Raw genomic sequence first — 115,343 nt, forward strand, 5'->3', positions numbered from 1 at the left:
TTGATACATTAAAAGTAGGTAAAGAAAATGTTATGGGCATGGTACTAGCAATTCCTTGGCATAGAGAAGCAAATTTGCAAGAAAAGTTTACTAAAGATGCTGATCGCCTTTGGGGTGCAGACGTTAACTGGCGCAGCGCAATGGCTTATGATGCAACTAAAGTATTGATTGCTGCTTTACAGGAAAATCCAACTCGCAGTGGGGTGCAAAAAGCGCTTTCATCACCCAACTTTTCTGCTCAAGGTGCTTCTGGAGTCGTGAAGTTTTTGCCAACAGGTGATCGTAACGCCCCAATTCAACTCGTGAAAATTATTAGGGACGAAAACTCTCGTTCTGGTACTGGTTATGATTTTGTGCCAGCGCAGTGAAATGCTTTTGATATAGAGTAATCTGTGTATCTGCTATTGCCTTTAACAATTTGCACTTCTCCCAGCATTCTAAAAATTAGAAGAGGTTTTAATTCGAGCGATTACTGATTAATATCAGCCCTATAGAGAGACGCGCCGTGGCACGTCTCTACGGGGTGTGAAGAATACAAAAATTAACGAACGACGGACACTAATCGTTTTAGAGAAATTTCTAATAATTCCGGGTGATAATCTAAATGATAGCTTAATTGTTGAATGGCTTTTTCTAACAAATAACAATCTAATAAAACGTTAAGTTCTTGTCGTCCTTGGGGTAAAAAATGATCAGAAGATGCTGTTTCTAAATAATGCTTGAGGAAGGCGGCACTGACCCAATTTGACCATAATTGTCCCCACTGTTCCATTAACGGTAAATTTTCCGGGCGAATCATGCCATTTTTGATTTCTTCTCGAAGGGCAAAACGAGTCGCTAAATCAAAAGATTGTAACATTCCAGCGACATCTCGCAAAGGAGAACGTTTCATGCGTCGTTCACTTAATGACCGATAGGATTCTCCTTCAAAATCAATAATAATAAAATCTTTCCCCGTATACAATACATCCGTTAAGGAATAGTTTCCATGACATCGAGTTCTCAAAGCAGTAATTTTCAGATTTAATAAGCTTTGGAATCTTCCTAAAATGTAATTTTGATCTCCTAAAATATGTTGAATTATGGGTTTAAGTTCTGGAGGTAATGTTTCCATTTGTTTCTTTAATTTGATCAACACTTGTCCCGTTAAATTCCGAGAATATTGATAAATTGAGCGTTGATAAAAGGTAGAAAAAGGTTCAGGCGCAAAATCAGGATTATCAGGATCACTGGATAGAATAATATGAAATTCTGCGGTACGTTGTCCTAAAAGTTCTGCGTTTCTGAAATAGGAACCAATCAGTAATAAAATGTCTTCAGAGAGGGGGTGTTGATAGAGGTCAAATAAAGAACGGGTTGGCAATAAAACCTCTAAGTCTTGATTAGGTTGTAAGATTACTCGATCAAAGTAATCTCGTAAACTATCTAAGGTATAATTCCAAGCATTAATCGCATCGGGAATATACTCTTGTAACACTCCAAATGTGATCGATTCTCCTCGATGACGATAATATTCTAATCCCCCAATTAAAGGAGTTGTATATTCTAAATGTTGTTTTTGTTCTAAAAAGGAACGAACTTCTAACTCTGGATTAATCCCATCTTCGACTCGACGGAAGAGTTTAAATAAAAAGCGATCGCCATACACAACAAAGGAATTATCAAACTCTCCTTTTAATAAATGGGGGTCTAATCGTTGTTTTAAATCCTGGTGTTTTAACGCTGCGGTTGTGGTAGCAACTAAATTACCAAATTGACCAGAATAACGATCAGAATTGATAATCATTTCTAAAGGTAAACTTAAGAATTCAATATCTTGTCCGACTTCTAATAAAATTCCGGTTTCCCCAGAAACTTCTACGGTTGCTAAAATGAATTGTGGCGTTTCTTTTTTAACCTTTTCTGCAATTTCTTCCTTCAGAAAAACTAAAGGTAATAAATAGGTTTCAGGAAATCCTTCTGTATATTCCGTTTGCAATAAAATCATAATCCCTTGACTATCTTTATACGGAATTGGAATTGCTTCTGTGATCTTGACAGATTGGAGAATTCGGGATTTTCCCATAAACCAGCGACAACGATAGAGATATTCGGGTAAAATTGATTCTAATCGGGTTCTTAAAGTCGGTTGGGTTAAGATTTCTTGCCAGTTATTTTGAACAACAAAAATGGGGAGTTGAGTTTGAGGTCGGGGAAGTAAAGCGACTTTGGGATCAAACTGAAGCATAAACCAGTAAAATCCATAGGGAGATAAACTCATAAAATAAGGATTTTCCCCAATTTTAGGAAATTCTGTCCGACCAAAAATTTCAACGGGAACCATGCCTTTAAACGGGGATAAATCTAAATTAACGGATTGCACAAATCGAGATAAATTAGCAACAATTAAAAGATGTTCTCCCTGGTAAGTGCGGGTAAACGCTAAGACTTTGCGGTTTTCAAAATGTAATAATTCAAAGGTTCCTCGTCCAAAAGCTTGAAACCGTTTTCGCATCGTAATAATGCGTTTCATCCAAGATAATAAAGAATTAGGATTGCTACTTTGGGATTCAACATTAAGGGCTTCATAATTATATTCAGATTCAAAAATTAAGGGTAAATATAGTTTTTGAGGATTGGCTCGACTAAATCCAGCATTGCGATCTGGACTCCATTGCATCGGGGTTCTAACTCCGTTGCGATCGCCGATATAAATATTATCTCCCATACCAATTTCATCCCCATAATATAACACCGGAGTTCCGGGTAATGAAAGTAATAAACTATTCATTAATTCAATTTGGCGGCGATCATTTCCGAGTAAGGGTGCAAGGCGACGTCGAATTCCTAAATTAATTCTTGCTTGCGGATCTTGGGCATAAACTTTATACATATAATCTCGATCTTCATCTGTCACCATTTCTAAGGTTAATTCATCGTGATTTCTGAGAAATAATGCCCATTGACAGTTATCAGGAATGGCAGGAGTTTGATTTAAAATATCAATAATGGGGAAAGAATCTTCCATCCGTAATGCCATAAATAATCGAGGCATTAAAGGAAAATGAAAATTTAAGTGACATTCATTGCCTTCCCCATAATAAGCCGCAGCATCTTCTGGCCATTGATTAGCTTCAGCTAAGAAAATTCGGTTACTATAATTAGCGTCTAAATAAGTTCGTAATTGTTTTAATAATTGATGGGTTTCGGGTAAGTTTTCACAGTTGGTTCCTTCTCGTTCAAAAATATAGGGAATGGCATCCAGCCGCATTCCATCAACGCCCATTCCCATCCAAAAATCTAACACTTCTAAAACCGCTTTGATCACTTCAGGATTATCATAATTCAAATCCGGTTGATGGGAATAAAACCGATGCCAATAATAAGCCTTGGCTAAGCTATCCCAAGCCCAATTTGAAGTTTCAAAATCTTTAAAAATAATTCTAACTTCAGAATATTGATCCGGGCTATCACTCCAGACATAAAAATCCCGTTCTTTACTGCCTTTGGGGGCTCGTCTTGCCCGTTGAAACCAAGGATGTTGATCAGAAGTATGATTAATCACTAATTCAACAATGACTCGAATTCCCCGCTCATGAGCCGCATCTAAAAAGGTTTTAAAATCTTCTAAATTCCCATATATTGAATTAATATTCATATAGTCGGCAATATCATAACCATCATCTCGTAAGGGCGAGGGAAAAAAGGGAAGAATCCATAATGCTGTCACCCCTAAATCCTGTAAATAATCTAATTTTTCGGTTAATCCAATAAAGTCTCCAATTCCATCTTCGTTACTATCGGCAAATGCCCGAACTGGCACTTCATAAATAATGGCATCTTTAAACCATAAGGGATCGTTAGACAGTTTATTGTGTGGCATTTGTTTAATTAAATAAGGGTTTAATTTATTCTTTTAATAGAAGAACAAGATTTTGTGATTTTAGTCTAAAATTAATCATAAGGGAAGTCATCAGCCTTTAGGGAGAACTTAACAAACCTATCAAAATTTACACAGCTTAAATTTATCCCCTCCTCTGAAAAGAGAAGGGAATAGAACGTTAGCTTCGGTTACGATTTAGCCTGTTTTATTCATCTCTTCCATGTACTTCAGCCAGAGGAGATGTAGCTTCAACTGCGGTAAAAGGTTCGAGAATTTTATAAGCGTGATTCGACCCTTGGGGAACCACCCAAGAACTACCCGTTTCTAACAAAATGATTTGTCCTTCTAAATGCAGTTCAGCACGTCCTTGAATCACATAACCAACGGTTTCATAATTCCGTTTGGTTTCGGGTTTAAGTTCTCCAGGTTGCTCTTCCTCCCACAGTCGCATTGAGAGTTTTACCCCCGATGCTAAATATTTTTGTCCTATCTTTCCGGTGGGTGAAGATTGAGAATTGACTTTAACTACAGTTGTATCTGTCATGATTTTTCCTATCAGAAATGTTCAAAATGGTACAAGTGATCATCGATTTTCTAAGCTTCTTCTAACGCTTGTCCGACTGAATTTCCCATATTTTCTTCTATCCGTCGATTTCCCTCTTCACTGCGTTGAAGAATACGGTCTTGATCTTCAGGAAAACTGGAACCTGATTCGGGTTGAACAGATTGATCTGATTCATGTTTAGTATGTCTTAATTCAGAATCAACAGTTGAACTGAGATCAGGATTTTGATTCGTCATGATTAAAATCTCCTAAATTAATTTAAAATTAATAGCGAAATACTGCGGCTAATCTTGCTTCATCAGGAACAGAATCTGGAGGAACTGCATAAACAATGCCACCATTTAATAAGGTTTGAACAGCCGCTAAATTTAACAAATCATCATCCCCTGGTTCAGCTTCGGGATGAACGTTTAACTCATTAGACATCTCCAAAATAGAAAAAAGGAGGGGTAAAAAGATGATAAAATTAAATTTTACCCCGGATTAGAGATGAGTAAATTAAGAGACTATCTGGACAAGAATCCCCAGCAAGCAAAAAGGCTATTAGGGATGGAATATGAACAGATGATAGAACTCATTCAAGCTGCGGAGTTATTAGAAGAAGAAAAACGACAGGAAAAAGAAAAAACTAAAATCAGGTTGATTAAAGCAGGTGGGGGTCGTCGGCAGAAATTATCTGTGGAGGAACAAATCTTACTGACTCTAATTTATCTGCATCAAATGCCGACATTTCAAATGTTAGGGTTACAGTTTGAAGTCAGTGAATCAACAGCGAATGATATTTTCCATAACTGGATAAAAATCTTGAGAGAATTACTACCAGCGAGTTTGCTAGAGCAAGTAAAAAAAAACGAGAGTGATTGGGAGTGGGTAGAAAAAATTCTGGTGGAATTTGAGTTAGTAGTAGATAGCTATGAACAGCCCAGGGAAAGACCAACAGACAATGAAGAGCAGAAAAAATATTACTCAGGAAAGAAAAAGACACATACCTTTAAAAATCAAGTCATTGTCATGCCAAATGGAAAAGAAATAGTGGATGTAGCTGTGGGTTATACCGGAGCAACAAGTGATCTGAAATTGTGGAGAGAAAGAAGCCAGGAATTGGGGAATAATCAAAAATACAGAGGGGATAAAGCTTATGTAGGAGAAACAGCAATTAATACACCGTATAAGAAACCGAGGAATCAAGAGATGTCGGCGGAAAAGCGAGAAGAAAATCGGTTAAAAGCCCAACAAAGGATTGTAGTTGAACATTTAATAAGACTGATAAAAATTTATCGAGTTGCTTCAGAAAGATTTCGGTTAAAGAGGCAAAATTATGAAGCAGTAATCTTGACAGTATGTGGATTAATAAGATGGCGAATAGGAGCGATTGTATTACCATCTAAGAATTGCCCAGAATTCTTTTGAGAAATAATTGTATATCAGAGATAAAATTCATTAGTTATTATTAATGTGACTGAAAAAGCCTATGAATCCGTTACTTTTGGAGAAGCCGGCACAGGAGTGCTAGAGATTCCAAAAGTAGCGATAGAGGGCATTTGGAGATTTTCGGAGATGTCTAATATGAATTTGCGATCGCTCTATTGGCTTTTACGGGAGTCTTAATCTTCGGGGTACTTCAAGGCATTAGTTTAGGGGTGATTACATCAATTGTTTTTCTGATCTATCGAGCCAGCCATCCCCACACCGACGTTCTAGGGCGCATCCCCGAAACTCAGATGTATCGCGATATCAACCTTCACCCCGAAGCGATTATAATTCCTGGGTTATTAATTTTCCGCTTTAGTAACAACTTAATTTTTGCCAACGCTAACTATTTTCGCACGGAACTCAAGCAGAAGATTCTGGAAACTTCAACACCCACTCAAATGGTACTAATTGATGCGGAAACCATTAATTTAATTGATAGCACAGCCTTGGAAATGTTGCGTAAATTACGGGTAGAACTTATGAAGGATAATATTGTTTTAGCTTGGGCTCGGTTGCGTGATCCCCTGTATCAGAGGATGTATCGGGCAGGATTAATAGAGGAAATCGGCGAGCACAATTTTTATGAACGGATTACCGATGGAGTCTCGGAATTTACACGCCAATCTTCATCAACCTTACCCAATCATCCAACAACGGATAGTATTGATACTAATCCTGAGATTAACTAAAAAATGGCAGCAAATTTAATATTGCTCCGTAATCCAGCGTCGATTGCTCATCGAAGCCTCATCATCGTAGCTGTGTTTCATTGAGCGCTCAGGAAGCTTAACCTTTTCATGGGGAACGGGTTCGTAGGGAAACAAGTTTAGAAAATGAGACAGACAGTTAAGACGGGCTCGTTTTTTATCATCAGAATGAATAATATACCAGGGAGCCCAAGGGGTATCGGTGGCATCTAGCATCATGTCCCTGGCTTTGGAATATTCATACCAGCGTTCACGGGAGGGTAAATCCATAGCGGATAACTTCCATTGACGCAGGGGGTCATTAATCCGAGCTTCAAATCGCCGTTTTTGTTCTTCGTTGCTGACTTCCAGCCAATATTTAACCAGCTTAATCCCACTATCGACAATGTATTGCTCAAATGTTGGACAAACTTTGAGAAAATCCCGATGTTGTTCTTTGGTACAAAAACCCATGACATATTCCACACCCATTCGGTTATACCAACTCCGGTCAAAAATAATGACTTCCCCCGCAGCCGGAAAATGGGTGAGGTAGCGTTGAATATACATCTGAGTTTTTTCTCGTTCAGTGGGAGCAGGTAAAGCTACAGTACGGAAGACTCGTGGACTCACCCGTTCAGTCAGGGCGCGAATTGTTCCACCTTTACCCGCCGCATCGCGACCTTCAAAAACGACAATAACTCTTTCCCCTGTATATTTGATCCAATTCTGAAGCAAACAAAGCTCGGTTTGGAGTTTGCGTAATTCATGCGTGTATTCTTTTCCCGATAGCTTGGGTTTATTGCTATTGACTGGTTCAATTGGATGAATTTCGGTCTGTTTTTTCTCTTTGTGCTTGCCCATTAGATTCTCCTGGTTTTTGTTAATTTAGCTGAAATATTCTTCCTGTAAGGGTTTAAAGTTATTTTTGTTTAATTTCCACGATTAATTAATTCTAATTTTACTAAAGATATTAATTTCTTTCCTATTATTTTTTACCCCACGACATTAGCCCATGTCAAGTTTAAAGGGCAATACAGCCCTTTTATATGCGGTAGTAGTAACTCTCTGACCGTTACCTATTTTAACATCTCACAATACTTCTGGAATCCAGCCAATTTGTGCGGAGTTGCGCGATCGCTAATTCTTTTTGTTTGGCTTCTACTTCAATCCAAGGAACGGTTTTATAACAATCCGGCATTAAACTAATATAATCGCTATGTTTGGGATCAGCAAAAGATTGATCTCCATTAGAAATATGAACCAGTTGCCATTCAGGAATTGTCCACGTTTTTTGAGCTTCTGCTAACATTAAGGCAACACTGGGATGATCATAACTCTCTAACTGTTCATGAATCACATGATGATGAGCATCAAAAACCATTGGAATTTGAGCAGCGTGGCACACTTCTAAAATCTCTTCAGAACTATAGGCATATTCATCATTTTCTAAGGTTAAACGCAGTCGAATTTCATCGGGTAAATTTTGAATGACTTGAATTAATCGTTGAGCGCGATCGCCTTTTCCTCCATGAATATTCATCAGTGACCAAGGCGATCTCGGCAACCCTAATAAATCCAAAATCAGAGCATGGGTTTTTAGAATTTTAATACTATTTTCAATCACTTCTGGACGGTCTGAACTTAAAACGACAAACTGATCGGGATGTAAAACCAAACGCAGTCCTAACAAGTGTGCTTGTTTTCCAATTAACTCCATTTCCTCGGCTAATTCCATTAAAATAGCCATTCCAATGGGTTCATCCGCAAAGGGAAATAAAGCGGAACTTAATCGATATAAATGGATATTTTCACGGGTACAAAACTCAACAGCTTTATTTAAACGCTTCAGATTTTCGGTATAAAGCGTTCTCAACGTTTGCTCTTGTTCTGGAATCGTTAATTGTAATAATCGTTTTCGGGTTAATGCTCGAAATCTTACTTCTTGAGAAGCCGTAATACAAACTAATCCTAATTCAGGAACTTGGGTTGAGTTTTGAGTATTCATTCAGCAGTTATAGCACTACGCATTAAAGGTGTTTGACAATTCTAAATCTAAAACCCTTTCAATGCTTACTGTTCCCTGTTCCCTGTTCCCTGTTCCCTCTAATGATTGAGTTGAGATTCAATGGTAGCCATAACATCGGGGGTTCCGGGTTGTTCTTCGGGATGGCGGGTATACCACCAAGCCCAAGCTATCAAAACCGCTTGGAACGGCAATCTCACCCAATATAATAGAGGATGATGGGGGATTCCGTCTATGGGAATACTATGAAGGGCTTGATTAATATTAGCGGGAAAAACGGCAATAAATAAGGCAATGATTCCCCAAGCCGCAGCTACACTAATGACCGGAATTAATAATCCAATTCCTCCGAGAATTTCAAAGAAACCACTGATATAAACTAACCCGACCGGATAGGGTAATTCAGGGGGAACAATTCGAGCATATTGTTCAGGACGAATAAAATGAGTGATCCCAACAATAATCAGCGAAATTGCTAGAACAACACGAAGAATTTCCTTGCGTCGATGGGATGAAGAAAACGAATCGGTTTTAGCAGCCATAATCCACAAGATTAAACTTCAGCTTAGTTTATAACCCTTTCTCCGAATCGACTTCTATCCAGAGTCTAAAGATTAGATTGATGAGAGAGATAAAATTGCATTCCCTATACTCATGCCGGAATCCCCCTAAGTGTAAAATCCCATTCCCGACTCGCTCAAAAGTTGCTTCAAAAGGCAGAGGACGAAGATTCCTAATGTCGTTAAGCTAAAAGGTATTGGAGTTAAAAACTCATGAGTGAAAACCTGTAAAACTCAGATCCTTTTATGAGGAGATGAGAACACTTAAAAGCAAGTTGGTAGTCTGGAGCGGTGCGACAGAATTTGTCGTTTGATTTTAGCAATAAAACTCAAAAACTTAAACCGATCTGGGAAAACAAACCAACATAAATAATTAAAATATTTTCAAGGAAGAACATTATGGCAATTAGTCATTCTAATCCTGCTACGGGTCATAACCGACGTGCTGTTGGTGTGTTTCCTAACCGTCACTCCGCCGAACAAGCCCTTTATGCCCTCAGAGATTCCGGTTTTCCAATGGATCGGGTTTCTGTGATTACCAGAGATAACATTCGAGAGTCGGAAATTGCAGGGGCCGATGTCCAGGATTCGGTTTCTGAAAGTCGTGCAGCCCAACACGTTGATAATAAAGCCGAAGAAGGCGCGGCGGTTGGAATCACCACCGGGGGAGTTTTAGGTGGACTAACCGGGTTATTAGTGGGTTTAGGCACTCTCGCCATCCCTGGAATTGGCCCCGTTATGTTAGCGGGAGCCGCTGCAACAGCACTCGCCACAACCTTAGCAGGAACAGCGATTGGCGCGGCGACTGGAGGTTTATTGGGAGCACTGATTGGCTTAGGAATTCCCGAAGAAGATGCCAAAATCTATAACGATCGCATCGGTCGCGGTGAATATCTGATTATTATCGATGGCAATGAAGCCGATATTGCTCACGCTCATCAAATCTTAAATCGCCATCACATTGAAGAATATAAGGTTTATGATGCTCCCGGTGTTGCTTCCGCTACCCCGGCTCACCTCAACCAAGATATTACTCCCCATCATCATCATGAGCATTCCGTTGCTGTAAGCCGGAATAAACACGCCGTCGGTGTTTTCTCCAACCCTCGTGATGCTGAACACGCCATTACGGACTTAAGAACTGCTGGTTTTCCCTTAAGCCGAATTAGTATCGTCTCGAATCAGCCAAGACGGAATTCCTTCACAGATGTTGACATTCGCGATCGCTTTGACGCGGTGAGATATGGTATCCCCGTTGAACGGGCCAGAGTCTATAATGATCGCTTGGATCGCGGTGAGTATATTGTGATTGTCAGTGGCACAGAAGAGGAAGTGCGCCAGGCTGAAGCTATTTTACGCCGTCACAAAATTGAACAGTGGCAGATTTATGATCCAACAGTGATTTCCTCAACAACGACCGTAGAACACAGCCGTCCAGTGGAAATGTCCGCACCCTTGGAAAGCTCAAGACCGTTAGAACACACTCACCCTGATATTGCTAAAGTTGCACCTGTTTCTGGCCCAGCCGCTTATCCGGTGACACCTGTAACAACATCTACAACAACACCCATCACCGAGAGCCGCCACCATCCCTATAAACGAGCAATTGGCGTGTTCCATCATCGTCATGATGCTGAAATGGCACTTACCGATTTAAGAGATTCAGGTTTCCCCATGGGACGTGTTTCCGTCATTGCTAAGGATATCGACGGTCATCATCCCCCCACCAGTGCAGGTCAACAAAATTTGGGCGTTGATCTCAATCCTCGAACTCACGGGAATAAAGCCGACGAAGGAGCAAAAGCCGGAGCAGCAACGGGAGCCGCCCTCGGCGGTTTAGGGGGTTTATTGGTGGGACTGGGAACCTTAGCCATCCCTGGTGTTGGCCCTGTGATTGCTGGTGGAGCCGCAGCCACAGCCCTTGCAACCGCCTTATCCGGTGGAGCCATCGGTGCAGTTGCGGGAGGGGCAACGGGGGGATTAGTCGGTTTGGGTATCCCTGAAAATCGCGCTCACGTTTATAACGATCACCTCAACCGAGGAGATTATGTGATTATGGTCGATGGCTTTGAAGAAGAACTGCGACGAGCCGAACCCATTTTCAAACGTCATAGTATTCATGAATGGGAAATTTATAATGCTGCTGATGTCGATGTTAGTGCTTATACCAACCCTAATCCGTATACTCCTCGTCCGACTTCTAAATCCGTTGAACGCGATCGCACGAATTCTACCTGGTAACACTCTTTAATTCAAGAATTAGGAACGACAAAAATTTAAGGCTTCGTTCCTAATTCCTCAACTCTCATTTGTTTTTCAGTTCAACACAATTTTTATATATTTACTTCGGAGTTTCAATCATGAAAAAATTAACCTCTTTACTCATGGGTAGTTTCTTATTACTCGGTGCTGTCGCCTGTAATGATGTTGCCAAAACCAGCACAGGTGCCCCCGATGCGCCGAACCAAACGGCAGAAGCTCCCAAACCTGAACAAGCCAAAGAAATTCAGAAAGATGCCCAAAGTGAACTGCGAAGACGTCAGCTTAATGAAGATATTCGCGCTCGTGAACAACGCAATAATATCACCGGGGGTGATGCAATTCGAGCCGATGGTGATTTAGAAAGTGAAGTTCGCTCGAAATTAGAAGCGAATTTACCCGCCAGTCAACTCACGGTTGCCGCTAAAGATGGAGTGGTAACAGTGGCTGGAACAGTCCCAACTCAACCCCAATATGAACGTATTGATCCCTTAGCCAAGGAAATTAAAGGGGTGCGACAAGTGGTCGTTAATGTTGCGGTTGTCCCGGCTAAAGAGGGACAAGAAGCTCAATCTCAAACCGAAGATAACAATGCTCAACCTGTGATCAATAATAACAATTCGGAACAACCTGAAACGGAGCCTAACACTCAACAGTAATAACTACGAGGACAAAGGTGGGGGGTGTAGGGGAAAGGGAAAGAAAAGCTGGAACCATCCTCCTCTACTCACCCCCCTGACTCGCTATAGAAACTTGGTAAAATTGAGGAATCATTTTGACTTGATGGGGCTTTTCACGCATACTACCCCATCTTTATTTTACCGTAATTTGGCTCTATTCCCTCTAGCTAAACGAAGGTTTTTGACGGGGTTGTCACCCCGTCAGTTGACGGATTTTGGGCGCGCCTCGCTCCTATGGGAAGTTACCTTTTAACGGCTTAATTCTTGTTTCCGCAAGATACAGAAACCGATTTCTTGAGATTAATTCCTTAATTGTACAGGCATGACTAAATACGTCATTTTAATCCCACCCAAAGGATTAACAATAACAGGGCTAGTTGCCGCATTTAACTGGAGAGAAACTTCCGAAGCATTAAATACTTTTAAACCCTCTAATAAGTATTTAACATTAAAGGCTAACTCCTTCGGTTCATCCCCAGAAATTTGAGCCGGAAGAGATTCTAACGCATTCCCCACATCGGCGGCTTCTACAGATAAAGCAATTTGTTGATTAACATGATCAACAGTACATTTAACAATATCATTTTTTTGGGAAGCTAAAACTGCAATTCGTTCTAAAGCTCCCACAAAACCCCGTCGATCCAAATTAATTTGATTTAAAAATTGCTTGGGAATTAAAGTTTGATAAGCTGGATAGGCTCCTTCTAATTTGCGAGTATTTAATCGTTGTTCTCCCAGTTCAAAAATAACTTGACTTTCATCAAAACGCAAGGTAATTACCACTGGAGAATCGTTTTTAGACGCGCCATGGCTCGTCTCTACACTTCGCATTGCCACCATCCGTTCCACTTCCCTTAAAGCCCGTGCAGGAACAGTCACTTCAAATTCTTCTAACTCTTCATCGGGATCGGTTTCACTTAAATTTTCTGTTTGCACAACAGCTAACCGATGACCATCCGTTGAAGCAAATTCTATCGTATTATTTTCAACCTTTAAATGTACCCCCGTTAAAACTTGTTTCGTTTCATCAGGACTGGTGGCAAATAACGTTCCTTTTAATCCAGAAATTAAAGATTCTGCTGCTAAATGAATCGAATCTCCGGCCTTAATAGACGGTAATTCTGGATATTCTTCCGCCGCCATTCCTCGAACTTGATACCTTCCTGAACTTGAAGTTAAAGTTACAATTGCATCTCCCATTTCATCATCTAGGGTAATTTCTCCCCCTGGTAAACGGGAAACAATATCATTAAATAATTTAGCCGGGACAGTTAAAGTTCCTCCCTCCTCAACGGTCGCCTGCATACTGGCGCGAATCCCTAAACTTAAATCAAAGGCTGTTAAATTGACTCGTTGATTTTCTTCATCTACATCAATTAAAATATTAGATAAAATGGGATGATTGGGACGAGAAGGAATTGCCCTAGAAACCCAAGATAAATTAGAACTTAATTTGTCCTGCTCAACAATAAATTTCATAATGACCTTAAGACTCATCAGTGTTCCCATAGGAACTCTCTCCAACGGTTTCTGATGTTGACGAGAGAACCAAACCTTTGATTATACCTTACCCAACTTCGATTTGAGCCCAATAAAATAAGCATAATTTTCCTAGCTCATCCCCCTGGAGAGTCGAAAATTGGATGGGATATGCAAGGGTTTTCAGGGGATGACCTGTGGAAAACCTGTGGAAAACTTGTGAAAAACAGCAACACTTCAACCGGGTAATTCCCTGATATCATAAGGATCTTATCTGTTTTCGGCGTTATCCACAACGTTTTCCACAAACCCCAATAAAGGTGTCGAGTTTCTATTCTTTCTTCTCCTGTTCCCTGTTCCCTGTTCCCTGTTCCCTCTGATTCTAATGAGAACGACTGGTAAAGTTAATTTGATCGCTGAGTTGTCTTAAGGTTTGGGCTAAATCAGAATTTTGGTGGCGTAACTGGGAAATTTTTTCACAACTATACATGACGGTGGTGTGATCTTTTCCCCCAAATAATTCTCCAATTTTGGGTAAGCTTAAACCCGTATGTTGTCGCATCAAATACATCGCCACTTGACGCGCTAAACTAATTTCTCGTCGTCGAGAATTGCCTTTTAAATCTTCAATAGAAACCTTATAAATTTCTGCGACAATTTGCATCACTGCTTCGGGGGAAGATTCCTCTAATTTTTCCGTTGCGGTTAAAACCGGGGCAATATTATCTACGGTCATGGCTAAACCCGAAATTGATAAATAGGCGATCGCACGAATTAAAGCTCCTTCTAATTCCCGAATATTAGACCGATAATTAGACGCGATATATTCAATCACTTCACGCGGTAACTGCACATTTTCATATTCCGCTTTTTTCTGTAAAATTGCCATCCGCGTTTCCAAATCAGGCAGTTGAATATCCGCTACTAATCCCATCGAAAATCGAGAACATAAACGTTCCTGTAATCGGGGAATTTGATGGGGAGGACGATCAGAAGCTAATACCACTTGTTTTCCCGCTTCATGCAACGTATTAAAGGTATGAAAAAATTCCTCTTGTGTATATTCTTTCCCTTCAATAAATTGAATATCATCCACTAATAAAACATCGGCTTCTCGATAATGTTCTCGAAAACTCTGCATACTATCTCGACGAATCGCCGTAATTAAATCATTGGTAAACTTTTCCGTTGAAACATAAAACACTTTAGAATAAGGTGCAATTTCTAAACGATAATGACCAATGGCTTGCATTAAGTGGGTTTTTCCCAAGCCTACACCCCCACACAAAAACAATGGGTTAAACTCCCGACCTGGAGACTCCGCTACCGCTAAAGAAGCCGCATGAGCCAAACGACTATTCCCCCCGACCACAAATCGAGAAAACACATATTTGGGGTTTAAATTAATCGGTTTGGGGGGTAAATCGTGAGGGTTTTCCGTTCCCAAGGGAGCGACGGGAGACGGCCAAATAAAATGAGATAAGCTAGAATCCGAGGCAGATTCGTTAATCTGGGTTGTAATATAAATTTCTACCGGATAACCCAAAATTTCCTGGACTGTATCAGCGATCAACTCTCGGTAATACTTCTGGAGCCAATTACAAGAAAACGGGTTTGGCGTGCGAATGATTAAACAATTGTTGTCTAGTTGTTGTGCCCAAGCGGTTTTAATCCAGGTATCAAAGGTTGGACGTCCCAATTGTACCTGGAGACGTTCAAGAACTTGATTCCAGAGATGATCGATGGGGAGTTCCATAGCTAGACCCACGAGTTCACATTACAGGATAACAGTTTCTATCAGATCCCTGAGACAGGAGCAACGGAAATTTAAAATTTTTCAACTTCTGCAAACCCTGGAAAATAAAAGCGATAATAATAAAGGAATGATCCAATTAAAGTCAACATTAATCAATGGGAGGCTCAGAAAAACCCTGAACTCTAGGAAATAGTTCAAAACTACTGATATTATAAACATCTTAAAATCCGTTGATGAAGAGTACATCTGACAAACAAAATCGCCAAAACCCCCTCCGTACTGTTTTCTTATTACTGATCGGAGGCGGGGTTGCTTTACTCGGTGATCGCTGGTTAGCCACCCGCAACGCTTCAATGGTTCCATCGTCAACCCCTCAACCCCTGGCTCAAGTTTCCCCTTCTGCTTCTGCTAATGCCAATAATAATGGAAGCTCTCCCCCCAACCCGACGGCTTGGTTAGGTCAAAAAGCGAATTTAGCAGCCACGTTAAAGCCTGTAGAGTCTAACTTTATTGTTAATGCTGTTAACGAAGTTGGGCCGGCTGTGGTTCGGATCAATGCCTCTCGTCAAGTGGCTCGTCGAGGATTTGACCAGTTTGGGGACGGCTTTCCAGAGGAATTTTTTGGGGCTGAATCTCCTAAACGCCGTTCTAATGGCCCTGTTGAACAAGGGACGGGTTCAGGGTTTATTCTCTCCTCTAATGGCATCATTATGACCAACTCTCACGTTGTTGAGGGAACTGAGCGGGTACAAGTTGTTTTAAAAGATGGTCGTCGGTTTGATGGAAAAGTTTTAGGATCAGATTCAGTCACTGATGTTGCTGTAATTAAAATTAATGCGGATAATCTGCCAAGTGTGAAAATTGGCAATTCTGAGACTTTATCTCCGGGAGAATGGGCGATCGCCATTGGCAATCCTTTAGGATTAGATAACTCCGTTACGGTGGGAATTATTAGTGCCACAGGACGCTCTAGTAGTGATGTCGGGGTTCCTGATAAACGCATTGGCTTTATTCAAACCGATGCGGCCATTAACCCTGGCAATTCTGGGGGGCCTCTTCTGAATGCTAGAGGAGAAGTCATTGGAATGAATACCGCTATTATTAGTGGCGCTCAAGGGTTAGGATTTGCCATTCCGATTAATAAAGCTCAACAAATTGCCCAACAATTAGCAACAACGGGAACTGCTGAACACGCCTATTTAGGCATTGAAATGGTAACACTCAGCCCCGAATTGCGTCAAGAATTAAGAGAAACTCCTGATTTAGAGTTTCAAATTGCTCAAGACAATGGCGTTTTAATTGTTAATGTTATTCCGGGTTCCCCTGCAATGAAAGCTGGATTAAAACCGGGGGATATTATTGTAAAAATTGATGATAAACCCATTACAAAATCGGATGCCGTTCAAGAATTAGTCCAAAATCAAAATGTAGGAACTCCGATGAAAGTAGAGTTAAACCGTAAAGGACAACCCTTAACTTTAGAAGTCAAAACGGGGAATATGCCTGAGCAAATTCAAGGGTAATTAGTTGTCAGTTATCAGTTATCAGTTATCAGTTATCAGTTATCAGTTATCGGTTATCGGTTATCAGTTATCATTTATCAGTTATCGGTTCATAAATTAGTTAATAGTTGGTAACAGTTAACTTTTAATCAAATGAGTGAAATTTTAGCGATTTCTGAATTAGGGAACACTGTTTTGCGAGGTTATACTCATCCTATTGAAAATATTGGGGAGGAGAAAATTCAAACTTTAATTGATAATTTAATTGCAACGGCGTCTCAAGCCAATGGGGTGGGAATTGCCGCGCCTCAAGTGGGAATGAGCGATCGCTTATTTATTATGGCTTCTCGCCCTACATTGCGTTATCCTAACGCACCCGTAATGGAACCCACTGCGATTATTAATCCTAAAATTCTTAACCATTCTAACGAAACCATTAAAGGTTGGGAAGGCTGTTTAAGTGTTCCGGGAATTCGAGGGTTAGTTCCCCGTTATCAAAGGATTGAAGTTGAATATACCAGCCGTGAGGGGAAACTCTGTCATCAGGAATTAACGGATTTTGTAGCTCGAATTTTTCAGCATGAACTCGATCATCTCGATGGAATTGTATTTTTAGATCGGGTGGAAAGTACCCAGGATCTAGTTACAGAAGCTGAGTATCAAAAACGTCTTGTTAATTCGGCGGAATAGCTCCCTAATTAAGTGTAGAGTATTAGTAATTTTATTTGAGGAAAATGGATTTAAAGCCATGACGATTAATTTAACTAAAGGGGAACGCATTAGTCTTTCTAAAGAAGCACCCGGTTTAAAAAAAGCAGGACTTGGATTAGGATGGGATATTAATGCTTCTGATACGGGAGCCGCTTTTGATTTGGATGTGTCGGTCTTTATGCTCGGAAGTAATGGCAAAATTCCGAATGAACAATATTTCGTATTTTACAATAACTTAAAATCCCCTGATGGTTCTGTAGAATCCCTGGGAGATGACCGCACTGGAGAAGGTGGCGGGGATGATGAAACCATTCTGGTTGAGTTAAATACGGTTGATCCGAATATACAAGAAATTGTCTTTGTCGCCACCATTTATGAAGCAGAAGCAAGACGGCAAAATTTTGGACAAGTCCGTAATTCTTATATCCGAATTTATAACAATGAAACCGACTCAGAAATCACTCGCTATGACTTAGAAGAGGATTTTTCCAGAGAAACCTCCATTGAAATGGGTCGCCTCTATCGAAAAGACGGTGAATGGCGATTTCAAGCTGTTGGACAAGGTTATAATTCCGGTTTAGAAGGTTTTGTTCAACAATATACCTAAGATGTTTGGCTGTTGACGGTTGATGATTAAGGGTTAACCGTCAGCCGATAATACTAATAGAATTTACAATTTTAGGAGTTGATTAATCATGTCGATTAATATTAGAAAAGGGGAAAGAATTAGTTTATCAAAAGAAGCCCCTGGCTTAAAACGAGCATCCATTGGTTTAGGATGGGATGTGAATGCTAGTGATACAGGAACAGCTTTTGATTTAGATGCTTCTGTTTTTATGTTAGCAGAAGATGGTAAAATTCCAATCGATGAATATTTCGTATTTTATAATAACTTAATTTCTCCTGATCAATCTGTGAAACATTTAGGAGATAGTCGCACGGGAGAAGGAAGCGGGGATGATGAAACCATCGTTGTAGATTTAACTAAAATCAATTCTTCTATTCAAGAATTAATTTTTGTTGTTACTATCCACGATGCAGATAAACGGCGACAAAACTTCGGACAGGTGAGAAATTCTTATATTAGAATTTACGATGATGACACTCAAACCGAAGTCACAAAATATGATTTAGAAGAAGATTTCTCACGGGAAACTGCTGTTGAATTTGGGAGATTATATCTCAAAAATGGTGAATGGCGATTTCAAGCCGTTGGACAAGGTTATAATTCTGGTTTACAAAGTTTTGTAGATAAATACGTTTAATTTATTAGGACTTTAATTATGGCTATTAATTTAAAAAAAGGTCAAAGCATCATTCTTGATAAAAACGAATATGATTTATCAAGGGTCGTGATGGGATTAGGATGGGATGTGGCAAAAAAAGGGTTATTTGCAGGATTATTAGGGGGAAATGCAGACTTTGATTTAGATGGATTTGCCTTGTTATTAAATGCTCAAGGAAAACTAAAAAATCAACAAGAAGATGTGATTTATTTTGGGCATTTAGCCACAAAAAATAATACCGTGATTCATTCAGGAGATAACCTCACTGGAAAAGGTTCAGGAGATGATGAACGAATTATTATTGAACTTAAAACCCTTCCAGCAGCTTATCAACGGATTATTTTAGGGGTGAATATTTACCATGCAGAAGACCGTAAACAGCACTTTGGAATGGTTAATAATGCTTTTGTTCGGTCAATAGATGCCACCGGGAAAGAAATTGCGCGTTATAGTCTTTCTGGTGAAACGACTTACTCCGGGCAAATTTCTATGTTACTCGGAGAACTATCGCAACAAAACGGACAGTGGAAATTCCAAGCGTTAGGAACACCTTTAAACTTAACGTTAAACGGTGTTGTGCGTTCGTTTATGTAGAGTTAATTTGATCCTAAACAGGTAGGGGCGGATGATTCGGCTATTGATTGATGGGTGTTTTCACCAATCTTTATCCGAATCCACCACCCCTAGAACTGCAAATCGGTTTTAAACGCTATTTTAATAACGTTTCTGTTGAAAATTAGCTGGCTTTGCCCTCGCCGAGATTAGCGTTTGCGGGGAACCATCGTTTCAATATTGATATCGCCCAATGCAACACGAGTCACGGGAGTGATGGTCGGAGTAACAGCCCGTGCTGCATCCAGGAAGTTCCGGGGATCGCCAGCTTTGGCTTGTTTTTCTTGAGGAATAAAGCGACGAACTTCGTTTTGCCAAACGATTTGAGGGAAACCTAGCTGGTTACGGTGGTACTCGTTATAGCGAGGTGTTCTGAGATTAAAAGGAACTTCCCCTGTATTGCGCTGAAGCAGAACCCGACGGCGTTGGTAAGGAACCGTATCATACCCGAAGTTATCCAGGTATTCATCGCTATCGAGTAACTCATCAATAAAGCCTTTGGGGCCTTTGTTTGCAACCACAATAGACCATGCGATCTTTTCACGTTCGCTATAAACATCCCGTCCTAAAATGCGTTGAACACACATCTCGACAAAACGGTAGTTGCTATTGGTTTGGTAGTTGCGACGCAGGAAGGGATCGGAAATTGCTAAACCCCGAATGAAATCCCGTACATTAATTTGACCAAACTTAAGCTGAGACTCTAAGTTAGTTTGACGGTTGCTTTTCAGGATTTGATGTTCGCTGTAAATTTGGCGATAAGCAGCCCAAATGATGTTATCCCACTCAGAACCAGAGGGCATATTTTCAGCCGTAAAAATTCTGGGTTGTTCATCACCGGCTACTTCAAAGCCAGCAACGCGAACATTGCGGCTGGTCGGGCCATAGCTTAATAAAGGAAGCGCCACCTTAATATCTCCTTAATCTCGAACTCAACGTCGTTTGTTATCTTGTGTTGACATCCTCCACTGCCTAACGGCAAGTAGATTCCTACCAGGCAAAGCCTTTCGGTGGGTTGACGTATCAAGAATTGCCTAAAAAATAGGTCTTACACTCTCTCCACGTCCGTTTTAAGTCTCCGAATGCCCTCCGGCGACCCCCTAAAACAATCTTGGGTTCTTAATTCTGCCTCAAGTTGGGATTTTAGACCCTTAACTTTTGGCTTTCCCGTACTCCTTAAGTCCACAGTCGATGCTGCTTTCAAAGTCGGGTGGGTCTGTGACCATCTAAATCTTAATACGAAGCCATCCTAGAAGGACGGAGTGTTAAACCCAAATTTTCGGTTATTTTAACCAGGATCGCTCAGAGCTTTAGAGCAACATGGTTGGCTATCCTACAGATTAAGGGATTAAGGCAACTCCATCTCAACTTTCAGGAATCAACGCAATAATATGTAACATTTTTTGACAAGGAAACAGGGGGACAGGATCAGCATCTCCCACTTTTCCTCCCAACTCCCACACTCTACCCTGGATTTCTATGCTAAAGTCAAGATTAAATCCCCTAGGGGGGGATAAAAAATATGATATATTAAATTATGATAATTTACTTCATAAATCTTAAAGATCTTGTTCAACATTCTAGTAGGTTTTATTTTGACTACCACTCAACCGATTCAGTCCACCTCTCGATTGATGCAAACGGTTCTGGCCAAAGTTAAAGAATCTCAGATTTGGCTGGTGTTTTTAGCATCGGTGTTTCTCGTCTGTGTTCCTGTCTTTTTCCAAGCTCCCCTGGTGCGACAATGGCCAGAACTCACCTTAGTTCTGACCTTGGGATGGCTCGGAATCAGTTGGACATTACTTAAGCAACCGACGACTTGGGTTTGGGGAGACTTATTATTAGGATTTAGTTGGAGTTGGCTAACCGGGGCTATCTATTGGGGATGGTTACGGTGGGAACCTTTGTTACATTTACCGGTAGAAGCTTTAGGGGTTCCCTTTGCAGTTTGGTGTTTATATCGAGGTTGGGGTAAAGTTGGCAACTGGTTTTATCTAGGTTCTTTATTTGGAACAGCCGTGACCGATGGGTATTTTTATATCACGGGATTAATTCCAAGTTGGCGGCAACTGATGCACGTTGAACCCGCCTTAGCGTTACCCATTTTTCAAAATGCCCTCCAAATTGTCAGTACCCCTTGGGGAATTAGTTGGGCCGTCGGATTTGCTTTATTTTTATTTGGGGTTGGGGTTTTTCCATTACAATCTAAAGAACAGCATTGGTGGGCATTTGGGGGAGCGGTATTGAGTACAATTTTAGTAGATAGTTTATTTTTGATTGCAGCTTGTCTAGCTTAAACAGAACTTAAAAGAGGGTGCGGAGAAAAAAATGTTTATGATCATAGGCGTGGCTTTTTAACCGTTTTAGCGTTTAAAAAGTCATAACTTTAATCTTCCAATGTCCCCTACCCATTGATTGTGACCTTACAACCCACTCCCCACTTAGTCTTACATACCGAAGGTGGTAATCACTATTTGCCACTGATGGGTAAAAATTACTGGACATTGGGTCGCAGTGAAGATAATACCTTTGTCATTAAAGACCGATGGATTTCTCGGAATCATGCGATGTTACAACGCATGGAAAATGGTGAGTTTTTTTTAATCGATTTAGGAAGTCGAAATGGTTCCTTTGTCAATGGTCGTCGAGTTAGTATTCCCGTCACGCTTCATAATGGTGACCATATTGTTTTTGGACAAACGGAGTTAGAATTTTATTGTCCTGATGTTACCCAGGAAACTGACCCTTCAGAACCGGAATCTGAAGATTTTACCGCTACATTAACCGTGCGTCGCTTGATATCGGTGATGGTGATGGATATTCGAGATTTTACTGTATTAACTCGACAATTAGATGAACGGATTTTATCAGAAGTGATTGGGCGTTGGTTTCGTCACGCCGGACAAATTCTTCGAGAAAATGGCAGTTGGGTCGATAAATATATTGGGGATGCCATTATGGCGGTTTGGTTTCATGGAACCCAAGGGGTAACGCCCCAAGAAATCCTAAAAATTGTCACAGCATTAAGTGAGTTACACAAAATTACGCTGGAATTAAGTCATCTTTATCCCCTGCCTTTTCCGTTACGAGTGGGGGCTGGAATTAATACCGGATATGCAATGGTGGGAAATACCGGAAGTGGCGGAAGTGCGGACTATACAGCCTTGGGAGATACGGTTAATGCGGCGTTTCGTTTGGAGTCAGCCACGAAAGAAATTGGCAGTGATATTGCTTTAGGAGAAACAACTTATCAATATCTAGCCCAAGCTTGTCCTCAACAAGGTTTTAAACAACATACCGTTCATCTTAAAGGTTATGATACCCCGACTATTACTTATGGGGGAACATTTGCCAATTTAGATGAAGTTTTAGAACTCAAATCAGGAGGATAAATTTATTCTCCAAAGCGATATCCTTTGCCATAAACGGTATGAATTAAAGGCGTTTCTCCCGTAATTTCAATTTTTCGTCTTAATAAACGAATTTGTGCTGCCAAGACATTGCTGCTGGGCTGTTCACCCTCTCCCCAGAGATGTTGATGGATTTGATGATGGGTTAATAACTGCCCTGGATAACGCATCAAATAAGCTAACAGTTGGCTTTCTTTTTCCGATAAATCAATGATGCGTCCTCCCCGATAGGCGAGTTGATTTTCGGCATCTAATTCTAAATCTGCCACTTGCAAACGGTTAGAATTGGTAACGGGGGATTCGGTGACGGGATAGCGACGTAATAAAGCCCGAACTCTCGCTAATAATTCTCGCAGTTCAAAGGGTTTCATTAAATAGTCATCCGCCCCAGCATCTAACCCTTGAACTCGATCATCGAGGGTATCTTTTGCGGTTAAAAATAAAATCGGTGTTCGATTCGATTGTGATCGCAATTCTTGACAAATTTCTAACCCCGATTTTTGGGGTAACATCCAATCTAAAATTAACAAATCATATGGATTTTGACGAGCCAACTCACAACCTAAATGTCCATCTGTTGCAAGATCAACCGTATATCCTTCGCGGCTCAATACCCGACTCAAAGGTTCCGTTAATTCAACTTCATCATCAACTAATAAAATTCGCATCAGTCATAGGGAACAGGGAACAGGGAACAGGGAACAGGGAACAGGGAACAGGGAACAGGGAACAGGGAACAGGGAACAGTTTTACGAGAAACTAACAAAGCCAACAGTTAAAACTCAACCGTTAACCGTTAACCGTTAACCGATAACTGATAACTGATAACTGATAACTGATAACTGATAGCTGATAACCGTTAACCGATAACTGATAACTGATAACTGATAACTGATAACTGATAACTGATAACTGATAACTGATAGCTGATAACTGATAACTGATAACTGTTAAAAATACATCATTTCAGGTTCTAAACAAGCTGCATCAATCCATTGCTGCATGGCTGGAAGCGACCAAATGGTTTTAACATAGTCCTGTTCAATTAATCCTAACTTGACATCATAGCTAATAAATCGAGAAACAACGGGGGCAAACATGGCATCAGCAATGGTAAATTTTCCGAATAAAAATTCACCCTTAGACCCATACTGTTGACGGCATTCTCGCCAAATTGCAGTAATTCGATCAATATCTCCTTGTACCCCTGGTTTCATTCCTTCTCTGGGGTAGCGAGTACGACAATTCATCGGCATTTGTTGCCGTAAATTCATAAATCCGGCGTGCATTTCATGACTCACAGAACGAGCAAAAGCCCTAGCGTCTCGGTCTTGAGGCCATAAATCTCGAATAAAATTTTCAGCAATATATTCACAAATCGCCAAGGATTCCCAAACCGTTAAATCTCCATCTAATAGCACCGGAACTTTTCCCGATGGAGAATAGCGCCTGATTTCCTTGTGGGTGTTGGGAGTACCCAAATCAATCATAATTTCAGCAAAATCAAGTCCTACTTGTTTTAAAAGTAACCAAGGACGTAACGACCAAGACGAATAATTTTTGTTACCGATCACCAGAGTTAACTGTCCCATAATCTGGTAAATAAAAGTTGGGGTAATAATTGCAGTTTCATCGGATAGCGATTCGCTGCTGTGTCACTGTCTCTATAAATCCCAAATCCCTCATTTCTCATCTTTATGATCACCGTAGCACTGCCTAAAGGCGCTTTATTAAAAGACAGTATCCGGCTTCTGCAAGCCGTTGGACTTGATTTTAGTGCTTTTTTAGATCCCGGCAATCGACAACTTCAGATTCATGATCCCACCCAAACCGCTAAGGGTTTATTAGTGCGGGCACAAGATGTCCCTGTTTATGTGGAATATGGCCAAGCACAGTTAGGGATTGTGGGTTATGATGTCCTGCGGGAGAAAAAGCCTCAAGTCGCTTCTCTGGTTGATCTCAAATTTGGCAAATGCCGGATGTCGGTGGCTGTTAAACAATCAAGTCCCTATCAGCGTCCAGTAGAATTGCCACCCCATAGTCGGGTTGCGTCTAAATTTGTCCACTGTGCCAGCGAGTATTTTGAGAGTTTAGATTTACCAGTTGAAATTATACCGCTATATGGTTCCGTTGAATTAGGGCCAATTACGGGAATGTCTGAAGCGATTGTCGATTTAGTTTCTACAGGTAAAACTTTACAACAAAATGGATTAACAGAAATAGAGGTTTTATTTGAAAGCACAGCTTACTTAATTGCTCATCCATTAAGTTATCGTTTAAATACAGGCGGACTGAAGGATTTAATGAGTCAAATTCGAGAAGAATTAACACTTAAATTGTAAACCTGAACTTAATGATTTAACATTCCAAAGGAGATAAAGGTTTAGTCGGGATTTCTGCGGCATTAGCCTTAACAAGTTGCTCAAAAATCCGAGGTTCTACCGGGCGGCTAAACCAATATCCTTGTAAACAATCACATTCATGATCTCGAAGAAATTGTTGTTCGGCTTCCGTTTCTACTCCTTCAGCAACGACTCTCATATTTAAACTATGAGCCATAACAATCGTTGCTTTCACAATTGCTGCATTTTTAATATGGCGGTTCACATCTTGGACAAAACAGCGATCTAATTTGAGGGTGTCAAACGGGAATTTTTGCAAATAACTTAAAGAGGAATATCCGGTTCCAAAATCATCTAAAGAAAGTCCGATTCCTAAATTCTTCAGTTCATGGAGAATGGCAACGGAACGTTCAGGATTTTTAACTAAAACACTTTCGGTTAATTCTAATTCTAAATATTTGGGATCTAAACCCGTTTGTTTTAAGACTTGCATCACATAACGTCCTAAATTGCGTTGATGAAATTTAACCCCCGAAACATTGACAGCAACGGAGAGTTCAAATCCCTGGTTTTGCCATTGTTTCACTTGCTGACAAACTTGACGAATCATCCATTCATCAATTTCTACAATTAAATCATTTTCTTCAGCAATGCTTAAACATTCCAGGGGAGGCACAAGTCCGCGTTGGGGGTGTTGCCACCTAAATAAAGCTTCAGCCCCAATAATTCTTCCGGTTTTTAAGTCGAGTTGAGGTTGATAATGAATAATAAATTCTTCGTTGTCTAACGCATGGTGCAGATCAATTTCTAAGCGAAACCGATCTTGAATTTTTGTCCAAATTTCATTCGTATAGACAAAATAAGAATGGGTTCCCTGCTGTTGGGCTTGACGCAAGGCAATATTGGCTTTAATTAGTAAGTTATCAAAATTATCATCATGTTGGGGATATAAAGAAACGCCTAAACAGCATCCTAATAATAATTTATAGTCGGAAATTTTGATAGGTTTTGATAAACAGTTTAAAAGTTTTAAAGCAATTTCTTCAATTTCCTCAGAGTGGGAAATGGGCGGTAAAATTAAGGCAATTTTTTCATCTTTAAATTTAACAACAAATCCGGCTCTTTTCAGTTCTTCATGAATCCGATTAATCACCGCCTGAACTAGAATATCTCCATAATCTACTCCTAAATAATCTTGAAACCGTTCTAGGCGATCTAAACTTAAAATAAATACCGGAACTAACTGCTGCGGTGAGTCAATTTCTTTAATAATTTGTTTGAATTTACTTTGTAAACTTAACTGAGCCGTTAAATTAATCTGAGATTCATCTTCCCGATTCGCGGTTAATTGAATTAACCCTTGAGACTCAGATAATGACAGGGGAAGATTAACTCGTTCCTGTTTATTAAACTGTGCTTGAATGGCGGCTAATAGTTCCGATTTACTATAAGGTTTGGTGAGATAGTCATCCGCACCCAATTCCATTACCCGTCGTAAATTGCTGCGTTCATGTTGGGCGGTTAAACAAATGAAGGGAATGGAGAGGGTGTCCGGGTTACTGCGTAAGTATTCTAGCACGCCATAGCCATCCATTTCGGGCATGATTAAATCACATAAAACTAAATCAGGTTGTTGGCTGTGTAGAAGTTGTAAACCCACTTGTCCATTATCGGCTTCGAGGAGTTGAAACCCTTCCGCATGGAGAATTTTTAGTAAACTCCGACGGAGCAGAACATCGTCTTCAATGACTAGAATTTTTTTCATGGCTGTTACTTGACCTCAAATCGGATTCAGAGTTCCTATAGACTATAAATCTTTTGGTTATTGATTGTCTCTGATTTCAATAGGAAGGGTTTCGTGAAAAAAGATAAAAGATATTATATGACTTAAGATATATCATTCATGATTCAACCGTCGTGATAGAAAAAAAATAATCCTGTGAGATGTTACACAAAAAGATGTGATCTACATCGCTAAAATACAAGCATAACCTTCAAAATTCTCGTACTTATACGGTTGTAAGCCTCCAGACAAGACTGTGATTTGTAACCCAATGACTATTGGATAGCCATCATCTCTAACACCTTAAGCTAACCGGACTGAACCCAAAAATTGATAGAAAATCGGTGATCCCAAATCTGTTTTCTTATAGACTATTGATGATAATCTCCTAAAATGCTTATAGATTCCTACAAGGGCGGGAATGACACCCGATTTTATCAGTCGGTTTTCAGAATTGGATTTGGGATGAAACGATTAAGCAATCAGAACTTTAAATCAAAAAACGACAATAAGAAATATTCTCTGCTCCCCAATTTAACAACAACTCGAACTTGCAGGAGAACAACAAGAATTATCAGAATTTGTAATCGTAACGTGATAATTTTTGCCTTTAGTTTCTTCCGGTTTACGAATCATATTGCGTCTACAATCAAACTCTGGTGCTGATTCTAACGGAATAGTTTCATGGGGTAAAATTCCTAAAATATCTTGACAATAGGGGCTGTTTATGTTAGTATAAATGTGATAGGTTTTATCACAAACTGCCATCCGTTCACCGCGATATAAAATATGTCCGTCATCGTCCATCACTTGTTTCCAAGGCCCTTTATAAATCACCGCTTGATTAACATCTAAACAGGGGCCGTCTTTCCCTTTAAACGCACAAACGGTTAAAGAACGGAATTCAATGCCATCAATCACTTGCCAAGGGTCTTCCTGTCGGGCTAAGATTTCAATTCCATAAAATCCAGCTTGTTCAAAGCGTTGTAAAAATTCATTTTCGCGAAAGGCTCCCGCAATACAGCCACTCCAAAGATCGGGATCATTTAAAATATCAGGAGTCGGATCTTGATCACAAACAATATCCGAAATAACCGCCCTTCCCCCTCGTTTTAACACACGATAAATTTCTTGAAACAGTTGATTTTTATCTTGGGGACGGACTAAGTTTAAAACACAATTAGAAATCACTACATCAACACTATTATCTGCAATTAAAGGAGTTTGTTGACGTAGGCGATCGCATTCTAACTCAAATTCTGTAATTTGTTCAATCGACTGAATGGGATGATTTGTTAACCACTGTTGAACTTGATCTAAATCTAAGGCTAAATCCTGAATTTTTGCTTTAACAAAGCTTGTATTAGCATAACCTAATTTTTGGGCAATTTCTGCTTGATAGCGACGAGACAACGCTAACATGGTATCATTAAAATCGACCCCAATGACTCGACCATTCGCCCCGACTTTTTGAGCGATTATATAACAATTTTTTCCCGCCCCGGAACCTAAATCTACAACAATTTCTCCGGGGTTAACATAACGAGTCGGATCACCACAGCCATAATCTTTTTCAATAATTTCTTGAGGAATAATGTCTAAATATTGATTTTCTTGATATTCCACTGGACAACACAGAGAAGGCTGTACCGTTGTTGCTCCAGCTTGATAACGTTCAATAACCGTTTCTTCAATATTGTAATTCATAGAATTTGGAATCAGAACTAAAAGGAAATAAGCTAATAACTAATAACTGAATACGGGCGGGAATACGGGCGGGAATACCCCGCCCCTACGGCTAAATTAACCGCCCCAGATTTTTTTAATTACTTCATCGGGAGAGATATCAGACATTTTTCCGGTGGGAGATTTAATGCCAATAACGCGATCGCTTTTGGGTAATAATTTAGCAGGTTCAGTGGGGCCAAATAATGCGATCGTATAGGTTCCCACCGCAACAGCCAAGTGCATCGGGGCACTATCGGTACAGAGCATTAAATTCGCCGAAGCGATCATTGCCGCTAATTTGCCAATATCATCCGGTCGGGTGACTTTAACTTGAGGACAAGATTGGACAATTTCACGCACTAACGCGGCATCTTCTGGCCCCTGGACAATAACAACAGGAAGGTTAGGTTGTCGTTGTTGAATATCTTGAATAATTTTTTGCCAACGTGCAACAGGGTAAATTTTATCAATGCCTTTTTGTTGTGCTAACTGGCTAGACCCTCCATGAATCAAAATATAACCACTTTCCTGTATCCCCAGACGTTTTTGTTCAGCATCTCCCCAGTCAATATCTAGTTTAGGAACATTAATGGATAATCCAGAGAAGGGGGTGGTAATTTGTAACCCTTTGAGCAGGTCATAATACATCTCGGCGGCGTATTGTTCGGGTTTCAGGGGGACTGGGTTGCTAATAAACATCCCTTCACCGCCACCGGTGTATCCAACGCGAATGGGGATACCCGTTAACCATAATAACAATCCCACCGTCCAACTTTGACCCAAGGATAAGACCACTTCATATTCTCGATCACGGACAATACCCAGAAAATTTCCCCAGTCGGCTAAACTGTTACGTTCCTTGAAATCATAGGTTAAAACTTCGGAAACCGACTTACAGACTCGATAAGCTCCCTTGGCCCTGGGTTCTACCATAACAGAAATTTGGGCTTCAGGATAAGCTTGCTTAAGGCCATCAAGCGTTGGGAAAAACAAAATTTGATCGCCTATTCCACCTGGGACAAGGGCTAGTATTCTCATCACTAAAGAGTTAATCTACAAGATCAGCTTAATTCTAATATGAACACAGGATTGTCAATCTTACCTCTAAATTTTCACAATGCACTTATTAATTCCAGCAGCAGGGATGGGACGACGAATGGGAAGCGATCGCAACAAATTGCTTTTGACGTTATTGGATAAACCGTTATTGACGTGGACACTCTTATCGGCGGAAGCAGCAACCTGCATTGACTGGATCGGGATCATGGGTCAACCTGTGGATTTCCCTGAGTTTAAAGAAATTTTAGCTAGTGTTAATTTAAGTAAACCTGTAGAGTTAATTCAAGGGGGAGATACCCGTCAAGAGTCGGTTTATAATGGTTTACAAGCCTTACCCAGCGATGCAGAACAGGTATTAATTCATGATGGTGCTCGATGTTTAGCCACACCGCAGTTATTTGAACGCTGTGCACAAGCATTACAGGAGTATCAGGGGTTAATTGCCGCTATTCCGGTCAAAGACACGATTAAGGTGGTGGATGAGGATGGATTAATTTTAGATACCCCTGAGCGCAAACAGTTATGGGCGGCACAAACTCCCCAAGGCTTTGATGTGAAACTATTAAAAGACTGCCATGAGCAAGGGCGTCAACAAAGTTGGGAAGTGACCGATGATGCGGCATTATTTGAAAAATGTGGATTACCCGTTCATATTGTTATGGGAGAAGAAACCAATTTAAAAGTAACTACTCCTGTTGATTTAAGCGTGGCTGAATTTATTTTAAAAGCCCGACACAATCCCTAGGGGCAGGGTTATTCCACCTGTAATCAGTTATCAGTAGACAATAGAAAAAGATCAACCATCAACTCTACTTAAATTTATGGCTAACAAAAAAACATCTACAAAAACCAGGAAATCAACCTTGCTTGATGAGTTTATTAGTTTAGCAATTGTTAATTTGTATTTAGCTTTATCCTTTAGCGTTTTAATCACCTTGAATTCCCTGGCGTTATTAAAACATGGGATTAATGCTTTTAACTATGGGGTTGCGATTGTTGGAGCTTTAATCATCGGAAAAGTGATTGTTTTATCTGAAAAACTGCCTCTGGTAGAACGCTATGGAGATAAACCCCTGATTATTTCAGTGGGTTATAAGTCAATTTTGTTTACAATTATTGTTTTAATTTTTAATGTTGCAGAACATTTTGTCGTCGGTTTGTTTCAACAAGAATCTATGTCTAAAGTTTTAATTGAATTGAAATATCATTTTTTTCAATTCGATACAATTTATCAAATATTCTGCTTGTTCCTTGTGTTTATTCCTTTTTTTATAACACGAGAATTAGATGAAATTTTAGGGAAAGGTAAATTATTTGATTTATTTTTTAAAAAGAGAACTTTAAATCTAAATGAGATAGATGCTTAATATAGCAATCTGTGCCTTCGAGACGGAGGTTGTAATAATTCACAACTGATATGAAACAGCCAAAAGTATTATCCCTGTTCCCTGTTCCCTGTTATAGAAGAGTCTTCTTTCTTTTGATCCTTCGATGTTAAGCGACATTTTTACAACTTCCCTTCCTAGAAGATACAATGAATTCATATCTCTAACTACATCTCAATGGTCTATGGCCCTAACACTTGCTTGGTTAGATAATTTAGAAGCTGCTATTATTCGAGATCCCCTACAAGTCTCACCCGATACTCCCTTAGACGAGGTAATCTCATTAATTATCAACTCCCGAGGAAATTGTTATCTGCATTCATCAGAATCTAACTCCTTGAAAACGGCAAAACAAGAAGGCCGGGGCAGTTGTGTTATTATTGTAGAAAATAATCAACCCATTGGCATTGTAACAGAACGAAATATTATTCAATGGATTGCCCAGGAAAAACATACAGAAAAGATTAAAGTCAAGCAGGTGATGAGTCAACCTGTTGTCACCCTTCAATATGAAAAAAAACAGGATATTTTTGCAGCTATCAATCTATTTCGAGAGCATTCAATCCGCCATTTACCCATCGTTGATCAAGGAAATCTAATTGGATTAATTACCTATGATACGATTCGGGGATGTTTACAACCAGAGGATTTATTGCGGTTCAGAACTGTTTCTGAAGTGATGAATCGTCAAGTGATTGTTACAACAGATCAAACCCCTTTATTAACAATAGCACAACTGATGGCAAATCATCATATTAGTTGTGTAGTGATTGTGGCTGAAGATGCTCATCAAAATCCCGTTGGAATGATTACAGAACGAGATTTAGTTCAATTTAAAAAGTTAGGATTAGATTGGAATCATACCCCAGCCCTAAGCGTGATGAGTTATCCTATTTTAAAGCTAAGTCCTGATAATAATTTATCGGTTGCTCATCAAATGATGGAGTCTAATCGTATTGGTCGTTTGATTATCACGGGAAACCAGGGAGAATTATTAGGATTAATCACACGCACTAATATTTTGCAGATATTAGAGCCGTTAGAAGTTTATAATGTTATTGAATTATTAGAAGCAGAAGTTAAACATTTACAAGATGAAAAAATACAACTGTTAGAAAGTAAGAATTTAAACCTCCAACAAACAGTACAAGAACAGACGGAAAAACTTTATTATCGGGAACAGGAATTTCAACTCATAGTTGAAACGGCTCCTGATATTATTTTTAGAATTGATTTAGATTTAAAATATCTCTATTTTAATCATGCTGTTGAAAAATTGGTAGGAGTTACGGCTCAAGATTTAATCGGTAAATATCCAGAAGAAATTGGGATTGATCAAGACGTAATCAATATTTGGAAAAACTGTCTTCAAAAGGCAATTGAAACGAAACAAGAACAAACAGTTGATTATCCCTATCCGACTATCAACAGTTCTATTTGGTATCAAACTCGACTGGTTCCTGAATATTCTCCTGATGGGACTTTAATTTCTTTTTTAGGAATTGCTAGGGATATTACGCCGCAGAAACAGGCAGAAAAAAAACTGTATCAACAACTGGAATTAGAAAAAATATTATACAAAGTAACGATTAATATTCGTCAGTCTTTATCTTTAAAGGAAATTCTAAACACAACGGTGACAGAAATTAGACAACTCTTAGACTGTGATCGAGTTTTAGTTTATCAATTCGATGCTGAATTTAATGGTCAAATTGTTGCAGAATCTGTTACTGTTCAAGGAAATAGTATTCTGGGAATTTCTTTAGAAGATACTTGTTTTAAAAGGGGCGGTGCTAAACATTATTTGCAAGGTAGGAAAAATTCTATTAATAATATTGAAACCGCAGATATATCTCCTTGCTATTACAATTTACTATCTGATTTTAATGTAAAAGCTAATTTAGTGGTTCCCATTGTCATTAACGATCCTGTCTCTGCTCATCAGTTATGGGGATTATTAATTGCTCATCACTGTATTGCACCCCGTGAGTGGAGTTCGGATGAGTTACACTTATTAGATCAACTCGCTGTTTCTATTTCCATTGCCATTCAACAGTCTCAACTTTATCAACAAATTCAACATGAGTTAAAAGAACGCTGTAAAGCAGAAGATGCTTTAATCAAATTGAATGGTGAATTAGAGCGAAGAGTGCGAGAACGAACCATCGTCTTAAGCCAAACAAATCAACAACTTTTAAATGAAATTCAAGAACATCGACGCACCGAGAAAAAATTACATCGTCAAAATATTAAGGTTGAATTATTTACAGATATTACTCTGAATATTCGTCAATCTTTACAACTCGAAAAAATATTGCAAACGACTGTAACCGAAATTCGCCATATTTTAGATTGCGATCGCGTTTTAATTTATCGTATTTTCCCGAAAGGAAAACAACAAATTATTACAGAATCAGTTATTAATCCAGAGTTATCCCTTCTGAATAGCATTTTAAATGAGAACATTTTTTCTGATTCTTGTATTGAGTTTTATAAATATACAAAAGTAAAAGCGATTGATAATATCGAAGAGGTTTATTCTTTAGATAACCCAGAAAATTTATGTATGAGCGAGTTAATGCAGCAATTAGAGGTTAAATCTAAATTAATTGTTCCGATTTTTCAAAATGGTATACTTTGGGGCTTAATGCTGGCGCATCAATGTTATCAACTCCATCAGTGGACAGAATTTGAAATTGAGATTATGCAGCAAATTTCCGAGCAAGTAGGAATTGCGATCGCCCAAGCTCAATTATTAATGGATTTAAGAGAAAGTCAAGAACAGTTAAAGGATTTATTTGAAAATGCTAATGATTTAATCCAACTAATTTCTCCTGAAGATGGACGTTTTATTTATGTAAACCGAGCTTGGAAAGAAACCTTAAAATATAGCGAGGAAGAAATTAAAAAATTATCGGTTTTTGATTTAATTACAATCCCTGAAGAAATTTCTAGCTTTCGTCAATATTTTGAACGCTTAAAAAACGGAGATTTTATTAAACAGAATTCTATTGAAACAGAATATATCACTAAAACTGGAGAAATTGTGATTTTAGAAGGCAGTGCTAACTGTCGATTTGAAGAGGGTAAACCAACGGTAATTCGCGCTTTTTTGCGGGATGTTACGGCTAAGAAACAAGCCGAGAAAAAACTCAAAAGTGTCCTGCAAGAATTAACTTATCATAAAATCGCCCTTGATGAAATGGCTATTGTAGTCATAGCAGATCGCAATGGGGTTATTAATTATTTTAATTATAAATTTTCTCAGACTTATCAATATTCATACGAAGAAGCAGTGGGGCAAACCTTTAGTTTAATTAATTCACATTATCATCCTCAGAGCTTCTTTAAACACCTTTGGTCTACAATTTCTCAAGGAAAAGTATGGCGGGGTGAAATTAGAAATCAAGCCAAAAATGGAAATTACTATTGGGTGGATACAACTATTGTTCCGTTTGTGGATGATCAGGGTAAACCGTTCCAATATTTGTCAATTATGTTAGATATAACCGAACGGAAATTGGCAGAAAAAGCCTTACAAATCAGTGAGGAACGTTGGCAATTAGCCGTTCATGGAAGTAAAGATGGAATTTGGGATTGGAATGTTCCAACCAATGAAGTTTTCTTTTCCCCTCGGTGGAAAGAAATGCGAGGGTTTGATGAAGATGAAATTAGTCATCACTTAGAAGAATGGATATCTCGAATTCATCCCGATGATGCTGAGAGGGTTTGGCAAGGAATTCAGGATCACTTTCAAAGAAAAACGCCATTTTTTATGGCTGAATATCGGGTAAAATGTAAAGATAATTCCTATAAATGGATTTTAGATCGGGGTCAAGCACTCTGGGATGAAAACGGTCAAGTGATTCGCATGGCAGGTTCCGAAAGTGATATTAGCGATCGCAAATTAGCAGAAGCCAAACTCTTAGAATTAAATCAACTCCAACAAGCCATTTTAGATGGTACAAATTACGCCATTATTTCAACGGATATCAATGGAATTATTCAAGTTTGGAACCGAGGTGCAGAAAATTTACTCGGTTATCAAGCTGAAGAAATAATTGGTAAAACAACTCCTGCTATTGCTCATGATCCTCAAGAAATTCTGGAACGTTCCTATAGTTTATCTTTAGAATTAGGAACTAAAATTGAACCGAGTTTTGATGTTTTTGTTGCGAAAGCTCGTCTCGGACAGATTGAAGAACGAGAATGGAGCATGGTTCATAAAAATGGAAGAAAATTTCCGGTTTTACTCTCGGTTTGTTCCTTGCGAGATCCGATAGGAAATATTACTGGATTCCTAGGAATTGCTCAAGATTTAACGGAACGCAAACGCAGTGCTGCCGAAATTAAAGTGGCGGAAGAACGGTTTCACTTAGCGATTCAAGCCGCACAAGATGGCTTTTGGGATTGGGATTTCATCACAAATGAGATTTATTTTTCTCCCCGTTGGAAAGAGATGATTGGCTATAATAATGATGAATTACCGAATACTCTCTCCTCCTGGGACAAAGTTATTTTTGAAGAGGATAGAATTGCTGCCATTAAATTGATTGAAGACTATAACAAAGGTCGAGTAGATCGATTTCAGAGCATTCAACGTTTTTATCATAAAAATGGTTCCATCGTCTATATTTTATCGAGAGCCATTCATCTAAAAGATGACCAAGGAAACGTGATTCGCATGGTGGGTGCTCATACAGATATTACAGAACTTCAGAAAGCACAAGAAGTATTAAAACAACAGTTAGCCGCCATTGAAGCCGCCATTGATGGTATTGCGATTTTAAAAGATGGGCATTATATTTATTTGAATAAAGCCCATGTTGAAATGTTTGGGTATAGCCATCCTCAAGAATTACTAGGATACAGTTGGGAAAGTTTGTATATACCGGAACAAGTTCGTTATTTTGAACAGCATACTTTTCCTGTTTTATTCCAACAACGTCATTGGCAAGGTCAAACGACAGCTAAACGTAGAGATGGAAGTACCTTTGTTGAAGAAGTTTCACTGACTTTAACCGATGATAATTTATTAATTTGTGTCTGTCGAGATGTGACTGAACGCTTAAAAGCGGAAGAAAAAATCAAAGCTTCACTGTTAGAAAAAGAAGTTTTATTGCGAGAAATTCATCATCGAGTTAAAAATAATCTCTATGTGATTTCTAATTTATTAGATTTACAAGCGGATACCTTAGAACAGGAGGAACAACGGAATTTATTTGCAGATAGTCAAAATCGGATTCAAACCATGGCATTAATTCATGAGCAACTTTATCAATCTGATGATTTATCCCAGGTGAATTTTGCAAATTATATTCAAAATTTAGTCGAAAAGTTAATTTCATCTTATCAACCCAAAGACTGTAAAATCAATATTAGTCTGGATGTTGAACCTGTAACTTTAAATTTAGAAACGGCGATTCCCTGTGGATTATTAATTAATGAGTTAGTAACAAATGCGTTTAAATATGCTTTCCCTGACTCAACAACTGGAGAAATTAAAATTACTCTAAAAATGGATTCTGAACAACAAATTTATTTAAAAATTAGTGATAATGGCATCGGGATTCCAGAAGATGTAGATTGGCAAGATAGCCCTTCTTTGGGATTAAGATTAGTTAATATTTTAGCTGATCAATTAGAGGCAACCCTTGAATTAGACTGTACCCAAGGTACAAGTTTTACTCTAATTTTTCAAGAACAAAGCTATAATTAAAAATTAATATGAGCTTAATGTTCAATTAATATTCAGAGGGTTTTAAGCCAATGACAGCGACCATTTTAATTGTTGAAGATGAATTAATTGCAGCCGAAAGTATTGCCCGGAGTTTAAGAAAACAAGGGTATACAGTTATTGCTCGAATTAATTCAGGAGAAAAAGCCTTAGAACAGGTAGCGAAAAATTGCCCGGATTTAATTTTAATGGATATCCACTTACGCGGCGAATTAGATGGGGTAGAAACCGCAAAACGCATTCGAGAACAACACCAAACTCCCATCGTTTATATTACTGCTTATTCTGATACCTCTACCATTGAACGCACAAAAGAAACCAATCCTTCGGGCTATTTAGTTAAACCGTTTAAATCTCAAGACGTGATTGATATTGTTGAAAAAGCATTACAATCTATAGCATTAGGGAACAGGGAACAGTAAAAAGTGAAAGGGTTTTAGGATTTAGAAGTGTTCCCTGTTCTACTTTTTCCAGGGAAGTTTGGTTCCCATTTCCGTTAAGGCTGAAAAGATTAAGTAGAGCGTTAGTACAGCAATTCCTAACAAAAATAATCCTAAATCTTGATTCATCATAATCCGTTTTTGTGATTAAGAAATTGCCCTATCCTGATTTAGAAACAGGGACTTTACAGGCTAAATAGCTGATTGTCTGTTCCCTGTTCCCTGTTCCCTATTATTATGAAAATTGACTTAACCGTTCTCGCAGAATTTCCGCTTGTTTTTCAGCTTCTGCTAAATTATTACGGGTATTTTCCACCACTTCGGGTTCGGCACGGTTAACGAAATTCGGGTTATTCAAATTGCGTTGAAACCCTTGAATTTCCTTTTCAACTTTAGCCAATTTTTTCTGCAATTTGGTTTGAAAAGCGGCTACATCAACCACACCCGCTAACGGCATTAACACCTGGACTGTTCCCACAACTCCGGCTATAGTTTGTCCTTCATTTCCGGTTAACTGTTCTGTAATGGTTAAGGTTTCGACTTTACCTAACTCTTGAATATAGGTTTGCCCTTGTTTCAAGATATCCTGTTCTTTGCGGCTTTCCGTTTGTAGAATAGCATTAACTTTCACTTTCGGTTTAATATCCGCTTCCGCTCGTAAATTTCTGACGGTACGAATTGCTCCAATAATTAACTCAAAATCTGCTTCTAATTTCGGGTCAAGAATTGTAGTAATTTCCGAAGCTGAATCTTGAGAAACGGAGGAAAAACTGTTAGGAACTTGTAAGTTTGAATCAACAGGTTTTAGCGGTTCTCCACTGCCGATAAATTCCGTTTTCAACTCTTGTAGAATTTTCCCCAGTTCTTCTCGTTGAGATGCTTTCAACAAATAACGATACACAAACCAACCAGAATATCCCATCCCAATCAATTCAAAAATAGTCGGTAGTAGCGGGATTTCATTAATAGCATTCAACGCCGCCACAAAACATTTAACTGTTAAAAAGGCAACGAAAAATAACCCCGTCAAAATTAACGGTTTTTGATATTGTTTAACGAAATCTCCTATCAGGTCAGGTAATTCTAATAGGGTACTCAAAACTTGACCGACAATTGAATCAGGATCTTTAACAAATTTGCCTAAGCGTTGCACTTCTAAAATATTTTCTTCAACCACAACCGGATAAGCTTGCAATGCTAAACAATCTTCTTCCCCAGTTTGCGTTAAACTATGCCAAATTTCCTCAGTAATATGGGGCATAAAGGGATGGAGAAGTTTTAAAATCCCTTCTAAGACATACGCTAAGGTTTGTTGAGCAACGTGACGAGACTCGGCATTTTCTCCTTGTAAACGGGGTTTTACTAATTCAATATACCAATCACAAAAATCTCCCCAAATAAACTCATAAATACCTTTTGCCGCTTCACCAATGCCGTAATTTTCCATCTGGTTACGGGTTTGTTTAACAGTTTGGTTAAAACGAGACAAAATCCATTGATCACTCAGTTCTAACTGATTAATATTGGGTTCTCCTAACTGTTTCGGAGATTTCCCGTCTAAATTCATCATTACAAACCGAGACGCATTCCACAGTTTATTGGCAAAATTTCGAGATGCTTCAACGGAGGCAGATTCGTCAGTTTCTCGATTATATTCTAAACGAATATCTTGCCCTGCGCCAATCACTTCTTTCATTAACGTAAACCGGACAGCATCGGTTCCGTATTTATCAATCAATAATAACGGATCAATACCGTTTCCGGCAGATTTTGACATTTTCTTACCATTTTCATCCCGAATTAACCCGTGAATATAAACGGTTTTAAACGGCATTTTTCCGGTAAAATATCCCCCCATCATCGTCATCCGTGCAACCCAGAAAAAGATAATATCAAACCCCGTTGATAAGGTAGCGGTGGGATAATATTTGCTTAAATCTAACGTTTGTTCCGGCCATCCTAATGTTGAAAACGGCCATAAACCGGACGAAAACCAAGTATCCAAAACATCAGGATCTTGTTCTAAAATTACGGTTTCTCCAAATTTTGCAATTGCTTTTTCTTGGGCTTCCGCTTCAGTTCTCGCCACAATAAACGGTGTTTCATCGGTAATTTTGCCATCAGTTTCACTAATCGCATACCAAGCGGGAATTTGATGGCCCCACCACAATTGTCGAGAAATACACCAATCGTCTAATTTAACTAACCAATCTCGATAAACCTTCGTCCAGCGTTCAGGAACAAAGGCGGGAGAATCTTGTTGATCTAAACAATCTAAGGCTTTATCTGCTAAAGGTCTAATCTTAACAAACCATTGGGTTGATAATAGCGGTTCTACCGGAACTTTACCGCGATCGCTATAGGGAACCGTATGTTTATAATCTTCAACTTTAACTAAAAATCCCAAATCTTTAAGACGTTGAACCACATTTTTTCGCGCTACAAATCGATCCTGTCCCTGGAATGGCCCTGCATTTTCATTCAGAGATCCATCCTGATTCATAATATTAATCATCGGGAGTTTATGGCGATGACCCATTTGGAAATCATTCGGATCATGGGCGGGAGTCACTTTCACACAACCCGTACCAAAACTTGGATCAACAAATTCATCCGCAATAATCGGAATTTCCCGTTTCATAATTGGTAAAGTTAGGGTTTTTCCGATTAAAGCTTGATAACGAATATCATTGGGATTCACTGCAACCGCCGTATCCCCTAACATCGTTTCCGGTCGCGTGGTTGCTACTTCTACATAACCGCTACCATCGCTTAAAGGATAGCGAAAATGCCACAAATTGCCATTAATTTCTTTATTTTCTACTTCTAAATCCGATACAGCCGATTGACTCGCCGGACACCAATTGACTAAATATTTCCCTCGATAAATTAAGCCATCTTCATATAACTGAAAAAACGCTTCTAAGACCGCTTTTGATAATCCTTCATCCAGGGTAAATCGTTCCCGCGTCCAATCACAAGAAACTCCCAACCGTCGTAACTGATTAACAATCGTTCCCCCCGATTTTTCCTTCCATTCCCAAGCTTGTTCTAAAAATTTTTCTCGTCCTAAATCGTAGCGGGTTTTGCCTTCGGCTTTGAGTTGTCGTTCTAAAATTGTTTGGACTGCAATACTGGCGTGATCCATCCCCGGCAAATACAAAGCGTTGTCACCCTTCATGCGATGATAGCGAATCAAGGCATCAATCAGGGAGTTATTAAAGGCATGACCCATGTGCAGACTTCCCGTCACGTTAGGCGGAGGAATCATAATGCAATAGGGTTCCCCCGGTTGGTTGGGGTCAGCTTTAAACACCTGATGATCTTCCCAATACTGTTGCCATTTGGCTTCGGTACTGAAGGGTTCGTATTTTGTGGCTTGGCTTGGGGTCGTTGCAGTCATGGGTTTCGACAAGATGGACAATTTTAGACAATCCTTTCTATTTTGCCACATTTCGGCTAGAGGGCTGCTCTTTCATCCTAGAAACCTTGAACCGTATGGGCTTGAGCGATCTAAAAATTTTTTTGAAATAGGGGTTGACATTCCTAAAAAAACCGAGTAGATTAGTAAATTGTGAGAGGCAAGCAAACAACACACAAACGGCTGCAACCTCTCAAAATCAGTGAAAGTTTACAAAGCTTTCCTGGTGCCTATGGCTCAGTGGAACCACTCCGATCCATCTCGAACTCGGCTGTGAAACGCTGACACGGCGAAGATACTTGGCGGGTAGCCGCCTGGAAAAATAGCTCGGTGCCAGGTTAATACTCAAAAAACCCCCTTCCAGTGGTAAATCGGAGGGGGTTTTTTGTATTCACAGATTTTTATTATTTTTTTATACTCGGTTAATAACAGGTAAGCTACAAAGGTAAATATTGAACCCGATTAGCAAATTCTTCCTGTTCGCCAAGTTTAGCAATTATTTCTAAATCACGGATACAATCACCAATGGAAACACGAGACTGACGAGCAAAGATAACACCAAAGAAGTTAATCCCTTCAGCTTGACGGCGTTTTGCTTCAATTAAAAAATCTTGGTCTTGTGAAAACATAACTCGTCCAAGTTCCATCGCTCGATCCAGTAAAATAGTATCGGGTGTACCAGCACGTCCATCTTCTTGAACTGTTAAAACATCAATATCTCGAAGGCGTAAACCCACTGTAATCGCTGAATGGATGTGTTCATCCATGTAAATTGCTAGACTCATTTTAATAGCCCTTGAGCACGTAATCTAGCAGCAAAATGAGATTCACCAGCTTCAATTTCTGCCAGTTTAACATAGTCTTCTCGTCGCTTAATTTCTGCATCAAGTTCTGGTTTATGATCCCAATAATAAGCTAAAGCAGAAAGAATTTGACTCATGGTTAAATAGCGATGATTGAGGTGCAATTCTGCTGGACTCCAACTATAAGCGATTTGAGTTTCAACTAATTCAACGACTTTCATTGTAGTTCCAGCTATGGTGGGAACATTGTCTTCATTTAGCTCTATATATTTATACTCGGTTTTTGTAAGTGTCATAGTTTCTACTTTACAGAGAGTTCTAATTAATTTGTATGAATAGATTTTGATACCCTGAACTTTTGTAGAGCAGCACCTGGGAAACCCGATTATAGGTTCCACAAGCGCATCTCTACAACAATTTAGGATTCTTGATTCAACCGTAATACCGCCATAAATGCTTCTTGAGGAACATCCACAGAACCCAAAGATTTCATCCGTTTTTTACCTTTGGCTTGCTTCTGTAAAAGTTTTTTCTTCCGGCTAATATCCCCCCCATAACATTTAGCTAACACATCTTTTCTTAAGGCTGGAATATGTTCACTGGCGATGACTTTAGATCCAATTGTGGCTTGAATGGGAACTTTAAATTGATGACGGGGAATCAATTCTTTGAGTTTTTCCACCATAGCCCGTCCAACGTGATAAGCTTTATCACGGTGAACAATCATGGCTAAAGAATCAATTGCATCTTTATTAATCATAATATCGAGTTTAACTAAGGCATTTTCTCGATATCCAATTAAATGATATTCCATACTCGCATAGCCACGAGAGCGAGATTTCATCTGATCAAAAAAGTCCGTGACCACTTCCGCTAAGGGTACTTCATAAACTAATGTGGTTCGTCCCTGGGCTAAATAACGCATATCTTTAAATTCACCCCGACGACCCTGGGCTAATTCCATTAAACTCCCCACATAAGCTTCTGGGGTAATCATTTCTACCCGGACATAGGGTTCTTCTATTTTTTCTCGGTGGTTGGGTTCAGGTAAATGACTAGGGTTATCCACCATAATCACTTCCCCTTTTTGGGTGGTAACTTGATAAACCACCGAAGGAGACGTTACAATTAAGTCTAAATCATATTCCCGTTCTAACCGTTCTTGCACAATTTCCATGTGCAGTAATCCTAAAAATCCACATCGGAAACCAAACCCCATTGCACTTGAAGTTTCCGGTTCATAGGATAACGCCGCATCGTTTAATTTCAGCTTTTCTAAGGCTTCTTTTAAGTTCGGATATTCATCAGAATCTGTTGGAAATAATCCACAAAACACCATTGGTTTTGCTTCGGTATAACCGGGAAGGGCTTCTTCAGCTTGGCTATTGGCTAAAGTAATGGTATCCCCAACTCGTGCATCTTCAACAGCTTTAATGGCGGCGGAAAAATAGCCTACTTCTCCAGCATGGAGTTCATCAACGGGAATTTGGGTTGGAGATAATACGCCAATTTCATCGATTTCATATTCTTTCCCCGATGCCATTAAGCGAACGCGATCACCTTTTTTTACCCGTCCATCCATCACCCGAAAATAAACAATCACGCCTCTATAACTATCATAATAACTATCAAAAATTAACGCTCTTAATTTCTGATCAACGGTATCTTTTGGAGGCGGCACTAAATGGACAATCGATTCTAAAATTTCATGAATTCCTACTCCTTCTTTAGCCGAAGCTAACACCGCCCCCGAACAATCTAACCCAATAATTTCTTCAATTTCACTTTTAATGCGATCCGGTTCGGCTCCGGGTAAATCAATTTTATTTAAAACCGGAATAATTTCTAAGTTATTTTCTAACGCCAGATAAACGTTGGCTAAGGTTTGCGCTTCTACCCCTTGGGACGCATCCACGACTAATAACGCGCCTTCACAAGCGGCTAAAGAGCGGGAGACTTCATAGGAAAAGTCAACGTGCCCCGGAGTATCGATTAAATTTAATACATACTCTTCACCGTCATCGGCTTTATAATTCATCCGGGCGGCTTGCAGTTTAATCGTAATTCCCCGTTCTCGCTCTAAGTCCATCGAGTCGAGAAATTGTTCCTTCATTTCCCGCTTTTGAACCGCACCCGTCGCTTCCAACAGTCGATCTGCTAGGGTAGACTTGCCATGATCAATATGAGCAATAATAGAAAAGTTACGAATTCGAGAAACTGGAACGTTTGTCATAAAGTGATATTCACAAGCATAATAGGGAGACTCCCGTTAAAGTAACGAGGGTTGGCTTCAAGTATTTTAACAAAAGAAACCCAGGGACACACCGATTTTTTTAGGGAAACAGAGGGGATTAGGGCTGTTTTTCTAATTCCGACTTCATCCGTTCTAGGGTAAGGTGCATTTGTTCAAACATTTGGTCGGGGGTAATTCCAAACTGGCCAAGTTGGGTGCGTAACTGTTCAACGGTCATCTGGGCCATAAAGTCTTCGGACAGTTCAAACCGCTTCATAAAAATGCGGTAACGATCCATAATCCCTTCCATCTGCTCAATATAGAGTTTTTTGCCTTCGCGATCAAACTTGCCATAGTCACTCCCAAGCTTGATCATGGATTGATAATCTTCAAATAGCTGTTTAGCTTCTTGTTGAACGATGTCTGAATCAAAGAATCCCATAGTTTCTCGAATTTTTTTAGGTATAGGGTTTGAGTTTAAGAGATTGGATAGATTTTTTCATATTTTAACCCCTGGGGAGCGGGTTACTCACACTGTTACAAGTCGCAATTTCCGTACTTCGGATTAAATAGGGAACAGGGAACAGGGGGAGCGGGGGAAGAAAATAATGGGTTTGTTACTGGGTACTGTTATGATGGACTGATAACCTAATCCTTATTTTTCGATTTGATTTCGGATATGTTCTAAATATAATTTAGCAACTCGATCAATGGGATTTAGGGTTAAACACACCTCAAATGTCTTAATTGCTTCCTGATGCTTTTGGAGATTATGCAGAGAAACCGCTTCTTCAAATATAACTTTAGTGGCTAATTTTCCCTCCTTAATGACAGGTGAATCAGCATCAAACACTTCAAAAACAGACACCTTTTCCGATTTGCCTTTAACATTAATTCGACCCATTAAGCGAATGGCATAAAGGCTGGGATTGTGTAAGGCTTTTAAGGTATGTTCAGAAATTAATAAAGGGACACCAAAATATTTAGTTACCCCTTCAATCCGAGACGCTAAATTCACAGCATCACTAATCACCGTACTGTCCATCCGATTTTCTCCCCCTACCGTTCCTAACATCAGAATTCCGGTATTAATTCCAATTCCAATCGAAACTTTAGGGCGGTGAGGCTGTCCTCTTTTAGAATTATATTCCTCCAGTACCTTTAACATGGTAATTCCCGCTTGAATGGCATCATCTGCACCGCCATTAAATAAAGCCATAATCGCATCGCCAATATATTTATCAATAAACCCTTGATGTTGAGTAATCGCAGGTTCCATCCGCGAAAGATAGGAATTAATAAATTGGAAATTATCTTCCGGGGTCATCTTTTCACTGATGCTGGTAAAGTCCCGAATATCAGAAAACAAAATCGACATTTCATGTTGTACACCTTCCCCTAACTTCACTTCGGCAATACTGTTATAACCTAGGAGAGATAAAAATTCTTGAGGGACAAAACGAGTTGCTGCTTCTGTTAATTCTAATTGCGTTTGCATGGCAATTTCTAAATTACTATTGACTTCAAATAGTTCTTCAATAAACTGTTGACGTTCAACTTCAGCTTTTTTTCGTTGGGTAATATCAGCAATAAATCCTTGATAATAAAGTAAATTTCCTTCGGCATCAAAAACAGGTTTAGCACTGGCAGAAATCCAAATTTTATGCTGATCAGCCCGATAAATTTGGAATTCAAAATTAGAAATTGTTTCCTGTTGCTGCATTAAATAAATAAATTCTATATGACGTTCCGGCTCTACATATAACGGATAATCAGAATCCTTTAAAATCTCCATCAAAGCGTGAGGAGAGTCATACCCATAAATCCGAGCCATGGCTGGATTAACATTAATATAAGAATGTTGAGGATTATATTGAAAAATTCCTTCTAACGCATTTTCATAAATACTTCGATAGTTTTCCTCTGCAATTCGCAAAGCTTCTTCCGCTTGACGACGTTCTGTAATATCAATTCCTACCGCAACAATAGCACCGCCTTGTTGATATTTTTGTACCACAATTAAATAATAACGTCGTTGATCATTATAGAGAATTGGCAAAATTTGAGACGCTGACTGTTCTGGACTAGCGAGAAACTGACGCAGGAATTTAACATAGTCTGAACTATTTTGAAAAAATCCGATTTCTCGACCAATAATTTCTTCAGGTTGCAACCTTAAACGATCCGCTAAGTCACGATTGACCCCCAAATAAATCCCTTCAGAACTCATCCAAGAAATTGAACCGGGTACAGCATTTAATACCGCTTCTAACTGTTCCTTAGCCGCCGATAAAGCTTCTTTTGCCTGTTGCAAATCAGCGTTTTTAGCTTCTAATTTAGCAAAGGATTCTTGCAGTTGATAAGTCATCGTATTAAACGAACTCGCTAAAATTTCCAGTTCCGTAATGCCTTTCGCTTTAATATGTTGATCTAATTCCCCTTGAGCAATAGCTTTCGATGCGCTACTTAATTTTAAAATCGGTTCTGAAATCCAACGAGAGGTGATCATTCCGGCTAAAATAGCGATCGCTAATGCCACTAAACATAACAAAATCGTCAAGCGATTATTGGCATTAATTTCATCCATAAAATCGCTTTCTGGAATCACCACCACAATTAACCAATCTAATCCTCGACCATCTTTAAACGGTAAAACTTGAACAAATTGACGTTCCCCTTGAAGGGTAAATTCGGTTTGTAAAGATTGTTCTAGGGTAGCAAAACTTCCATATTGATGTAGCAGTTGTCGGGTTGCGCCTCGAATTAAAGGATTTTGGCTGTCTATGGCGGGGAGAAGTTTCGCCTGTTTTCCTTCCCCAACGCTGAGGGGTTCATCGGTAGAACTTGATAATAATTGACCGGCGCGATCGCTAACAAATGCAATTCCCGATTTTCCAATGGATAAACTGGATAGGAATTTACGGAAATCATCAGGAAGTAGCACATCCGTCGCACAAACCCCTAGAAGATCCTTAGTCGTCGGATCATAAATCGGTTGACTAGCCGTAACCGTGGGTAATCCTGTTGAGAAGGCTAAATAGATATCAGTCCAGACGGGACTTCCTGTTTGTTGAGCTTTTTGATACCAAGGGCGTTTGCGGGGGTCATAAATCGTGCCACTATCCCGCTTTAAGGTCGTCGGTCGTCCTTCAGTATCAATATTGTAGAGGTATAAATGCTGTCCCGTCCAGGGGTTTGCTGTCCACAAACCGATAGAATTATCATCCAAAATTCGCACCGCCCCTAAAAATTCTCCTTGAGAAGTACCACAATAGATCGCATAAAGTAGGGGAGATATTTTTAATTGATCTAATAGGGGGAAGACACTTTCAAGGTTAGCAACATTCAATTCCCCTCGCAGAAACGCCCGACTATTCAGTTGATTTAATCGATAGGGGTTCTCAAAATAGCTTTTGAGTTCCTGTTGAATTCGGGCACTGAGTTCGCTCCGCAGTTGAGACGCTAGGGTATTGACTGCTTTTTGAGCATTTCTAAAAGAAAGATACCCAACTAATCCAACCGCCGCAACAATTTGAACGACAAAGGTAACGACTAGAGTTGTTCGCAAACGCACTTTAGGTAATTTTTGGGGAACAGTACGGGGTGCTGACACAGTAAATCTCATGATTCTGATCGGTTAGAGCAGTGGATGGAAGATGATGACTTTATTCTGAATCCTGGGTCTTTCCACAGACATTTTTGCATAGCACCCCCAAGCTGAAGGCATCATAACTCATAATAAACCGTCTGCAAGAGAGCAAGTGTTTATAAAATCACGGTTCCTCTCCCCATCTGTCCCAGAGGGAATTTTTCCCCCTTGTTCAATAGGCAAACTTCTGATTTTACGAATTAACATATAGCCATCAATTACAGGCATTCATTCCAATATAGCAATCCTATTTGAGTTGTATCCAAAATTTCTGCTCAAAAGGGAACAGCTTAACTGGGAACAGGGAACAGGGGTAATACTTCTGGCTGTTTTATATCAGTTTTAAATTATTACAATCTATTTGGGATTGCTATAGCTCGGTAAATCAGCCTTGCAAGGGTTAAAAATTAAACAACTTGGGCAACAAAAATATATCAATTATATAAAGTGAAGAATTTTAAAATTTTAGGTTAAATCTAAAATTAAAATTCGATCAAACCTCACTCAAACACTCTTGAAAATATTGTCGATATAATTCACAACTGGGAATCACTTGATTTCCATGAATATGAACTAACCCCATACTTTTTAATTTAAAGGCTTTTACTTGTTCGATTTTGATGGGGTGAGTTGTGCTAATAATTTGTTGATAAGCGGTAACTAAATTAGGATCTTGTTGAAGTAACCATAACTGTTCATGGAGGTGATCGCTATAAATTCCTATATCGGTGTTTGCTTGTTCTAACAATTCTGGAAGAGGAATATTTCGACGCACACAATGATCAAAGGCTAATCTCACTAAATAAGGAAATCCCCCAACAAATTCTGTAAGTCTTTTTAATTCTTGATCGGTTAACCTTAATCCATACCTTTGAGATAAAATTTTAACTTGATCAAGATTAAAAGGATATAAGTCAATCCCTAAACCGACATTAAAGGGAGATTTATTAGTATCTAAAGGAATGTAAATATCGGTGGAGTAAACGATCACAAATCTTAGTTTTTGCCAATTACTAATATCCCGTGTTTCTTCATGCCAAGATCGCAATAAAGCTAAGATATCACGCGCTAAGGACGGATACTCAAATAATTGATTAACTTCATCCAGGGCTAATACAATAGGTTGCTGAATTTTCTCTAATAAATATCCTTGGAAATAGAGAGAGCTACTGACTAATGCTCCTACATCTTCATCCCAAAATTCATCGAGTTCTGATTCTAATCCTAACTGTTGAGTCACATTGGCACACAACCAACGTAAGAATTTTTCTGTTGAGGTAAAAACTAAACTACTCGCCAGATGAAGACTTAAACGAACAGAATAATAACCGTGCTGTTGAGCATCATCTAAAATTCGAGCCATTAAAGAAGTTTTTCCCATCTTTCGAGGGGCTTTAATTCGCAGTAATGCCCCTTGATTCTTAATTTCTTGATAACACATTGGTTCACTGGAGGAACGCTCAATATAAAATATAGAATTAAGCGGAACCTGGCCTTCTGGAGATTCTAAAGAAATGGGTTTAGGTAAAACCAGTTCTGGAAAAACATTAGGGATAATTTTCGTTCCTAATTCCCGGTCTAATAAACAGCGACAATTTGCTTTAGTCACTTTTTCGCCCACCAAGTCCGATAAGAGTTGCCAAAGGTGAGGGGCAACCCCATTTTTTAAATAGCTCGGAGAATAACCATTCTCTTCAGCTATTTGATCGTAGGTTTTTTTTGTTTCTAATAAGGCTTCTGTTAAAATTATTTTTTGGATATAACTTAGGGGATTTTTACCTTTTGCTATGACTAAAGCTTCAGTTAATCCTAAAAGTTCCTCAAGACTTTTGACCATGATTAACCTCTATGTCCCTAGACTGACTCACTAGATCATCAAATCTGGGTACTTTAATGATCATGACAATAGAAGACCTATTTTAATCATCTATTTCAATTCTAAACAAAAACTAACTTTTTGTATAGATCTCAAGGTTAATAAACTCGTAACTCAGGAATAGATTATAGCAAAGGTTAATCTGTTGGCTTTTAGGGACAATTTCTGATCAATTATTGCTTTTTTATATATCCCTGAGTTTAGAGAATAAAAATCCTTATTAAAAGCTTCTATTATCCTAAGTTAATTTTAGCACTAATCCGGGATATTTTTCCCGGATATTATAGGTCTAAACTAGACTACACTGTACGGGCTAAATCGATAGTTTTTTGGGGTTGTGGACGTTGATTTAGAAGTTCCATTTTAATCCCTCCTTTGGGTGCTAAAGTTACCCCTCGCCGGACTGCTTTTACAGGTTGTTTTTCTAACAAATTTAACTCATAATTTAACAAAATTGTAGCTAACACTAACTTCATTTCATATTGAGCTAAGGCCATTCCTAAACATAAACGGCTACCTCCACCAAAGGGAAGAAATTCATAGGGAGAAAACTTGTGTTCTAAAAAGCGTTCTGGTTTAAATTGATCCGCTTGGGGATACAAATCTTCCCGGCGATGGGTTAAATAAATACAGCCTACCACTAAAGTTTTTGGCGGTAATTGATAGCCCATCAAATCTACCGATTCTTTATTAGTACGGGCAAAGGTTAACATTCCAACGGGATAAATTCGCAAAGTTTCCTGACAAACAGCCGTTAAATAAGGCAATCGAAAAATATCCATTCCATTAGCATCAGAAGGTAAACTGGTTAACTCTTGCATTAATGTTTGGTAAACTTCCGGTTGACGATGAATCCAATATAAAGCCCATGACATAGCTGTAGCAGTAGTTTCATGTCCGGCAAATAATAATGTTAATAATTCATCTCGTAATTCTTGATCCGTCATCGGGTTGCCTTCTTCGTCCCGTGCAGCTATCATTAAATTCAGTATATCTTTTCGAGATTCATCGGGGTTTTCACGACGCTCCCGAATTTCTGCATATAATAACTCATCGATTTTTTGACGCTGTTTTAAGAAATATCCCCAAGGACTCCAAAATCCCAAATTTTGTTGTAAAATTGGGAAAAATAAGAAGCTAGAAGTTAAGGGTGATTTACCAATTTCTAGCATTCCTGCTAACAGGGGTTTTAGCTGACTATATCGTTTTCCTTCATAGACACCAAAAACAACTTTAAGAATCACATCTAAGGAAATGGCTTGCAAGGTATCCCTGGCAATAAAAGTCTCTTTTAGGGGTAATTTGTTCATGATCTTGTGAGTAATATCTGTGATTAATTCCCCATAGTCTCGCATTCGTTCCCCATGAAAAGATGGCATTAATAATTTCCGTTCTCGTTTGTGGCGATCGCCCTCTAACATAAAAATGGAGTAATCTCCTGTTAAAGGAGCTAAAAGTTTATTGAGAGAACCTGGTGCTTCAAAAACTTCATTCGTAAAAATTTGCTGAATTGCTTGGGGATCACTAACAAAAATCCAGGGCTTTTCTGCCCCCAGAATATAATTACTAAAAATATCTCCCAATTTTCGAGCGTGGGTATCCATATAGTCAAGGGGAGCAATAATCCAATATCCTTTTTCTAAAAAAGCAGAACGTGAAGATGCGGGAGGGAGTTGTGTATTCATGATCAAAGTTTCAGTTTGTTCAAATGAAGTTAGAGTTTCTTCTATGGTAACGATATGCAAAGAATTTGCAACCCCGTTTACATCCTCCCATGACACTGCAATAACAAACTAATTTTTTACCTATTTATTGAAATCAATGATTTTAATTTATCTCCCCTGTTGAAAAATATAATCATTTTTAGCGACAACCAATTGTAAAATAAATCTTAACTCAAAAATTTAGAATGACCGAGAAGGGATTAAACATGACAGCAACAACAATGCCAGAATTTTGTCAAGGAATTCAATATTTTAGCGACAGTTTCCCCGAATTTGACAGCTATGGTAAAACTCCAATTATTGCTGAAAATAGTGTAGCGATTTGTGATCCCCATGATGCCACAGCAGCCTATCAAACCTTACTTTATGCCGATGCGCTGCGTTATTTAACCCTACAAATCACCGCGAGTAAAGCCTCTGGACACCCTGGAGGATTTGCCTCTAGTGTAGAAGCTTATGCCGCGTTAGTGATGCTCGGTCATAAAAATATTATGACGGAAGTGGGACACCATGCTCCTGGGTTTTATAGTGCGGTGTTCTTAGATCGCTCCCTAGAGGATATGGGGATTTTCACCGTTCAACAATTGCGCGATCGCTTCCGTGAAAAACATGGGCTGCTCGGCCACCTTTCCGGCTTTATTCCGGGTCTGCTGAACCCTGCTGGGCCCTTGGGTCAGGGACAACATTTTGCCATGGCTGGGGCCTTGTTACACCGCAATGTGTTGTTTCCGTTCACTCTCGGCGATGGGGGCATGGGCGAACCTTACCCCATGAGTAGCATGATGCACTTCAACACGGCTTATCCTGACGTGACCAATTTCTTGCCTGTGTTGGTTTGGAACGGTTACAGCCAAGAGCATCATAGCATGGTTTCGACAAAAACGAATGAAGAAATGATTGCCTATTGGAAAGGGAATGGATTTTCCGAAGTGATTTTAGTCGATGCTAAAGAGTTTGATGACCAAAATCAACCCGGTGATTATGTTGATAGTACCGCCTTTTCCATTCAAAAACGGATTGAATTTACCCAAGCGATTTTAGTGGCAATGGATAAAGCGGCAAAATCCGCTTTAGGGGGTCAATTAACCGTCTTTATTATTAAACAATTGAAAGGGGCTGGGGTTCACGCACGAGGTGCGAAATCTCACAATCTTTATCCAGGAGATACTTTAGATAGTCCCCACATTGTTAATGCTTTAAAAGAGCGGGCGTTACCGATCGCAGCTTGGGAATTAGTGCGAACCAATTTAGAACGCTCTAGTGGTGGCCCTGCGTCTAAAACCGTTGTCACTGAGTTTGATTACCATTTACCCGAATTAGGCGAATTACCCCTAGAAGAATATCCGGTTGGCGGTGATCCGAAAGTGGCAACAACGGCAATGGGGTCATTAGTCGTTTATGTTGGGCAAAAAGATCCCCATTTTATTGTTACCAATGCCGACGGGAACGCCGCTTCTGGAATTAACAATATTAACCAGGGATTAAAGATTATTCACCCAACAACGGATAATACTTATTTTCAACAACCCCAAGGGCAAGTTTATGAACCTTTAAGCGAGGATGCTTGTGCGGGTTTAGCGGTGGGATTATCCTTATTAGGCGCGAGAACTTTATGGTGTTCTTATGAATCTTTTGCCATTAATGGGGTTCCCATTCTGCAAACGGTAGCCCAAGCCATGGCTGAATTACGGCGTGCTACCCCCTCAACGGTTTGTTTATTCACCGCCGGAGCGTTAGAACAGGGTCGCAACGGTTGGACACACCAACGCCCTGAAATTGAAGCCTATTTCGCCGCAATGATGCGGAGTGGCAACGTTTTCCCGGTGTTTCCTCCCGATGCAAATAGCATTCAAGTGTGCTACGATTGGGCTTTAACAACCAAAAATAAGAGCATTATTATCACCGCCAGTAAGTCCCCCTTACCTATCCGCACAACGTTTGAGCAAACTCGTCAAGGGTTAAAAGATGGGGCTGTGGTGTTACAGGAAGTCCCTGGGGATAAAACCGTTGTATTTGCGGTTATTGGGGATATGACCTTAATTCCAGTGTTTGAAGCGGCGGCATTTTTGGAAACGGAAGGAATTGGGGTGCGAATTGTTTCTATTATTAATCCCCGGCGTTTATATCGTGCTCACGATGTTTTATCCGAGACTTGTTCAGAACCCGATAACGATTTTGCCAGTGATGAAACCTTTAACAAACTATTTGCTGGAGATGCGTTAATTGGAGTAACAGGCGGGTCAAGTTTGATGTTAGAACCGATTATGTTACGCAGCAATTCTAAGCGGGATACCTTTGCTTGGAAACGAGGCGAAACCACCGCCAGTGCTGGGGAATTAATGGCGTTTAATGGCATTACTTCGGAAGCATTGACGAAACGAGCTATTGAGTTGATTCATTAGTAAACTGTTGTAGAGGCGTTGAATGCAACGTCTCTACCTGCTGATTGTTGATTGAGGAGATATGATATATAATTTAAGAATGCAACCCTGATGCCAATTGCAATCCCTATCCTTAGTATTAATTGCGATCGCAGGTTCAGTTCTAGCCGAACTAACAAAAGATAGCAAAAATCCCAATATAGAAATTAATAAAAATTTTATAATTAAGCGAGCATTTGGTCATAGAGAAATTATTGATCCTTATGATTCATAGTCCTCCTATGACACCTTTAGAGATTTTACATTTATTCCTGTATGGCTTACAAATTCCAGATAAACGCCGTTCTTCTTAACTTTAACGGGAGTTTGATATTATAGTTATCTTGTTCTGTCTGGAAAGATGTAATATTTGAGATGGTAAACCTCCCCATAATAAGGCAGAAATCCAGATATTAACATCAACAACAACTTTCATGATTTACCCCACAATTCTTGCCTAACTTCTTTGACAATTGCACTAATTTCTTCTAAGGTTGGTTGTTCAGGATCAGGTTCTAATTGATCTAATTCTTGTAAAAACGAATCTAAGTCAACCGTTACATTAGATTGTTTTTTCAGAATAATCTCTTGGTCTGTAATTGATATTTCATATTCCGTTAAAGGTTGCAGTTGTTGTAATATTTCTGTGGGAATTTCTAATTTTCCTTCAGAAGTGACTTTAGCAATGAGTTTTGTTGTCATGTTTTTTTCCTGAGTTATTAGTGTGATGATTTAAAAAAAATGATGATCAGATTGATCTTAGGCTTAAGCCTAGCTTACCCTTAATTATAGCAACAGCTTTTCTGCGATCGCTCTCATACCCTAGATCTTGTTAAGGAGAATCTTGATTAACCCACAATTCTCCATTTTCGTGATTCAGTTCATTTTGTAAGATTTTATTATAAATTTCGGGTAAGTCACTGGTAATCATGTTATCTTCAATTCCATAGCCTAAACTTGTCCAGGTTCCTGATAATAATTTCAACACTTCATCCAGCCTATCTTCGCGCAATAATTGGGAAATATTCACTCCCCAAAACTTTTCATCTAATAACCAACGATAAACCACCGTATCTTGATATTCGGGTTCAAAACTATAGGGAAGCCAAAACCAAAATTGAGCAGGTTTAGGATGATAACGTTCTGCTTTTTCATCCCAAGTTGTTTTTAACATTTGATAGCGTCCGGCGGCGGTGCTACATTTCCCTTTATTCGGGCCTGTTACAATCTTAATACACTCATCAGGATGGCGATGCAAATCCGAGACATATTTTCCCCCATATAAAACATAATAGGGGTCAGAGTAACTAGATTCACTGGCGGAAATCGTTCGCATCAAAGCGCGAATATAGGGGTCACCACCGCGCATCACTAACGGTGGCCATTGTTCTTCCACCTGTTGATCAATTAAGGGGAGAGATTCAGGTCTTCCTTGACAACTTCTCACCCCAATAAAGGTTAAACTAAACAGAAGCAAAACACTCCAAAATAGTCGCTTTCGACGACGAAGTTGGTCTTTTCTTCGAGAGATTCTCATTAGTTCAATACACTAGCAAACAGTTGTTCAAAAGGTTTTGGAGCCGCCTCTGAATTTGCTACAATTTCAACAATTTTATTTCGAGAATTATCCAAAAATAAGGCTTCTACGCAAACTTGAGCCACTTTAGTTCGCGGAATACTCCCCTCAAATAATGTATCGGCGGACTGCATCACAATGTTGTTATTATTATCCTCATTTTTTAACCCCCCTGGACGCACAATCGTATAAGTTAAACCGCTTTTTTGTAAATATTCCTCCGCTTGTTTTTTCCACACCAAAATTAACCAAAATAAATTTAATGGGTGAAAAAATTGGGAAACACACAGAGAAGTCACTAAGACAAAGTGTTCAATTCCCTGAGCTTTGGCGACATCAACTAAATTTTGGGTTCCTTGATAATCGACTTGATAAGGCCCGGTGGGATCAAAACTGGGTCTTGCACCTGTAGCACACAATACAACCGTACAATCACGGATGGTTGTGGCTAAAGTGTCGGGTTTTAAGACATCTCCCGTCACCAGTTCAACCGTTGGCGGTAAAATTTGTTGAGCCGTTTCGATATCCCGAACCAAAGCCTTTACGGGAATTTCCCGCTTGACTAATTCAGCGACAATCCGCCGTCCTGTTTCTCCCGTTGCACCCGCGACAAATGCTTTCATGTGATCAAACGTTTCTAAGTAGGGGTTAAGTTGTGTAAACAACCTCGAAATTTATAAAGTTAAGATAGGCTAGATTGGATTTATTCTTGGATTGATGCCCATTTTCCAATTGTCTGCACATATCTTCCTGTTTACGTTTCAGGTTTTATTTTTATCCCTGGATTTTGACAGGATTGTCTCGCACCTGCTAAGTTATTGTAACTGGTGTCAACATCGCGATGTTGAAAACCCAGGTGGGTTTTTGCGACCTTCACCCCCTGTTTTAACCAAGTTTCCGCTTGGGAAAGGGGTGAGGTTAATCTTCAGATTTCTCGAAATCTAACGCCGCAGAATTCATACAATAACGTTGTCCAGTAGGTTTAGGCCCATCCTCAAAAACATGACCTAAATGGGCATCACAAGCCGCACAAAGAACTTCAGTTCGACGCATGAAGAAACTAACATCACTTTTTAAACTAATATTATCTTCTTTGAGCGGTTGCCAAAAACTCGGCCATCCGGTTCCTGAATCAAATTTTGTCTCAGAACTAAATAACTCGGTTCCACAACAAACGCATTTATAAATACCCTTTTCTTTATTATTATGGTATTTTCCAGTAAATGCGCGTTCTGTACCTTTTTTGCGAGTTACATGGAACTGTTCATCGGTTAATTGTTGTTTCCATTCAGCATCCGTTTTTTTGATTTTTTCTACCATAGAACCTCTAGGACAAATGGGGTGATTGATACAGGGTTGGGTTTCGCCTCAACCCAACAAACTAGGATTAAAATTAGAATTAGTTACGAGTTAACCATTTTTGTGCATTCAGACGTTGAACAACTCCAAACACTAATAAATCGAGGGTAATCTTTCGTTCATCGACTAAAAATGATTCAATCGTAGAGGGTTTATTCCCATTTAAAGCACAGGTAAATAGCTTTTGAGATTTGATATCTTCATTGGGAAAATAGAGATTAAACTGTCGCTTTCCCGCTTGCCATTTACCAACTACTTGCCAACAATCTTCATTAATTCCTAACCCCGAAGGCAATTTTTCTTTAGCAAATTTCAGGTCTAAATCCTCAACGCCTTGACTATTTAATGCTTTTTGTAAGGCGGGAATATAGTCTTGTTGGATAAACTCTGGAAAGGGTTTATCTTCTAAAGCAGGTGCTTTGGGTTTCTTCTCGGCAGGTTTTTTCGCTTCTGTTTCTGGGGCGGTGGTTTCAGCCTTGGGTTTTGTTTCCTCAGACATAGAGACTTCCTTCTGTTAATGTCAACAACAATTCACGGCAATATTGAAAATATTTTAACGGATCACAGATCACAATGCAGGGGTGGGAAAACCCTACCCCTAAATTTTTACTCCATCGCGGATTAAATTTCTGCGACGGCTCGTTCAATTAAACGACGGGCTAAGGTTTGAGTTCCCGTATGGGTATAATAGTTAGTGGTCATGTCCAAAAATGCAGCGACATAATCTAACTTATCATTGGTAATATCAACAAACCCTTGCAGATTTTTAACCACTTTTTCAGGGGTTAAATTATGTTGGGAAACAAAATCCCCCATCCAACCCGTGACGGAACCAAAACTCTGTTGAATCAAGTTGAGTTTCTGTTGAGAACTATTACCCGGAATCACATCTTGAATTTTTTTAAACCCTTCATTTTGCTCTAATTCTTTGGGTGTTAATCCTTGAATAGTAGATAACGCTGAACTAATAAAATCTGGCCCTAAAGGAATTAAACCATCTAAACAAACTAATGCAGTCATCCGCATTAAGGATTCGCCGCTATAATCTGCTAATGAACCCACGAAATCCCCAATACTATCACCTGGAATTCCATTAATTAAACAAAATCCTACTAATTCTGCCACTAATTTCAAGGATAAATCAATGGCTTGGGCTTTATTGGCTTTAGGAGTTAAATGATTTAAAAATCCTAAAAAGCTAATATTTTCTCCAATTTTATTGGCTAACGCTGCTGTTCCTAAAGCGGTTCCAGCACTATCAATGGTTTGATATAACCACAACGCTTTTTGATAGCCTTCACTTTTATCATTATACAGCCATAACGCCCGTTCACTAATTTGTTGAATCAGGGCAGGATCATTTTCTCCTGTAATCGTGCGAACGCTATTTTCAAACCCAACTAAATTATTCCATTGACCGGGAATTACAAAGTCTAACCCGCGTAAAACCATGACGGTAACGCCACCTGTGGGTAATTCATCCACTAATTGAGTAATCGTTTTGCTCACAATCCTTCTCCTCAAAAACTATTGTAAAAAATCATCAAGATCGAATTTATCGATATTATTTTAGTCGGGATAATCCACTTAAATCAAATTTTTCAATCCATTCTTCTCGGTCACCAGCATCAAAGGAGGCTGAACGAGATTGAACTTTAACTTGATAGCGGTTAGAGACTAAAATAGCAGTGATATTTGTGCCTTGAGTCACCGCCGGAAAGCCATCAATGGTTTTGCTGCTGCTTTTAAATTTTGTAGCCGCGCTAGGACTATTAGCAATATCATTAATCGAAAGCATTGCCACATTTTGCCCATCTTTATTCAATTTGGCTTCAGCAAAACCCGTTTTTTCTTGAGCAAAAACCACTTTATACTCATCTTCACTTTTCGGGAAAAATTTATTAAAACTTCCCCCGGAAACGGGTTTCTGTGCAACAGCAGGTTGCGCTGGACTACTAACAGATTGATTCCCCTGTGGTGGCGCGGAAGTTGTTCCAGCACAAGCGGATACAAATAACGACATTGCCAAAGTTAAGGCAATTAAAACTTTAGGAAATCGTTTTAAATTCATAGGTTCAGTTAGACAGAAGGTAAAAAATAACCCATTATTTCCTCTATCTTGAGGAAAATAACCGCTATTCACCCTAGTATACGCTTTTTACACAGACCGAGAAGCCAGAAGTTCTATAAGGTTTATTGCATCAAGGATTGAAGATAGTTATACCACCGGACAGCCAGAGAAATTTCAGTAAAAGGAATTTGGACAATTTTAGCAGAATTTTTGAATCTAAATTCTAAGGCAATCGCTTTTCCTTTCTCCGGGGGAATATTGGGGTCAATAGCTTGATTATCCACGAATAATCCTAGAGACGCTACCTCGTTGAGGGAAAAGGTTTGTAAATTAATTGGCCCTTTGCGGGTGGGTTTTCCCCAGGTTAAGTCTGCTTCCTTTAACCCCAAGACTGCATAAATATCATATTTAGCTTTATCAAAATTGGTCGCCCAAGCTTGATAAGCTTCAAGTTTTTGGTATTCATTCCAACCCGACCACGCTAAACCCATAAACACCGCCAGTAGGGGAAGCCACAATAAACCGCGTTCCATTGCAATTTTTACTCCGTATAAATTTATTTTCTATGATCCTTTATTTTGAGAACAGTAGATAGAATAGAAACACGATTGTATAACAGGGAACAGCACCCAAGAAACCGGGTTTCTTCCCTTTGTCGGTTGTCCACAAGATTTAGTTTCACCAAACCCGGTTTCTGGAAAGTACCAACCTCTCATCAACCCCAAGCGTTGAAAAACGATGAAAAAATTTTTCCTCTTCTGCTTATTTTTAATTGGCTTAGGCTGGGCAATTTCTAACTTTTCCGGTCTAGCTAATCAAGGTAGTTATGACAGCATTGTCCTTGACTTTCGAGAATCTTTAGGAGAAGAACAAATTGCCAACCAAGTGCGGTCACTCGCTGAACAATATCAAATTGTTCCCTATCTCAATAGTGAATTTTCCAAGGAAGATCACGTTTATGTTGTTCGCGGGGATGAAAAACTACTGAAATCCTTGAGAAAATCCCTAGGAAAGCAAACGGAATTTATAGAACCCAACTACATTTATCGGGCTGATGAAATTCCAGGGAAAAACGCCCAAGCCGCGATTATTTATCATACGGCTAATACGATTCCTAATGATCCATTATACGGTCAACAATGGAATTTTCGCAGTATTAATATTGAAGGGGCTTGGAGTGAAACCCAAGGGGAAGGAATTACCGTTGCGGTTATTGATACCGGAGTCAGTCGGGTTCCTGATTTAGAACAAACCCAATTTGTGGAAGGCTATGATTTTGTTAACGATAAAATAGAAGCCTTTGATGATAACGGACATGGAACCCATGTAGCTGGAACCATTGCCCAATCTACTAATAATAATTATGGCGTAACTGGGATTGCTTACAAAGCCAAAATTATGCCCTTAAAAGTCTTAAGTGCAGGGGGGGGCGGAACCATTTCTGATATTGCAGAAGCGATTAAATTTGCGGCTGACCATGGCGCTGATGTGATTAATTTAAGTTTAGGCGGAAGTGGCGAAAGTGGGTTAATGCAAGAAGCCATTGATTATGCCTATTCTAAAAGAATTGTAATTGTTGGTGCTGCGGGAAATGCAGGGCAAAATTCCGCCGGATATCCAGCCCGTTATCCCAAAGTTTTGGGTGTTGCTGCTTTAGATGCGGCTGGAAATAAAACTCCCTATTCTAACTTTGGGGCTGGTGTTGATATTGCCGCCCCCGGAGGATTAATTGAAGGAGAAAATGAAGTCGGAGGAATCTTACAAAATACGATTGACCCGACCACAGGTGAAGCTGTATTTGCAGCTTTTCAAGGAACCAGTATGGCGGTGCCTCACGTCGCTGGGGTAGCGGCATTAATTAAAGCCAGTGGCGTTATCGAACCCGACCAAGTTGTTAATCTTCTCAAAGAATCTGCCCGTAAAGTTTCAGAAGACCCTTTAAATTATTTTGGGGCTGGTCATTTAGATGCAACTAATGCTGTACAAATGGCATTAAAAGGACAAATTACCTTCCGCGATTTCTTCCGGTGGTTACGCGATAATGGCTATCTGAATCCTCGGTTTTGGGTTGATGGTGGGGCTGTGGCATTATTGCCTAAATTAGCGATGGTTTTAGGTTCCTATTTATTAGCTTGGTTTCTGCGAAATTATTTCCCCTTCCAATGGGGTTGGTCATTAACCGGAGGATTAATTGCGGGAAGTAGTGGTTTATTTTTCCTGCGAGGTTTCTATATCTTTGATTTACCTCAATGGCCGATGCGAATTATGGGCAGTTCTGTACCGGAATTAGGCGGTGTAATTCAAGGAAGTGCTGTATTAAATCCCATTTTTGCCAGTGTACTGATTCCCGCCATTTTGATTGTATTATTGCTTGGGCATCCCCAATGGAAGTGGATTGCAATTGGACTGACGATTGGAACCGCGAGTTGTTTAGGAATTAATGCGATAGTGTCTCCTGCTGTTTGGGGATTAGGAACAGGCTGGGCTGCTCAACTGTTCCTGATTCTCAATGCTTTGTTATGTTTTGGTTTAGCTCGTTTAGCCATTAAAACTCAAGTGAAAACCGTATGACTATTACAGTAACAGGCACTATTGAACGCAAAGGATTTGGTTTTGGAACCTGGGCATTAGTCAGCGATAACAAAACCTATGAACTGCACAATCCTCCTTCAGATTTGCAAAAAGCAGGGTTAAAAGTTACTGTTCAAGGTCAGGTTCGAGATGATGTGATGACCTTAGCAATGATTGGCCCAGTTTTACAAATCGAATCCTTTGAAACCGCTTAATTTCTACTCTATTTTAAGCGTGAGGGTGGGTTTATCAAAGACATTTGTAAGTCACAAATTCTCTAACATAACCCGCCCCAAAACTTAATTATTTAAAATCTCGTCTGGTTAAACCGGTAGACCGAATTTGAACTTGACAACGTAAAGGAGAGGTTGTGAAATCACAATGATAATAGGCGAGTAAATCTCCTTGTAGATTACAAACTCGTAAATTATAACCATAACTTCGAGTTACATTAGCAAATCGATTCACAAATACATATTGTCCTAAATATCGTTCTGCATTCCAATTTTCTCGCTCTACAACTAATGTTACCGGGGAATCTAAATAAAGATTAGGTGAAAGTTGAATAACGCTATTTTCAATATACCAAGTTTGCAGAACTTTACCTCCATAAAGTTGTTGTGCTAACCAAAGACTGGGAATACTCGGTTCAGTTTGAGATAGAGGAGGAAAGGGTAAAACCGCATCTTCTGAAAAACAGGGTTTAGGCGGTTTATTCAGGTCAGGGGATACAGAATCTTCTTCGGGTACGGGTAATATTTGCGATCGCACGGGAACAATTAAACTATTAAAAATCAAGATAAAAGCAATAAAAATTTTAGCCTGTTTATTAATTGAATTCATAAATTAAAATAAAATAATATAATATATATAGCAAGTCTAAATGGATTGTACAATCCTAATCATAAATATTATTAATCCTAAAAAATGGATACAAATCCCAGGGTTGAGGCGCGCCTCAACCCTACGATAAGTTGAATTTTAAGACATTTCCACAACTGATTTAGACTTGCTATAATAGCAGGATTCAAGAAGGACTCAGCAGTTAAACGTTAATTATTTCCCCTCCCTCTCCCCTTATCCCCTTATCCCCTTATCCCCTTATCCCCTTATCCCCTTATCCCCTTATCCCCTTATCCCCCTGTCCCCTTGTCCCCTTGTCCCCTTGTCCCCTTGTCCCCTTGTCCCCTTGTCCCCTCTCCCTATTCCCACAATCTTCTCCCTTCCGTCCCCTTCAGACGTTCATGGGTATCTCTTAATAAAGTGGGAATGTCTAATTGTTCAGGACAACGAGGTAAACAGTCGCCACAGTCATTACAACGATTAGCTTTACGACCGGGAAACCAATGACCTGCATTTTCAAACATTCGATAGCGATATTTGCCAAAGTCGGTCATTTCATAAGCAACGGCTAAATTTCTTAACCGTAACACTTCGGGAATATTAATCTGTTCAGGACAGGGTAAACATTGATAACATTGATTGCATTGAGTTGTTCCTAAACGTTCTATTTTTTGAGCTTCTAATTGTTGAAAAATAGCAAGTTCTTCTAAAGTTAATTGACCGTATTGATCAGCAACTTTTAAAGGTTCATCTAATTCATCGGGAGTAGCAGCACCTAAACTTAAGGTGGTAATGTGGGAATCACTTAATAAAAATCGATAGGTTAAGGTTAAGGGAGAAATGGGATCACAAAGGGTTTTTAAGGTTTCCGAAGGCGTATAAAGTTGTCCGCCTTTATCCCCAGGAGAAATAATAAAAATCCCCATATCTTTTTCAAAGGCTAACTCAATGGCGGGAGCATTTCGTTGAAAAAAATAATAATAATGGAGATTGACAAATTGAAATAAATCTGTATTGATGGCTGCTAAAATCACCTCAAGGGGAGCGTGAGTGGAAAACCCTAAATAATGAACTCGACCATCTGAGATCGCTTTTTCAACTCCCGATAATCCTTGCAGGGTTTGTTCGAGGTGTTCGGTGGTATTAATCCCATGAATAGCCAGACAGTCGAGGTAATCTAAATTCAAACGTTTTAGAGATTGATCAATCTGCTGTTCTAATTGATCTGGGTTGGGTGTTGGGGAGATTTTAGTCGTAATATAAAGTTGTGATCGCTCAATGGATAAACCCGCTAATATAGCTTCCCCTAAAAAAGATTCACTTTGACCATAACCTTGAGCCGTTTCAATATGATTAATCCCCAGAGAAATAGCCCGTTGTATTGTTAAATAGGCATTTTCTGGGGATGCTAAATACCGCATTGTACCCAAGGAAAATACAGAAAGATCTAGGTTTGTTTTGCCAAACCGCCGATAACGCATTGTTAATTTTTGATTGTTGACTGTTGGCTGTCTCTTTCCCTACCCCCCATATCCCTGTTATTGCATTTCATCGGTTTTATTCAGTTCTGAACGTTTGATTAAATCCGAAGGACTCAAGTTAGATACAAAGTCTCGAAACGCTCGTCGTTCAGCTTCATCGGCGTCCCTATCTACCGGAATGGAAGCATCTGCAATCACTTCTTCCATCACCCAAATGGGGCTATCGGTGCGTAAAGCAATAGAAATCGCATCACTGGGACGAGCATCAATTTCCTTTCTAATTTCCCCTTGACGAACAATTAATACTGCATAAAACGTGCTATCTTGCAAGGAGTGAATGACAATCTTCTCCAGAGTCATATCCCAAGTTTCGAGAAGATTCACAAAGAGATCATGGGTTAAGGGGCGGGGTGGTTTGTGATTTTCTAAAGCACCGAGGATGGACTTTGCTTGATCTTGACCTACATAAATTGGTAAAGCACGTCTTTCAACCGCATCCCGCAGTAAAATAATAGGGCTGCGTGTAGCGGCGTCGAGTGCAATTCCAGCGACTTTCATTTCAATCATTGGTTTAGCCTTAGCCTCTCTATCAAATACTCTCGACAAACTCAGTGGTTAAGCTTTTTGACACACCAGACCACCTCCATTCCAGTATGCCTTGATTTTTGTCAGAATCGACATAGGATTTTGTGGTCTGTTAACCGTTAACCGTCAACCGTCAACCATCAAATGTTTACAGGACTTATTCAAGCTCTCGGAACCCTTCAACCACTAGGACAGGATCAGTTCCAGATTAGTTGCGTTTTAGGGGATGTAGACTTAATTTTAAAGGATTTAGCCATCGGGGATAGTGTAGCAGTGGATGGGGTTTGTCTAACGGTGGTGGACATTCGGAATAAAGGGTTTATTGCAACAGCGTCTCCTGAAACGTTAAATCGGACAAAACTAGGACAGAGTTTAGAAGGTTATTTTAACTTAGAAACGTCCCTGCGGGCTGGAAGTAAGTTAGGGGGACACTTTGTTACAGGTCATGTCGATGGGGTCGGGTGTCTCCAGTCCGTTATTCCCACAGCAACCTCTTGGGAAATGCGGTTTTCTGCTCCTGGGAGTGCTTCAACCCTTTGGCAACGTCAAATTGCGCCTTATATTGTTGCAAAAGGAAGTATTGCCGTCAATGGCATTAGTTTAACGATTTCCGATTGTGATCTTGAGGGTCGTTGGTTTCAAGTGGCGGTTATTCCCCATAGTTATCAAGAAACGAATTTACGCTATTTACACCCCGGAAGTTGGGTAAATATTGAAGCGGATATTTTAGGAAAATATGTGGGAAAATTTCTGCAAAGTTACCTCAAAGGAAATTTGAGTTCTGTTGAAAGTTATAATAATATTCCAGCGATTTCCACCTTAGAGGAGATTACCCCAGAGTTTTTAGCAGAACATGGGTTTAGTTAAGGATTGACTGATAACTGATAACTGATGACTGATAACTGATAACTGAAAAAAGGATAAAATACGATGACAGTAAATAGAATTATTCAACTGTTGAGGACGGGTCAACCTAACGAAACGGTAACAGTTCAAGGTTGGGTTAGAACCAAACGGGAACTCAAAGAATTTACCTTTGTGGAGATTAATGATGGTTCCGCTTTGGCTAATTTACAAGTGGTATTAAATCCTGATTTATCCGACTATGAAACAATTTTAAAACAACTGAATACAGGGACATCCGTAGAAATTTCGGGGGTATTAGTAGAGTCTCCGGCGAAGGGTCAACGCATTGAATTAAAAGCCTCTGAGGTTAAAATTTATGGGGATGCGGATGCAGAAACCTATCCGTTACAAAAAAAACGTCATTCCTTTGAATTTTTACGCACCATCGGACATTTACGAGCGCGAACGAATACATTAGGGGCGGTTTTTCGCGTTAGAAATGCTTGTGCTGCTGCGGTGCATGAATTCTTCCAAGAACGGGGTTTTTTATGGGTTCATACTCCCATTATTACCTCCAGTGATTGTGAAGGGGCGGGGGAAATGTTTAGTGTGACTAATTTTAAATTAAAGGATATTCCCTTAACAGAATCTCAACAGGTTGATTATAGTCAAGATTTCTTTGGAAAGCCTGCTTATTTAACCGTTAGTGGGCAATTAGAAGCAGAAATTATGGCGATGGCGTTTGGGAATGTTTATACTTTTGGCCCCACATTTCGAGCAGAAAATTCTAATACGTCTCGCCATTTAGCTGAATTTTGGATGATTGAACCGGAAATGGCGTTCTGTGATTTAGAAGGAGATATGGATTTAGCAGAAGCCTTTCTCAAACATATCTTTAAATCCGTGTTAGAACAATGTCCTGAAGATATGGAATTTTTTAACGAACGCATTGATAAATCGGTGTTAGAAACGGCTCATAATATTATTAATAATGAGTTTGGACGGATTACTTATACCGAAGCGATCGCTATTTTAGAAAAAGCCGATAAAAAATTTGAGTATCCCGTCAGTTGGGGCTTGGATTTACAATCGGAACATGAACGTTATTTAGCAGAAGAATACTTTAAAAAGCCTGTAATTGTTACGGACTATCCGAAAGATATTAAAGCCTTTTATATGCGCTTAAATGAGGATGGAAAAACCGTTAGAGCGATGGATGTTTTAGCTCCTAAAATTGGCGAAATTGTCGGAGGTTCCCAACGGGAAGAACGGTTGGATTTATTGGAAAACCGCATGAAAACGTTAGGGATAAACCCGGAGGAATTATGGTGGTATTTGGAATTACGAAAATATGGAACTGTCCCCCATGCGGGATTCGGATTAGGATTTGATCGCGTGGTACAATTTATGACTGGGATGGGTAATATTCGAGATGTAATACCCTTCCCCAGAGCGCCTCAAACCATTGAATTTTAATCCGTAGGGGCGGGGTTTTCCCGCCCTATCAGGGTTCTAATTACGAATTACGAATTACGAATTACGAATTATCAATTATCAATTATCAATTATGAATATGGTGCGTGCGCTTAGGCTTACGCACCCTACGGGGATTTTTTTATTTTTAACATTTGATTTCCGTTTTTTTGGAATTCATAATTAACGGTTTTAATCGTAGTTAGATAGCCTTTTGTTTCTAATTCTTGAATTATCGGTTGCAGGAAAGGAGAGGGTTCTCCTGATACTTTTAATAACGGGAAAATTCTGACTTGTTGAGCGACTCGACATAACTCTAAAATAGCGTTTAGATGAAAATCTTCTGAAAAATGATCTGAATAAGTAAATAAAAAATGACTACCTAATGCTAAATCAAATTGCTGAGAATTGAAAGGAAGTTGGGGTAATTCTGCGGTGAGATAACGTCCTTGTGGCTTTCCTATGGGAAAATCGGCTAAAAATTGTTTCATCGCCGCCATTCTAATTTCTGCCAATTGTTCAGGAGAAGAAATATAATCCCAAATATAATCCTGAGAACTGGCTTTTACTCCGTCTATAACCGTTCTATAGGTATCTTGAATGCGTTGGGAAATATCAGCCGCCGAAAATTGATAAAGAGGGTCACAAGAAATAATAGAATAACCCTGTTTTGTCATTTCAACATTAAAACTAGCTGGGCCAGACGCAGAATCTAAAATCGAGAGTTTCAAATCAACAGACGTTAAATCAAACATCCTCATATATTCGTTAAAATTGCGACCCCAAGGAATAACAGTATTAAGTTGAAGTCCCATTGCAACAATAATCCCACGCTAATAGGGTGAGTATAGCGTGGGAAAAGTCATGAAAAATTGCTATAGCCAAAAAACGTTAAACCAACAGGAGCATATTGTCTCTTGGGATGAGGGAAATTAGGTTGAGCGTTTAAGCCACTTCATCAGAAAGACCTGAAACCATCTCTTTGAAGGCTTTACCCGCCGAGAACACAGGAACCGTTGTCGCCGGAATGGTCATCGGTTCGCCAGTGCTGGGGTTACGACCTTCACGAGCTTTGCGTTCTCTGGCTTCAAATGACCCAAAACCCACCAAGGTCACTTTTTCCCCATCGGCCACGGCTTCCATAATAGAATCACAAATGGCTGAAATGATTAAATCAGCTTGCTTTTTAGTGACACCCGCTTTAATAGCGGTTGCTTGAACGAGTTGTTCTTTATTCATCTGATGTGAACCTCCTGAATTATGTGAGCAAGTCTGCAAATATTAAGGCTGATGGCAGTTCTAGCACAACCTCATCAGCAGTTGGCAAGTCTAAACCTGCTAATAGCCCTCAACCCGCAGTGAAATTCTGTGTCTCGGTTCTCCATTGGCTTTGCCAGTCGATTATGGGGAGTGAATCAATTCCTTTAAGACTTATCCCCACCAATGAATTCAGGGGCTTGCATCCTCTGGAATTTGCTGACTCCGACAAAACACTAATTTACCGCCTTTTCAGAGATTAACATTGATTTGAGGGAGTTGTAACGCGGTTGGATGAAATTCTTCAGATGGTTGGCCATTAGCTGTTGGCTCTTGACTGTTGACTGTTGACTGTTGATCGTTAAAATTCTTAATTCTTAATTCTGATTTGCCAATTTTGGCTTTTGGGTTTGTGACAATGGGGAAGATCCTAGACTTGGGAAGATGGAATATGACGGCGGAAGAACTTTTGATGGCTTATGCAGTTGGAAAGCGGGATTTTCGAGATACAGACTTGTTTCGGGCAGATTTTAATAATGCTGACCTGAGTGGGTCGAGTTTATTTCGATGTAACCTGTTTCGGGCTAATTTATTTCGCGCTAATTTGATTGGGGTGAGTTTGTACAACGCCAATCTCATTGGTGCTAACCTCTATTGTGCCAATTTAAGTGGTGCTAATCTCAGTGGGGCCAACTTGACACGGGCTGATTTAACGGGCGCGGACTTGAGTGGAGCGGACTTAAGTGGGGCGGACTTGAGTGGGGCGACTTTATCCTTGGCTAATTTGAGTTATGCTGATCTCAGTCGAGCAACTTTATTAAAAGCGGATTTAGTGGAAGCCAATTTAAGTCATAGCACTCTCAAAGGGGTTAATTTAAAAGAAGCTAACCTGACGGATGCTATTGTTGAAAATGCTAATTTTTCAGATGCGATTAATATGGCTTTGGATTTAGTCAGTTCACTGAAACAGCAAGGGGCAATTTTATGGGAATCTTCACAGGATCTCAAAAATATTAACCATTAACGATTTAATTTTATAACAAAGGGGAAAAAACTATTTTTCGGTTTTTCCCTTTTTCATCAGGCTAAACTATTATTTTTTACGGCTTATGGCTCCCTCAAAACGTCACTCTCAAGATCAAACAAACTCTAGTAAAAACCGGATAGTTTATTCAGAGTTTGGGGAATCTGCAAACTCCCCGGCTTTAGAACGTGCCCTTCCTGAACTTCCCCCTAATCAACAAAACTTGAAAGTTCAAGCCACTCGTTCAGGGCGGAAGGGAAAAACCGTGACGGTGATTAGTGGATTTCAAACGAAACCGGAAACATTAGAAGGGTTAGTTAAACAGTTAAAAACCCAATGCGGAGCAGGGGGAACGGTTAAAGAAAATACGATTGAAATTCAAGGAGATCACCGTCAAAAAGTGTTAGAATTTCTGATAAAATTAGGATATAAAGCTAAAATGAGTGGAGGATAAATTAGTAAGATTTTGAGGCTTGAAATTCCAGTTCATGAAACCTTTCAAAGTACAATTCAAGGCGAAGGATATTGGGCCGGAACCCCGGTGGATTTTATTCGTTTAGCCGGGTGTCCGGTGGGTTGTCCTTGGTGTGATACGGGCTATGCCAATGGGGGGATGAATTTACCCCGTCAAGTTCGATCTTTTCAGGATTTAATTACAGAATTGCGATCGCCTAGAGTCGTAATTTCTGGGGGAGAACCGTTTATTTATGCTCAACTTCCGGCTTTAATCAATACCATTGAAGCGACGGGAAGAAGCGTTTCCATTGAAACATCAGGCTCCTTTTGGCAAGATATTTCTAATTCTGTTTGGGTTACGTTAAGTCCAAAACATCATGTTAACTGGAAATATCCGGTTGTTGAGTTCATGTGGAAACGGGCATCAGAGATTAAACTGGTGATTGAAACGGGAAAAGAATTAGAATTTTATGCAGAATATTTAACGCTTAACCCTCAAATTCCTGTCTTTTTACAACCCGAATGGACTCAACGTGATCGCACCTTTCCTTTAGTATTAGACTTATTAAAACAATTTCCTCACTATCGATTATCCGTGCAACTTCATAAATATTTGAATGTTCCTTAATTATACACCATTTTTTAGGGATAGATAATGAAAATATGGAAGCTGTGATCGCCCACTGGTTTATCAGCATTCATACCTTGACACCATTGATAGAAAGATCCTAACTATTCATCAATCAATCACAACCACTGGAATATCAAAAAGATGCGTTTCCACATTACCTGTAACTGTAGCTTCTGAATAGCTTTCTGGTTCTTGTTGAACAAAGGTCACCAATTCACCAGGGGTTTCATCTTGTTCGGGTGGGGTTGCTGCTTCAAAAGATGCTTGAATTGTTGCTCCAATCACAAAATCATGATCCTTCTTCTCAATGCGTGCGTAAGGTCGCTTTAACATTTCCGAGTATTTAGGAGAAACAAAGAAAATATCTTTGAAAGTATGAGATTTTCCAATTAGAGCATTTGAGCCAAAATCTCTAACTAAATCTTTAAATAAATAGTAAAGAAACTCCTCTAATACACTAGAGTGAAGGTTAGATCGAGAATCAAATTTTTCAGCATAATGTTGCTGATCTAAAAAATCTTTATAATCTGAGAGAAGTTTGACCCTTTGGGCAATAATTTCATTATCCTTGTCTGTTGGTGTTGAAGTTGGCCCAATTAGTTCGAGATTAGCTGAGTGCCATTGATTATACTCAGTTCTAATCTCCGTGAGAAATTTCTTACTCTCAACATCTTGATATTTTTTACGATTACTTTCTTTTTGTTGCAGATTAGAACCATGAACTAAAGGGTTTCTATCACTTGTGGACATAACTCTAATTTTTTTGTCAGATGGAGTGCAATTGCTTTAGCCAGTAAGGGAGGAACAGCATTACCAAAAAGATTGAATTCGCGCTCCTTCCCGTGCTGTTAAATTCCGGTGTTGGAAGGGATGAAGAAAATTAGCATAAANGAAGCGATCGCGTTTGAGCCAGTCGTCGAGGACATCAAACCATCCTCTCTGAACTTGCGGCCGTTCGACTGCTATAGTCATTTCAGAACGATCCTCTTGGGTTATCTAAAACATTATCCTTTGTGAACTACCCCATAATCAATCGGTTTCTCGATTTTTGATGGGGCTGATCGTTTCACTGGTTTGACCTTCTGTGGAAATCAATCCGAACGCAGTTCGGCCGAAGGTCTTACAAAGCAGTTTTTTTCCCTTGCGAGACCAACTGTTCAGCGATCGATCGGATGCTTTGAGTCTACAGATGGTGTCCTCGGTTAACCGGGGGACATTTAGCGGTAGACTATTAAGCAAGTTAACATAACTATATATTACAGTTAACAATTTTTGCAAAGGTGTTGACTGTGAAGATTTACACTCTTACGTTTCATGAGTACCCAAACAAAGACCACAACGAATCAAATCCTTGATCAGAAAGTTACGGGTTCCCGTCGCTTCAGCAACTACTGGTGGGCCAGTGTAATCACCATTGGTGGGACTGGTTTTCTCTTATCGGGTATATCCAGCTATTTGAAAATTAATCTTTTACCCTTCGCCGATCCGACCCAACTGATCTTTATCCCCCAAGGAATTGTCATGGGGTTATATGGAACAGCAGCCTTGTTACTGGCTTTGTATCTATGGCTGGTGATTCTGTGGGATTTAGGCGGTGGATACAATGAATTTAATCGGGAAACGGGAAAGATTCATATTTTCCGGTGGGGCTTTCCGGGGAAAAACCGTAAAGTTGAATTCAATTGCAACGTTAATGAGGTTCAATCAATTCGGGTAGATATCAAAGATGGACTCAACCCCCGTCGAGCGTTGTATCTCAAACTCAAAGACCGTCGAGAAATTCCCTTAACCCGTGTAGGCCAACCCCTGCCTTTGTCAGACTTAGAAAATCAAGGGGCTGAATTAGCGAAGTTTTTACAAGTTCCCTTAGAAGGACTGTAAAATATCCGACTGCACAAAAAAAATTGAGACCTAAAATGAAACAATTCAACACACAGCACTGGTTTTTACCGCTCCTGCTCTTATGTGTGTTAATCGTGGCGGGCTGTAGTTCTACGACAACTTCAGCAGAAACTCAAGCTCAGAACAATCCATCTGTCGAGCAGACCCTTACTCCCAGTTCTCCAACTTCAACCCAACCTATGGCAAATTCACCCCAATTAAACGGAAAAGCAACGGTAGTAATGACGGTCAATAAATCGCCAATTACTATTGAAATTGATGGCACTAATGCCCCCATTACCGCCGGGAACTTTGTCGATCTCGTTAATAAAGGGGTTTATGATGGTCTAGCTTTTCATCGGGTTGTCCGTGATCCTCAACCCTTTGTGGTGCAAGGGGGCGATCCTCAAAGTAAAGATCCTAAGTTTCCCAGTGCTAGATTAGGGACTGGGGGATTTATTGATCCCAAGACATCCAAAGAACGGATGATCCCCTTAGAAATTAAGCCCAAAGGTGCAGAACAGCCGATCTATAGTAAAACCTTAGAAAGCGCCGGAATCCAAAAAGCTCCTGTTTTATCCCACACTCGGGGTGCAGTGGCGATGGCTCGTTCTCAATTCCCTGATTCCGCTTCTTCTCAGTTCTATTTTGCCTTAGCAGATTTACCATTCCTAGATGGGAGTTATGCGGTTTTTGGTTATGTCACCGACGGGATGAACGTTGTCGATCAAATTAAACAAGGCGATCGCATTCAGTCTGCTAAAGTGACCCAAGGGTTAGAAAATCTGAAAAATTAATAAACTGTCAAAAATTGTAAACTTTTAGTTTCCCAGGGTGGGTAAGGATCTCAAACTCAATCAAGCTGGATTGGGATTAGTATTTTTACTCACCCTATAAGTTTCGGAATATTTGTACTCAAGCTTATGTCTGAAGTAGAACTCTTATCTGATATTAATGCTAACTACACAAAACTTCAGCAGTTTCTCAACGATCAACAGTGGCAAGATGCAAACCGAGAAACGTTTACTTTAATCTATAAAATTGCTAATCAAAAAAGGGGATTTTTAGAACAAAAATCAATTTATCTATTACCCTGTAGGGATTTGTGTACGATTGATCAATTGTGGATTAACGCTTCTCAGGAACATTTTGGTTTTAGTATACAAGCCCAGATTTTAGAAAAAATTATGAATGACAAAAATATTGATTCACAATGGTACAATGAACACTTAGGTGTAAAAATTGGGTGGCGAATCCCTAAAGGAGGGTTTGTACGCTATAAAGATCTTATCTTTGATCTATCTGCTCCCATGGGACATTTACCTTGCTTGATGCCAGAAGGTGAACAGTGGAAAAATAATAATCTTTATAGTGAAATTGGTAAGATTTTCTGTTTTTTAGAGAAATTTGAACATTGTGATTATTTGGGATTATGCGAACAGAACCGTTATCAGAAAGTTTGGATGAAAAACCGATTTTCAACTTCTGTTTAAAATTAATCAGATTCCCTATTTTCTTTTCCCTTCTGTTCCCTGTTCCCTGTTCCCTGTTCCCTTTTGTAGCATTATTTTCAGGATTTCATATTAGTTAGAGTTAATTCTGACTCTCGGTTGTTGAAGACAGATTACTCATCAATAATGAATGTTGTTGTTACTGGTATTGGTTTAATCTCAGCATTAGGGAATTTAGAAACAACCTGGAAAGGATTGCTATCGAGCCAATCAAGAATATTACCTTATCAACCTTTTCCTGAACTTCTGACCCAACCCCTCGCTTTAATTCATGATATTCCGTCTCATCCTACGGAATTATTAGAAAAGGCGATCACGGATGCGTTAATGATGGCTGATTTAACTCCCCCTTTACCCGACTGTGGGGTTGTGATCGGTTCGAGTCGGGGATATCAAGGAAAATTAGAACAGTTAGCAAGGGGGGAAGAGAATATTAATTTAATTAAATTTAGGGATTATTTACATTTTAATATTGCTGTAAATGCAGCTAAAAAAATCGGATCTACAGGAATTATTGTATCACCAATGGCTGCTTGTGCTACAGGAATTTGGGCGATCGCTCAAGGATTGGAACTGATTCAAACCCAACAATGTCAGCGTGTGATTGTCGGTGCGGTAGAAGCACCTATTACCCCGTTAACGTTAGCCGGATTTGAACAAATGGGAGCGTTAGCAAAAACAGGTTGCTATCCCTTTGATCGAAATCGAGAAGGATTTGTGTTAGGGGAAGGAGCGGCTATTTTGATCTTAGAATCAGAAGATTTAGCACAACAGCGAAAAGCTCAAATTTATGGGAAAATTTTAGGATTTGGATTAACCAATGATGCGGCTTACAGTAATAAACCAGACTTTAATCAAAAAAGTGCGATCGCAGCCATTAAAACTTGTTTAAAAAATAGTCATTTATCTCCTGATAAAATTAATTTTATTCATGCTCATGGAACTGCAACCGCATTAAATGATGACTATGAAGTTAAATTAATTCAACAATTATTTCCTCAAGGCGTTTCCGTCAGTTCGACAAAAGGGGCGACCGGACACACATTAGGAGCGTCAGGATCGTTAGGAGTCGCATTTGGTTTAATGGCATTAAATTATCAACTTTTACCGCCTTGTGTTGGATTGAAAAACCCTGAATTTGATTTAGATTTCGTGACCTCAGTTCGTTCTAGTTTTGTCAGAAATACGTTATGTTTTAGTTTTGGTTTTGGGGGACAAAATGCTATTATTGCACTCGGTAAACCTTAATTAAAAATTAACTAGATTTAACAGATTGAATTTTAATCGAACTCACTAGACTTATGGATTGAGTTAACAAAGTTTACAACCACTGCTATATACTATAAATTATCCCTAATAATCCAAATAGAAATGCTATTAACTGAACGTTTATCTCAAGTCAAATGGAAATATACCTCCTCAACATTGTCTCTTTTTTCAGGATGTGGAGGAATGGATTTACCCTTTCATAAAGCAGGATTTAAAGTAGTTTGGGCGATTGATTCTAATGAAAATGCTTGCCAAACTTTTAAACGGAATATTGCAGATGTAATTGTTCATAATCAAATCGAAAATATTGATATTTCTGAAGTACCTGACACAGATTTAATTACGGGAGGTTTCCCCTGTCAGGACTTTTCAATGATTTGGAAACGTCCTGGTTTAGAAGGAGAACGAGGAAATTTATATACTTATTTTCTTAAATTTGTGCAAGCGAAAAGACCGAAAGCCTTTATTGCTGAAAATGTCAAGGGATTATTAAGTGCGAATAATTATAAAGCCATTCAACGGATTATTTCTGAATTTGAAAATATTGAACCGGGATATTTAGTTAAACCGAAACTTTATAATTTTGCTGATTATGGGGTTCCTCAATTTCGAGAACGGGTGTTATTAGTTGGAATTAGAAAAGATACCGGATTTAATTTTATTCATCCCCAACCGGAATATGGGTTAAATCGAAAATATCCTTATCGAACTGCATCAGAAGTATTAGCCGGGGTAGAAAAAGTTCCTTATAATAATGAACATCAAAAAATCCAACCGAGAACCATTGAAATTTTAAAACGGATTAAACCTGGAGGAAATTTTACTGATATTCCGAAAGATAGCGAATATTATGTTAAAGGAATGATTAGTCATGTTTACCGACGTTTACACCCTGACCAACCTTCAACAACTATTATTGCAGGTGGTGGCGGTGGAACTTGGGGATATCATTATAAAGAACCGAGAGCATTAACTAATCGAGAACGAGCTCGGTTACAATCGTTTCCAGATAATTTTATCTTTGAAGGATCATTTACTGAGGTTCGCCGACAAATTGGGAATGCAGTTCCTCCTGATGGAATTGTTGCGTTAGTTAAAGCGTTAATTCCTTTATTTCAAGGTAATTATGAGCGAGTTAATTTATATGAGTTGAGTCAAGATTTACAACAATTATCAATTAAAGAACGTTTAAAATTAGCCAATCAAGAAATGTGTGAATTAGTATCACTCCGGTAAATAATCTGGGTTTAATGTATCTTCTTGAGAAAATGGAGATTCTACAGGAAAAGTATCGACGGTTAATCCTGTTTCATCAGCCGTTAATTCTCTTGCATCTTGATAACATTCTTCAAAAACATCAAGAAAATATCGCTTTAAACTTGGGCTATTTTTAAAATCGTCTCGTAATCTTTTTCGATGTTCTCGAATAGTAAATAGCCAACTATTCGTTCGTTTCTCAGATTGATACTTATATTTTAATAGGTGGATTAATAAAATTCTGAGATTACTTCTGATAGCCTTTTTTTCACTTCTGACCATAGCTTCTAATTCTTCAATTAAATTAACCATATCAACTTCAGCTAATTTTCCCTGTTGTAACTGGTGAATAGTATTCATTAACCAAAGATGATAATCTTCTTCGTATAAACTTGAATTGGGTTTAGATTCTGTGATCGGGAGTTTGGTTGTCATGGGATATCCTAGACTCAGTTAGATTTAATTATAACAACTTAAATAAAAAAGTTGGGTTAAGGAAACAAAACCCAACTTACTGTTATTTTAAAGATATAACCCTCGTGCCTGGGGTGTTAGGACGTAGACTGATACTAAAACTGTGCGCCGTACACTCTTCTTTTCCTCCCTGTTCCCTGTTCCCTGCTATAAATTTAGAACGTGATATCGAGTTTACTGTGATTACGATAACACCAGCCTAAAATTGTGCCTAAAAGGGATAATTTAATCAGTTCTAGGGTAAAATAACCCCAGTGGAGTTGGTTCATGCCATCAGGAATAGCAGTTAACCCATTAAAGAGGTTGAGGTTAATTCCTAACGCACTCATTTGAGGGGTGAGAATGTAGGTGTAAATCATCGTAATCGCTAATAGGAAAAAGGATAATCCGGTCAGTGTCCGTAGGCGATTACTAAATTTTTCAGGAAGGTTCATTGCTAATGCAATTAAACCGGTTAAACCCACTGCTGCACAGACTAGCTCAACCCGGTTAAAGACTGAAAAAATCAGTGTTCCAGTAGAGGTAAATCCTGTATCTTCCATCATGCCTGAAACATACATTGTCGGCATAATTACAAAGTCAAGAATTAAGCTACCTGCCATCCAGAACGCTAAGGTTCCTAATACCAAAGTTAGCCAGCGCGTGGGATGATATTCTAGTTTAGAGACTGTAGCCATAGTAAAAACTACCTATGTATAGAGATATAATTGCTGTCTTTAAATTTAGTGTAGCGAAAATTTCAGAGATAGAATGTGAAGTATTTTGTATAATAAAAGTTTACAAAATTATAGAAATGTTTAAATATTGATTTTAAAGCCAGCTTGTCCATTTGGGAGCTTTGTAAAAATTGTAACTTGCAGAGGGATGCGATCGCTTTATTTTTTGTTAAAATTAACTTAAATAAAATCAACATTATTAAAAAGGGAAAAAGACTCTAGTGAAAGCAGTTATTTTATTGTCGGGTGGTTTAGATTCTTCTACGGTTTTATACCAAGCTAAAGCAGATGGGTGTGAATGCTATGCGATTTCTTTCGATTATCAGCAACGACATCGAAAAGAACTCGAATCAGCCCGAAAAATTGCTGAATGTGCAGGAGTCATAGAACGTCAAGTTGTTACCTTTGATCTCACCTTATGGGGAGGCTCTGCATTAACAGATAATCACCTCGATTTACCCCAGGATAGATCGATTGAAAAGATGGCTGAAAGTATTCCCGTTACTTATGTTCCGGCACGAAATACTATATTTTTAAGCTTCGCTTTAGCTTATGCAGAAGCGATTGTTGCTAGTCGGGTTTATATTGGAGTAAATGCTTTAGATTATTCGGGTTATCCTGATTGCAGACCCGATTATATTCAATCAATGGAAGAAGTCTTTCGCTTAGGAACAAAACAAGGTCGAGAAGGCAATCCAATTACGATTGAATCCCCCCTGATTCATTTAAAAAAAACAGAGATTATTCAACTGGGTAATCATTTAGGTGTTCCTTGGGAATTTACTTGGTCTTGTTATGCAGGACAGACAAAAGCCTGTGGAACTTGTGATTCTTGCCGTCTGCGATTAGCAGCCTTTTCAGAACTAGGGTTAACTGATCCGATTCCCTATATTAAAAGTTAAATGAACTCAATAAAAGAGAAGGAATAATAGAGTTTTATTCCCTAACTTCTCTGGGTTTTAACTTGTTTAATCTGTGATTTTGATTTCCCCTGTATATAACCCCCTTTGGAGGGTATAAACTAACTGTTGTTCGTGTTCATCGAGTTTGCGTAATAACCAATACCTCAGTGCATATCGTTCTTGACGACTCATGGATTGAGTTCTTAAAATTTGCTCGACCATTTGCTTGAAACTTAAAGCAGAACAGGATATAGGTTCAGACATAAACAGACCCAAAGGCAATCCATTAAGCCTTTTTAATATCTGTGATTGAGCGAATCTATCCAATGATTTCTGTGGCACTGTAGGTGTGATCATTCTCATCATGAATCAGTAAGCTGGATCACAAATGCAGAATATCCTGTTAAATTCAGTATTATTACTCACTATAGCAATCCCAAATAGGTTGTGATAATTTAAAACTGATATGAAACAGCTAGAAGTATTACCCCTGTTCCCTGTTCCCTGTTCCCTGTTCCCTGTTCCCTGTTCCCTGTTCCCTGTTCCCTTTTGAGCAGAAATTTTGGATACAACTCAAATAGGATTGCTATAGCTGTTATCATTTCCGTTAACACCTAGCAGTTTTTGCTTAGGGAGTGAGGTGATTACAACTAAGTATTATTTTCTGGCGAAAGCTTTCCCCCCAGATTAACTTTATGGTATGGTTCAACAAATTAGAAGCTCGTTGGTTTCTCTGTCGAGGGACATACCGTGTTTTTATTGTAGATGTAAAATCTTTGTGTTACCAGTTGCCTATTTCGGATTCAAGGAGATTCAATTGAAAAAATTATTATCAGTTTTTATTCTAGGTTTTGTATTGTTAACGTTAATCCTACCTCAACCTGTATTAGCAGAAGAGGCGTTAAATGGATCTCAAATTTTTTCTAATTCCTGTGCTGCCTGCCATATTAATGGAAATAATGTGGTTGTTGCTAATAAAACTTTAAAAAAAGAAGCTTTGGTTAAATACCTAAAAGGATATGAAGAAGATGCTCAAGCCGCAATTGTCAATCAAGTAACCAATGGTAAAAATGCGATGCCTGCCTTTAAAAATCGGTTAACGGCTGAACAAATTAAAACCGTTGCTGATTATGTTGCTACACAAGCAGAAAAGGGATGGTTAAGTTCCCCCTCTCAAACCGAAGGAAGACCGGATGTGGAAAAGTCAGGAGAATTAAATTGATTGATTTGAGAGGTAAAATACCTTGAAAATTACAGTTAGGATAGAGTTTTCAAAGGATTTAAACCTTAAGTTAAGGTAATTTTTAAAGGGAATCAGTTAACAATTCTCCCCCTATTGCTAAAATAAGGGGGAATTATTAAATCAACTATGCAAGATAGCCCAGAACCCTTAAAACCGTCACGGAACCCTGTCGATGGGTGGAAGTTAGCTGAGTATGTTTCTGTTGGGGGAACCGCACTTGGAACACTGATTGCGGCATGGTATCAGCCGGTTCTCTATGCGCTGACTCCCCTCAGTGCGGCGTTGCTGTTCAATCTTGTCAATCGTCAACGGTTTGAACAGGATATGCGTCAAAGTCTGGATGCAGCAATTACGGATGTTCACGGGGTCGTGGAATCGTTGCATGAGCAACTGCAAACCTTACCCCCAGAATCGAATGAACTTGATCCGATTACGGATGTGCTCACGGAGTTACAACGGGTAACTCAACGGTTAGAAAAAAATGCGTTGCGACAAGAGGATTGGGAAGTGATGAATGTGCGGTTTCAGTTAATGCAAGAAGCTATTGATAAATTGAAGACCTCAACACAAACTTCTACCCCTCATTGGGAAGGACAGGAACATCAATCCTTAACAACAGCTTTAGAAGCCTGGGTAAGTCAATCTGTTGCAGATTCAGCTACAATCCACACTCAAATCGATCAGCTTTCTCAACAAGTTAATACCTTACAAACCGAACAAAAAACCTTAATTAAACCTTATCTAAAACGATTGGTTCGCGCGGTTCAGGCGTTAAAAAATTCTTAGGAGTTAATTGATAACCCTCAACAAATTATCGATATTCATCTCCACAGTCACCAATGATTTGCATTAAATCACGGGATTGGTAAAAAATAGAATTCAGGGTTTGATCATCCTCAGAATCAAGACTAAATTCAAAGACTTTAGCATTGTCTTCAATATGTTGAGAAATACCTAATCTTGTCCCTACCATTGCTCCGGCGACGGTGGGTTGTTCGAGGATATAACGAACGGCTATATTAGGAATAGTAACGTGATGTTTTTGGGCGATCGCATTCAATGTTGTTAATAAGGTTTGGAATAAACTCCATCCTCCCCAAGCATCAATCATATTTTTATATTTTTTCAAGCTAACGGTTTCTAATCGCAATTTATTGGGTTCAGGTTGATCCAGATATTTTTCGGATAAAAATCCTCCACAAACAACACCATAAGGCAATAATTTGATATTGTGAGTTTGACAAAACTCGGTCATTTTAGCTAAAGGACGACGATCAATTAGGGAAAACTGTACTTGATTGGATACAATTTTAATCTTATGTTCAACAATAATTTTTAAATGTTCTGTATCGAAATTCGTTAAGGCTAAATGCTTAATTTTGCCTTCAGTTTGTAACTCTGTCAGATAATGTAAAGCGTCTAAATAATTTTGATCTTGATAATCCCACCAATGAAATTGCAGTAAATCGAGACAGTCTACCCCCATCCGTTGACGAGAAATATCAATATTTTTTTCCACAATATTTTTTGTCATTTTCCCCGGACGAGGAACCCATTTTGTAAAAGCTTGAAGTTGGGATAATGCGGCTTGTCCACGAGTTGCAATTAATTGTCGTCTAAACTCCCCAATAAAATCCTCCGCCGGGCCATAATGATCGGCGAGATCCCAAGTCGTATATCCAGCATCCCAGTATTTAAACATACTCTCAATGGCTGTTTTGCTATCAATCCGTCCATGAGATCCAGACACTTGCCACATCCCATTTAAAATGCGACAAATATTCAGGTCTTCTGTCAATTGAAATCGGCTGGAAACGGGTAATTTCATGTTCTACGTTTAAAAAAATCGGCAATACATTCAAGGTAAAATTTCGACTAGCTTATAGGAGATCTTAATCAATCTTTGCGTTTTAAGTAAAGGGTTAAGGTCGGAAATAAAATTTTTATTAATCTTTTATAAATCCGACTGATCGGACATTGTAAAATACAATATTATCAATTTTTGAGGATATGTCAACCCCTATTAATAAAATGTGACGGATTGTTTTGTCACAAGCTCCTTGAGCGAGATTCTACTGGACTCGCCAAGAAGTAGAAGAATAAAGTTCAATTGAGTTTTATCCCAATCCGATGAATTTAAGCCACAATAGAATTTTAAGCAGTATCTTTTGTGGCAATCTGGCAGATAGCAGTCAGGGAACGTGTCATAAAAAATTCTGATTTCAATCACAAAAATATAGTAATCAGCAATGCCATCTAATTTACTGATTGTAACATCAGATACCCCCAGTATAGATGCGATTAACCTCATGAACCAGAGGGATCATGACTGTATTTTAGTCATTGATGAACAACGACTGATCGGGATTGTGACTGAACGAGATATTGTGCGGGCAATTGCAGCTGAAATTCATTTTGATCAAGTCCCCATTACCCAAGTGATGACAGCCAATGTTATTACCTTATTGGAATCAGAAGCGGCGGATTCCTTAAAAGTAATTCAACAATTTAATCACCATAAAATTCGCCATTTACCCATTGTTAATCTTCAGGGTGAAGTTATCAGAATCATTACCCCCAAACAGATTCGTGACCGTCTGATTCCTTACGATTTACTAAAATTAAGACGGGTGGAGGATGTGATGCAAATTCGGGTGATTCATGCCCCTCCCAGCACGTCTATCAAACACTTAGCCAACTTGATGATCACCTATCAAGTGAGTTGTATTGTGATTACCCAATTACAAAATCAAGGACTGATTCAACCGATTGGAATGATCACAGAGCGAGATATGGTGCGATTCCAACAATTGAATCTTAATTTTGAATTAACCCTTGCAGAAACGGTGATGACTTCACCCGTAATTGCTATTGCAGCCCAGGATTCTTTATGGTTAGCCCATCAACAAATGCAGCGTCATCAAATTCGGCGATTAGTGGTGACAACGGCTGAAGAAAATTTAATCGGAATTGTGACTCAAACCCATATTTTACAGGTTATTGATCCGTCAGAATTACTAGAAACAATTGATATTTTACAACATACCTTAGAAGTTCAAACGGTACAACTTAAACAAGAAATGCAGCTTGTACAAACCTTAGTTCAGCAAGAAGCTCGTTATCATCACTTACTCGATAGTTTTCCTGAATTTGTCTGTTGTTACACCGTTAAAGGAAGCTTAACGTTTATTAACCAAGCCGGTTGTCAATATTTGGGTCAGTCGGCTTCCGAATTACTCGGACAAAGTATTTTTTCCCTATTTCCCGATCATGAACAAAACCTGGGGCTAGAGCAAATCACCCATTTGTTAGAAACCCAAGAAACCCTAAGCTATCAGTCTTGTCTGACAGAGGAATCTAATCAACAACGCTGGTTAGAATGGACGGTGCAGGTGATTCCCGATGAGATGGGACAGAACTGGGAATTTCAAGCGATTGGTCGAGATATTACCAAACACAAGCAAGTTGAACTTCAGCGACAACAAGTTGAAGCTGCCTTAAGTCAATCGGAAGCAGAACTGCGGGCTGTTTTTGGGGCAATGTCGGATTTAGTCTTAATTTTAGATGAGGAAGGACGGTATCTCAATGTGATTACGAATAATCCCCATATTCTGTATCTACCCGTTGATCAAATTTTAGATAAAACACCCCAAGAAATTTTTCCTGAACCCCTCGCAACTCAAATGTTAGAAACTGTACAAAAAGCGATCGCCACTCAAACCACAGCAACCCTAGAATATTGTTTGGAAATTGGCGGAAAAAATAGTTGGTTTTCGGCTAATATTTCTCCCCTTTCTTCCTCCTCCGTTGTCGCGGTGATTCGAGAGATTAGCGATCAAAAACGAGTTGAAGAAACCCTACAAGAAACCAACTTGGCTTTAGCAGAAGCCCAAAAATTGGCTCATTTAGGGAGTTGGTCTTATGATCTGCTCACCCAAGAGATTCAGTGGTCAGAGGAAAGCTTTTGTATTTATGGGTTAAGTTCCGATCATCCTGTTCCCACCTATGAGGAATTATTACAAGTTTTTACCCATCCTGATGATCGAGAACTCATCCGTCATCGCATGGAAAAAGCACTTAACGAAGGTCAACAATTTCAACAGGAAATCCGTATTTTTTGCCCCGATGATTCTCTGCGTTATCTTTTAATCAAAGGCAAAGTGATGAGGAATGAACAAGGTCAAGTCATTCGCTTATTTGGAACGTTATTAGATATTACAGAACGCAAACAAATCGAAGAAACCCTGCGTCAACTCCTGAAACGAGAACGAGTTGTTACGGAAATTACCCAACGGATTCGCCAATCTTTAAATTTAGAAGAAATCTTAACTACAACCGTTACAGAAATTCGCAAATTATTACAAACGGATCGGGTTTTAATTTATCGGTTTGAACCGAATGGAAATGCCCTCGTAATTGTACAATCCGTTGGTGTGGAGTGGATGTCTTTATGGGGTCAACAAATTCCCAGCAGCTATTTAACTCAAGACCAATGTATTATCCCCTTTAGTCAAGGGTGCCTTCATAATATTTCTGATATTTATACGGCCCATCTTAAATCCGATCAGTTACAGTGGTTTGAACAGTGTCAAGTCCGGGCGTGTTTAGGAGTTCCGATTATTAAAGGTGAACTATTGTGGGGATTTTTAATGGCTCACCACTGTACTTGTCCTCGACAATGGGCCTATTGGGAATTAGATTTACTTGAACAAATTTCGGCTCAAGTTTCTATTGCTATTCATCAAAGTCAATTGTATGAACAAACCCAAGAACAAGCGCAACGGGAAAAAGGATTAAGACGAGTGATTCAAGCGATTAGTCAGCCCTTAGACTTAGAAACAATTTTCTCAACAGCGACCTTAGAAATGGGTCAACTCTTAAATGTTGATCGAGTGTCAATTGCTCAATATATCCCCGATCAAAACCACTGGATTATTGTGGCAAGTGCCACTCAAGGCTCTCAAATTCATGATACCATCGGAATTATTATTCCTGATGATGATAATTTAATTTCCGCCCAAATCAAGCAACAAAAAGTGATTCGGATTTCTAACTTTCAACAGTATGCTGATCAACCGATTAATCAGAATTTAACCGAGATGAATCCGGGCGCTTTATTGATTGTTCCATTATGGGTCGGTTCCTCAATTTGGGGAAGTTTAAGTGTCTATCGTCATCACCAAACTTGGATTTGGCAAGATACCGAAGTTGAATTAGCTTGTACGTTAGTTGAACAATTGCAAGTTGCCATTCAACAATCTCAACTCTATCAACAATTACATATTGCTAATCAACGTTTAGAAGGTTTAGTCATGATGGATGGACTGACTCAGGTTGCAAATCGACGTCGATTTGATGAATATTTAGAGCAAGAATGGAAGCGAGGTACACGAGAACAACAACCTTTATCATTAATTTTTTGTGATGTAGATTACTTCAAGTGTTATAATGATCAATACGGCCATTTAGCCGGAGATGAATGTTTAATTCAAGTTGCCCAAGCCATTGATCAATCTGTCCGCCGTCCAGGGGATTTAGTCGCTCGTTATGGGGGAGAAGAATTTGCAGTTATTCTTCCTCAAACCTACATCGAAGGGGCTATTCAAGTCGCTGAAATTATCGCTAATACCCTTAATTCCTTGCAGATTCCTCATCCTGAATCACCCCTGAGTTCACACTTAACTCTCAGTATGGGAATTGCCAGTTTCATGCCTTCGGTTCATAGCTCTCCTCAAGTTTTAATTGAAGCGGCGGATCAAGCCCTGTATCAAGCCAAAGCACAAGGTAGAAATCGTTATATTGTCTATACATCTCCTGAATCTGCGTCTGAATCTTCACATTAATTATTAATTTTGTGAATTTAGCATTCCTCGTGAAAATGCCTTCTTTTTTAAGCCGTTACTTAGTCAAAGTTTGTTGTAAAATTCCATTACGTTATGTTTTGGTCGTTCCTTTTTCGGTGTTGATTTTTAGTTCTGTGGGGTTAGTGAGTTGGTTGTCTTTTCGGAATGGACAAAAAGTTGTCAATGATTTAGCTAATCAATTACAACACGAAATTAGCGATCGCTTAAAACAACATCTAAATACTTATTTATCGGTTCCAGTTTCTATTAACCAACTCAACGCTCAAGCGATTCAACTCGGCTTACTGGATCTTGATAATTTTAAAACTACTGGACAATACTTTTGGCAGCAATTACAAATTTTTCCCAACGTTGGTTATATTAGTTTTGGCAGCAGCACAGGAGAATTTATTGGTGCGGGTCGATACCCAGAAGGTTATTATGAAATTAGTGAAACGTCTCGGAAATATACTCAAGGAAAGAGTTTATCCTATAAAACTGATTCTCAAGGAAATCGAATTAAACCTGCCTATGATATTGCAGATACCTATAATTTTAAAGCAGAATCTTGGTATGCTGATCCAGTAAAAGTCGGTCATGCAGTTTGGAGTGATATTTACAACTGGGAAGGCTATCCTCAATATATTTCTATTTCTTATAGTCAACCCATTTATAGTCAAAATAAAAAGTTAATTGGCGTATTAAGTGTTGATCAGCAATTATCTCAAATTAGCAATTTCTTACAACACATAAAAATTAGTTCATCAGGAAAAACATTTATTTTAGAACGCAATGAATTATTAGTAGCGAGTTCTAGCACCACTAAATCTTATCGTTTAGTGAAAGGAGAAGCACAACGAATTAAAGGCACGGAAATTGAAGATCCTTTAATTTGTTTAACCACTCAGCATGTCTTGAAATATTTTACTCATCTAACTCAAATTAAACAACCCCAAAATTTTAGTTTTAATCAAGCCGGGGAAAAATTTTTTGTTCAGGTCAATCCTTGGCAAGATCAATTGGGTTTAGATTGGTTAATTGTTGTTGTGGTTCCTGAATCGGATTTCATGCAGCAAATTCATCAAAATACACGAAATACAATTTTATTAAGTATTGTTGCTTTACTCATGGCAACTTTGATGGGTTTAGTAACTTCCCGTTGGATTTTGGTTCCTTTAATGAGTTTAAAAGAAGTTGCGATCGCTTTTTCTCAAGGAGATTTTTATCAAAAAATTGACCTTAGCCGTTCTGATGAATTAGGAGTTTTAGCCAAAACATTTCATCAAATGGCACAACAATTAAGAGATTATTTAATCCGATTAGAAGAAACCAACCAATCTTTAGAACAAAGGGTTGAAGAACGGACAATAGAACTGAAACACGCGAAGGATATAGCAGAGGTAGCCAACCGTGCTAAAAGTGAATTTTTAGCGCGAATGAGCCATGAATTAAGAACTCCTTTGAATGCTATTTTAGGATTTACGGGAATATTAAATCATCATCATTCTCTCAATATGGAGCAAAAAGAATATATTCAAATTATTAGCCGCAGTGGAGAACATTTATTATCTTTAATCAATGATGTCCTCGATATGGCTAAAATTGAATCGGGTCACATTTCCCTAAGCCCCAGTAGTTTTAATCTCTATCATTTATTAAATTTAATTCAACAGATGTTACAACTAAAAGCAGAATCTAAAGGATTAGATTTAATGATAAACTTGGAGAAAGATGTTCCTCAATATATAAAAACTGATGAGAAAAAATTACGTCAAATTTTAATAAATTTATTAGGAAATGCAATTAAGTTTACCGATTATGGCTCTGTTAGTTTACGAGTCAAAAAAGGATGTAATTCTCAGTTTAACTCCTCACCAGAAATCACCTTGAATTTTGAAATCGAAGATACGGGGGTTGGGATTGAAGCCACTCACCTAGAGAGTATTTTTGAAGCCTTTATTCAAACTGAAGCCGGACAAAAAGCTTTAGAAGGAACAGGTTTAGGATTATCCATTAGCCGACAATTTATTCAACTGATGGGAGGAGAAATTAATGTTAAAAGTACCGTAGGTAAAGGGACAATATTTTATTTTAATATTCAAGCTAAATTAACTGAAGAACTGGATAGTTATCAATCTAATATTTTAAATAAACCTGTTATTGGAATTGTAAATTTAACCCAACCCTATCGAATATTAATTGCTGATGATCGTTGGGAAAATCGCCAAGTTCTACGGAAAATATTAGAACCGATTGGCTTTGAAGTTCAGGAAGCAAAAAATGGAGAAGAAGCGATCAATATTGCCTTAAATTGGTTGCCTCAATTAATCTTAATGGATATGAATATGCCTGTTATTAATGGATATATAGCAACTCAATCTATTCAATCTCAATCTTCTCAACAACCTCCGATTATTATTGCCGTTACAGCCAGCGTTTTTGAAGAAGAAAAATCTAAAATTTTAGCCGTTGGCTGTCAAGATTGTCTGCACAAACCTGTACAAGCAGCTATGCTTTTAGAAAAAATTGCTCACTATTTAGAAATTCAATATCAATATCAAGAAAATCAGGATCACATCCTTCAGCCTGAATCTCTCTCTGAACTCACGCTCAATGCCTCTGACTTGAACAATATTTCTTTAGACATTATTGCACAACTGAATCAAGGCGCGGTTCAATTGGATGATCGCTTAATTTTTGAAGCCATTGAACAAATTGCTATTCATCATCATGAGTTAAGCGAGATCCTGACCCGTTTAGTCAATAATTTTCGCTATGATATTATTGCGAATGCGACCGCTATCCTCCTCCCCCAACCTTTCTCTTCTGTTTAAGCACCAAATCCTGTTGTCCTGCATTTAACGTCAAAAAAAGGCTTGAGATTTCCTTTAAACCTTAAGCCTTTTCTGATTTGTAGTACCCCCAACGAGATTCGAACTCGTGTCGCCTCCGTGAAAGGGAGGTGTCCTAGGCCTCTAGACGATGGGGGCTTATGACATTGGGCATTGAGTCGTTGCTTGATTTCGCGCTTGACTTCGTGCCTTTCACCTTTATTAATCTAGCCTATATCCGAATCGGTGTCAACCCTTTTAGAAAATTTTTTTTAGATTTTTTTAAACTGCGCTGAAATCTTTGCTGCAAAAGGCTTGTAGAATTTTAACACAGTTCGCGATCGCTCCTAAGTGAGCAATTTCATAACCGTGAGTATTCTGAGTCGGGAAACTCAGACAAGCCGCCCGTGCTACATGGCCAAATTTCATTGCAATAGAAGCATCACTTCCAAACCCATTTAAGATCGCCAGTTGTAACGGTACTCCTGCGGTGGTTGCCGCCTGTCGCAGTTCACCATTTAACCCCTCATCATAAATTCCATAGCTATCCTGAGACAGCAACACCGGTTTTTCATCTCCTGTGATAGGGTATTCGGGTGCGAGGGGGCAAATTTCCAGGGCAATTAACGCTTCTAAAGTTTGCCTCTGGGTAAAATATAAAGCCCCAATAGCCCCAACTTCTTCCTTCGCAGAAGCCACAAGATACACATCGATGGGCGGGTTTTTAACGGTTTCTGCCAATGCCAATAAAATCGCAACGGAGGCTTTATTATCAAGGGTATAACTAGCAATATAATCTTTGAGGCGGATAGGTTTTTTCCGGTGTTTTCCCACAACTCCCCGTGTTCCCGGTCTAATTCCGGCGGTTTCTAATTCCTGCGGGTTGCATTTCGTTTCGATCCAAGCATCTTCCCATTTTAACGCTTTCTCTTCTTGGTGGAGTTTTTGCGGAGATTCATGGGAAATATGACGAGAACCAAAACTCAAAATTCCGCTAATGGTTTGGTGATCTCCTAATAAATCAACTACCCCTTCTCCATACACCCAAGGAAAGGAACCTCCTAATTTCCGAATCAAAACTCTTCCGTTATCTTCAATACTTTTAACAATTATGCCAATTTCGTCTTTATGTCCCGTAATGGCAATGGCCCGGTTTGGATTTTGACCCGGAATTTTAGCAATAATATTATCAGCTTGATCTCGCCAAGCTTCCACACCGCGTTGAGAAAACCCTTCTAATAACCATTGATTAATTTCACATTCTGCGCCACTAGGAGAATGTTGTAAAACCAAATTTTCAATGGTTTGAAATAAAGTATTATAATCCATTTTTTGCTAATTACTGATTACTATTTATTCCCTGTTCCCTGTTCCCTGTTCCCTGTTCCCTAATTACTGACTTACTGAAGTTGGTTTTAAGAATAAGGCTACAATTAAGGCAGGTGTTCCTCCAATTAATCCAATGATTAACCATCGAGGATAACTTCGTCCTTTTTGTTGAGCAACAAAAGCAGCGATCGCACCAATAATACCATGAAGAATCGCCAAAGTTAAAATAACAGAAGGGTTGGTCAAAAAATCAAACATTTTATCGGACAATAAAAATCTCTCCTACTATCATACAGGATCATTAGCTTAAGTTTAGAGCCGGAGTTAATCAATATCTAATAAAGTTTTGATAACCTATAAATAGGTAAGACGTGATCATAAAAAGGGGGATTATGAGTTCTCATAATCAAAATTTATCCGAATAAAATAAATCGAATTTCTGGTTTTTCAGTTCAGAAACCCGATTTTGATTCACAACAACAATTCAATCTGAGATTTAATCCAAAAATCCCATTAAAGTAACAGGATCATCAATGTCATTGGTCGCAATAGGACGGTTCATCACCATAGAGGTAATTTGCAAATGACTGGCTTCAATGGGACGATTTGCTAAGGCTCCCACCGCATCTTCTAAATGAATGAGCGCCACATCATTAGGAGTATTAGATTTAAAAATTGGACGATTTGCTGATAACATCCCCGCAATTTCAAGATGACTATGTTCAATGGGACGGTTCATAAACGTCATCGTTGAAGCGACTTGAATTTGAGTCGGTGCTGTATTGGCTTGAGAGCCTTTTTTGGCAGGTTTGTCCACGATCTCTAATTGATTTTCTGGGCTCATATCTGTAGTTGGTTCGTTGTTAACAATGTCTACTTTAACCTGATCAGCTTGAGTTTTATTATCTTGATTTGAGTTTGCTGTTCCACTGGTTCGCTTCCCAGCATTCCCCCTTTTGGGTGTAGATGAGCTAACTGTCATGATGAATACCTAGTTTTTTTTGACAGGGCGAATTTAGAATTTATACTTAACCCTGCTATTAATTTCATCATTGAAATTTTCCTAGCCTTTCACTCAATTAAGGAGATAATTAAGGACGGGTTAGGTGTTAATTTTGGATTAAAGCTAAATAAATTATAAAATAAACTGGATCTTTAGTAAATACCGCGTTGAGACAAATCTCTTTTTGCCATAATAAGTAAAACTGTTGACCGTTGACTGTGTACAGACGTGCCATGGCGCGTCTCTACTGACTGTCGGCTGTTGATGGGCGAGAAGACCTCGCCCCTACTCCCCCTACTCTCCTATGATCCCCTTTCAACTTCAAGCTCCCTTTCAACCCCTTGGCGATCAACCGCAAGCGATCGCTCAACTCACTCATAATATTAAGGAAGGACAACCCTTTAGTACCCTATTGGGAGCGACGGGAACCGGAAAAACCTTTACCATCGCCTCGGTGATTGAAAAAATTGGCCGTCCGACTTTGGTTTTAGCCCATAACAAAACCTTAGCCGCCCAATTATGTAACGAATTCCGTTCCTTTTTTCCTGAAAATGCCGTTGAATATTTTATCAGTTATTACGATTACTATCAGCCAGAAGCTTATCTTCCCGTCACCGATACTTATATTGAAAAGACCGCTTCTATTAATGATGAAATTGATATGCTCCGCCATTCCGCCACTCGATCTTTATTTGAGCGGCGAGATGTAATTGTTGTGGCTTCCATTAGTTGTATTTACGGCTTAGGAATGCCTGCGGAATATTTAAAAGCGGCTATTCCCTTACAAGTGGGAGAGGAAATTGATCAACGGGAATTATTACGGGAATTAGTTTCTGTTCAATATACTCGCAATGATGTGGAATTAACACGGGGGAGATTTCGTCTCAAAGGAGATGTATTAGAAATTGGCCCAGCTTATGAAGATCGAATTATTCGAGTTGAGTTTTTTGGCGATGAAATTGAAGCCATTCGTTATATTGATCCGGTCACAGGAGAAGTTTTACAAAGTTTAGACGGATTAAGTATTTATCCAGCGCGACATTTCGTAACGCCAGAAGATCGGTTAGAAATAGCTTGTCATGATATTGAACAGGAACTCAAACAACGAGTGATTGAATTAGAAACCCAAGGTAAATTATTAGAAGCGCAACGCTTATCTCAACGCACTCGTTATGATTTGGAAATGTTACGGGAGGTGGGATATTGTAATGGGGTGGAAAACTATTCTCGCCATTTAGCCGGACGACAAGCGGGAGAACCTCCAGAATGTTTAATCGATTATTTTCCCAATGATTGGTTATTAGTCGTCGATGAATCTCACGTTACTGTTCCTCAAATTCGGGGAATGTATAATGGTGATCAAGCGCGAAAAAAAGTTTTAATTGAACATGGGTTTCGTTTACCCAGTGCGGCGGATAATCGACCGTTGAAAGCGGAAGAATTTTGGCAAAAAGTCAATCAATGTATTTTCGTATCAGCCACACCCGGAGATTGGGAAATTGAACAATCTCAAGGTCAAGTCGTCGAACAAATTATTCGTCCTACGGGAGTTCTTGATCCTGAAGTGTTCGTGCGTCCAACGGAGGGACAGGTGGATGATTTATATGGAGAAATTCAAGAGCGAGTGGAACGAGATGAACGGGTTTTAATTACAACCTTAACAAAACGGATGGCGGAAGATTTAACGGAATATTTACAAGACCGAGGCGTGAAAGTTCGATATTTACATTCGGAAATTCAGTCTATTGAACGGATAGAAATTATTCAAGGATTACAAAACCGAGATTTTGATGTGTTAATTGGGGTGAACTTATTACGGGAGGGATTAGATTTACCCCAGGTGTCGTTAGTTGCTATTTTAGATGCGGATAAAGAAGGGTTTTTGCGCTCCGAACGTTCTTTAATTCAAACCATCGGACGCGCAGCGCGAAATATTCGAGGACAGGCGATTTTATATGCGGATAATTTAACTCAAAGTATGAGCAAAGCTATTGATGAAACCAACCGACGGCGCGAGATTCAACAAAATTATAATCAAGAACATCAGATTATTCCCCAACAAATTATCAAAAAATCGAGTAATTCAATTTTGGAATTTTTGGATGTGTCTCGACGGTTAAATGCTCAAACGGTAGAAAAACAGGTTGAAATTTTGGAGGACTTGCCTTTAGAAAGTATTCCCGATGTCATTACTCAGTTAGAAACCCAGATGAAAGCCGCAGCCAAACAATTAGAATTTGAGGAAGCCGCTAAACTCCGCGATCGCATTAAACAATTACGCGATAAACTTATCGGACATTAGCTAGAGTTAATATGTCCAGCAAGAGGGGAAAATTTCAGTTTAAAGTCTACAGCACAAAATGTGTATTTTGTCAACCCCTCTTTCTAACGCCTCCGGTTTTAGTCCAAAAACCTGTGTCACATCTCCTCCCAATTTCGTCAGAAAATTAGCATTTTTAACGATAGAATCAAGGTTCTAGCTGCCATTTTTGCTTTTAGACACAATAACCCCTTGGGAGGTATTTCTTTTATAGTACCAGAACCCCCATGATTGCGTCAACTATTTGAGAAAAATTTGCAATAAAATATCAATATTTCTTGACAATCTTTTAAAAACCAAAACAATATGAGGAAATTAATAAGTTAAACTTAACGATATCAAACTGTTGTTCTGTTATTCCTCTTGTTAATTTTGTTGGGGTTTTGGAGTATCAGTTAATGCGTCTTGGGCTGAAATTCCTTCTCCTTGAAATCCAAAAAACCAAAGGGTGGCTGCGGCTTCGGCGCGAGTCACATTCTTTTTCGGTTGAAATAAAGTTGTAAACCCAAAAACCCGACGAATATTGGAATTGTCTCCATTATTATAGTCTTCTAAAATAGCAGGTAAAGCTCCCGCATCAATTTTAGAGGTATCCTTAAACCCCCAGCGTTCTTTAACAGCATCAAGACTTGCTTTCGGTAACGCTTGTCGAGTATCTAAAGGCACTTTCCAGCGAATTAAATCTTCACGGGTTAAACTAGAATCAGGACGAAACTTGGTAACAGTATTATCTCCCGATAAGGGACTGGGAATTAACCCCGCTTCCGCTAATCCTTGAATTTCTGCAAAATTAGGATGGGTGGTGGGAACATCTGTAAATACAGGGTCACTACTGGGAACAGCTAAACGAATTTGTTTAGCGGGATTATTGGCATATAATTGATTATTAACGTCTACAATCCATCGGGCATATTGACTGCGAGTAATTTTACCATTAGGATCAGGTAAGGTTCCGGTTTCCTGAGAATTAGGAGCTTTAAAAATACCCAACTTGGCAACATCAGACACCAAGGGACTTAATTCTTTAGGAACAGAATTGTTATTGGGTTTTTCAGGATTAGAAGTTGGGGTTGGAGTTGGGGTGGAGGTTGGAGTGGAAGTGGGAGTTGGAGTTGGAGAACTTACTGTTTCTACCGGAAGCGGTTGATAACGAATTTGAAAATAGGTTTTTCCATCCGATTGAGGATTAGGTTGTTGAGCAATTGTTAGTTTTAAGTTATCTTTTTCGGCACTGAGATTATCGTTATTTTCGTTAGCAGAATTCTCGATAATTTTCCAGTTTTTTGCTTTTAACTCTTTTTGGTAAAAAGCCTGAACAACATTACTAGGATCTGTTGTTTCCCAGAGGGTAATCACCGCCGTTGAATCTGGGGTTGGAGGCATCACCGTCTGTAAAGTTGCGTTAGGATAGGGGGGAATTTCTGAGGGAAAATCACTGGGAAGTTCAACAGGCGGAATAGAAGGTTTAGGGTTAGTAACGGGTGCAGTTGTTGCTTGAGGTGCGGGGGTATTGGTTTGTAATAATGGATCAGCTTTGAGAGAATTTTCTATTGCTTTCCCGGTGGGACTATTAGCACAAGCAGAAAGGGAAGTGATTAAACTGAGGATTAAAATAATCTGTTTCATTGATCTAGCAGGGAACAGGAAATTGGAAATCGGGGACAGAATTAATACTTTTGGCGGTTTCATATCAGTTTAATTGATGACAACTTCTTGAACACTGCTATCGATCAGCGAATGGTTTCATTTTAACAGAAATTAGAGAATTAGAGCAAAAATGGGAATCAGATTTTAATCTCAGTGGTGAAGGTTTAGGGTTGGGTTCATCAAGAGGGGTATAAGATTCCCTCTTCCTGCTTTTAAGGTTTCCAAAGTTGAAATTTTTAGACAGGAATTACCTCAGCTAAAACTTGAACTAATGTTTGTAATTGTATCAAGGTATGAGTCGCCATTAAGGAAATCCGAATGCGGCTGGTATTAGCAGTGGGGGGACGAATAGCGGCGGCAAAAATTCCTTGCTCTTTGAGTTTTTGTCCGATAGTTAATACCGTTGCTGCATCTTTGATGGGAACACAAAAAATGGGGGAAAGAGATTCAGAAAGGGGGATATTAAAGCGGAGTTGTTTTTCTTGGAATAGGGTTTTTAAAGTTTCAACATTTTGCCATAATTGTTCCCGTCGTTGAGGTTCAGTTTGCACAATATTAATCGCAGCTAAAGCCGCAGCAGTATCCGCCGGACTTAATCCAGTAGTATAAATCCAACTCGGTGCACGATTTCTTAAAAAATCAATGAGTTCCGCCGAACCTGCCACATAACCTCCTAAACTTCCGAACGCTTTACTCAGGGTTCCCATTTGGATTAAAGTTTCTTTGGTGCAATTAAAATACTCTACACATCCGGCTCCTGTTTTTCCAAAAACTCCCGTAGCATGAGCTTCATCTACTAATAACATACAGGAAAATTCTTCACTGATGTCAAGTAAATCCAGTAAAGGACATAAATCTCCATCCATACTAAAAACACCATCGGTAATAATCAGTGCTTTTCGATAAGGAAGACGATGTTCTTCGAGGAGTTCTCTTAACTGTTCAGGATTATTATGTTGATATTCTAACACCGTTGCGCCACTCATTTTCGCGCCATTTTTAAGACTAGAGTGGTTATATTCATCAGATAGAATTAAATCCCGTTGTCCAACTAAAGCACTAATCGTGCCAATATTTGCTAAATAACCAGAACTAAAAACAATGGCATCCTCTGTTTGTTTAAAATGAGCGATCGCTAATTCTAAATCTCGATGGAGTTGGCGATGTCCCGTTAACAATCGAGAACCCGTAACTCCGGTTCCAAATGCTTGAGTTGCGGCAATAGCCGCATCAATTAACCGTTGATCTCCGGCTAATCCTAAATAATCGTTACTCGCAAAATTAATCAAGGGTTTCCCGTCAATGATCAGGGTAGCACCTGCTTGATTTTCTACCGTTTGAACAGAACGATACCAATCGACTTTATGAATCGTCTCAAGGGCTTTTTCTATCCAAGCGTAAGCATCATTGATCATGTTCAATATCGGAAGAATAAGGTTGACTGATTTCGGCACTTTCGCCACGAACCGGAGGTAATTTATCAACTAATCCCAGATCAAAGGCAATATCGGGTAAATCCCCAGCGATATAATGTCCGGGTTCAAAAATACGACTGGGAGTAAAACAAAGTTGACGGAGTTCAACCACTTCCGTCGGTTCAAACATTCCTCTAAAGTGTCTTCGTTCCAGACTCATGATTCAGATTCCTCTTGATTTCCCTGTGATGATATTGAACATTTTAAAGCATAACTGCAACGTTGATTAATCCCTGAGATGGGTTGGATTATTAAGGGTTTCATCCAGAGGTTTTCCACAGTGGGGACAAATTCTAGGGGGAGGAGTTTGAGCTAACTTTTTATTAGCTGTGATCACTTCAGTAAAACCCGACGCAATTAACCCCGCAGGTAAGGCAAAAAGTCCAATGCCTAATAAAGCTAAAATTCCCCCTAATATTTTTCCTAAAGGAGTAATGGGATAAATATCTCCATAACCGACTGTGGTTAAAGTAATAATCCCCCACCACATCGCCGCCGGAATATTGGGAAATTTATCCGGTTGAGCTTCATGCTCGACAAAATAAATTAATGTAGCCGAAGAAATCAATAAAAAACATACAATATTTAAGGTTAAAATTAGTTCTTCCTGACGCAAGTGAATGACTTCACCTAAAATTTTAATTCCACGAGAATAACGACCTAATTTTAGAAGCTGTAAAAATCGAGTTAATCCAAATAATTTGATACTTCTTAGGTCAGCATTCGTAAAAGGGAGATAAAAGGGTAAGAAAGCAATTAAATCAATAATCGCTAGGGGTGTTACCATATATCGGAGTCTTCCCCAAATCGGATGGCGATATCTATCAAGGGTTGTACATGACCATACCCTTAATAGATATTCTAATGTAAAAACCCCAACTGAAAATCGGTTAAAAGCAATGAAATAAAATTCATAAGCTTTAAAAATTTCTTCAATAGATTCTATACAAACAGCCAAAGTATTGGAAATAATTAGAAATATCAAAAAATATTCACAAGCACGGCTTAAAGTTTGTTTATGCTCTTTTGCTTCTAAAATTAGAAATATGCGACGCTTAATTTTTCTAGCCATTGATTTATTGTCAGTTATCAGTAGAGACGTGCCATGGCACGTCTCTACCAGTTATCAGTTATCTGTATTTTTTTACATTTCTTGAATTAACCTTAGCTGATTTTGTCGCATTTGAGTCATCGTTTCCATCATATTACTTGCCATGTCTTTTTCAACATCTGACATTTGTTCCCAAAAAGAAGCCGCACGGCGAGCCGAGATCAAATCTTGCCAAATTAAGTTTAATAATTCTGCCATTTGGGGAGATTCTGTTTTAATCACTGTCAAAAGTTCATCAAAACATTGATTAGCTTCAGGATGAGTTTCTACCGCTTTTGCTAAGTCTAAACAGGTTTTCAGTTGCTCAACCCAATTTTTGCTCGGAACAGTCATCCAGGTTTTCTCCTTAACTATTTAGAGTCTTGTTCTCATTATGTAATTAAATTCTGAGAATCCCCAAACCCCAGATCAAATTTCCCCAGGGACTGACGACTGACTCCCATTCATGCCAAGATAGAGTATTAAGTTCAGTTGATATCAATCTCATGGGTAAACAGCGAGTTCTATCAGGAGTACAACCGACCGGAAACCTTCATCTGGGGAACTACCTCGGTGCTATTCGCAACTGGGTCGATAATCAAGCGCAATACGATAACTTCTTCTGTGTTGTCGATTTACACGCGATTACCGTTCCTCATAATCCAGCCACCTTAGCCGCAGATACCTACACCATTGCCGCCCTATATTTAGCTTGTGGCATCGATTTAGACTATTCTACAATTTTTGTTCAGTCCCATATTTCCGCCCATAGTGAACTCACCTGGCTTCTTAATTGTATTACCCCGATTAATTGGCTACAAGATATGATTCAGTTTAAAGAAAAAGCCATTAAACAGGGGGAAAATGTCAGCGCGGGTTTACTCGATTATCCCGTCTTAATGGCGGCGGATATCTTACTTTATGATGCGGATAAAGTTCCCGTCGGAGAAGATCAAAAACAACATCTGGAATTAACCCGTGATATTGCAGTAAGATTTAATCATTTATTCGGTCAAAAGAAGGCTGTCCTGAAATTACCTGAACCTTTAATTCGTCCCGAAGGTGCACGGGTGATGAGTCTCACCGATGGAACTCGAAAAATGTCAAAATCCGATCCTTCAGAATTAAGCCGAATTAATTTATTAGATGATCCCGATACAATTACTAAAAAAATTAAACGCTGTAAAACGGATTCAGTTCGAGGTTTAACCTTTGATGATTCTGACCGTCCAGAATGTCATAATTTATTAATGCTTTATGGCATTCTAACCAATAAAACCAAAGCAGAAGTTACCGCCGAATGTCAAGACATGGGATGGGGTCAATTTAAACCTTTATTCACAGAAACTGTCATTGAAAGTCTAAAACCCATTCAAGAAAAATATAAAGCCGTGATGGATGATCAAGGCTATTTAGAATCTGTATTAAGAACAGGTCGAGAAAAAGCCGAAGCTGTCGCCAATGAAACCCTAAATCGGGTTAAAGATGCAATGGGATATTCCCGACCATTGTAATTTGATAATCGGGAATAGGAAACCCAGAGAAAAAAAACTTCCTGGGTTGGCTACATCAGTTCTTAGCCTAACTGTGTTTCCACAACTGTTATAATTCTGATAAAATTTAGGGGATCAAGAAAAAAATGTAATCAAGTTCTTATCCTGATTTCTGATATAATTTGGAAACTTTCATCAATTTTTAAACTTCTAAAAAACAACCTTTGAAAAACAACATCAACCCTTAAGAATGAACCGTTTTCGTACTGCTTGTTCAACCCTAGATGAATTTATTGTTACGGCTGAAGTCGCACCCCCAAAAGGCACAGATCCAAACCACATGATTGAAATGGTTAGACTGCTCAAAGGTCGTGTTCATGGAGTTAATATTACCGATGGTAGTCGGGCTGTTTTAGGTATGAGTTCCCTCGCGGCTTCCATTATTCTGCTGCATCACGGAGTCGAACCCATTTGCCAAGTGGCTTGTCGCGATCGCAATCGAATCGGATTACAATCAGATTTATTAGGAGCCCATGCGTTAGGAATTAGAAATATTTTAGCCTTAACCGGTGATCCGGTCAAAGCAGGAGATCACCCCGATGCAAAAGCCGTTTTTGATTTAGAATCAGTTCGTTTATTACAAGCCATTGATAAACTCAATCACGGCTTAGATTGGAATCAAAAACCCTTACCCGATGGCGCAACAGACTTATTTGCAGGTGCTGCGGTTGATCCCCAATCTTCCAGTTGGTCAGGCTTACAAAGCCGCTTTGAACGAAAACTGCAAGCCGGAGCCCAATTTTTTCAAAGTCAATTAATCACCGATTTTGAAAAATTAGATAAATTTATGACCGAAATTGCCGCCGGAACTCAAAAACCCATTTTAGCCGGAATTTTTCTATTAAAATCGGCTAAAAATGCACGATTTATTAATAAATTTGTTCCCGGTGTTCATATTCCTGATAGCATTATTAATCGCTTAGAACAAGCAAAAAATCCCTTAGAAGAAGGCATTTTAATTGCTTCTGAACAAGTTAAAATTGCCCGTCAACTTTGCCAAGGTGTGCATATTATGGCAGTTAAACGGGAAGATTTAATTCCTAAAATCTTAGATTTAGCTGGAATTAAACCTTTATAGGAAAGAACGAAGATGGGGAACAGAGGCGATTTCTTATGAAACAACCGGAACCTTTTGAGCAATTTTATTATTCAATTCCAAAGTTAAATTATCCTCACTGCGATAAGCTTCCCAAGCTCCCGATGATAAACGGCTAATTTGCCATTGTCCCTGAAGATAATTTTCATCCTCAGAGACAGTACCCGTATAACTTACCAAGTCAGGAGAAGTCGTTAAATATTGTTTCGTGAAACTCACTCCACGACCCACCACTGTCCCACTAATTTGAGCTTCTCCCAAATAACCCTCATCTAAAATATTCCCCGCCAAAGTATTCCCGCTTTGAATAAATGTCACTTCAAAACGAGTTGGAACTCCCTGTTGCCAATAGGTTCCTAGCCAAATTCCACTTAAATCAGCCATATTTTATCGTTAATCGTAGTTTCAAAATCAGTATTAATTTGGACAACTTTGCCCTATTGATAAATTAACAAAATTTGAAACTTGACAGGGAGTGGGCAGATGAGCCACTAAAGTTCTTGTCCAAGGCGATAAAATATCCTCCCTGGGAATCTTGAGAAATTGTACCCGCAAACTGGGCATAACTGAACTTGCAGCTTGATCCAGTTTAAACTTAGAACCCGTTTGATTAGTGCGGTAAACCCAACGTTGATTTTTATGACCGATAATCATCCGCCAACCCGTCACTAAACTTTGGGTACAAAACATCCCCGGTTCTGCTAACCCTAAACAGCCATCGGGCCATAGTTGTTCCTCCACCGCTTCCAAAGTTAATTCAGAACGCGATAAACCCGACTGTTGATGGATATCCTCAAACACAGTTTCTAAGAGGGAAGAAGGTACCTTAAAGGAATGATTTTGAGATTCTAAGCGAATATTTCTACCCTGAGCATCTGTACGATAAACCCAAGTTTGGTGGCTATCGGACACCACCACTCGCCATCCTCGCACCAACATTTGTCCACACACTTCCTCTGCTGCTGCGAGTCCTAAACAGGTATCGGGCCAAGTTTGTTGACGCGCTTCCACTATTTTAAGATCGGTGAGCGCAACTCCTGATTGTTTAGCAATCATTTCCCGAACCTTTGTATCGACTAAAACGGGTAAAACCGGAGCAGCCTCGGCAGAATATTCTACCCATTCGGGATTTAATGGCTTTGTTTCAAAAACAACTGGAAGGGTTTTCGGTAACTGTCCTTTAACATTAAATAAAGGGTTCGGTAACACGCGATAAGTCGGTGTCACCTGCGAAGCAACTGTGGTGTTTGGGGATAGATCCCATAAGGATTGATTTTCAGGCTCAACAGAAGCAGAGAGACGCTTTTGAGCAACTGTCATGGAGTGAGAAAGCAGGGCTTGGGTCTGAGCAAAAGCAGATTGTACAACCGTTGGATAAGCTTCTAAAGCTAAAACGCCAGTCAACATCAACGCCAAAATCAAAGGGCGCGGCTGCTTCTCATTTACAGTGGAAGTCGCTCTCCAGCGACGTTTGGAGGGGCTAGGTTTCATGGGGAAGCATCCACGAATACTGGACAACTTATGGCACAGATGACACAGACATTCCAAGATTTGTTTCCTCTGATACAGTCAAATCCTGTCATCCGGGAAAAATCCCTATCTTAGAACATCAAACTGTGCCAAGAGAGCTTCAACAACCTGAGTCTATTTTCCGGTATCGTTACCCAACTTTAGGGATACAGTTCAATTCTGTCCCAGGGAAACGACTTGAAAAACTCGGTTTCTGGGTAAGAGGAACAGACCCACAACTGTAGATTAGCCTGAAACCTTACTCAAGATTAGCGATTGCGCCCCATCCTAACATATCAATTACTGAATTGCCTACAGTTTGGGTTGAATGATTCCAAGACCTGCTAGGTTAATAATACCGTCAAAAATGGGAGCCAACAAAAATGGACATTTTGTTAGAAGGAGGATCGGTTTTACGCGAGCGAGATTACACGCTGATTATTGATAGTAGTAATAGTATGGCAACCCTTGAACAATCCGAAGGCAAAAGTCGCTGGGAGTTGCTTCAAGAATCGATTTTAGCGATCGCCAGCTATTGTGAACAATTTGATCCTGATGGGATTACGCTTTATTTATTTTCTGATCAATTTCAACGCTATGAAAAAGTCACATCTGACAAAGTAATTTATATCTTTGAACAACATCAACCCTCTGGAACAAATCGTTTATCTCCGGTGCTAAAAGATGCGACCGATAACTATTTTGGACGTCGCGCAACGGAACAAGCCAAAGCCAATGGCGAAACAATTATTATTGTAACGTCTGGAGAAATTGAAAATCCCACCGCCCTCAGACAGATTATGATTGATGCTGCTAATCAACTGAACCGAGATGAAGAATTAGCCATTGAACTGATTCAAGTGGGTTCTAACTCCGATGTAACAGAATTTTTCCATATCCTTGATGACGATTTACAAAGTCAGGGTGCTAAATTTGATATTTGTAATACCATTACTTTATCGGATTTAGGAGCGATGAGTTTAATGGATGTGTTACTCAAAGCCATTGTTGATTAAATAATAAATCAGGTAAAACCGGAGTCTTTAACGGATTTAACCCTTGATTTATAGTATTTTATGAAGAGAATTCTTTTGATTTTTAGGGGTTGCTCATCATGTTAGACTCCTCCCTGCAAATGCTCGTCTCCCAATCTATCAAAACCTTAGATTCTATTTTGATAGATGGAACTTTGCCTGCATCAGAACGGGCTGCTGTTGCCTTTAAAATATTAGAATTGGCACAGAATATTACCCCAACGGTTTCTTCTGATTCACCGTCTGCGATCGCCCAAACCCAACTTTTATCTTTACCCAAACTTAATTTTACCGATCCCAAACTCTTTTTACATTTAGCAGCCTATCGAGATTCTGAACTCATTCCTACCCTTAAAGATGCGTTAAAAAAAGCCCACCGTCCTGAAAAAATAACCTTTGGAATTGTTTGGCAATTTATTCCAGGGGAAGATGAAATAATCACCGAAAAAATGCAAGAATTCCCCTGTAAAATGATAGAAATTGATGCCCGACAATCCCTCGGTGTTTGTTGGGCAAGATCCCTCGGTCAACGCTTACTCCATGATGAAGATTTTATTTTACAATTAGATAGTCATCATCGGTTTGTCGAAGGGTGGGATAGTTTATTACTCCAACAACTTGCCCAATGTCCGAGCCCCAAACCTGTCCTTTCTGCCTATACTCCCCCTTATATTCCCCCCGATGAAATTCCCCCAGGATATCCCTGTACTCGTTTAACCGCCCATCATTTTGATGAACATGGGATTCTGAGTTTTATTGCTGGAGAAAGTTTAGCATCCTATTCTGAACCTCAGTTAGGAATGTTTCTAGCCGGTGGATTTATTTTCGCCCCCCGACAATTTTATTTAGACGTTCCCTATGATCCCTTTTTGTATTTTCGCGGAGAAGAAATTACCCTTTCAACGAGAGCTTGGACAAAAGGATGGGATATTTTCTATCCTCATCAAATTACAATTTATCACTATTATACTCGCACCAATGCTAAAAAACATTGGGATATTAATTCCGAATGGTACAAATTAGAACAAAAATCCAGAGAACGCATCAAAAAAATATTAAGAATTACTTCTTTAGAAACCGAGAGTTTAGAAATTTATGATATCGGCAATATCAGAACACTAGAAGACTATCAAAATTTTTGTGGGATTAATTTCAAAACTCAAGAAATATCAGAAACTGCCTCAAAAGGAATCCCAACAAAATCAGTTATAGCGCTACGCGCAAGGGAACAGGGAACAGGGAACAGTAAGAATTGAAAGGGTTTTAGAGTTTAAAAATGTCCTAACCGTAATGCGTAGCACTATATTAGTAAACAGTGATCATGATTAATCATCTATCTCAAGCTTTCGGTCAATTATATGGAATTGGTGTAGGGCCCGGTGATCCTGAATTAATTACCTTAAAAGGCTATCATCTTTTGCAGCAAGTTCCAATTGTCGCCTTTCCATCAGGAATTGGGGAAAAACCAGGAATAGCTGAACAAATTATTACCCCTTGGTTAAAATCTGATCAGCTTAAACTTCCCTTAACCTTTCCCTATGTTCAAGATGATGCCCTTCTCCATCAAGCATGGCAACAAGCTGCTGAAATTGTTTGGCTTTATTTAGAACAAGGACAGGATGTGGCGTTTGTTTGCGAAGGAGATGTCAGTTTTTATAGTACCTTCACCTATTTGGCACAAACCCTGAAAAAAATTCGTCCTGAAGTGGTAGTGCAGACCATCCCTGGAATTTGCTCTCCCCTCGCGGCGGTAGCAAGTTTGGGTATTCCCCTCACCATTCGGGATCAAAAGTTGGCAATTTTACCTGCAATTTATGCGATCGCCGACTTAGAAACAACCCTGCACCAGGCGGATGTTGTGGTGTTGATGAAAGTTAGTTCCGTTTATCAGCAAGTTTGGGACGTGTTACAACGCTTCAATTTGCTAGAACACGCTTATATTGTAGAAAGGGCGACCCTACCTAACCAAGTGATTTATGCTGGGTTAAGCGATCGCCCCCATTTGCGTTTATCCTATTTTTCTATCCTGATTATCAAAACAACCTTGGCTCACACCAGCAAGCAAACGTGCTAAAACAGATAGGATTAATTAAATTTGTAATTTTATTCAAGTTTAAACTTTAACGTTTATTATGACGGCTTCGACAACCTCCTTAACTGAATTTTTTCCCCCCACCTTTCGCCCACCCGTTGTATTGTGTGTGTTGGCATCCTTGGGCGTTCATGGCTTATTTGCTGCCAATATTCAATATATTAATTTTTACTCTAAATCGATTAAATTACCCCCAACGGTTCAAGTCGTTGAACTCTCTCCTGAACAAATTAGTCGCGTTTATCCGGCGCCTCCCCCTAAATTATCGTTTACCCCCTTAAACTCTCTTTCCTCATCTTTATCCGTTCTTCCCGTCCCTTCGACCGATAATATTGTTCCCCCCCCTGCACCGCAAGACTTTATGCAGGCGTCATCCCTCCCGATGTGGCCAACAAATATTCCCTTACCACCTCCGAGTAATTCCCCTGGTGTACCCAGCTATCGTTTACCCCCCGTTGTTTCTCAAGGGTCTAATTCTCATTCTAATCTTCTCAATTCCGGTTCTATGGGATTTCTCCCGAACTCTAATGCGTCTTTATCCTTTGTTCCAGGGCCACCTTTAAGTTTCGATAACTCTAATCCTCCCCCTCCCTCTGAACAATCTGGACAGTTAAAACAACCTGGAAGTTTACCCCCAAATAATGAATTAGCCTTGCGACAACAGTTAATCCGAGATTTAGGCCAGGATGTTGATTGTCCGCCAATATTTAATAATGCCAATTGCACTCCTAAAACCCCTAATCAGAATAACAATACAAATACTCCCCCCAATACTCCCCCCCCTGGAAATAATTCCAACGTTCAACCCTCTCACCCCAAAGGTTCAATTTTGGCAGGACTGGAAAATAGCTTGCAACAACAACCTTCTAATTCCAACCCCAAACCTCCTGAAGGTGTCGTTAATGAACAGCAAACAGCAATGTTACAAGGAGGAAGTGCCTATCTTAACTGGGTCAATGGTCTACTCACCAACTATCCCAATTTAGAAACCTCCTCCCCCATCGGAGTTAACAATTTATATCCCAATGCGGCTTGTGAACAAAAGCTAACGGGGAAAGCGTTAATTGGGGTAGCGGTGGGTGAAACCGGGGAGATTTTACAAGGGCCAGAAGTTTTATTAGCCACAGGTTATCCGGTGTTGGATGATGCGGCAAAAGCAGCAGTCCAGGAAATGACCTTTGACCCGACAAATTCACCAAAAGCTTATCAAATTCAATTTCAGTTTAATAGTGAAGAAAATTGCAGAACAGTGAATAATCAAACTCCCCAACCTGCTAATACACCTGTGGTTTCTTCCCCACCCCCTGCACAGCCCACACCACCGACCTCAAAAACCGAACAACCGACGAATCCCGTTGAACAAAAACCCCCGGAGTCTGACCAACCCAACCCCGAACTGTCCCCTTCCCCCCAACCTCAACCTGAATCTAATCCTTAAATTAAAAGTTATGAGTGGACTAACGACGAACTTTTTTACGCGCTTTTCCTTCTCTTAATCCACTCCAACCGATGGTGAGATAACAACTGGCTAACAGCAAACTGGTTACGCCAGTTCTGACATTGGATTTTAAACTTCCTTGTTTGGATTTCATTTCAGCTTGCCGACGGCGTTCTTCAATATCCCGTTTGAATTGCTCATTTAATGCCGAGGCTTGCAGATTTAAAGCTTCGGGATTCTTTTTAAATTGTTCTAAGCGTTCTAATTCTTCCGGCGTTAGTTGTTTACTGGCAATATATTCTTCCAGTTTTTGATTATTTTGTAATAAATCTGTCATTTGAGTCTGTTGCAGTTGCAACTGTTCAGACACTTGTTTTTTTGCCTGTTCAGCGTCTTGATTAAGACGTTCTATAGCTTGATTACTCGCCACAAAAACATTTGCAAAATGAAGGGGAATTAATAATAGATAAATTAAGCCTAAAATAGTAGAAATTAAATACACCCAAAATTTTAAACTATTAAATTTTGATTGTGTATCATCGGCTGTAACTCCCGATAAATCTTCTAATCCATAGGCGCAAAACATTAAGGCAATCGCCAGGATAGGAATAATTCCCTGTTCAGCCATTTGAGTCGTAAACTGAACTTGCCATTCCAAATCTCCTACATTTAAAGGAAAAAATAATAAGACAATATTAACAACCGAAACCCAAAATAAAATTACTCCTGCTAGCTTTAAAAAACCAGCCGATTGAGAGGGAATCTTACTAAAATGCTTAGATTTCATAATCAGATTTTTCTAAAAACAACTATTCCTTAATAGTCTCAGATTGGCAATTTTCTGGGATAGCCCATATTCCTGATATTGCCTGAAGATGTTTTCCCTGGGATGATTTCACCGTCTGAGCCCTTCTATTCGTTCATTATAACATTAGTGTTTATACGGAGATAAGATCTTACTGGGTATTTAATTTTACTGACCCCGAATTTTGTAAATTCTTTGATGATTTGACCAGATTTTAGACTTTTCTACTTGCACAGAAAGGTTTAGAGCGTTATAATGAATGAAGAGAAAGGTTAGTTCGTTCCCTTGATACTGATCATCGTACTGCATAACCCTTACCCTAAAATCCAAAATTTGCATCTGCTCTAACTCAACAATACATCTTCTCTAACTTAACAAGATATTTATGAAAAAATTACTAGCTTCTATTGCTAGTGCTAGTTTATTTACGGTCACGGCACTAGCAGCAACCCCATCCCAGGCAGCGTTGTTTTTCGGCACCGATAGCACTGACCTCAATGACGTTTTCAATAAAACTGACCTCAATGATGTTTTCACCCAAAAAGTCTCTCTGAGGACAGAACAGACCAATGTCATTTATCCTGTTTCTCAGCACTTAAAAATTACTCCCACAGCGTTCCTGGAAACTCCTCCTAGTCAAACCAGTAGTTTATCCACCATCAATACAACAACCATCGTTAATTTAAGCTCACCTCCTGGTGGAAAAATGATCTACAGCAAAGCTTACGGAAAAGGTGTATGCAACGTTCATGCAGGTTGTGCTCTTCAAGCCATCGGTTTATCTTTGGCTTTGCAATGCTCTAATGCTGGAACTGATCCAGAAGCCTGGGCTAAATGTGTCAAAAGCAAAGACTACGACAAATATTTAGCCGCGGCTCAATGCACTTGGGGTACTTGCCCTGGATTTGCTACTTTGCCAAATGGCGGTGCTGCCTATGCTTGTACAAGTCCTAGTCATTCTATTTTGGAGGGTAAAAGTTGATTACATCTACCTAACTTACCTTACGTCCAAATTTCTAAATCAATATCACCCTTCCTTTCCATCCTAATGCCCACAGAGCTTATATTGATCAGCTTTTTCTCAAACTCTAACAATAACAGAGGAGTTCAACTCCTCTGTTATTGCCTAATGGTCAATTGTGTAGTGTTTCATTAACCTTATGAATGATTTTTGCGTTTGGCTGCGCCGAACAAACCACCAACGGCTATCAGTCCTAAGATTGTAGAGGGTTCAGGAACAGCCACAGGTACACCCGCTTGATTCCAAGAAAAGACACCACTGTAGGATTGTCCATCATCTTTAGCGGTGAAGTTTGATGCTTCTGCGTTGAAACCGTAGACGTACTGGGCTTTACCATTGAGTTCAACTTTGGTGATTTCGCTGATTTGTAAATGCTGAATTTGATTCAGGGCATTGTTCAAGGAATCAACCTGTTTTTGAGTTTCGGTCAGGGTGGCAAGTGCGGAGGTTACATCTCCTTTCTTAGCTTGCAACTGTGATAATCCGTTTTGCGCCGTTTCTAATGTAGTGTTTGCTGTTGATAACTTACCGTTTAATGTTGCTAATCCGGCTTTTGCTGTTGATAACTTATCATTTAATGTTGCTAATCCGGCTTTTGCTGTTGATAAGTTGCCGTTTAAGGTGTTATAATTATTGATTGCATTTTTTTCGGCAGTAGTTCTCTGAGTCGCAAGTTTGCTGATTCCCGACTTGTAGTTGGGGTCATTAGCAGCGTTAGCCACCAATGGAGTGAGGGTATCAACAGATCCTTGGGCAGTGCTAATCTGTCCATTAAGACCGTCAATGGCCTTATTGGCATCGGTAATATTTTGCTTAAGGGTGATAATGCCTGTATTGAGGGTGTCAATCTGCCCCTGAACAGTAGTAATCTTGCCATTGATGTCAGCAAGTGCGGTTTTGGCTTGAGCAAGGGGTGAAGTGATAGTATTGCTATATCCACCAATGATGGTATTGACTTTCGCCTTCAGGTCAAAGAAACCCAAGGTTTTCATTGACATCGCGCCCGTTTTATCTAAGGAAAACTCAGCAATGTTGGGATCTCCAAAACCAACGGTACTCTTGAAGGCTTCAAGGGCTAAATTTTGGAAAGGGGATGCTAAGTTATTCCAAACTGTTTTTAGAGGTTGATAGGCATTTAACAAGCCATTTAACCATTCCCCTTGGAAAGTGTTGAACTCAGCCGTCGTCACACTGGACACTTTAGCGGTGTACTTTCCGGCTTTCGCGGTAAAACCCACGCTGGAACTATTGGTTTCATTATTGTAGTTGAGTTCTACGTTCGTTTGAAGATTACCATCAGTTAAAGCGCTGATGGCGGCAGCTTCATTGCCTTGAATCCAAAGTTTGTTGCTGTTGTGGGTATAGGTAGCGTAATTGGTTTCGCTATTGTCAAAGTCAAAAGAGGCGGCTTTCGCTGGGAGACTAGCAATCGTGCTCATTCCCACTGCGACAGAAGTGCCAATTAAGATTTTTTTTAATGAAGCTGCCATGGGTTTTCTCCAGAAAGTAGAAGGTTTTCTTAGAATTTCGTCTATATTGTGATGCTGAATCTTATTAAAATCGATTTTGATAGATTTTTGGGTGATTCATGTCACTTTAGACGGTGATTGCTGACTATGTTTTCTTAATATAGAAAGTTCCCATTTGTTGTAAGAACTTTAGCACCCAACTTTAATAGTGAGTTTCTGAACGCTTTGAGCTAGTGAGCTTTTCGAGTTCTTTTGTTTCTCTATATGTTATTATAAACAATCTAATGTAGATGTCTATAAAATTTTGGTCAATTTATCGGTATTTATGTAAAGATTGGGTAAATCTGTAATTTAAACTAAAAATAAAATTAATTGATATCCCTCTTCTGTCAGTCTCCGAGGAGTAAAATTAGAAAATAAACCAGATGGGTAGCTAGAAGGGGGATAGGGTAATNNTCACTGACTCAGGATAATGTCCCGTATATTCTTTAAAAGCCTCTATTTGTGTTTTTAAATCACAGGATTCGTTAAAATTATCCCAACTAATCCGGTCAAGAAATACATATTCATCCAGACAACTCGCCGACAATTTGGCTCCAAATTCTACTGAAGTTCCGGCTTTTCCTCGGACAATTGGACGAATATGGGGTTGGCTCAAACTAACGATTCTGTCCGAAATACTCTGTTTGTTATTCTCATACATCCATTGCTGTTGGCGGTAAACTTCTGATATTACTAATAAACTCTTATACTCTCTGTTATTCAAGCCATCCAGCCTGCCTCTATTGGCGATAATTTGGTCTATATGTCCTAAGTTTCGTTTAATATATTGCAGTTGCTTTTTAACTGCTTTTCGTCTTTTCTGTCGGGAAGGTCGGCGTTGTTTGGCTACTTCTAGGTAGTCTTTTCTGGCTTTTTTTCGATAAGTTCTGGGTTTTTTCTCGGATTTATCCTGACGACTTCTATGCAAACTATCAAGGATTTTTTCTGTTTGTTCTCGGGCTTTATTTAAAATTTTTAAGTCGGTCGGATACGTGATATCCGCAGGCGCACAAGTCGCATCTGCTATTAATTTTCCTCGGTTTTTCCTGTGACTTCCTTCTTCAGCTTCTGATGGATTTTCGGTGACTGGCTCGTTACTCGCCTCTCGCATTCTCTTGACCATTACCCGATTGACTTTATTGACTAGATTCACATTGATTCTCGTCCGAAAGTGTACTAACATTGACGCATCAAATGGTGCCTCGTTCCTGTACTCTGACAACCCAATAAAATACTGCAAGTAAGGATTTTCTTTGATTTGTTCTACTGTCTCTCTATCACTTATCCCTAATTTTTCTTTGATGATTAAGGCTCCTAATGCCATCCTAAATGTTTTGGCCGGTGCTCCCATCACGGATGAAAATAATTCTGCATATTCCACTTCAAATTCTGGTACATAGGTATCCATTGCGCCATGATTACCCAGCGATTCTCTTCTGAGAGTTTTCCCTCAAATGGCAGTTTGAACTCCTCTGCTGGTGTCTTTGGTTGTTCGTCTTTACGGTACATTTTCCCCGACTCCTGCAAGGTTTTTGCGCTATTTTACACCCATTCCTTGCACCGGATTCATTTTTTCTTGTCTTCTCCTCCCCCTGTTCTGGCTTTTCCCCTTTTTTCAGCAAGCCCTAATTAAAAGCTTTTGCTCATATTGGCAAGAACAACGGCAAATTCTCCCACAGTGGTTTCATCGCCAAGAATTCCAACTTTCTACCGATAACAGTAATGGGTTGGTTTGATTCCAGAGTTTGCGGTTAACTCCCCATCTTCACTTAGAGATAAATTCACTACAGGACTTGATCCCGAGCCAATAACAGCCCTGACCCTGCAACAATCCCAGGAGAATTGGGAATCATTAAAATAAACGATTAGACCGCCAACAATTAACGCTCTAATAGTAAGAAGTTTCAGCTTAGGGATTAGCCACTTCCGGTCTTCACGCGAATTGGTGGATATTTGCCATTGAGTCTGGCGGTGCGAACGGTTTCCGCTTTCAGAATTTCTAAATTGAGACGATAGCCAACATTACGAACCGTTTGGATTAAATTCGGTTGGCGGGGGTCAGTTTCTACTTTTTTCCGTAACGACAGAACATGAGTGTCAATCGTGCGGGGATTATCAATAGAATCTGGCCATGCTCGTCGCAATAGTTCTGAACGACTCAACGGTTCTCCGCAAGCTTGTGCGAGAACATAAAGCAGACTGTATTCTTGGGGCGTGAGTTCAATTAATTGACTGTGTAAACGAACTCGACGTTGTACCAAGTCAATTTTGAGCGCTCCATAATCCAAGGTTGTTGGCGGAACAATCGTGCGACTACGCCGTATCAAGGATTCTGTCCTCGCCAAAAACTCCTGCATTCCAAAGGGTTTTGCTAAATAGTCGTCAGCACCCGCTCTCAAGCCTCGGACAATATCCGATTCCGTTGTGCGAGCCGACAACATCAGAATTAACGATTGTCGTTGCTGCTGAAGCCATTGGCAAAATTCCAAACTATTCCCCTCTGGCAGTTCAGCATCCAAAATCACTAAATTGGGTTGATGAGCATAGAAGATATCCCTTCCATTATGCAAATCAGCAGCTTGATAAACCAAGTAACCAACGTGCTGTAAATGCCAACCCAAGAGTGATCGTAAATGCGGGTTTCCTTCAATAATTGAAATACAAGCAGATCCCACGGATACGAGCTTCCTTCTTCAATATTGACTTCCAGGGTAACAGGGTAATCTTTCTGATTTTGTAGCTCCTGTTACTCTGCAATCAGCTTATTCCGTCAAAAGTATAAAAGTAAGAAAAGGAAGTCCGGGTGATGGGGAGAAGAAGTTAAGATAAAGGGAGTTAACATAGAGATAGACAAGTCACTGTCCCTTTAGTCCTTTCTAACCTCCCTAGTCAGTGTCGGACTTGCCCAATGATTAAACTCTTAATAAAATGACCGGATGGCGAACCCATCCTTGTTGAATCTAGTAGTCACTACTCAAACCCCATTAAAACTATGCTTCAGGACACACTCACCATTCGCCATTATCAAAAACTCACCGACGCCCTTGTCGAGATGTGGAATCGAGGTTATCGCTATGATGATCTCAGGTTATATTTGGACGGTTATTTGGCAGCACTCAGACACACTAATACTTTAGAACCCTATTTAATTAGTCGTTTGGAGGAAGAAGCAACCCGATACATTTACGATCCCTCAAATTTTGAAATGCCGATGCCTCAACCTCAAGTAGACTATTATTAGGAAGGCTATCAGCAAAGGGTTTGGGAAGGGGAGATAGAGAGAGCAGGAAAAGAAGAGGAGCAGGGGGAGAACAGGAGCGGGAGGGGAAATTATTAACTTTCAACTTCGCACTCCGCACTTCGCACTCCGTACTTCGCACTTCGCACTCCAACACCCCACACCCAACACCCCACAACAATCTTATGAAGCTAGAGCGACTTCTAGCAGCTGCTGTAATTCACCTTTTTGATAAAGTTCAATCATCACATCGGAACCCCCAACAAATTCACCATTGATATAAACTTGGGGAATAGTAGGCCAGCTAGAATATTCTTTAATCCCTTGGCGAATTTCATAATCTTCTAAAACATCACAGGTTTCAAAAGGAACGCCTAAACTATTTAAAATCTGCACAACATTATTAGAAAAACCGCACATAGGCATGAGCTTTGTCCCCTTCATAAAGACAAAGACTTTGTTTTTCTTGATGAGATTTTCAATTTTTTCTGTTACTTCTGGAGTCATGGTTCTTTCGAGAATTAATAAAATCAAATGAGTTGGATTGAGATCAGAAAATAGAGACGCAAAACGATTGCACATTCTCCGATTTGAGTTTAACCTATTTTTGAGAATTTGAGCATTAATCTCTGCCCAAACCAAATCAAAATTAAGCTACTTCGCTGTTTTTTTGCCATTCTTGAGGGGTATAGGTCTTTAATGCTAAGGCATGAATAGCTTCTGTTGCCATTGCTTCTTTAACAGCCTTATAAACCATTTGGTGTTGTTTGACTAACGTTTTACCCTCAAATTCAGCAGACACCACAATTGCTTGTAAATGGTCGCCTCCTCCCAAATCTTGAACTTGAACCAACGCATCCGGCAATTCCGACTTAATCATTGCTTCAACTTGATTGAGTGTAATCATCTCTATTCCTGAACGATAGTGTTTAAATATTTTAGATGTTGACTGTTTGGTTACAGAGTGCGGAGTGTAGAGTGCGGAGTGCGGAGTGCGGAGTACGGAGTGTAGAGTGCGGAGTGCGAAGTTAGACGTTAATAATTTCCTCTCCCGCTCCTCTTCTCCCCCTGCTCCCCTTCTCCCCCTGCTCCTCCTCTTCCCCTGCTCCCCTTACCACTATGGTGCAGCAGAAGTAGGTTGGGTTTCTGCGTTACCTGTGCGGGGAAAGGGATCAGTTACAAATCCTAATTCGAGTAACTGTTGATATGCTTTTTTCCCTAAATCTCTCGTGGGTGCTTGGGATCGGATAATCTGAATTAATAGGGGAACAGCGAGTTCTGGTTGATTTTTAGCTCGGTGTAATAATGCTAATTGATAGGTGGCGGTATCGCGCATTTGTGCTGTTTCACGAGCCGCATTCCGATGACTGTCTGCAATGCGGTTATCAACACCCGAAAAACTGGTCGCTAACTGTTGATAAAAATTGGATAATTGGTTAAAAACTTGACGCGCTTCCTGAAGTTTTTTTTCGGCTTCAGCGTAATTTTCACTGGAAACAGCAGTATCAGCTTCTTGCATTAACCGTTTCCCGCCCTCAATACTTAAAAAACTACTATCCAAGGACAAAGGACGAATATCATTAGGATTAAGCGGCACCGGCTCACCCGATGGCGGCGCAACCTCCGTTTCTGTGCCATCCCTCAACTGTACATCCCCTGGTGAAAGGGTGGGAGAAGATTCTTGAGCATTAACACCGAGCGGGACTAAGACACCCCAAGCCATCATCAAAGGGATAGATAGGTAGGCTGTACGTTGAAGGAAGCTAACAGTTCCAGAGGATACCATGACTCAATTGCGCGAACGCGATAAAAAAAAACATTAAACTTCATGGATCTTATCATTGATCTTGACCAATCCCATACTGTGTCAGTAACCTCATCCCAGCTTTACCGAGACAGGTTATATTTTTTTTGGGGGGTGGGGAGCCAGGATTTTATTTGTTTTCTGCCAAACCGTCCAGAATAGATAGATCTACATTATGAATGTGAATTTAAACCTTTGAGGAGAAAGGATAGATTAAATATGACATCACCAGTTAACTCATCTAATGCTTCGCAACAAAACTATCAAGGAATTGGCGTCCCTGACGAGAGTATCAGTAATGTTTTGCAACGGGGTGGAGAGGAATTAATTCTGCATAAAGTTCCTGATCGCTTTACGGTCAGATTATCTCCCAGTACCTCTGGAATGAAAGATTTACCACAGCCACCGATTCCAATGCAACACGCCAATAGTGTTCCTCCAGCCTTAGAGGAAGTTACAGTGGCTCCCAATCAATTGGATGAGGCGATGGCATTAGCCCGGAATTCCGAGTATATTGACTTTGCCAGTCATGTTTACCAACTGGATAACGATCCCACCTCAGTGATTTATTTAACTAATCAACTGACCATTCAGTTTCAAGAAGAAGTTGATGCTTCAACACGAGAGTCTATTACTTCAGAACTAGGATTAAAAGAGTTAAAACCGATAGAAGGGATACCGAATGGTTTTGTTTATGAAATCACAACTCAAGCTCAAGACAATCCTTTAAAAATTGCCAATCGTTTAACTCGAAATACTCAGGTTTTATTGGCTGAACCGAATATTGTGATTAGAAGTCAGCCCCATTATGTTCCCCGTGATTCCCTGTACAGTAAGCAATGGTATTTACATTGTAATGAAGGTAATCAAATGGCAGCAGGTTGCCATATTTCGGCTGAACAAGCTTGGGATATTACCAGAGGAGTTCGTTCTATTGTTGTGGCAATTAGCGATGATTCTGTTGATATTAATCACCCGGATTTTCAAGGGGTTGGTAAAATTGTTGCGCCTTTGGATTTAAAGGGTCGAGATAGTTTACCCCTTCCCGAAGCTCCAACGGATAATCACGGAACCGCTTGTGCAGGGGTGGCTGTAGCGGAAGAAAACGGCCAAGGAATTGTTGGGGTAGCACCCGGTTGTGCTTTAATGCCGATTCGGACAACAGGGTTTTTAGATGATGAATCCGTTGAACAAATTTTTAACTGGGCGATTGATAAAGGAGCTTCTGTTATTTCCTGTAGTTGGGGGGCGAGTGCCATTTATTTTCCTTTATCAGTTCGTCAAAAAGCTGTTATTAATAAAGCTGCAACTAAAGGTCGTCAGGGTAAAGGTTGTGTAATTATTTTTGCGGCGGGAAATGCGAATCGTCCCGTTAATGGAATACTCGATGAATCCGGCTGGCCTAATGATATTATTAAGGGTCGGGTTAAATGGTTATCTGGTTTTGCAGTTCATCCTGATGTCATTGCGGTTTCTGCTTCTAATAGTCTGGGTAAAAAATCGGCTTATAGTAACTGGGGAACCGGGGTTTGTGTCTGCGCTCCCAGTAATAATGCGCCACCCGGAATGTGGTTACAAGAAACCGGATATATTGGTACTCCTCCGGTTTTGAAAGGAACGTTACCTGGATTAGGGGTATTTACGACTGACCGCATGGGAGCCGCCGGTTATGATCAATCGGATTTTACACCCTATTTCGGTGGAACCTCTAGTGCGACTCCGGTTGTGGCTGGGGTTGCAGCTTTAGTGTTATCTGCTAATCCGAATTTAACAGCCCAAGAAGTCCGACGAATTCTTGAACAAAGTTCAGA

At 39.5% G+C, this 115,343-nt stretch carries 106 protein-coding genes, 1 tRNA gene, 1 rRNA gene and 1 pseudogene (2 of these 109 only partly in view); 48 read left to right on the top strand and 61 right to left on the bottom strand.

The window, feature by feature from the left end; genetic code table 11:
• A protein-coding gene (locus PL9214_RS16330) for an ABC transporter substrate-binding protein (RefSeq protein WP_245824268.1) crosses the window boundary here: on the top strand, positions 1–368 show its 3' end. Its footprint begins 1,813 nt before the window's first position; the window shows 368 of its 2,181 coding nt (coding positions 1,814–2,181); its start codon lies beyond the left edge, outside the window; its stop codon occupies positions 366–368.
• A 173-nt stretch (positions 369–541) separates the two neighbouring features.
• Here the strand turns inward: PL9214_RS16330 and treS are convergent, their stop codons facing one another.
• The 4 genes from treS to PL9214_RS31315 all read right to left on the bottom strand — a co-directional run bounded on the left by treS (position 542) and on the right by PL9214_RS31315 (position 4,853).
• Positions 542–3,862, bottom strand: a complete 3,321-nt coding sequence (treS, locus tag PL9214_RS16335; RefSeq protein ID WP_072719816.1) for a maltose alpha-D-glucosyltransferase — start codon at positions 3,860–3,862, stop codon at positions 542–544.
• Between the two features lie 205 nt (positions 3,863–4,067).
• A complete protein-coding gene (locus PL9214_RS16340; RefSeq protein ID WP_072719817.1) occupies positions 4,068–4,406 on the bottom strand; it encodes a cupin domain-containing protein in 339 nt (112 codons plus the stop codon).
• Positions 4,407–4,456: 50 nt separating this feature from the next.
• Positions 4,457–4,663 (bottom strand): hypothetical protein, encoded by a 207-nt coding sequence (locus PL9214_RS16345; RefSeq protein ID WP_072719818.1) that lies wholly within the window; start codon positions 4,661–4,663, stop codon positions 4,457–4,459.
• Positions 4,664–4,691: 28 nt separating this feature from the next.
• Complete coding sequence (locus tag PL9214_RS31315; protein ID WP_186440393.1) at positions 4,692–4,853, bottom strand: hypothetical protein; 162 nt, start codon at positions 4,851–4,853, stop codon at positions 4,692–4,694.
• A gap of 63 nt (positions 4,854–4,916) precedes the next feature.
• Between PL9214_RS31315 and PL9214_RS16350 the strand changes: the two genes are divergently transcribed.
• Genes PL9214_RS16350 through PL9214_RS16355 form a run of 3 tightly spaced genes read left to right on the top strand, consistent with a single transcriptional unit; the run spans position 4,917 to position 6,589 of the window.
• Complete coding sequence (locus PL9214_RS16350) at positions 4,917–5,837, top strand: IS5/IS1182 family transposase (RefSeq protein WP_072717485.1); 921 nt, start codon at positions 4,917–4,919, stop codon at positions 5,835–5,837.
• Positions 5,838–5,882: 45 nt separating this feature from the next.
• Positions 5,883–6,035: a hypothetical protein gene (locus PL9214_RS31320; protein WP_186440377.1), complete on the top strand. Its 153-nt coding sequence runs from the start codon at positions 5,883–5,885 to the stop codon at positions 6,033–6,035.
• Complete coding sequence (locus tag PL9214_RS16355) at positions 6,014–6,589, top strand: STAS domain-containing protein (RefSeq protein WP_072719819.1); 576 nt, start codon at positions 6,014–6,016, stop codon at positions 6,587–6,589. The genes PL9214_RS31320 and PL9214_RS16355 overlap by 22 nt, the downstream gene beginning before the upstream one ends.
• A gap of 15 nt (positions 6,590–6,604) precedes the next feature.
• Here the strand turns inward: PL9214_RS16355 and ppk2 are convergent, their stop codons facing one another.
• From ppk2 to PL9214_RS16370, 3 genes are all read right to left on the bottom strand, one after another.
• Positions 6,605–7,450: a polyphosphate kinase 2 gene (gene ppk2, locus PL9214_RS16360; protein ID WP_072719820.1), complete on the bottom strand. Its 846-nt coding sequence runs from the start codon at positions 7,448–7,450 to the stop codon at positions 6,605–6,607.
• A gap of 220 nt (positions 7,451–7,670) precedes the next feature.
• A complete protein-coding gene (uvsE, locus tag PL9214_RS16365) occupies positions 7,671–8,594 on the bottom strand; it encodes a UV DNA damage repair endonuclease UvsE (RefSeq protein ID WP_072719821.1) in 924 nt (307 codons plus the stop codon).
• Between the two features lie 98 nt (positions 8,595–8,692).
• A complete protein-coding gene (locus tag PL9214_RS16370; RefSeq protein WP_072719822.1) occupies positions 8,693–9,154 on the bottom strand; it encodes a DoxX family protein in 462 nt (153 codons plus the stop codon).
• A gap of 417 nt (positions 9,155–9,571) precedes the next feature.
• Here PL9214_RS16370 and PL9214_RS16375 point away from each other — a divergent pair, with 417 nt between their 5' ends.
• Together PL9214_RS16375 and PL9214_RS16380 are read left to right on the top strand one after the other, a co-directional pair.
• Entirely contained in the window at positions 9,572–11,413 is a 1,842-nt protein-coding gene (locus PL9214_RS16375) for a hypothetical protein (protein WP_072719823.1), read from the top strand.
• 119 nt (positions 11,414–11,532) lie between these two features.
• Positions 11,533–12,090, top strand: coding sequence for a BON domain-containing protein (locus tag PL9214_RS16380; RefSeq protein WP_072719824.1), 558 nt, complete (start codon positions 11,533–11,535; stop codon positions 12,088–12,090).
• A 321-nt stretch (positions 12,091–12,411) separates the two neighbouring features.
• On the opposite strand, the gene dnaN is transcribed toward PL9214_RS16380, so the two are convergent.
• Positions 12,412–13,590: a DNA polymerase III subunit beta gene (gene dnaN, locus PL9214_RS16385; protein ID WP_072720084.1), complete on the bottom strand. Its 1,179-nt coding sequence runs from the start codon at positions 13,588–13,590 to the stop codon at positions 12,412–12,414.
• A 382-nt stretch (positions 13,591–13,972) separates the two neighbouring features.
• A complete protein-coding gene (dnaA, locus tag PL9214_RS16390; RefSeq protein WP_072719825.1) occupies positions 13,973–15,346 on the bottom strand; it encodes a chromosomal replication initiator protein DnaA in 1,374 nt (457 codons plus the stop codon).
• Positions 15,347–15,579: 233 nt separating this feature from the next.
• Between dnaA and PL9214_RS16395 the strand changes: the two genes are divergently transcribed.
• The 5 genes from PL9214_RS16395 (at position 15,580) to PL9214_RS16415 (ending at position 19,439) form a co-directional block, all read left to right on the top strand.
• Positions 15,580–16,869 (top strand): HhoA/HhoB/HtrA family serine endopeptidase, encoded by a 1,290-nt coding sequence (locus PL9214_RS16395; RefSeq protein ID WP_072719826.1) that lies wholly within the window; start codon positions 15,580–15,582, stop codon positions 16,867–16,869.
• Between the two features lie 132 nt (positions 16,870–17,001).
• Positions 17,002–17,538: a peptide deformylase gene (gene def, locus PL9214_RS16400; protein WP_072719827.1), complete on the top strand. Its 537-nt coding sequence runs from the start codon at positions 17,002–17,004 to the stop codon at positions 17,536–17,538.
• 58 nt (positions 17,539–17,596) lie between these two features.
• On the top strand, positions 17,597–18,166 hold the full coding sequence (locus tag PL9214_RS16405; protein ID WP_072719828.1) for a TerD family protein: 570 nt from the start codon (positions 17,597–17,599) through the stop codon (positions 18,164–18,166).
• An 88-nt stretch (positions 18,167–18,254) separates the two neighbouring features.
• A complete protein-coding gene (locus tag PL9214_RS16410; RefSeq protein ID WP_072719829.1) occupies positions 18,255–18,824 on the top strand; it encodes a TerD family protein in 570 nt (189 codons plus the stop codon).
• Positions 18,825–18,842: 18 nt separating this feature from the next.
• Positions 18,843–19,439 (top strand): TerD family protein, encoded by a 597-nt coding sequence (locus PL9214_RS16415; RefSeq protein ID WP_072719830.1) that lies wholly within the window; start codon positions 18,843–18,845, stop codon positions 19,437–19,439.
• A gap of 167 nt (positions 19,440–19,606) precedes the next feature.
• Here PL9214_RS16415 and PL9214_RS16420 read toward each other — a convergent pair whose 3' ends face one another.
• A complete protein-coding gene (locus tag PL9214_RS16420) occupies positions 19,607–20,365 on the bottom strand; it encodes a phycobilisome rod-core linker polypeptide (RefSeq protein WP_072719831.1) in 759 nt (252 codons plus the stop codon).
• A gap of 657 nt (positions 20,366–21,022) precedes the next feature.
• Here PL9214_RS16420 and PL9214_RS16425 point away from each other — a divergent pair.
• Both PL9214_RS16425 and PL9214_RS16430 read left to right on the top strand, forming a co-directional pair.
• The gene (locus PL9214_RS16425; RefSeq protein ID WP_245824280.1) at positions 21,023–21,754 is read left to right on the top strand and encodes a DUF3120 domain-containing protein; all 732 of its coding nucleotides are present in this window, start codon (positions 21,023–21,025) and stop codon (positions 21,752–21,754) included.
• Between the two features lie 117 nt (positions 21,755–21,871).
• Positions 21,872–22,849, top strand: a complete 978-nt coding sequence (locus PL9214_RS16430) for an adenylate/guanylate cyclase domain-containing protein (RefSeq protein WP_072720085.1) — start codon at positions 21,872–21,874, stop codon at positions 22,847–22,849.
• 2 nt (positions 22,850–22,851) lie between these two features.
• Here the strand turns inward: PL9214_RS16430 and rppA are convergent, their stop codons facing one another.
• Together rppA and PL9214_RS16440 are read right to left on the bottom strand one after the other, a co-directional pair.
• The gene (rppA, locus tag PL9214_RS16435; RefSeq protein WP_072719833.1) at positions 22,852–23,535 is read right to left on the bottom strand and encodes a two-component system response regulator RppA; all 684 of its coding nucleotides are present in this window, start codon (positions 23,533–23,535) and stop codon (positions 22,852–22,854) included.
• A 282-nt stretch (positions 23,536–23,817) separates the two neighbouring features.
• The gene (locus tag PL9214_RS16440) at positions 23,818–24,459 is read right to left on the bottom strand and encodes a glutathione S-transferase family protein (protein ID WP_072719834.1); all 642 of its coding nucleotides are present in this window, start codon (positions 24,457–24,459) and stop codon (positions 23,818–23,820) included.
• A gap of 105 nt (positions 24,460–24,564) precedes the next feature.
• Here PL9214_RS16440 and hisG point away from each other — a divergent pair, with 105 nt between their 5' ends.
• Positions 24,565–25,209 carry an ATP phosphoribosyltransferase gene (gene hisG / locus PL9214_RS16445; protein WP_072719835.1) on the top strand — a complete coding sequence of 215 codons (645 nt, stop codon included), beginning with the start codon at positions 24,565–24,567 and terminating at the stop codon, positions 25,207–25,209.
• A 16-nt stretch (positions 25,210–25,225) separates the two neighbouring features.
• On the opposite strand, the gene PL9214_RS16450 is transcribed toward hisG, so the two are convergent.
• From PL9214_RS16450 to PL9214_RS16460, 3 genes are all read right to left on the bottom strand, one after another.
• Positions 25,226–26,974, bottom strand: coding sequence for a two-component system response regulator (locus PL9214_RS16450; protein WP_072719836.1), 1,749 nt, complete (start codon positions 26,972–26,974; stop codon positions 25,226–25,228).
• A 552-nt stretch (positions 26,975–27,526) separates the two neighbouring features.
• The gene (locus PL9214_RS16455) at positions 27,527–28,699 is read right to left on the bottom strand and encodes a DUF8838 domain-containing protein (RefSeq protein WP_072719837.1); all 1,173 of its coding nucleotides are present in this window, start codon (positions 28,697–28,699) and stop codon (positions 27,527–27,529) included.
• Positions 28,700–28,795: 96 nt separating this feature from the next.
• Complete coding sequence (locus PL9214_RS16460) at positions 28,796–29,758, bottom strand: glycosyltransferase family 9 protein (protein ID WP_072719838.1); 963 nt, start codon at positions 29,756–29,758, stop codon at positions 28,796–28,798.
• 79 nt (positions 29,759–29,837) lie between these two features.
• Here PL9214_RS16460 and ispD point away from each other — a divergent pair, with 79 nt between their 5' ends.
• The 4 genes from ispD (at position 29,838) to PL9214_RS16480 (ending at position 37,323) form a co-directional block, all read left to right on the top strand.
• Complete coding sequence (gene ispD, locus PL9214_RS16465) at positions 29,838–30,524, top strand: 2-C-methyl-D-erythritol 4-phosphate cytidylyltransferase (protein WP_072719839.1); 687 nt, start codon at positions 29,838–29,840, stop codon at positions 30,522–30,524.
• A 76-nt stretch (positions 30,525–30,600) separates the two neighbouring features.
• Positions 30,601–31,146, top strand: coding sequence for a hypothetical protein (locus PL9214_RS16470; RefSeq protein WP_072719840.1), 546 nt, complete (start codon positions 30,601–30,603; stop codon positions 31,144–31,146).
• Positions 31,147–31,348: 202 nt separating this feature from the next.
• Positions 31,349–36,883, top strand: coding sequence for a PAS domain S-box protein (locus PL9214_RS16475; RefSeq protein ID WP_072719841.1), 5,535 nt, complete (start codon positions 31,349–31,351; stop codon positions 36,881–36,883).
• Positions 36,884–36,933: 50 nt separating this feature from the next.
• The gene (locus tag PL9214_RS16480; RefSeq protein WP_072719842.1) at positions 36,934–37,323 is read left to right on the top strand and encodes a response regulator; all 390 of its coding nucleotides are present in this window, start codon (positions 36,934–36,936) and stop codon (positions 37,321–37,323) included.
• Positions 37,324–37,576: 253 nt separating this feature from the next.
• Here the strand turns inward: PL9214_RS16480 and PL9214_RS16485 are convergent, their stop codons facing one another.
• A complete protein-coding gene (locus tag PL9214_RS16485) occupies positions 37,577–40,744 on the bottom strand; it encodes a valine--tRNA ligase (RefSeq protein ID WP_072719843.1) in 3,168 nt (1,055 codons plus the stop codon).
• Between the two features lie 240 nt (positions 40,745–40,984).
• On the opposite strand from PL9214_RS16485, the gene rrf reads away from it, so the two are divergent.
• Positions 40,985–41,101 (top strand): 5S ribosomal RNA (gene rrf / locus PL9214_RS16490).
• 98 nt (positions 41,102–41,199) lie between these two features.
• Here the strand turns inward: rrf and PL9214_RS16495 are convergent.
• From PL9214_RS16495 to PL9214_RS16525, 7 genes are all read right to left on the bottom strand, one after another.
• Positions 41,200–41,547, bottom strand: a complete 348-nt coding sequence (locus tag PL9214_RS16495; RefSeq protein WP_072719844.1) for a DUF5615 family PIN-like protein — start codon at positions 41,545–41,547, stop codon at positions 41,200–41,202.
• Complete coding sequence (locus tag PL9214_RS16500; protein ID WP_072719845.1) at positions 41,544–41,861, bottom strand: DUF433 domain-containing protein; 318 nt, start codon at positions 41,859–41,861, stop codon at positions 41,544–41,546. Before PL9214_RS16500 ends, PL9214_RS16495 begins: the two co-directional genes overlap by 4 nt.
• A gap of 122 nt (positions 41,862–41,983) precedes the next feature.
• A complete protein-coding gene (gene lepA, locus PL9214_RS16505; RefSeq protein ID WP_072719846.1) occupies positions 41,984–43,798 on the bottom strand; it encodes a translation elongation factor 4 in 1,815 nt (604 codons plus the stop codon).
• A 118-nt stretch (positions 43,799–43,916) separates the two neighbouring features.
• On the bottom strand, positions 43,917–44,240 hold the full coding sequence (locus PL9214_RS16510) for a DUF1825 family protein (protein WP_072719847.1): 324 nt from the start codon (positions 44,238–44,240) through the stop codon (positions 43,917–43,919).
• A 213-nt stretch (positions 44,241–44,453) separates the two neighbouring features.
• The gene (locus PL9214_RS16515) at positions 44,454–47,411 is read right to left on the bottom strand and encodes a PAS domain S-box protein (RefSeq protein ID WP_072719848.1); all 2,958 of its coding nucleotides are present in this window, start codon (positions 47,409–47,411) and stop codon (positions 44,454–44,456) included.
• 529 nt (positions 47,412–47,940) lie between these two features.
• Entirely contained in the window at positions 47,941–49,284 is a 1,344-nt protein-coding gene (locus PL9214_RS16520) for an AAA-like domain-containing protein (RefSeq protein WP_072719849.1), read from the bottom strand.
• A 338-nt stretch (positions 49,285–49,622) separates the two neighbouring features.
• A complete protein-coding gene (locus PL9214_RS16525) occupies positions 49,623–51,008 on the bottom strand; it encodes a cytochrome P450 (RefSeq protein ID WP_072720086.1) in 1,386 nt (461 codons plus the stop codon).
• Between the two features lie 245 nt (positions 51,009–51,253).
• On the opposite strand from PL9214_RS16525, the gene PL9214_RS16530 reads away from it, so the two are divergent.
• Entirely contained in the window at positions 51,254–53,449 is a 2,196-nt protein-coding gene (locus PL9214_RS16530; protein ID WP_072719850.1) for a phosphoketolase family protein, read from the top strand.
• A 97-nt stretch (positions 53,450–53,546) separates the two neighbouring features.
• Positions 53,547–53,702: a hypothetical protein gene (locus PL9214_RS31325; RefSeq protein ID WP_186440378.1), complete on the top strand. Its 156-nt coding sequence runs from the start codon at positions 53,547–53,549 to the stop codon at positions 53,700–53,702.
• Positions 53,703–53,783: 81 nt separating this feature from the next.
• Here the strand turns inward: PL9214_RS31325 and PL9214_RS16535 are convergent, their stop codons facing one another.
• The 9 genes from PL9214_RS16535 to PL9214_RS16575 all read right to left on the bottom strand — a co-directional run bounded on the left by PL9214_RS16535 (position 53,784) and on the right by PL9214_RS16575 (position 59,006).
• Complete coding sequence (locus PL9214_RS16535) at positions 53,784–53,903, bottom strand: putative toxin-antitoxin system toxin component, PIN family (protein ID WP_072719851.1); 120 nt, start codon at positions 53,901–53,903, stop codon at positions 53,784–53,786.
• A complete protein-coding gene (locus tag PL9214_RS16540; RefSeq protein WP_072719852.1) occupies positions 53,900–54,169 on the bottom strand; it encodes a hypothetical protein in 270 nt (89 codons plus the stop codon). The genes PL9214_RS16535 and PL9214_RS16540 overlap by 4 nt, the downstream gene beginning before the upstream one ends.
• Before the next feature lie 130 nt (positions 54,170–54,299).
• On the bottom strand, positions 54,300–55,004 hold the full coding sequence (locus PL9214_RS16545; RefSeq protein ID WP_072719853.1) for a glycoside hydrolase family 24 protein: 705 nt from the start codon (positions 55,002–55,004) through the stop codon (positions 54,300–54,302).
• Positions 55,004–55,666 (bottom strand): NAD(P)H-binding protein, encoded by a 663-nt coding sequence (locus tag PL9214_RS16550; protein ID WP_072719854.1) that lies wholly within the window; start codon positions 55,664–55,666, stop codon positions 55,004–55,006. The genes PL9214_RS16545 and PL9214_RS16550 overlap by 1 nt, the downstream gene beginning before the upstream one ends.
• Before the next feature lie 295 nt (positions 55,667–55,961).
• Positions 55,962–56,363, bottom strand: coding sequence for a peptide-methionine (R)-S-oxide reductase MsrB (msrB, locus tag PL9214_RS16555; RefSeq protein WP_072719855.1), 402 nt, complete (start codon positions 56,361–56,363; stop codon positions 55,962–55,964).
• A gap of 79 nt (positions 56,364–56,442) precedes the next feature.
• Complete coding sequence (locus PL9214_RS16560; protein WP_072719856.1) at positions 56,443–56,901, bottom strand: DUF2996 domain-containing protein; 459 nt, start codon at positions 56,899–56,901, stop codon at positions 56,443–56,445.
• 122 nt (positions 56,902–57,023) lie between these two features.
• A complete protein-coding gene (locus PL9214_RS16565; RefSeq protein WP_072719857.1) occupies positions 57,024–57,911 on the bottom strand; it encodes a hypothetical protein in 888 nt (295 codons plus the stop codon).
• A gap of 55 nt (positions 57,912–57,966) precedes the next feature.
• On the bottom strand, positions 57,967–58,473 hold the full coding sequence (locus tag PL9214_RS16570; RefSeq protein ID WP_072720087.1) for a hypothetical protein: 507 nt from the start codon (positions 58,471–58,473) through the stop codon (positions 57,967–57,969).
• Positions 58,474–58,595: 122 nt separating this feature from the next.
• Entirely contained in the window at positions 58,596–59,006 is a 411-nt protein-coding gene (locus tag PL9214_RS16575; protein ID WP_072719858.1) for a hypothetical protein, read from the bottom strand.
• 205 nt (positions 59,007–59,211) lie between these two features.
• Here PL9214_RS16575 and PL9214_RS16580 point away from each other — a divergent pair, with 205 nt between their 5' ends.
• Positions 59,212–61,044, top strand: a complete 1,833-nt coding sequence (locus PL9214_RS16580; protein ID WP_072719859.1) for a S8 family peptidase — start codon at positions 59,212–59,214, stop codon at positions 61,042–61,044.
• The gene (locus tag PL9214_RS16585) at positions 61,041–61,259 is read left to right on the top strand and encodes a hypothetical protein (protein WP_072719860.1); all 219 of its coding nucleotides are present in this window, start codon (positions 61,041–61,043) and stop codon (positions 61,257–61,259) included. Before PL9214_RS16580 ends, PL9214_RS16585 begins: the two co-directional genes overlap by 4 nt.
• Before the next feature lie 88 nt (positions 61,260–61,347).
• Here PL9214_RS16585 and PL9214_RS16590 read toward each other — a convergent pair whose 3' ends face one another.
• From PL9214_RS16590 to PL9214_RS16600, 3 genes are all read right to left on the bottom strand, one after another.
• Positions 61,348–61,887 (bottom strand): hypothetical protein, encoded by a 540-nt coding sequence (locus PL9214_RS16590; protein WP_139295073.1) that lies wholly within the window; start codon positions 61,885–61,887, stop codon positions 61,348–61,350.
• A gap of 359 nt (positions 61,888–62,246) precedes the next feature.
• Positions 62,247–63,368: an aldo/keto reductase gene (locus tag PL9214_RS16595; protein ID WP_072719861.1), complete on the bottom strand. Its 1,122-nt coding sequence runs from the start codon at positions 63,366–63,368 to the stop codon at positions 62,247–62,249.
• A 57-nt stretch (positions 63,369–63,425) separates the two neighbouring features.
• Positions 63,426–63,935: a bifunctional nuclease family protein gene (locus tag PL9214_RS16600; protein ID WP_072719862.1), complete on the bottom strand. Its 510-nt coding sequence runs from the start codon at positions 63,933–63,935 to the stop codon at positions 63,426–63,428.
• Between the two features lie 162 nt (positions 63,936–64,097).
• On the opposite strand from PL9214_RS16600, the gene ribE reads away from it, so the two are divergent.
• Both ribE and asnS read left to right on the top strand, forming a co-directional pair.
• Positions 64,098–64,820, top strand: a complete 723-nt coding sequence (gene ribE, locus PL9214_RS16605; RefSeq protein ID WP_072719863.1) for a riboflavin synthase — start codon at positions 64,098–64,100, stop codon at positions 64,818–64,820.
• A gap of 63 nt (positions 64,821–64,883) precedes the next feature.
• Positions 64,884–66,275, top strand: a complete 1,392-nt coding sequence (gene asnS, locus PL9214_RS16610) for an asparagine--tRNA ligase (RefSeq protein ID WP_072719864.1) — start codon at positions 64,884–64,886, stop codon at positions 66,273–66,275.
• Between the two features lie 125 nt (positions 66,276–66,400).
• On the opposite strand, the gene PL9214_RS16615 is transcribed toward asnS, so the two are convergent.
• Positions 66,401–67,087: an SAM-dependent methyltransferase gene (locus tag PL9214_RS16615; protein WP_072719865.1), complete on the bottom strand. Its 687-nt coding sequence runs from the start codon at positions 67,085–67,087 to the stop codon at positions 66,401–66,403.
• 130 nt (positions 67,088–67,217) lie between these two features.
• Positions 67,218–67,511 carry an HU family DNA-binding protein gene (locus PL9214_RS16620; protein ID WP_072719866.1) on the bottom strand — a complete coding sequence of 98 codons (294 nt, stop codon included), beginning with the start codon at positions 67,509–67,511 and terminating at the stop codon, positions 67,218–67,220.
• Positions 67,512–67,980: 469 nt separating this feature from the next.
• Between PL9214_RS16620 and PL9214_RS16625 the strand changes: the two genes are divergently transcribed.
• From PL9214_RS16625 to PL9214_RS16635, 3 genes are all read left to right on the top strand, one after another.
• A complete protein-coding gene (locus PL9214_RS16625; protein WP_072719867.1) occupies positions 67,981–68,553 on the top strand; it encodes a pentapeptide repeat-containing protein in 573 nt (190 codons plus the stop codon).
• Positions 68,554–68,638: 85 nt separating this feature from the next.
• Positions 68,639–69,007: a translation initiation factor gene (locus PL9214_RS16630; protein WP_072719868.1), complete on the top strand. Its 369-nt coding sequence runs from the start codon at positions 68,639–68,641 to the stop codon at positions 69,005–69,007.
• Positions 69,008–69,019: 12 nt separating this feature from the next.
• On the top strand, positions 69,020–69,637 hold the full coding sequence (locus tag PL9214_RS16635; RefSeq protein ID WP_222425243.1) for a 7-carboxy-7-deazaguanine synthase QueE: 618 nt from the start codon (positions 69,020–69,022) through the stop codon (positions 69,635–69,637).
• Positions 69,638–69,748: 111 nt separating this feature from the next.
• Here PL9214_RS16635 and PL9214_RS16640 read toward each other — a convergent pair whose 3' ends face one another.
• A complete protein-coding gene (locus PL9214_RS16640) occupies positions 69,749–70,390 on the bottom strand; it encodes a Bpu10I family restriction endonuclease (protein WP_083580057.1) in 642 nt (213 codons plus the stop codon).
• A 564-nt stretch (positions 70,391–70,954) separates the two neighbouring features.
• Here PL9214_RS16640 and PL9214_RS16645 point away from each other — a divergent pair.
• The 5 genes from PL9214_RS16645 to PL9214_RS16665 all read left to right on the top strand — a co-directional run bounded on the left by PL9214_RS16645 (position 70,955) and on the right by PL9214_RS16665 (position 75,537).
• The gene (locus tag PL9214_RS16645; RefSeq protein WP_072719870.1) at positions 70,955–71,521 is read left to right on the top strand and encodes a photosystem I assembly protein Ycf4; all 567 of its coding nucleotides are present in this window, start codon (positions 70,955–70,957) and stop codon (positions 71,519–71,521) included.
• Between the two features lie 35 nt (positions 71,522–71,556).
• Positions 71,557–72,318: a peptidylprolyl isomerase gene (locus PL9214_RS16650; protein ID WP_072719871.1), complete on the top strand. Its 762-nt coding sequence runs from the start codon at positions 71,557–71,559 to the stop codon at positions 72,316–72,318.
• 126 nt (positions 72,319–72,444) lie between these two features.
• On the top strand, positions 72,445–73,014 hold the full coding sequence (locus PL9214_RS16655) for a GUN4 domain-containing protein (RefSeq protein ID WP_072719872.1): 570 nt from the start codon (positions 72,445–72,447) through the stop codon (positions 73,012–73,014).
• A 144-nt stretch (positions 73,015–73,158) separates the two neighbouring features.
• Complete coding sequence (locus PL9214_RS16660; RefSeq protein WP_072719873.1) at positions 73,159–74,280, top strand: beta-ketoacyl-ACP synthase; 1,122 nt, start codon at positions 73,159–73,161, stop codon at positions 74,278–74,280.
• 123 nt (positions 74,281–74,403) lie between these two features.
• The gene (locus tag PL9214_RS16665) at positions 74,404–75,537 is read left to right on the top strand and encodes a DNA cytosine methyltransferase (protein WP_072719874.1); all 1,134 of its coding nucleotides are present in this window, start codon (positions 74,404–74,406) and stop codon (positions 75,535–75,537) included.
• On the opposite strand, the gene PL9214_RS16670 is transcribed toward PL9214_RS16665, so the two are convergent.
• Positions 75,526–75,993, bottom strand: coding sequence for a DUF29 domain-containing protein (locus tag PL9214_RS16670; protein WP_072719875.1), 468 nt, complete (start codon positions 75,991–75,993; stop codon positions 75,526–75,528). The two genes, PL9214_RS16665 and PL9214_RS16670, sit on opposite strands and share 12 nt — an antisense overlap.
• 194 nt (positions 75,994–76,187) lie before the next feature.
• The gene (locus PL9214_RS16675) at positions 76,188–76,709 is read right to left on the bottom strand and encodes a DUF4149 domain-containing protein (RefSeq protein ID WP_072719876.1); all 522 of its coding nucleotides are present in this window, start codon (positions 76,707–76,709) and stop codon (positions 76,188–76,190) included.
• A gap of 260 nt (positions 76,710–76,969) precedes the next feature.
• Here PL9214_RS16675 and queC point away from each other — a divergent pair, with 260 nt between their 5' ends.
• Positions 76,970–77,650: a 7-cyano-7-deazaguanine synthase QueC gene (queC, locus tag PL9214_RS16680; protein WP_072719877.1), complete on the top strand. Its 681-nt coding sequence runs from the start codon at positions 76,970–76,972 to the stop codon at positions 77,648–77,650.
• A gap of 66 nt (positions 77,651–77,716) precedes the next feature.
• Here the strand turns inward: queC and PL9214_RS16685 are convergent, their stop codons facing one another.
• Positions 77,717–77,914: a hypothetical protein gene (locus PL9214_RS16685; RefSeq protein ID WP_072719878.1), complete on the bottom strand. Its 198-nt coding sequence runs from the start codon at positions 77,912–77,914 to the stop codon at positions 77,717–77,719.
• 553 nt (positions 77,915–78,467) lie between these two features.
• On the opposite strand from PL9214_RS16685, the gene petJ reads away from it, so the two are divergent.
• Together petJ and PL9214_RS16695 are read left to right on the top strand one after the other, a co-directional pair.
• Positions 78,468–78,872 (top strand): cytochrome c6 PetJ, encoded by a 405-nt coding sequence (gene petJ, locus PL9214_RS16690; protein WP_083580069.1) that lies wholly within the window; start codon positions 78,468–78,470, stop codon positions 78,870–78,872.
• Between the two features lie 147 nt (positions 78,873–79,019).
• Entirely contained in the window at positions 79,020–79,679 is a 660-nt protein-coding gene (locus PL9214_RS16695; RefSeq protein WP_072719880.1) for a hypothetical protein, read from the top strand.
• Positions 79,680–79,704: 25 nt separating this feature from the next.
• Here PL9214_RS16695 and PL9214_RS16700 read toward each other — a convergent pair whose 3' ends face one another.
• Entirely contained in the window at positions 79,705–80,721 is a 1,017-nt protein-coding gene (locus PL9214_RS16700; protein ID WP_072719881.1) for an aldo/keto reductase, read from the bottom strand.
• Positions 80,722–81,142: 421 nt separating this feature from the next.
• Here PL9214_RS16700 and PL9214_RS16705 point away from each other — a divergent pair, with 421 nt between their 5' ends.
• Both PL9214_RS16705 and PL9214_RS16710 read left to right on the top strand, forming a co-directional pair.
• Positions 81,143–84,736, top strand: coding sequence for a diguanylate cyclase domain-containing protein (locus tag PL9214_RS16705; RefSeq protein ID WP_072719882.1), 3,594 nt, complete (start codon positions 81,143–81,145; stop codon positions 84,734–84,736).
• An 11-nt stretch (positions 84,737–84,747) separates the two neighbouring features.
• Positions 84,748–87,570 carry an ATP-binding protein gene (locus PL9214_RS16710; RefSeq protein ID WP_139295075.1) on the top strand — a complete coding sequence of 941 codons (2,823 nt, stop codon included), beginning with the start codon at positions 84,748–84,750 and terminating at the stop codon, positions 87,568–87,570.
• An 83-nt stretch (positions 87,571–87,653) separates the two neighbouring features.
• Here PL9214_RS16710 and PL9214_RS16715 read toward each other — a convergent pair.
• The 5 genes from PL9214_RS16715 to PL9214_RS32720 form a co-directional block, all read right to left on the bottom strand.
• Positions 87,654–87,726, bottom strand: a tRNA-Glu gene (locus PL9214_RS16715).
• A 123-nt stretch (positions 87,727–87,849) separates the two neighbouring features.
• The gene (locus PL9214_RS16720; protein WP_072719884.1) at positions 87,850–88,896 is read right to left on the bottom strand and encodes a M42 family metallopeptidase; all 1,047 of its coding nucleotides are present in this window, start codon (positions 88,894–88,896) and stop codon (positions 87,850–87,852) included.
• A 63-nt stretch (positions 88,897–88,959) separates the two neighbouring features.
• Positions 88,960–89,154 (bottom strand): hypothetical protein, encoded by a 195-nt coding sequence (locus tag PL9214_RS16725; protein ID WP_072719885.1) that lies wholly within the window; start codon positions 89,152–89,154, stop codon positions 88,960–88,962.
• A 238-nt stretch (positions 89,155–89,392) separates the two neighbouring features.
• A complete protein-coding gene (locus PL9214_RS16730; RefSeq protein ID WP_072719886.1) occupies positions 89,393–89,878 on the bottom strand; it encodes a hypothetical protein in 486 nt (161 codons plus the stop codon).
• A 127-nt stretch (positions 89,879–90,005) separates the two neighbouring features.
• Entirely contained in the window at positions 90,006–90,134 is a 129-nt protein-coding gene (locus PL9214_RS32720; RefSeq protein WP_281250331.1) for a hypothetical protein, read from the bottom strand.
• Between the two features lie 69 nt (positions 90,135–90,203).
• On the opposite strand from PL9214_RS32720, the gene uvrB reads away from it, so the two are divergent.
• Positions 90,204–92,201, top strand: coding sequence for an excinuclease ABC subunit UvrB (uvrB, locus tag PL9214_RS16735; protein WP_072719887.1), 1,998 nt, complete (start codon positions 90,204–90,206; stop codon positions 92,199–92,201).
• Positions 92,202–92,585: 384 nt separating this feature from the next.
• Here the strand turns inward: uvrB and PL9214_RS32725 are convergent, their stop codons facing one another.
• The 5 genes from PL9214_RS32725 to PL9214_RS16760 form a co-directional block, all read right to left on the bottom strand.
• On the bottom strand, positions 92,586–93,845 hold the full coding sequence (locus tag PL9214_RS32725; protein WP_072719888.1) for an S-layer homology domain-containing protein: 1,260 nt from the start codon (positions 93,843–93,845) through the stop codon (positions 92,586–92,588).
• A 257-nt stretch (positions 93,846–94,102) separates the two neighbouring features.
• Positions 94,103–95,281 carry an 8-amino-7-oxononanoate synthase gene (gene bioF / locus PL9214_RS16745; protein ID WP_072719889.1) on the bottom strand — a complete coding sequence of 393 codons (1,179 nt, stop codon included), beginning with the start codon at positions 95,279–95,281 and terminating at the stop codon, positions 94,103–94,105.
• On the bottom strand, positions 95,271–95,501 hold the full coding sequence (locus PL9214_RS16750) for a hypothetical protein (RefSeq protein ID WP_072719890.1): 231 nt from the start codon (positions 95,499–95,501) through the stop codon (positions 95,271–95,273). The genes bioF and PL9214_RS16750 overlap by 11 nt, the downstream gene beginning before the upstream one ends.
• A 66-nt stretch (positions 95,502–95,567) precedes the next feature.
• Complete coding sequence (locus PL9214_RS16755) at positions 95,568–96,413, bottom strand: ion transporter (protein WP_072719891.1); 846 nt, start codon at positions 96,411–96,413, stop codon at positions 95,568–95,570.
• 72 nt (positions 96,414–96,485) lie between these two features.
• Positions 96,486–96,785 carry a hypothetical protein gene (locus PL9214_RS16760; protein WP_072719892.1) on the bottom strand — a complete coding sequence of 100 codons (300 nt, stop codon included), beginning with the start codon at positions 96,783–96,785 and terminating at the stop codon, positions 96,486–96,488.
• A gap of 152 nt (positions 96,786–96,937) precedes the next feature.
• Between PL9214_RS16760 and trpS the strand changes: the two genes are divergently transcribed.
• Positions 96,938–97,945 carry a tryptophan--tRNA ligase gene (gene trpS, locus PL9214_RS16765; RefSeq protein ID WP_072719893.1) on the top strand — a complete coding sequence of 336 codons (1,008 nt, stop codon included), beginning with the start codon at positions 96,938–96,940 and terminating at the stop codon, positions 97,943–97,945.
• A gap of 229 nt (positions 97,946–98,174) precedes the next feature.
• Entirely contained in the window at positions 98,175–99,062 is an 888-nt protein-coding gene (locus PL9214_RS16770; protein WP_072719894.1) for a methylenetetrahydrofolate reductase, read from the top strand.
• Between the two features lie 33 nt (positions 99,063–99,095).
• Here PL9214_RS16770 and PL9214_RS16775 read toward each other — a convergent pair whose 3' ends face one another.
• Positions 99,096–99,464, bottom strand: a complete 369-nt coding sequence (locus tag PL9214_RS16775) for a hypothetical protein (RefSeq protein WP_072719895.1) — start codon at positions 99,462–99,464, stop codon at positions 99,096–99,098.
• A gap of 33 nt (positions 99,465–99,497) precedes the next feature.
• Entirely contained in the window at positions 99,498–100,571 is a 1,074-nt protein-coding gene (locus tag PL9214_RS16780) for a DUF8738 domain-containing protein (RefSeq protein ID WP_139295077.1), read from the bottom strand.
• A 401-nt stretch (positions 100,572–100,972) separates the two neighbouring features.
• On the opposite strand from PL9214_RS16780, the gene PL9214_RS16785 reads away from it, so the two are divergent.
• From PL9214_RS16785 to PL9214_RS16800, 4 genes are all read left to right on the top strand, one after another.
• On the top strand, positions 100,973–101,605 hold the full coding sequence (locus PL9214_RS16785) for a vWA domain-containing protein (RefSeq protein ID WP_072719897.1): 633 nt from the start codon (positions 100,973–100,975) through the stop codon (positions 101,603–101,605).
• 98 nt (positions 101,606–101,703) lie between these two features.
• Positions 101,704–102,879 (top strand): GlcNAc-transferase family protein, encoded by a 1,176-nt coding sequence (locus PL9214_RS16790; protein ID WP_072719898.1) that lies wholly within the window; start codon positions 101,704–101,706, stop codon positions 102,877–102,879.
• 65 nt (positions 102,880–102,944) lie between these two features.
• On the top strand, positions 102,945–103,697 hold the full coding sequence (locus PL9214_RS16795) for a precorrin-2 C(20)-methyltransferase (RefSeq protein ID WP_072719899.1): 753 nt from the start codon (positions 102,945–102,947) through the stop codon (positions 103,695–103,697).
• Between the two features lie 58 nt (positions 103,698–103,755).
• A complete protein-coding gene (locus tag PL9214_RS16800) occupies positions 103,756–105,153 on the top strand; it encodes an energy transducer TonB (protein ID WP_072719900.1) in 1,398 nt (465 codons plus the stop codon).
• A 19-nt stretch (positions 105,154–105,172) separates the two neighbouring features.
• Here the strand turns inward: PL9214_RS16800 and PL9214_RS16805 are convergent, their stop codons facing one another.
• Positions 105,173–105,940 carry an HpsJ family protein gene (locus PL9214_RS16805; protein ID WP_072719901.1) on the bottom strand — a complete coding sequence of 256 codons (768 nt, stop codon included), beginning with the start codon at positions 105,938–105,940 and terminating at the stop codon, positions 105,173–105,175.
• Positions 105,941–106,343: 403 nt separating this feature from the next.
• Here PL9214_RS16805 and PL9214_RS16810 point away from each other — a divergent pair, with 403 nt between their 5' ends.
• A complete protein-coding gene (locus PL9214_RS16810) occupies positions 106,344–106,940 on the top strand; it encodes a hypothetical protein (protein WP_072719902.1) in 597 nt (198 codons plus the stop codon).
• Positions 106,941–107,116: 176 nt separating this feature from the next.
• On the opposite strand, the gene PL9214_RS16815 is transcribed toward PL9214_RS16810, so the two are convergent.
• From PL9214_RS16815 to PL9214_RS16825, 3 genes and pseudogenes are all read right to left on the bottom strand, one after another.
• A complete protein-coding gene (locus PL9214_RS16815; protein ID WP_072719903.1) occupies positions 107,117–108,469 on the bottom strand; it encodes an NF038130 family PEP-CTERM protein in 1,353 nt (450 codons plus the stop codon).
• Positions 108,470–108,899: 430 nt separating this feature from the next.
• Positions 108,900–109,999 (bottom strand): annotated as a pseudogene (locus PL9214_RS30120) (IS5 family transposase); the annotation flags it as partial.
• Positions 110,000–110,406: 407 nt separating this feature from the next.
• Positions 110,407–111,165 carry a response regulator transcription factor gene (locus PL9214_RS16825; protein ID WP_072719904.1) on the bottom strand — a complete coding sequence of 253 codons (759 nt, stop codon included), beginning with the start codon at positions 111,163–111,165 and terminating at the stop codon, positions 110,407–110,409.
• A gap of 317 nt (positions 111,166–111,482) precedes the next feature.
• Between PL9214_RS16825 and PL9214_RS16830 the strand changes: the two genes are divergently transcribed.
• Complete coding sequence (locus PL9214_RS16830; RefSeq protein ID WP_072719905.1) at positions 111,483–111,731, top strand: DUF6761 family protein; 249 nt, start codon at positions 111,483–111,485, stop codon at positions 111,729–111,731.
• A gap of 180 nt (positions 111,732–111,911) precedes the next feature.
• Here the strand turns inward: PL9214_RS16830 and grxD are convergent, their stop codons facing one another.
• The 3 genes from grxD to PL9214_RS16845 form a co-directional block, all read right to left on the bottom strand.
• A complete protein-coding gene (gene grxD, locus PL9214_RS16835) occupies positions 111,912–112,235 on the bottom strand; it encodes a Grx4 family monothiol glutaredoxin (RefSeq protein ID WP_072720089.1) in 324 nt (107 codons plus the stop codon).
• Between the two features lie 142 nt (positions 112,236–112,377).
• On the bottom strand, positions 112,378–112,635 hold the full coding sequence (locus PL9214_RS16840; protein ID WP_072719906.1) for a BolA family protein: 258 nt from the start codon (positions 112,633–112,635) through the stop codon (positions 112,378–112,380).
• A 210-nt stretch (positions 112,636–112,845) separates the two neighbouring features.
• A complete protein-coding gene (locus tag PL9214_RS16845; protein WP_072719907.1) occupies positions 112,846–113,514 on the bottom strand; it encodes a hypothetical protein in 669 nt (222 codons plus the stop codon).
• Positions 113,515–113,751: 237 nt separating this feature from the next.
• Between PL9214_RS16845 and PL9214_RS16850 the strand changes: the two genes are divergently transcribed.
• A protein-coding gene (locus PL9214_RS16850; protein ID WP_072719908.1) for a S8 family serine peptidase crosses the window boundary here: on the top strand, positions 113,752–115,343 show its 5' portion. Its footprint extends 529 nt past the window's final position; 1,592 of the gene's 2,121 nt are visible here — the first part of the coding sequence; its start codon is at positions 113,752–113,754; its stop codon lies beyond the right edge, outside the window.

The organism is Planktothrix tepida PCC 9214 (assembly GCF_900009145.1).
GTDB lineage: Bacteria > Cyanobacteriota > Cyanobacteriia > Cyanobacteriales > Microcoleaceae > Planktothrix > Planktothrix tepida.

Excerpts from the sequence above, each read along its gene's own strand:
- treS (WP_072719816.1), bottom strand. The coding sequence starts at position 3,862 with ATGCCACACAATAAACTGTCTAACGATCCCTTATGGTTTAAAGATGCC.
- PL9214_RS16340 (WP_072719817.1), bottom strand. The coding sequence starts at position 4,406 with ATGACAGATACAACTGTAGTTAAAGTCAATTCTCAATCTTCACCCACC.
- PL9214_RS16345 (WP_072719818.1), bottom strand. The coding sequence starts at position 4,663 with ATGACGAATCAAAATCCTGATCTCAGTTCAACTGTTGATTCTGAATTA.
- PL9214_RS31315 (WP_186440393.1), bottom strand. The coding sequence starts at position 4,853 with ATGTCTAATGAGTTAAACGTTCATCCCGAAGCTGAACCAGGGGATGAT.
- PL9214_RS16350 (WP_072717485.1), top strand. The coding sequence starts at position 4,917 with ATGAGTAAATTAAGAGACTATCTGGACAAGAATCCCCAGCAAGCAAAA.
- ppk2 (WP_072719820.1), bottom strand. The coding sequence starts at position 7,450 with ATGGGCAAGCACAAAGAGAAAAAACAGACCGAAATTCATCCAATTGAA.
- uvsE (WP_072719821.1), bottom strand. The coding sequence starts at position 8,594 with ATGAATACTCAAAACTCAACCCAAGTTCCTGAATTAGGATTAGTTTGT.
- PL9214_RS16370 (WP_072719822.1), bottom strand. The coding sequence starts at position 9,154 with ATGGCTGCTAAAACCGATTCGTTTTCTTCATCCCATCGACGCAAGGAA.
- PL9214_RS16375 (WP_072719823.1), top strand. The coding sequence starts at position 9,572 with ATGGCAATTAGTCATTCTAATCCTGCTACGGGTCATAACCGACGTGCT.
- PL9214_RS16380 (WP_072719824.1), top strand. The coding sequence starts at position 11,533 with ATGAAAAAATTAACCTCTTTACTCATGGGTAGTTTCTTATTACTCGGT.
- dnaN (WP_072720084.1), bottom strand. The coding sequence starts at position 13,590 with ATGAAATTTATTGTTGAGCAGGACAAATTAAGTTCTAATTTATCTTGG.
- dnaA (WP_072719825.1), bottom strand. The coding sequence starts at position 15,346 with ATGGAACTCCCCATCGATCATCTCTGGAATCAAGTTCTTGAACGTCTC.
- PL9214_RS16395 (WP_072719826.1), top strand. The coding sequence starts at position 15,580 with ATGAAGAGTACATCTGACAAACAAAATCGCCAAAACCCCCTCCGTACT.
- def (WP_072719827.1), top strand. The coding sequence starts at position 17,002 with ATGAGTGAAATTTTAGCGATTTCTGAATTAGGGAACACTGTTTTGCGA.
- PL9214_RS16405 (WP_072719828.1), top strand. The coding sequence starts at position 17,597 with ATGACGATTAATTTAACTAAAGGGGAACGCATTAGTCTTTCTAAAGAA.
- PL9214_RS16410 (WP_072719829.1), top strand. The coding sequence starts at position 18,255 with ATGTCGATTAATATTAGAAAAGGGGAAAGAATTAGTTTATCAAAAGAA.
- PL9214_RS16415 (WP_072719830.1), top strand. The coding sequence starts at position 18,843 with ATGGCTATTAATTTAAAAAAAGGTCAAAGCATCATTCTTGATAAAAAC.
- rppA (WP_072719833.1), bottom strand. The coding sequence starts at position 23,535 with ATGCGAATTTTATTAGTTGATGATGAAGTTGAATTAACGGAACCTTTG.
- PL9214_RS16440 (WP_072719834.1), bottom strand. The coding sequence starts at position 24,459 with ATGGGACAGTTAACTCTGGTGATCGGTAACAAAAATTATTCGTCTTGG.
- hisG (WP_072719835.1), top strand. The coding sequence starts at position 24,565 with ATGATCACCGTAGCACTGCCTAAAGGCGCTTTATTAAAAGACAGTATC.
- PL9214_RS16450 (WP_072719836.1), bottom strand. The coding sequence starts at position 26,974 with ATGAAAAAAATTCTAGTCATTGAAGACGATGTTCTGCTCCGTCGGAGT.
- PL9214_RS16455 (WP_072719837.1), bottom strand. The coding sequence starts at position 28,699 with ATGAATTACAATATTGAAGAAACGGTTATTGAACGTTATCAAGCTGGA.
- PL9214_RS16460 (WP_072719838.1), bottom strand. The coding sequence starts at position 29,758 with ATGAGAATACTAGCCCTTGTCCCAGGTGGAATAGGCGATCAAATTTTG.
- ispD (WP_072719839.1), top strand. The coding sequence starts at position 29,838 with ATGCACTTATTAATTCCAGCAGCAGGGATGGGACGACGAATGGGAAGC.
- PL9214_RS16470 (WP_072719840.1), top strand. The coding sequence starts at position 30,601 with ATGGCTAACAAAAAAACATCTACAAAAACCAGGAAATCAACCTTGCTT.
- PL9214_RS16475 (WP_072719841.1), top strand. The coding sequence starts at position 31,349 with ATGGCCCTAACACTTGCTTGGTTAGATAATTTAGAAGCTGCTATTATT.
- PL9214_RS16480 (WP_072719842.1), top strand. The coding sequence starts at position 36,934 with ATGACAGCGACCATTTTAATTGTTGAAGATGAATTAATTGCAGCCGAA.
- PL9214_RS16485 (WP_072719843.1), bottom strand. The coding sequence starts at position 40,744 with ATGACTGCAACGACCCCAAGCCAAGCCACAAAATACGAACCCTTCAGT.
- PL9214_RS16495 (WP_072719844.1), bottom strand. The coding sequence starts at position 41,547 with ATGAGTCTAGCAATTTACATGGATGAACACATCCATTCAGCGATTACA.
- PL9214_RS16500 (WP_072719845.1), bottom strand. The coding sequence starts at position 41,861 with ATGACACTTACAAAAACCGAGTATAAATATATAGAGCTAAATGAAGAC.
- lepA (WP_072719846.1), bottom strand. The coding sequence starts at position 43,798 with ATGACAAACGTTCCAGTTTCTCGAATTCGTAACTTTTCTATTATTGCT.
- PL9214_RS16510 (WP_072719847.1), bottom strand. The coding sequence starts at position 44,240 with ATGGGATTCTTTGATTCAGACATCGTTCAACAAGAAGCTAAACAGCTA.
- PL9214_RS16520 (WP_072719849.1), bottom strand. The coding sequence starts at position 49,284 with ATGGTCAAAAGTCTTGAGGAACTTTTAGGATTAACTGAAGCTTTAGTC.
- PL9214_RS16525 (WP_072720086.1), bottom strand. The coding sequence starts at position 51,008 with ATGAATACACAACTCCCTCCCGCATCTTCACGTTCTGCTTTTTTAGAA.
- PL9214_RS16530 (WP_072719850.1), top strand. The coding sequence starts at position 51,254 with ATGACAGCAACAACAATGCCAGAATTTTGTCAAGGAATTCAATATTTT.
- PL9214_RS16535 (WP_072719851.1), bottom strand. The coding sequence starts at position 53,903 with ATGAAAGTTGTTGTTGATGTTAATATCTGGATTTCTGCCTTATTATGG.
- PL9214_RS16540 (WP_072719852.1), bottom strand. The coding sequence starts at position 54,169 with ATGACAACAAAACTCATTGCTAAAGTCACTTCTGAAGGAAAATTAGAA.
- PL9214_RS16545 (WP_072719853.1), bottom strand. The coding sequence starts at position 55,004 with ATGAGAATCTCTCGAAGAAAAGACCAACTTCGTCGTCGAAAGCGACTA.
- PL9214_RS16550 (WP_072719854.1), bottom strand. The coding sequence starts at position 55,666 with ATGAAAGCATTTGTCGCGGGTGCAACGGGAGAAACAGGACGGCGGATT.
- msrB (WP_072719855.1), bottom strand. The coding sequence starts at position 56,363 with ATGGTAGAAAAAATCAAAAAAACGGATGCTGAATGGAAACAACAATTA.
- PL9214_RS16560 (WP_072719856.1), bottom strand. The coding sequence starts at position 56,901 with ATGTCTGAGGAAACAAAACCCAAGGCTGAAACCACCGCCCCAGAAACA.
- PL9214_RS16570 (WP_072720087.1), bottom strand. The coding sequence starts at position 58,473 with ATGAATTTAAAACGATTTCCTAAAGTTTTAATTGCCTTAACTTTGGCA.
- PL9214_RS16575 (WP_072719858.1), bottom strand. The coding sequence starts at position 59,006 with ATGGAACGCGGTTTATTGTGGCTTCCCCTACTGGCGGTGTTTATGGGT.
- PL9214_RS16580 (WP_072719859.1), top strand. The coding sequence starts at position 59,212 with ATGAAAAAATTTTTCCTCTTCTGCTTATTTTTAATTGGCTTAGGCTGG.
- PL9214_RS16585 (WP_072719860.1), top strand. The coding sequence starts at position 61,041 with ATGACTATTACAGTAACAGGCACTATTGAACGCAAAGGATTTGGTTTT.
- PL9214_RS16590 (WP_139295073.1), bottom strand. The coding sequence starts at position 61,887 with ATGAATTCAATTAATAAACAGGCTAAAATTTTTATTGCTTTTATCTTG.
- PL9214_RS16595 (WP_072719861.1), bottom strand. The coding sequence starts at position 63,368 with ATGCGTTATCGGCGGTTTGGCAAAACAAACCTAGATCTTTCTGTATTT.
- PL9214_RS16600 (WP_072719862.1), bottom strand. The coding sequence starts at position 63,935 with ATGATTGAAATGAAAGTCGCTGGAATTGCACTCGACGCCGCTACACGC.
- ribE (WP_072719863.1), top strand. The coding sequence starts at position 64,098 with ATGTTTACAGGACTTATTCAAGCTCTCGGAACCCTTCAACCACTAGGA.
- asnS (WP_072719864.1), top strand. The coding sequence starts at position 64,884 with ATGACAGTAAATAGAATTATTCAACTGTTGAGGACGGGTCAACCTAAC.
- PL9214_RS16615 (WP_072719865.1), bottom strand. The coding sequence starts at position 67,087 with ATGGGACTTCAACTTAATACTGTTATTCCTTGGGGTCGCAATTTTAAC.
- PL9214_RS16620 (WP_072719866.1), bottom strand. The coding sequence starts at position 67,511 with ATGAATAAAGAACAACTCGTTCAAGCAACCGCTATTAAAGCGGGTGTC.
- PL9214_RS16625 (WP_072719867.1), top strand. The coding sequence starts at position 67,981 with ATGACGGCGGAAGAACTTTTGATGGCTTATGCAGTTGGAAAGCGGGAT.
- PL9214_RS16630 (WP_072719868.1), top strand. The coding sequence starts at position 68,639 with ATGGCTCCCTCAAAACGTCACTCTCAAGATCAAACAAACTCTAGTAAA.
- PL9214_RS16640 (WP_083580057.1), bottom strand. The coding sequence starts at position 70,390 with ATGTCCACAAGTGATAGAAACCCTTTAGTTCATGGTTCTAATCTGCAA.
- PL9214_RS16645 (WP_072719870.1), top strand. The coding sequence starts at position 70,955 with ATGAGTACCCAAACAAAGACCACAACGAATCAAATCCTTGATCAGAAA.
- PL9214_RS16650 (WP_072719871.1), top strand. The coding sequence starts at position 71,557 with ATGAAACAATTCAACACACAGCACTGGTTTTTACCGCTCCTGCTCTTA.
- PL9214_RS16655 (WP_072719872.1), top strand. The coding sequence starts at position 72,445 with ATGTCTGAAGTAGAACTCTTATCTGATATTAATGCTAACTACACAAAA.
- PL9214_RS16660 (WP_072719873.1), top strand. The coding sequence starts at position 73,159 with ATGAATGTTGTTGTTACTGGTATTGGTTTAATCTCAGCATTAGGGAAT.
- PL9214_RS16665 (WP_072719874.1), top strand. The coding sequence starts at position 74,404 with ATGCTATTAACTGAACGTTTATCTCAAGTCAAATGGAAATATACCTCC.
- PL9214_RS16670 (WP_072719875.1), bottom strand. The coding sequence starts at position 75,993 with ATGACAACCAAACTCCCGATCACAGAATCTAAACCCAATTCAAGTTTA.
- PL9214_RS16675 (WP_072719876.1), bottom strand. The coding sequence starts at position 76,709 with ATGGCTACAGTCTCTAAACTAGAATATCATCCCACGCGCTGGCTAACT.
- PL9214_RS16685 (WP_072719878.1), bottom strand. The coding sequence starts at position 77,914 with ATGTCTGAACCTATATCCTGTTCTGCTTTAAGTTTCAAGCAAATGGTC.
- PL9214_RS16695 (WP_072719880.1), top strand. The coding sequence starts at position 79,020 with ATGCAAGATAGCCCAGAACCCTTAAAACCGTCACGGAACCCTGTCGAT.
- PL9214_RS16700 (WP_072719881.1), bottom strand. The coding sequence starts at position 80,721 with ATGAAATTACCCGTTTCCAGCCGATTTCAATTGACAGAAGACCTGAAT.
- PL9214_RS16705 (WP_072719882.1), top strand. The coding sequence starts at position 81,143 with ATGCCATCTAATTTACTGATTGTAACATCAGATACCCCCAGTATAGAT.
- PL9214_RS16720 (WP_072719884.1), bottom strand. The coding sequence starts at position 88,896 with ATGGATTATAATACTTTATTTCAAACCATTGAAAATTTGGTTTTACAA.
- PL9214_RS16725 (WP_072719885.1), bottom strand. The coding sequence starts at position 89,154 with ATGTTTGATTTTTTGACCAACCCTTCTGTTATTTTAACTTTGGCGATT.
- PL9214_RS16730 (WP_072719886.1), bottom strand. The coding sequence starts at position 89,878 with ATGACAGTTAGCTCATCTACACCCAAAAGGGGGAATGCTGGGAAGCGA.
- PL9214_RS32720 (WP_281250331.1), bottom strand. The coding sequence starts at position 90,134 with ATGGCACGTCTGTACACAGTCAACGGTCAACAGTTTTACTTATTATGG.
- uvrB (WP_072719887.1), top strand. The coding sequence starts at position 90,204 with ATGATCCCCTTTCAACTTCAAGCTCCCTTTCAACCCCTTGGCGATCAA.
- PL9214_RS32725 (WP_072719888.1), bottom strand. The coding sequence starts at position 93,845 with ATGAAACAGATTATTTTAATCCTCAGTTTAATCACTTCCCTTTCTGCT.
- bioF (WP_072719889.1), bottom strand. The coding sequence starts at position 95,281 with ATGATCAATGATGCTTACGCTTGGATAGAAAAAGCCCTTGAGACGATT.
- PL9214_RS16750 (WP_072719890.1), bottom strand. The coding sequence starts at position 95,501 with ATGAGTCTGGAACGAAGACACTTTAGAGGAATGTTTGAACCGACGGAA.
- PL9214_RS16755 (WP_072719891.1), bottom strand. The coding sequence starts at position 96,413 with ATGGCTAGAAAAATTAAGCGTCGCATATTTCTAATTTTAGAAGCAAAA.
- PL9214_RS16760 (WP_072719892.1), bottom strand. The coding sequence starts at position 96,785 with ATGACTGTTCCGAGCAAAAATTGGGTTGAGCAACTGAAAACCTGTTTA.
- trpS (WP_072719893.1), top strand. The coding sequence starts at position 96,938 with ATGGGTAAACAGCGAGTTCTATCAGGAGTACAACCGACCGGAAACCTT.
- PL9214_RS16770 (WP_072719894.1), top strand. The coding sequence starts at position 98,175 with ATGAACCGTTTTCGTACTGCTTGTTCAACCCTAGATGAATTTATTGTT.
- PL9214_RS16775 (WP_072719895.1), bottom strand. The coding sequence starts at position 99,464 with ATGGCTGATTTAAGTGGAATTTGGCTAGGAACCTATTGGCAACAGGGA.
- PL9214_RS16780 (WP_139295077.1), bottom strand. The coding sequence starts at position 100,571 with ATGAAACCTAGCCCCTCCAAACGTCGCTGGAGAGCGACTTCCACTGTA.
- PL9214_RS16785 (WP_072719897.1), top strand. The coding sequence starts at position 100,973 with ATGGACATTTTGTTAGAAGGAGGATCGGTTTTACGCGAGCGAGATTAC.
- PL9214_RS16790 (WP_072719898.1), top strand. The coding sequence starts at position 101,704 with ATGTTAGACTCCTCCCTGCAAATGCTCGTCTCCCAATCTATCAAAACC.
- PL9214_RS16795 (WP_072719899.1), top strand. The coding sequence starts at position 102,945 with ATGATTAATCATCTATCTCAAGCTTTCGGTCAATTATATGGAATTGGT.
- PL9214_RS16800 (WP_072719900.1), top strand. The coding sequence starts at position 103,756 with ATGACGGCTTCGACAACCTCCTTAACTGAATTTTTTCCCCCCACCTTT.
- PL9214_RS16805 (WP_072719901.1), bottom strand. The coding sequence starts at position 105,940 with ATGAAATCTAAGCATTTTAGTAAGATTCCCTCTCAATCGGCTGGTTTT.
- PL9214_RS16810 (WP_072719902.1), top strand. The coding sequence starts at position 106,344 with ATGAAAAAATTACTAGCTTCTATTGCTAGTGCTAGTTTATTTACGGTC.
- PL9214_RS16815 (WP_072719903.1), bottom strand. The coding sequence starts at position 108,469 with ATGGCAGCTTCATTAAAAAAAATCTTAATTGGCACTTCTGTCGCAGTG.
- PL9214_RS16830 (WP_072719905.1), top strand. The coding sequence starts at position 111,483 with ATGCTTCAGGACACACTCACCATTCGCCATTATCAAAAACTCACCGAC.
- grxD (WP_072720089.1), bottom strand. The coding sequence starts at position 112,235 with ATGACTCCAGAAGTAACAGAAAAAATTGAAAATCTCATCAAGAAAAAC.
- PL9214_RS16840 (WP_072719906.1), bottom strand. The coding sequence starts at position 112,635 with ATGATTACACTCAATCAAGTTGAAGCAATGATTAAGTCGGAATTGCCG.
- PL9214_RS16845 (WP_072719907.1), bottom strand. The coding sequence starts at position 113,514 with ATGGTATCCTCTGGAACTGTTAGCTTCCTTCAACGTACAGCCTACCTA.